General features: G+C 67.7%; 98 protein-coding genes and 1 tRNA gene (2 of these 99 running past the window's edge). 41 read left to right on the top strand and 58 right to left on the bottom strand.

The genetic code is table 11. The features are described from left to right. Together O3305_RS16605 and O3305_RS16600 are read right to left on the bottom strand one after the other, a co-directional pair. A protein-coding gene (locus tag O3305_RS16605) for a 3-methyl-2-oxobutanoate dehydrogenase (2-methylpropanoyl-transferring) subunit alpha (RefSeq protein WP_269573523.1) crosses the window boundary here: on the bottom strand, positions 1-517 show its beginning. It extends 752 nt beyond the left edge of the window; only the first 517 of its 1,269 coding nucleotides appear in the window; its start codon is at positions 515-517; its stop codon lies off the left edge, out of view. Between the two features lie 207 nt (positions 518-724). Further along, positions 725-2,878 carry a M3 family metallopeptidase gene (locus tag O3305_RS16600; RefSeq protein WP_269573522.1) on the bottom strand — a complete coding sequence of 718 codons (2,154 nt, stop codon included), beginning with the start codon at positions 2,876-2,878 and terminating at the stop codon, positions 725-727. Positions 2,879-3,001: 123 nt separating this feature from the next. Here O3305_RS16600 and O3305_RS16595 point away from each other — a divergent pair, with 123 nt between their 5' ends. The 4 genes from O3305_RS16595 to O3305_RS16580 all read left to right on the top strand — a co-directional run bounded on the left by O3305_RS16595 (position 3,002) and on the right by O3305_RS16580 (position 9,342). Further along, positions 3,002-3,751 carry an ImuA family protein gene (locus O3305_RS16595; protein WP_269573521.1) on the top strand — a complete coding sequence of 250 codons (750 nt, stop codon included), beginning with the start codon at positions 3,002-3,004 and terminating at the stop codon, positions 3,749-3,751. Between the two features lie 217 nt (positions 3,752-3,968). Beyond that, positions 3,969-5,468: a DUF6504 family protein gene (locus tag O3305_RS16590; RefSeq protein ID WP_269573520.1), complete on the top strand. Its 1,500-nt coding sequence runs from the start codon at positions 3,969-3,971 to the stop codon at positions 5,466-5,468. After that, positions 5,465-8,809 (top strand): error-prone DNA polymerase, encoded by a 3,345-nt coding sequence (locus O3305_RS16585; protein WP_269573519.1) that lies wholly within the window; start codon positions 5,465-5,467, stop codon positions 8,807-8,809. The genes O3305_RS16590 and O3305_RS16585 overlap by 4 nt, the downstream gene beginning before the upstream one ends. After that, on the top strand, positions 8,809-9,342 hold the full coding sequence (locus O3305_RS16580) for a 2'-5' RNA ligase family protein (protein WP_269573518.1): 534 nt from the start codon (positions 8,809-8,811) through the stop codon (positions 9,340-9,342). The genes O3305_RS16585 and O3305_RS16580 overlap by 1 nt, the downstream gene beginning before the upstream one ends. On the opposite strand, the gene O3305_RS16575 is transcribed toward O3305_RS16580, so the two are convergent. The 3 genes from O3305_RS16575 to O3305_RS16565 are packed head-to-tail and all read right to left on the bottom strand — an operon-like array spanning position 9,339 to position 11,391. Further along, a complete protein-coding gene (locus O3305_RS16575) occupies positions 9,339-9,911 on the bottom strand; it encodes a methylated-DNA--[protein]-cysteine S-methyltransferase (RefSeq protein WP_269573517.1) in 573 nt (190 codons plus the stop codon). The genes O3305_RS16580 and O3305_RS16575 overlap by 4 nt on opposite strands. A 40-nt stretch (positions 9,912-9,951) precedes the next feature. Then, entirely contained in the window at positions 9,952-10,386 is a 435-nt protein-coding gene (locus tag O3305_RS16570) for a hypothetical protein (protein WP_184162622.1), read from the bottom strand. Continuing rightward, positions 10,387-11,391 (bottom strand): fumarylacetoacetate hydrolase family protein, encoded by a 1,005-nt coding sequence (locus O3305_RS16565; protein WP_269573516.1) that lies wholly within the window; start codon positions 11,389-11,391, stop codon positions 10,387-10,389. Between the two features lie 96 nt (positions 11,392-11,487). On the opposite strand from O3305_RS16565, the gene O3305_RS16560 reads away from it, so the two are divergent. Continuing rightward, the gene (locus O3305_RS16560; RefSeq protein WP_269573515.1) at positions 11,488-14,841 is read left to right on the top strand and encodes a PAS domain-containing protein; all 3,354 of its coding nucleotides are present in this window, start codon (positions 11,488-11,490) and stop codon (positions 14,839-14,841) included. 138 nt (positions 14,842-14,979) lie between these two features. Then, positions 14,980-16,269 (top strand): adenylosuccinate synthase, encoded by a 1,290-nt coding sequence (locus tag O3305_RS16555; RefSeq protein ID WP_269573514.1) that lies wholly within the window; start codon positions 14,980-14,982, stop codon positions 16,267-16,269. Between the two features lie 125 nt (positions 16,270-16,394). Here O3305_RS16555 and O3305_RS16550 read toward each other — a convergent pair whose 3' ends face one another. The 11 genes from O3305_RS16550 to O3305_RS16500 all read right to left on the bottom strand — a co-directional run bounded on the left by O3305_RS16550 (position 16,395) and on the right by O3305_RS16500 (position 28,033). Further along, a complete protein-coding gene (locus tag O3305_RS16550; RefSeq protein ID WP_269573513.1) occupies positions 16,395-16,679 on the bottom strand; it encodes a hypothetical protein in 285 nt (94 codons plus the stop codon). Positions 16,680-16,904: 225 nt separating this feature from the next. Next, on the bottom strand, positions 16,905-17,972 hold the full coding sequence (aroC, locus tag O3305_RS16545) for a chorismate synthase (protein WP_184162633.1): 1,068 nt from the start codon (positions 17,970-17,972) through the stop codon (positions 16,905-16,907). Beyond that, positions 17,969-18,265: a hypothetical protein gene (locus O3305_RS16540; RefSeq protein WP_269573512.1), complete on the bottom strand. Its 297-nt coding sequence runs from the start codon at positions 18,263-18,265 to the stop codon at positions 17,969-17,971. Before O3305_RS16540 ends, aroC begins: the two co-directional genes overlap by 4 nt. After that, the gene (locus O3305_RS16535; RefSeq protein WP_269573511.1) at positions 18,258-18,785 is read right to left on the bottom strand and encodes a GNAT family N-acetyltransferase; all 528 of its coding nucleotides are present in this window, start codon (positions 18,783-18,785) and stop codon (positions 18,258-18,260) included. Before O3305_RS16535 ends, O3305_RS16540 begins: the two co-directional genes overlap by 8 nt. After that, positions 18,782-19,585 (bottom strand): enoyl-ACP reductase FabI, encoded by an 804-nt coding sequence (gene fabI, locus O3305_RS16530; protein ID WP_269573510.1) that lies wholly within the window; start codon positions 19,583-19,585, stop codon positions 18,782-18,784. The genes O3305_RS16535 and fabI overlap by 4 nt, the downstream gene beginning before the upstream one ends. A 6-nt stretch (positions 19,586-19,591) precedes the next feature. Beyond that, the gene (locus O3305_RS16525; protein ID WP_446745984.1) at positions 19,592-20,476 is read right to left on the bottom strand and encodes a YihY/virulence factor BrkB family protein; all 885 of its coding nucleotides are present in this window, start codon (positions 20,474-20,476) and stop codon (positions 19,592-19,594) included. Between the two features lie 63 nt (positions 20,477-20,539). Then, positions 20,540-21,505 carry a DnaJ C-terminal domain-containing protein gene (locus O3305_RS16520; protein WP_269573508.1) on the bottom strand — a complete coding sequence of 322 codons (966 nt, stop codon included), beginning with the start codon at positions 21,503-21,505 and terminating at the stop codon, positions 20,540-20,542. A 194-nt stretch (positions 21,506-21,699) separates the two neighbouring features. Next, on the bottom strand, positions 21,700-22,590 hold the full coding sequence (locus tag O3305_RS16515; RefSeq protein WP_269573507.1) for a transglutaminase family protein: 891 nt from the start codon (positions 22,588-22,590) through the stop codon (positions 21,700-21,702). Beyond that, the gene (locus O3305_RS16510; RefSeq protein WP_269573506.1) at positions 22,590-25,073 is read right to left on the bottom strand and encodes a circularly permuted type 2 ATP-grasp protein; all 2,484 of its coding nucleotides are present in this window, start codon (positions 25,071-25,073) and stop codon (positions 22,590-22,592) included. The genes O3305_RS16515 and O3305_RS16510 overlap by 1 nt, the downstream gene beginning before the upstream one ends. A gap of 104 nt (positions 25,074-25,177) precedes the next feature. After that, positions 25,178-25,804, bottom strand: a complete 627-nt coding sequence (locus O3305_RS16505; RefSeq protein WP_269573505.1) for a DUF4198 domain-containing protein — start codon at positions 25,802-25,804, stop codon at positions 25,178-25,180. Positions 25,805-25,861: 57 nt separating this feature from the next. Beyond that, positions 25,862-28,033, bottom strand: coding sequence for a TonB-dependent siderophore receptor (locus O3305_RS16500; RefSeq protein WP_269573504.1), 2,172 nt, complete (start codon positions 28,031-28,033; stop codon positions 25,862-25,864). 219 nt (positions 28,034-28,252) lie between these two features. Here O3305_RS16500 and O3305_RS16495 point away from each other — a divergent pair, with 219 nt between their 5' ends. Beyond that, a complete protein-coding gene (locus O3305_RS16495; protein WP_269573503.1) occupies positions 28,253-29,032 on the top strand; it encodes an alpha/beta fold hydrolase in 780 nt (259 codons plus the stop codon). 70 nt (positions 29,033-29,102) lie between these two features. After that, positions 29,103-30,260, top strand: coding sequence for an acyltransferase family protein (locus O3305_RS16490; RefSeq protein WP_269573502.1), 1,158 nt, complete (start codon positions 29,103-29,105; stop codon positions 30,258-30,260). Positions 30,261-30,291: 31 nt separating this feature from the next. On the opposite strand, the gene O3305_RS16485 is transcribed toward O3305_RS16490, so the two are convergent. The 3 genes from O3305_RS16485 to ku all read right to left on the bottom strand — a co-directional run bounded on the left by O3305_RS16485 (position 30,292) and on the right by ku (position 35,173). Further along, the gene (locus O3305_RS16485; protein ID WP_269573501.1) at positions 30,292-31,569 is read right to left on the bottom strand and encodes a hypothetical protein; all 1,278 of its coding nucleotides are present in this window, start codon (positions 31,567-31,569) and stop codon (positions 30,292-30,294) included. Between the two features lie 108 nt (positions 31,570-31,677). Further along, a complete protein-coding gene (ligD, locus tag O3305_RS16480; RefSeq protein WP_269573500.1) occupies positions 31,678-34,218 on the bottom strand; it encodes a DNA ligase D in 2,541 nt (846 codons plus the stop codon). A 97-nt stretch (positions 34,219-34,315) separates the two neighbouring features. Continuing rightward, complete coding sequence (ku, locus tag O3305_RS16475; protein WP_269576544.1) at positions 34,316-35,173, bottom strand: non-homologous end joining protein Ku; 858 nt, start codon at positions 35,171-35,173, stop codon at positions 34,316-34,318. 90 nt (positions 35,174-35,263) lie between these two features. Here ku and pdxH point away from each other — a divergent pair, with 90 nt between their 5' ends. The 3 genes from pdxH to O3305_RS16460 are packed head-to-tail and all read left to right on the top strand — an operon-like array spanning position 35,264 to position 37,564. Next, complete coding sequence (pdxH, locus tag O3305_RS16470; protein ID WP_269573499.1) at positions 35,264-35,842, top strand: pyridoxamine 5'-phosphate oxidase; 579 nt, start codon at positions 35,264-35,266, stop codon at positions 35,840-35,842. 10 nt (positions 35,843-35,852) lie between these two features. Then, positions 35,853-36,764 (top strand): cation diffusion facilitator family transporter, encoded by a 912-nt coding sequence (locus tag O3305_RS16465; protein WP_269573498.1) that lies wholly within the window; start codon positions 35,853-35,855, stop codon positions 36,762-36,764. After that, on the top strand, positions 36,761-37,564 hold the full coding sequence (locus O3305_RS16460) for a PhzF family phenazine biosynthesis protein (protein ID WP_269573497.1): 804 nt from the start codon (positions 36,761-36,763) through the stop codon (positions 37,562-37,564). The genes O3305_RS16465 and O3305_RS16460 overlap by 4 nt, the downstream gene beginning before the upstream one ends. 3 nt (positions 37,565-37,567) lie before the next feature. Here the strand turns inward: O3305_RS16460 and O3305_RS16455 are convergent, their stop codons facing one another. Further along, complete coding sequence (locus O3305_RS16455; protein WP_269573496.1) at positions 37,568-37,870, bottom strand: alkylphosphonate utilization protein; 303 nt, start codon at positions 37,868-37,870, stop codon at positions 37,568-37,570. Further along, on the bottom strand, positions 37,867-39,360 hold the full coding sequence (gene pgi / locus O3305_RS16450; protein ID WP_502958141.1) for a glucose-6-phosphate isomerase: 1,494 nt from the start codon (positions 39,358-39,360) through the stop codon (positions 37,867-37,869). Before pgi ends, O3305_RS16455 begins: the two co-directional genes overlap by 4 nt. 105 nt (positions 39,361-39,465) lie before the next feature. Here pgi and lepB point away from each other — a divergent pair, with 105 nt between their 5' ends. Genes lepB through O3305_RS16430 form a run of 4 tightly spaced genes read left to right on the top strand, consistent with a single transcriptional unit; the run spans position 39,466 to position 42,904 of the window. Next, positions 39,466-40,323 carry a signal peptidase I gene (gene lepB / locus O3305_RS16445; RefSeq protein ID WP_269573494.1) on the top strand — a complete coding sequence of 286 codons (858 nt, stop codon included), beginning with the start codon at positions 39,466-39,468 and terminating at the stop codon, positions 40,321-40,323. Continuing rightward, on the top strand, positions 40,320-40,991 hold the full coding sequence (rnc, locus tag O3305_RS16440; RefSeq protein ID WP_269573493.1) for a ribonuclease III: 672 nt from the start codon (positions 40,320-40,322) through the stop codon (positions 40,989-40,991). The genes lepB and rnc overlap by 4 nt, the downstream gene beginning before the upstream one ends. Positions 40,992-41,027: 36 nt before the next feature. After that, entirely contained in the window at positions 41,028-41,936 is a 909-nt protein-coding gene (era, locus tag O3305_RS16435) for a GTPase Era (RefSeq protein WP_269573492.1), read from the top strand. Beyond that, complete coding sequence (locus O3305_RS16430; RefSeq protein ID WP_269573491.1) at positions 41,933-42,904, top strand: nitrilase-related carbon-nitrogen hydrolase; 972 nt, start codon at positions 41,933-41,935, stop codon at positions 42,902-42,904. Before era ends, O3305_RS16430 begins: the two co-directional genes overlap by 4 nt. On the opposite strand, the gene O3305_RS16425 is transcribed toward O3305_RS16430, so the two are convergent. Together O3305_RS16425 and O3305_RS16420 are read right to left on the bottom strand one after the other, a co-directional pair. Next, positions 42,905-43,603, bottom strand: coding sequence for an NAD-dependent deacylase (locus O3305_RS16425; protein WP_269573490.1), 699 nt, complete (start codon positions 43,601-43,603; stop codon positions 42,905-42,907). It lies immediately after the preceding gene. A 40-nt stretch (positions 43,604-43,643) separates the two neighbouring features. Beyond that, complete coding sequence (locus tag O3305_RS16420) at positions 43,644-44,039, bottom strand: hypothetical protein (protein WP_269573489.1); 396 nt, start codon at positions 44,037-44,039, stop codon at positions 43,644-43,646. Between the two features lie 194 nt (positions 44,040-44,233). Here O3305_RS16420 and O3305_RS16415 point away from each other — a divergent pair, with 194 nt between their 5' ends. The 4 genes from O3305_RS16415 to O3305_RS16400 all read left to right on the top strand — a co-directional run bounded on the left by O3305_RS16415 (position 44,234) and on the right by O3305_RS16400 (position 46,140). Further along, positions 44,234-44,587 (top strand): hypothetical protein, encoded by a 354-nt coding sequence (locus tag O3305_RS16415; RefSeq protein ID WP_269573488.1) that lies wholly within the window; start codon positions 44,234-44,236, stop codon positions 44,585-44,587. A gap of 40 nt (positions 44,588-44,627) precedes the next feature. After that, positions 44,628-45,356, top strand: coding sequence for a 4-hydroxy-tetrahydrodipicolinate reductase (gene dapB / locus O3305_RS16410; protein WP_269573487.1), 729 nt, complete (start codon positions 44,628-44,630; stop codon positions 45,354-45,356). After that, a complete protein-coding gene (nth, locus tag O3305_RS16405) occupies positions 45,353-46,018 on the top strand; it encodes an endonuclease III (RefSeq protein WP_269573486.1) in 666 nt (221 codons plus the stop codon). The genes dapB and nth overlap by 4 nt, the downstream gene beginning before the upstream one ends. 45 nt (positions 46,019-46,063) lie before the next feature. Continuing rightward, positions 46,064-46,140 (top strand) — tRNA-Arg (locus tag O3305_RS16400). Between the two features lie 29 nt (positions 46,141-46,169). Here the strand turns inward: O3305_RS16400 and O3305_RS16395 are convergent. After that, the gene (locus O3305_RS16395) at positions 46,170-47,252 is read right to left on the bottom strand and encodes a sialidase family protein (protein WP_269573485.1); all 1,083 of its coding nucleotides are present in this window, start codon (positions 47,250-47,252) and stop codon (positions 46,170-46,172) included. 164 nt (positions 47,253-47,416) lie between these two features. Between O3305_RS16395 and O3305_RS16390 the strand changes: the two genes are divergently transcribed. The 4 genes from O3305_RS16390 to pdeM are packed head-to-tail and all read left to right on the top strand — an operon-like array spanning position 47,417 to position 50,471. Next, entirely contained in the window at positions 47,417-47,851 is a 435-nt protein-coding gene (locus O3305_RS16390) for a hypothetical protein (RefSeq protein WP_269573484.1), read from the top strand. A 40-nt stretch (positions 47,852-47,891) separates the two neighbouring features. Continuing rightward, positions 47,892-49,289, top strand: a complete 1,398-nt coding sequence (locus O3305_RS16385; protein WP_269573483.1) for a M20/M25/M40 family metallo-hydrolase — start codon at positions 47,892-47,894, stop codon at positions 49,287-49,289. 41 nt (positions 49,290-49,330) lie between these two features. Then, positions 49,331-49,777, top strand: coding sequence for a hypothetical protein (locus O3305_RS16380; protein ID WP_269573482.1), 447 nt, complete (start codon positions 49,331-49,333; stop codon positions 49,775-49,777). Positions 49,778-49,808: 31 nt separating this feature from the next. After that, positions 49,809-50,471 (top strand): ligase-associated DNA damage response endonuclease PdeM, encoded by a 663-nt coding sequence (gene pdeM / locus O3305_RS16375; protein ID WP_269573481.1) that lies wholly within the window; start codon positions 49,809-49,811, stop codon positions 50,469-50,471. On the opposite strand, the gene O3305_RS16370 is transcribed toward pdeM, so the two are convergent. From O3305_RS16370 to O3305_RS16345, 6 genes are all read right to left on the bottom strand, one after another. After that, the gene (locus O3305_RS16370; protein ID WP_269573480.1) at positions 50,468-51,172 is read right to left on the bottom strand and encodes a GIN domain-containing protein; all 705 of its coding nucleotides are present in this window, start codon (positions 51,170-51,172) and stop codon (positions 50,468-50,470) included. The genes pdeM and O3305_RS16370 overlap by 4 nt on opposite strands. Before the next feature lie 37 nt (positions 51,173-51,209). Further along, a complete protein-coding gene (locus O3305_RS16365; protein ID WP_269573479.1) occupies positions 51,210-51,956 on the bottom strand; it encodes a head GIN domain-containing protein in 747 nt (248 codons plus the stop codon). A 114-nt stretch (positions 51,957-52,070) separates the two neighbouring features. Next, on the bottom strand, positions 52,071-52,604 hold the full coding sequence (locus tag O3305_RS16360; RefSeq protein ID WP_269573478.1) for a CarD family transcriptional regulator: 534 nt from the start codon (positions 52,602-52,604) through the stop codon (positions 52,071-52,073). Between the two features lie 247 nt (positions 52,605-52,851). Further along, positions 52,852-53,190, bottom strand: a complete 339-nt coding sequence (gene fdxA, locus O3305_RS16355; protein ID WP_269573477.1) for a ferredoxin FdxA — start codon at positions 53,188-53,190, stop codon at positions 52,852-52,854. A 59-nt stretch (positions 53,191-53,249) separates the two neighbouring features. Further along, positions 53,250-53,552 (bottom strand): S4 domain-containing protein, encoded by a 303-nt coding sequence (locus tag O3305_RS16350; RefSeq protein WP_184162822.1) that lies wholly within the window; start codon positions 53,550-53,552, stop codon positions 53,250-53,252. Beyond that, a complete protein-coding gene (locus O3305_RS16345; RefSeq protein ID WP_269573476.1) occupies positions 53,545-56,022 on the bottom strand; it encodes a helicase-related protein in 2,478 nt (825 codons plus the stop codon). Before O3305_RS16345 ends, O3305_RS16350 begins: the two co-directional genes overlap by 8 nt. 253 nt (positions 56,023-56,275) lie before the next feature. On the opposite strand from O3305_RS16345, the gene O3305_RS16340 reads away from it, so the two are divergent. The 4 genes from O3305_RS16340 to O3305_RS16325 all read left to right on the top strand — a co-directional run bounded on the left by O3305_RS16340 (position 56,276) and on the right by O3305_RS16325 (position 61,487). Further along, positions 56,276-57,751: a M23 family metallopeptidase gene (locus O3305_RS16340; RefSeq protein WP_269573475.1), complete on the top strand. Its 1,476-nt coding sequence runs from the start codon at positions 56,276-56,278 to the stop codon at positions 57,749-57,751. A gap of 325 nt (positions 57,752-58,076) precedes the next feature. Then, a complete protein-coding gene (locus O3305_RS16335; protein WP_269573474.1) occupies positions 58,077-58,991 on the top strand; it encodes a sulfite exporter TauE/SafE family protein in 915 nt (304 codons plus the stop codon). A 35-nt stretch (positions 58,992-59,026) separates the two neighbouring features. Further along, on the top strand, positions 59,027-59,749 hold the full coding sequence (locus tag O3305_RS16330; RefSeq protein ID WP_446745973.1) for a TIGR02186 family protein: 723 nt from the start codon (positions 59,027-59,029) through the stop codon (positions 59,747-59,749). Between the two features lie 133 nt (positions 59,750-59,882). Further along, on the top strand, positions 59,883-61,487 hold the full coding sequence (locus tag O3305_RS16325; protein WP_269576543.1) for an ATP-binding protein: 1,605 nt from the start codon (positions 59,883-59,885) through the stop codon (positions 61,485-61,487). A gap of 3 nt (positions 61,488-61,490) precedes the next feature. Here the strand turns inward: O3305_RS16325 and O3305_RS16320 are convergent, their stop codons facing one another. Beyond that, positions 61,491-62,453, bottom strand: a complete 963-nt coding sequence (locus O3305_RS16320; RefSeq protein ID WP_269573472.1) for a hypothetical protein — start codon at positions 62,451-62,453, stop codon at positions 61,491-61,493. 32 nt (positions 62,454-62,485) lie between these two features. Further along, on the bottom strand, positions 62,486-63,865 hold the full coding sequence (locus O3305_RS16315; protein WP_269573471.1) for a glycosyl transferase family protein: 1,380 nt from the start codon (positions 63,863-63,865) through the stop codon (positions 62,486-62,488). Between the two features lie 166 nt (positions 63,866-64,031). On the opposite strand from O3305_RS16315, the gene O3305_RS16310 reads away from it, so the two are divergent. Next, positions 64,032-69,794, top strand: a complete 5,763-nt coding sequence (locus tag O3305_RS16310) for an alpha-2-macroglobulin family protein (protein ID WP_269573470.1) — start codon at positions 64,032-64,034, stop codon at positions 69,792-69,794. 164 nt (positions 69,795-69,958) lie between these two features. After that, positions 69,959-72,043, top strand: coding sequence for a penicillin-binding protein 1C (gene pbpC / locus O3305_RS16305; protein WP_269576542.1), 2,085 nt, complete (start codon positions 69,959-69,961; stop codon positions 72,041-72,043). Between the two features lie 145 nt (positions 72,044-72,188). On the opposite strand, the gene O3305_RS16300 is transcribed toward pbpC, so the two are convergent. Further along, positions 72,189-72,710 (bottom strand): RcnB family protein, encoded by a 522-nt coding sequence (locus tag O3305_RS16300; protein WP_269573469.1) that lies wholly within the window; start codon positions 72,708-72,710, stop codon positions 72,189-72,191. A 124-nt stretch (positions 72,711-72,834) separates the two neighbouring features. Then, positions 72,835-73,314: an outer membrane protein assembly factor BamE gene (locus O3305_RS16295; protein WP_269573468.1), complete on the bottom strand. Its 480-nt coding sequence runs from the start codon at positions 73,312-73,314 to the stop codon at positions 72,835-72,837. Positions 73,315-73,454: 140 nt separating this feature from the next. On the opposite strand from O3305_RS16295, the gene O3305_RS16290 reads away from it, so the two are divergent. Together O3305_RS16290 and O3305_RS16285 are read left to right on the top strand one after the other, a co-directional pair. Then, positions 73,455-73,964: a ubiquinol-cytochrome C chaperone family protein gene (locus O3305_RS16290; protein WP_269573467.1), complete on the top strand. Its 510-nt coding sequence runs from the start codon at positions 73,455-73,457 to the stop codon at positions 73,962-73,964. After that, positions 73,961-74,512 carry a YceD family protein gene (locus O3305_RS16285; protein ID WP_269573466.1) on the top strand — a complete coding sequence of 184 codons (552 nt, stop codon included), beginning with the start codon at positions 73,961-73,963 and terminating at the stop codon, positions 74,510-74,512. The genes O3305_RS16290 and O3305_RS16285 overlap by 4 nt, the downstream gene beginning before the upstream one ends. A 130-nt stretch (positions 74,513-74,642) precedes the next feature. Here the strand turns inward: O3305_RS16285 and O3305_RS16280 are convergent, their stop codons facing one another. Next, positions 74,643-75,122 carry a hypothetical protein gene (locus O3305_RS16280; protein ID WP_269573465.1) on the bottom strand — a complete coding sequence of 160 codons (480 nt, stop codon included), beginning with the start codon at positions 75,120-75,122 and terminating at the stop codon, positions 74,643-74,645. Between the two features lie 107 nt (positions 75,123-75,229). Between O3305_RS16280 and O3305_RS16275 the strand changes: the two genes are divergently transcribed. After that, positions 75,230-75,985, top strand: coding sequence for a CPBP family intramembrane glutamic endopeptidase (locus O3305_RS16275; protein WP_269573464.1), 756 nt, complete (start codon positions 75,230-75,232; stop codon positions 75,983-75,985). Between the two features lie 59 nt (positions 75,986-76,044). Here O3305_RS16275 and O3305_RS16270 read toward each other — a convergent pair whose 3' ends face one another. Next, positions 76,045-76,680 carry a TetR/AcrR family transcriptional regulator gene (locus O3305_RS16270; RefSeq protein WP_269573463.1) on the bottom strand — a complete coding sequence of 212 codons (636 nt, stop codon included), beginning with the start codon at positions 76,678-76,680 and terminating at the stop codon, positions 76,045-76,047. Between the two features lie 136 nt (positions 76,681-76,816). Here O3305_RS16270 and O3305_RS16265 point away from each other — a divergent pair, with 136 nt between their 5' ends. Both O3305_RS16265 and O3305_RS16260 read left to right on the top strand, forming a co-directional pair. After that, positions 76,817-79,168 (top strand): TonB-dependent receptor, encoded by a 2,352-nt coding sequence (locus tag O3305_RS16265; RefSeq protein WP_269573462.1) that lies wholly within the window; start codon positions 76,817-76,819, stop codon positions 79,166-79,168. A 75-nt stretch (positions 79,169-79,243) separates the two neighbouring features. Next, positions 79,244-80,515 carry a spinster family MFS transporter gene (locus O3305_RS16260; protein ID WP_269573461.1) on the top strand — a complete coding sequence of 424 codons (1,272 nt, stop codon included), beginning with the start codon at positions 79,244-79,246 and terminating at the stop codon, positions 80,513-80,515. Positions 80,516-80,652: 137 nt separating this feature from the next. Here the strand turns inward: O3305_RS16260 and O3305_RS16255 are convergent, their stop codons facing one another. Together O3305_RS16255 and O3305_RS16250 are read right to left on the bottom strand one after the other, a co-directional pair. After that, the gene (locus O3305_RS16255; protein WP_269573460.1) at positions 80,653-82,224 is read right to left on the bottom strand and encodes a peptide chain release factor 3; all 1,572 of its coding nucleotides are present in this window, start codon (positions 82,222-82,224) and stop codon (positions 80,653-80,655) included. 86 nt (positions 82,225-82,310) lie between these two features. Then, positions 82,311-83,177: an aldose 1-epimerase family protein gene (locus O3305_RS16250; RefSeq protein ID WP_269573459.1), complete on the bottom strand. Its 867-nt coding sequence runs from the start codon at positions 83,175-83,177 to the stop codon at positions 82,311-82,313. A gap of 106 nt (positions 83,178-83,283) precedes the next feature. On the opposite strand from O3305_RS16250, the gene O3305_RS16245 reads away from it, so the two are divergent. Then, positions 83,284-83,637 carry a hypothetical protein gene (locus O3305_RS16245; RefSeq protein WP_269573458.1) on the top strand — a complete coding sequence of 118 codons (354 nt, stop codon included), beginning with the start codon at positions 83,284-83,286 and terminating at the stop codon, positions 83,635-83,637. 2 nt (positions 83,638-83,639) lie between these two features. Further along, entirely contained in the window at positions 83,640-85,397 is a 1,758-nt protein-coding gene (locus O3305_RS16240; protein ID WP_269573457.1) for a hypothetical protein, read from the top strand. Between the two features lie 6 nt (positions 85,398-85,403). On the opposite strand, the gene O3305_RS16235 is transcribed toward O3305_RS16240, so the two are convergent. The 6 genes from O3305_RS16235 to rpmI form a co-directional block, all read right to left on the bottom strand. Next, the gene (locus O3305_RS16235; RefSeq protein WP_184162884.1) at positions 85,404-86,138 is read right to left on the bottom strand and encodes an SDR family NAD(P)-dependent oxidoreductase; all 735 of its coding nucleotides are present in this window, start codon (positions 86,136-86,138) and stop codon (positions 85,404-85,406) included. Between the two features lie 202 nt (positions 86,139-86,340). Then, a complete protein-coding gene (gene pheT, locus O3305_RS16230; protein WP_269573456.1) occupies positions 86,341-88,752 on the bottom strand; it encodes a phenylalanine--tRNA ligase subunit beta in 2,412 nt (803 codons plus the stop codon). Beyond that, positions 88,749-89,849 (bottom strand): phenylalanine--tRNA ligase subunit alpha, encoded by a 1,101-nt coding sequence (pheS, locus tag O3305_RS16225; RefSeq protein WP_269573455.1) that lies wholly within the window; start codon positions 89,847-89,849, stop codon positions 88,749-88,751. Before pheS ends, pheT begins: the two co-directional genes overlap by 4 nt. Positions 89,850-89,887: 38 nt before the next feature. Continuing rightward, positions 89,888-90,205 (bottom strand): GIY-YIG nuclease family protein, encoded by a 318-nt coding sequence (locus O3305_RS16220; RefSeq protein ID WP_502958139.1) that lies wholly within the window; start codon positions 90,203-90,205, stop codon positions 89,888-89,890. A 186-nt stretch (positions 90,206-90,391) separates the two neighbouring features. Then, positions 90,392-90,757: a 50S ribosomal protein L20 gene (gene rplT, locus O3305_RS16215; protein WP_116839693.1), complete on the bottom strand. Its 366-nt coding sequence runs from the start codon at positions 90,755-90,757 to the stop codon at positions 90,392-90,394. 14 nt (positions 90,758-90,771) lie between these two features. Then, positions 90,772-90,975 carry a 50S ribosomal protein L35 gene (gene rpmI / locus O3305_RS16210; RefSeq protein ID WP_184162896.1) on the bottom strand — a complete coding sequence of 68 codons (204 nt, stop codon included), beginning with the start codon at positions 90,973-90,975 and terminating at the stop codon, positions 90,772-90,774. 308 nt (positions 90,976-91,283) lie between these two features. On the opposite strand from rpmI, the gene O3305_RS16205 reads away from it, so the two are divergent. Both O3305_RS16205 and O3305_RS16200 read left to right on the top strand, forming a co-directional pair. After that, the gene (locus O3305_RS16205) at positions 91,284-93,392 is read left to right on the top strand and encodes an AsmA family protein (protein ID WP_269573453.1); all 2,109 of its coding nucleotides are present in this window, start codon (positions 91,284-91,286) and stop codon (positions 93,390-93,392) included. Positions 93,393-93,604: 212 nt separating this feature from the next. Beyond that, entirely contained in the window at positions 93,605-94,054 is a 450-nt protein-coding gene (locus O3305_RS16200) for a hypothetical protein (RefSeq protein ID WP_269573452.1), read from the top strand. 97 nt (positions 94,055-94,151) lie between these two features. On the opposite strand, the gene hisN is transcribed toward O3305_RS16200, so the two are convergent. Next, complete coding sequence (gene hisN, locus O3305_RS16195; RefSeq protein WP_269573451.1) at positions 94,152-94,955, bottom strand: histidinol-phosphatase; 804 nt, start codon at positions 94,953-94,955, stop codon at positions 94,152-94,154. A gap of 65 nt (positions 94,956-95,020) precedes the next feature. Between hisN and O3305_RS16190 the strand changes: the two genes are divergently transcribed. The 3 genes from O3305_RS16190 (at position 95,021) to O3305_RS16180 (ending at position 97,811) form a co-directional block, all read left to right on the top strand. Continuing rightward, positions 95,021-96,082, top strand: coding sequence for a phospholipase A (locus tag O3305_RS16190; RefSeq protein WP_269573450.1), 1,062 nt, complete (start codon positions 95,021-95,023; stop codon positions 96,080-96,082). A gap of 29 nt (positions 96,083-96,111) precedes the next feature. Beyond that, complete coding sequence (locus tag O3305_RS16185) at positions 96,112-96,657, top strand: peroxiredoxin (protein ID WP_269573449.1); 546 nt, start codon at positions 96,112-96,114, stop codon at positions 96,655-96,657. Positions 96,658-96,815: 158 nt separating this feature from the next. Further along, on the top strand, positions 96,816-97,811 hold the full coding sequence (locus tag O3305_RS16180) for a GGDEF domain-containing protein (protein WP_353739200.1): 996 nt from the start codon (positions 96,816-96,818) through the stop codon (positions 97,809-97,811). Between the two features lie 503 nt (positions 97,812-98,314). Here the strand turns inward: O3305_RS16180 and O3305_RS16175 are convergent. The 13 genes from O3305_RS16175 to putA all read right to left on the bottom strand — a co-directional run. Beyond that, positions 98,315-99,475, bottom strand: a complete 1,161-nt coding sequence (locus O3305_RS16175; RefSeq protein WP_269573448.1) for an alpha/beta hydrolase — start codon at positions 99,473-99,475, stop codon at positions 98,315-98,317. A gap of 75 nt (positions 99,476-99,550) precedes the next feature. After that, positions 99,551-100,165: a YbhB/YbcL family Raf kinase inhibitor-like protein gene (locus O3305_RS16170; protein ID WP_269573447.1), complete on the bottom strand. Its 615-nt coding sequence runs from the start codon at positions 100,163-100,165 to the stop codon at positions 99,551-99,553. A 144-nt stretch (positions 100,166-100,309) separates the two neighbouring features. Next, positions 100,310-100,981 carry a glutathione S-transferase family protein gene (locus tag O3305_RS16165; RefSeq protein WP_086127617.1) on the bottom strand — a complete coding sequence of 224 codons (672 nt, stop codon included), beginning with the start codon at positions 100,979-100,981 and terminating at the stop codon, positions 100,310-100,312. Between the two features lie 57 nt (positions 100,982-101,038). After that, on the bottom strand, positions 101,039-101,464 hold the full coding sequence (locus O3305_RS16160; protein ID WP_269573446.1) for a hypothetical protein: 426 nt from the start codon (positions 101,462-101,464) through the stop codon (positions 101,039-101,041). 84 nt (positions 101,465-101,548) lie between these two features. Next, positions 101,549-101,938: a hypothetical protein gene (locus O3305_RS16155; RefSeq protein WP_269573445.1), complete on the bottom strand. Its 390-nt coding sequence runs from the start codon at positions 101,936-101,938 to the stop codon at positions 101,549-101,551. Between the two features lies 1 nt (position 101,939). Beyond that, the gene (gene gltB, locus O3305_RS16150; RefSeq protein WP_269573444.1) at positions 101,940-106,457 is read right to left on the bottom strand and encodes a glutamate synthase large subunit; all 4,518 of its coding nucleotides are present in this window, start codon (positions 106,455-106,457) and stop codon (positions 101,940-101,942) included. Further along, positions 106,454-107,104, bottom strand: a complete 651-nt coding sequence (locus O3305_RS16145; RefSeq protein WP_269573443.1) for a hypothetical protein — start codon at positions 107,102-107,104, stop codon at positions 106,454-106,456. The genes gltB and O3305_RS16145 overlap by 4 nt, the downstream gene beginning before the upstream one ends. Then, positions 107,101-107,793: a DUF2059 domain-containing protein gene (locus tag O3305_RS16140; protein ID WP_269573442.1), complete on the bottom strand. Its 693-nt coding sequence runs from the start codon at positions 107,791-107,793 to the stop codon at positions 107,101-107,103. The genes O3305_RS16145 and O3305_RS16140 overlap by 4 nt, the downstream gene beginning before the upstream one ends. A gap of 13 nt (positions 107,794-107,806) precedes the next feature. Beyond that, positions 107,807-109,243 (bottom strand): NAD(P)-dependent oxidoreductase, encoded by a 1,437-nt coding sequence (locus O3305_RS16135; RefSeq protein ID WP_269573441.1) that lies wholly within the window; start codon positions 109,241-109,243, stop codon positions 107,807-107,809. A gap of 123 nt (positions 109,244-109,366) precedes the next feature. Beyond that, positions 109,367-110,173, bottom strand: a complete 807-nt coding sequence (locus tag O3305_RS16130; RefSeq protein WP_269573440.1) for an undecaprenyl-diphosphate phosphatase — start codon at positions 110,171-110,173, stop codon at positions 109,367-109,369. 44 nt (positions 110,174-110,217) lie between these two features. Continuing rightward, positions 110,218-111,138, bottom strand: coding sequence for a complex I NDUFA9 subunit family protein (locus tag O3305_RS16125; RefSeq protein ID WP_269573439.1), 921 nt, complete (start codon positions 111,136-111,138; stop codon positions 110,218-110,220). A gap of 126 nt (positions 111,139-111,264) precedes the next feature. Continuing rightward, the gene (locus O3305_RS16120) at positions 111,265-112,173 is read right to left on the bottom strand and encodes a formylglycine-generating enzyme family protein (protein ID WP_269576540.1); all 909 of its coding nucleotides are present in this window, start codon (positions 112,171-112,173) and stop codon (positions 111,265-111,267) included. A gap of 112 nt (positions 112,174-112,285) precedes the next feature. Then, positions 112,286-115,343, bottom strand: partial view of a trifunctional transcriptional regulator/proline dehydrogenase/L-glutamate gamma-semialdehyde dehydrogenase gene (gene putA / locus O3305_RS16115; protein WP_269573438.1) — the 3' portion only. It continues 530 nt past the right edge of the window; 3,058 of the gene's 3,588 nt are visible here — the last part of the coding sequence; its start codon lies beyond the right edge, outside the window; the stop codon is at positions 112,286-112,288.

Raw genomic sequence — 115,343 nt, 5'->3', positions numbered from 1 at the left:
TCGGCAACTGGCGGCCCTCGAGCGGATCGGCCTTGTTCGAATAGATCTGGTTCATCATCGACACGATCGGATAGCCGCGCGTGATGAGGATCCCCTGCTGGCGATAGGAGGGGAAGCACATGTCATCGCTGGCGAGCGCGCTCGCCGCGCCGATCGACACCGCCTCCTCGCCGGTGGACTTCATGTAGAAGCTGGTCTTGCCCTGGCGCTGGGCGCGGAACATGCGCTCGTCGAACGCGCGGGTGAGTGCCATCGACCGGAGCATGCGGCGCTTGGCATCCGCATCGAGCCGCGGATCCCAGGGGCCGACGGCATTGCCTTCGTCATCGAGGACGCGGACCAGGCCATAGGCCAGCTCATGGAAGCTGTCGGCACGGTCGGCGGTGTCGGGCCGGCGGGTGGCGCCGGCGGGCGGCACCACGATGTCGCCGAAGTCCGCCTCGTCGCCCGGGCGGAAGCGCGGCTCGGGCACGTGCAACGCAAGCGGGGGCAGGTTGGCGCGGTCGCGCTCGCTCACATGGACTCTCCGGACATAGGTTCCCGTTGCCAAACGCTCGGGAATCACGTTTCGCACCTTTGTTATAAAATTTCAAAGACTGGCGCAAGTAGGTCAGGGGTGCTGACCTGAAATGCCGGGTGGGCCGCTGGGAATTCGAGCCCGACCGATGTTCAATACTGCTCCCCGGCTTTCGCCGGGGAAGCGGAAGGCAAGGGGTTAGGAGGCTTACGCGACCGGGAAGCCGCGCCGCTTGAACAGTGCCGACACGTCCGGATCGCGCCCGCGGAACGCGCGATAGGCGAGCTTGCGGTCGGTCTCGTTGCCGGTGGAAAGCAGGGTGGCGCGGAAGCGGTCGGCCGTGGCCTTGTCCCAGACATTGCCGGTTTCCTGGAACGCCGCCCAGGTGTCCGCGTCCATCGTCTCGGACCAGAGATAGGAATAATAGCCGGCCGAATAGGCGTCCGACGAGAAGAGGTGGCTGAACTGCGGCAACCGGTGGCGCAGCACGATCTCCCTGGGCATGCCGAGCGCGGCAAGCGCTTCCTTCTCGAACGCGGCGATATCGGTCACCGGCACTTCGCGATCATGCAGCTGCATGTCGAGGATCGCGCAGGCGAGATACTCGACCGTGTCGAAGCCCTGATTGAAGGTGGAGGACTTCTCGATCTTGTCGACCAGCGCCTGCGGCATCGGCGCGCCGGTCTTGTAGTGCTTGGCGTATTTGTCGAGCACGTCGCGGGTGAGCAGCCAGTTCTCGTTCACCTGGCTGGGATACTCCACGAAGTCGCGCGGCGTGCCAGCGAGGCCCGGATAGGTGATGTTCTGGAGCAGGCTGTGGATCGCGTGGCCGAACTCGTGGAACAGCGTGGTCGCATCGTCGAGGCTGATCAGAGTCGGCTCGCCGGCGCCGCCCTTGACGAAATTGTTGTTGTTCGAGGCGAGCGTGTTGCGGGCGCCGCCGAACTTCTGCTGGCCGCGATAGCGCGTGGCCCAGGCGCCGGAGCGCTTGCCCGAGCGGGCATAGCCGTCGAAATAGAAGATGCCGATATTCTTGCCGGTACGCGTGTCGGTAACCTCGAAGGTGCGCACTGCCGGGTCGAACACCGGCACGTCCTTCACTTCCTTGAAGCCCAGGTCATAGAGCCGGTTGGCGGCGTAGAAGGCGCCCTGGAGGATGTTGCTCAGCTCGAGATACGGCTTCACCTCGCTCTCATCGAGGTCGTACTTCGCCTTGCGGACCTTCTCGGCATAGAAGCGATAGTCCCAGGGCTCGATGGTGATCTTCGGGCCTTCCCCCCTGGTGCCTTCGGCGTCGGCGAGCGCCTGCATGTCGGCGACTTCTTCGGCGACGCGGGCGCGGGCGGCAGGCCACACCGCCATCATCAGCTTCATCGCATTGGCCGGGGTCTCGGCCATGGTGTCGTCCATGCGATAGTATGCATGGTTCTTGAAACCGAGCAGCTTCGCACGCTGCTGGCGCAGCTTGAGGATCTCGGCGATGCCGGCCTTGTTGTCGCTGGCATTGCCATTGTCGCCGCGCGAGACGAAGGCGCGCCAGACCTTTTCGCGCAGGCCGCGGTTGGTCGAGTAGGTGAGGAAGGGCGAGACCGAGGAGCGGGTGTTGACCACCGCCCATTTGCCGGTGAGCCCGCGCTCGGTCGCGGCACTGGCGAGCGATGCCTTGAAGCTGTCCGGCAGGCCGGCGAGCTGGGCTTCGCTGTCGAGGACGATCCAGGTCTCCTCGTCGGCAAGCAGCTTGCGGCTGAAATCGGAGAAGGCGGAGGCGAGCGCCTGGTTGAGGCGGCTGACTTCGGCGCGCTCGGCATCGGAGAGCGCGGCGCCGCGGCGAACGAAGCCGCGATAGCTCCGCTCGAGCAGGCGAGTCTGCTGGGCATCAAGCTTCTGCCGGGCACGCGTGTCATACGCCCCCTTCACCCGGGCGAAGAGCAGGGGATCGAGGAACAGCTCATCATTCGCCTTGGTGAGCTTGGGACTCCACTCGCGGTCGATCGCCTGCACCTGCTTGTCGGCCAGGTTGCTGGTGTAGACGCCCCAGGCCGACAACACGCGGTCCATCGTGTCGCCGGCCTTCTGCATCGGCTCGATCACGGTGTGGAAAGTGGAGGCGCTGCGCGCGTTGCGGATCGCGTGGATCTCCTGGCGCTGCTCGGCGACCGCGACTTCAAAAGCGGCGGGGAACATCTCGGCCTTGAACTTGTCCCAGGGGGGCACGCCGCCATAGCCGCCCGGCCAGGGCTTGAGCAAAGGCGAGGCATCGACGGGTTCGGCAGCGTGGGCCATCAGGCTCCCCAGGAAAGGCGTGGCAAGTGCGGCACTGGTGCCGAGAAGCGCCTGACGGCGGCTGAAGTTGCGGATCATCTGCGCGGGGTCCCCTGAATTCTGCGATTGCGGCCAGCTTAGGGGGCTGGGGCGGAATGGCAATTGACTCCGGACGAATAGGGAACACAATAAGAACATTCCGTTCTCCCGAGTCGTGAGGCCATGGCCGATCCTGCCGTCCTGAAGCAATTGCGCGAGAGCCTGAAAGGGCTCGAGACCGGCGGATTCCGCCGGCGCCCGGCATTGCCCTTCGGGATCCCGGAGATCGATTCGCGGCTGGCGGACGAGGGGCTGCGGCTCGACGCACTGCACGAAGTTGCGGCGGGCACCAGCGACATGGCGGATGATTGCGCGGCAACGCTGTTCCTCGCCGGCATCGCGGCGCGCGCCTGGGGGCCGGTGCTTTGGGTGGTCCGGCGGCGCGACCTGTTCGCGCCGGGGCTCGCCCAGTCGGGCCTCGATCCCAAGCGCCTGATCTATGCCGAAGCCAAGGACGATGCCGAGCTGCTCGCGGTGATGGAGGAAGGGCTGCGCCATCGTGGGCTCGGCGCGGTGATCGGCGAGGCCAAGCGCGCGGACATGACCGCGACCCGCCGCCTGCAGCTGGCGGCCGAGGGCGGGCGGACGATCGCCCTGCTGATGAAACGCGCGGCCCGCGAAGGCAGCGATCCGATCGCCATGCCATCGGCGGCGGTGACGCGCTGGCGGGTGACCTGCGCGCCCTCGACGCCCCTGCCCGTGGCCGGTGTCGGCCGACCACGCTGGAAGCTGGCGCTGGCACGGCAAAAGGGGGGAGAAGGTTTCGAGACAATCGTGGAGGCATGCGATGCAACGGGTCGCTGCGCTCTTCCTCCCGTTATGGCCAATCGAAAGGCTGTGGCGGGCGGAACGGCGCCCCGCCGCGCAGCCTGACGCGCGCGCCCTCCCCACGCCCCAGGCGCCCTTGCGCAAGCCCGCACAGCATGCGGGGCATTGGCGGCCGGGCGCGAAATGGGCCCGGGAGGATGACTCTCTCCCTCTCCCGCTTGCGAGAGAAGCTCAAGGTGAGGGTGGCTCGGACGCGGCTCGTTCACACCCTCACCCGACCTCGCTGCGCTCGGCCACCCTCTCCGACAAGCGGGAGAGGGAATTGGAATTCGCCCCGCTTATCACCACCCTGCGCAACGGCAGCCGGATCGAGATCGCCGCCGCCTGTCCCGCCGCCCAGGCGCTGGGACTGCGGCCCGGCATGGCGGTGACCCAGGCACGCGCGCAGGTCCCCGGGCTCGACATCCGCCCCGCCGATCCCGAGGGCGATCTCGCTTCGCTCAGAAGCCTCGCCATCCTCGCCGCCCGGCGCTGGTCGCCCTGCGTGGCGCTGTCGGGCGAGGACGGGCTGTTCCTCGATCTCTCCGGCACCGCGCATCTGTTCGGCGGCGAAGCGAAAATGGCGCGACACATCGTCCGCCTGCTCGCGCGCGCCGGCTTCACCGCGCGGATCGCGATCGCCGACACGCCCGGCGCCGCCTGGGCATTGGCACGCTATCATGGCCATTGCCTCTGCCCGCCGGGCGAACAGGCGCGTGCGCTGGCCGGGCTGCCCACGCCGGCGCTGCGCATCGACGAAGCCGCAGCGGAGCTGCTCAAGCGATTGGGAGTCGACCGGATCGGTCAACTCGCCGCCCTGCCCCGCGCACCGCTCACGCGCCGCTTCGGCGCTGCGACGGTCCTGCGGCTCGACCAGGCGCTGGGTCGTATCGCCGAGCCGCTCGATCCGGTGATCCCGCCCGAAAGCATCGCCGTGCGGCAGCGCTTCGCCGAGCCGATCGCCAGCGCCGAGGCCATCGAGCATTGGCTGGGCCAGCTCACTCCGCGCCTTGCCGCCGCGCTCGAGGACGAAGGGCTGGGGGTGCAGGCGCTCGAATGCATCGCCGATCGGATCGACGGGGTGCCGCAGCGCATCCGCATCGGCCTGGCCCGGCCCAATCGCGACCCCGCGCATCTGCTCCGCCTGCTCAAGCGGCGGATCGAGGATGTCGAGCCGGGCTATGGGATCGACGCGATCACCCTGCATGTCCGCCGCGCCGCGCCGCTCGGGCCCGAACCGGTGGTCGAACGGCTCGACGAGGAAGCGGCGCCCGACATCACCACGCTGGTGGACACGCTGGCGACCCGGATCGGCCAGGACGCGATGTGGCGGATGCGTGCCGTGGAAAGCGACATGCCCGAGCGCTCCCTGGCACGGGCGCCGGTGCTCGACCCTCCCATACGCAACGGCGAGCGTCCGAAGGTCGACGATGTCCGCCAGCTCGATCGCAGCGCCGCGCTCCATCCCTGGCATCCGGCCTGGCCCAAGCCCGCCCGGCTGCTGCGCCGGCCCGAACGGCTCGATCACGTCATCGCCGAGCTGCCCGACCAGCCCCCCCGCCGCTTCACCTGGCGCGGGCGCCCGCACCAGGTGATCCGCGCCGATGGGCCCGAGCGGGTGCAGGGCGAATGGTGGAAGCGCGATGCCGAGCGGCTGAGCGTGCGCGACTATTTCCGCGTCGAGGACGAGGCCGGCCGCCGCTACTGGCTGTTCCGCGCCGGCGATGGCGAGCGCGCGGCGACCGGCGACCTCAGCTGGTATCTCCACGGCGTGTTCGGATGACCTATGCCGAACTCCAGGTGACGACGCATTTCTCGTTCCTGCGCGGAGCGTCCTCACCCGAGGATCTGTTCCGGCAGGCCGCCCTGCTCGGCCTGCCGGCGCTCGGCATCGTCGACCGCAATTCGGTGGGCGGCGTGGTGCGCGCGCTGGTGGCCGCCGAGCAATTCAGCGCGCTCGGCGTGCCGATCCGGATGATCGCCGGCTGCCGGCTCGACCTGGTCGATGGCAGCTCGGTGCTGGTCTGGCCCGAGGATCGCACGGCGTGGAGCCGGCTCACCCGGCTGCTCACTCTCGGCAAGTCGCGCGCCGATGCGCAGAAGGGCGAAAAAGGCCAATGCTTCCTCCATTGGGACGATCTGGCCGACGCCGCACAGGGGCTGGTCGGCGCGCTGGTTCCGGGGCTGGCCGATACCGGTGATCCGGTTTCACTCCGCTGGATGGCGGATATCTTCGGGGCGAGCGGCCATCTCTGCCTCACCCAGCATCGCCGCCCGGGCGACGCACTGCGACTGCACGAACTCAATCTTGCCGCCGAGCGCTTCGGGCTCACCCCGCTCGCCACCGGCGATGTCCTCTACGATACGCCGGACCGGCGGATGCTGCAGGACGTGGTCACCGCGATCCGCGAGAAATGCACGATCGACGAACTCGGCTTCCGCCGCGAGCGCAACGCCGACCGGCACTTAAAGTCGCCCGCGGAAATGGCGCGACGCTTTCGCGACTATCCGCAAGCGCTGGCGGCTTCGGAAGCGATCGCCGAACGCTGCACCTTTTCGCTGCGGGAGCTGAAGCATCAATATCCCGAGGAAGAAGTCCTCGATGGCCGCACCGCGCAGGAAGCGCTCGCCGCGCTCGCCTGGAACGGGCTCAAGCAGAAATTCGCGGGCAAGCCCTCGCAGGCGCATCAGGACCTGCTTCGGCATGAGCTCGGGCTGGTCGAGCAGATGGACTATGCGCCCTATTTCCTCACCGTGAATTCGATCGTCCAGTTCGCGCTCAGCCAGCAGATCCTCTGCCAGGGGCGGGGCAGCGCCGCCAATTCGGTGATCTGCTTCGCGCTCGGCATCACGTCGATCGATCCGATCGTCCACCAGCTGCTGTTCGAGCGCTTCATCTCGACCGAACGCAAGGAGCCGCCCGACATCGACGTCGACTTCGAGCATGAGCGACGCGAGGAAGTGATCCAGTGGATCTATGACAGCTATGGCCGTGACCATGCCGCGCTGACTGCCGTCGTCATCCGCTTCCGCTCGCGCAGTGCGCTGCGCGAAGTCGGCAAGGCGATGGGCCTTCCCGAAGACATGACCGCGGCGCTCTCCTCGCAGGTCTGGGGTTGGTCGAACGACGTCGACGACAAGCATGCCGACGCGCTCAACCTCGATCGCAGCGATCCGCGGCTGGCGCTGACGCTGGAACTGGCGCGCCAGCTGGTGAACACACCGCGCCATCTGTCGCAGCATCCGGGCGGCTTCGTGCTGACCCGCGACAAGCTGCACGACCTGATCCCGGTCGAGCCCGCGGCCATGGCCGAACGCCATGTCGTCGAATGGGAGAAGCTCGATATCGAGGAGCTGGGCTTCATGAAGGTCGATATCCTCGGCCTCGGCATGCTCGGCTGCATGCGACGCACGTTCGACCTGCTGGCGGAGCACAAGCGGACCTACCTGACATTGGCCTCGCCGAAGATGCAGGAGGAAGACCCCCTGACCTTCAAGATGATCCAGCAGGCGGACACGCTCGGCGTGTTCCAGATCGAGAGCCGCGCGCAGATGTCGATGCTGCCGCGAATGAAGCCGGTCTGCTTCTACGACATCGCCATCCAGGTCGCGATCGTCCGGCCAGGGCCGATCCAGGGCAACATGGTGCATCCCTATCTGAAACGCCGGCAGAATCCGGAGCTGGTCGATTATCCCTCGCCCAGGCTGAAAGCGGTGCTGAAGAAGACGCTGGGCGTGCCACTGTTCCAGGAGCAGGCGATGCAGGTGGCGATCGTCGGGGCGGACTTCACGCCGAGCGAGGCCGACCGGCTGCGCCGGGCGATGGCGACCTTCAAGTCGAGCGGCGATATCGGCGAATTCGGCCCGAAGCTGATCGAAGGCATGCGCCGCAACGGCATCAACGAGACCTTCGCCGCGCAGCTGGTCGAGCAAATCAAGGGCTTCAGCAATTACGGCTTCCCCGAGAGCCACGCCGCCAGCTTCGCCAAGATCGCCTATGCCTCGAGCTGGATGAAATGCCATCATCCGGACGTGTTCTGCACCGCGTTGCTCAATGCGCAGCCGATGGGCTTCTACGCGCCCGCGCAGCTGATCCGCGATGCCCGCACCCACGGTGTCGAGGCGCGCGCCGTGTGCATCAACGACAGCGACTGGGACACGCGGATGGTACCCGAGGGCCCGAACCTGCGCGAACAGGACGCACGTTTCTGCGGCACCGAGGCGGATTGGAAGAGCCTGCAGCCGATCCGACTCGGCATGCGGATCGTGCAGGGACTGGCGCAGGAAGATGCGCGCAAGGTCCTCGACGCCCGCGCAGAAGCCCCCTTCACGTCGATCGAGGATATCTGGCGCCGCTCCCGGGTGAAGCCGGCCGCGCTGGAACGGCTCGCCCGCGCCGATGCCTTCCAGGCGCTGGGCCTCAACCGGCGCCAGGCGCTCTGGGCGATCAAGGGGCTCAGCCAGGCACCGCTCGACCTGTTCGCCGCCGCCGATGCGCGCGAGGGTGCAACCGTGGCCGAAGTGGTCGAGCCGCAGGTGGCCTTGCTGCCGCTGAGCGCCGGCCGCGAAGTGGTGGAGGATTATCGCGCGACCCAGCTCTCGTTGCGCGCCCATCCCCTCACGTTCCTGCGTGATCGCCTGGCGGCACGACGGATCGCGCAGTGCGCGGACCTGCTGAACATGAAGGATGGCCAGAGGGTGGAAGTCGCCGGACTGATCCTGGTCCGCCAGCGACCGGGCAGCGCCAAGGGCGTGGTGTTCGTGACCCTGGAGGACGAGACCGGCATCGCCAATGCCGTACTCTGGGCCGACCGGTTCGAGGCCAATCGCCGCACCGTGATGTCCGCCACGATGCTGGCGATCAAGGGCAAGGTGCAGCGCGAGGGGATCGTTATCCACCTGGTCGCCGAGCAGATCACCGACCTCACTCCGTGGCTGCGCGAAGTCGGCGAGCTCGAACTTCCCCGCATGACCATGCCCGGTGACGGCGCGACGCATGGCGGCGAGATCGATCCACGCGACCGGCTCAAGCTGCCGCGCCAGCGCGCGCTCGAAAGCTGGCCGCCCCGCCGCAGCCTCAAGACGCCGGACCTGATCCCGGTACGCTCAAGGGACTTTCACTGATGCCTGGAAACCGTTTCTTCTATGCGCTTCGTCCCTCGCCGCTCGCCCGCAACCTGATCGGGGTGCAGCGCGACCAGCTGGGGCTGGCCGAGACCATCGTCGAGAATGACCGGCTGCACATCACGCTCGGCATCACCGAGGATTATGCGCGCCAGCCCTATGCCGAAATGAAGCGGCTGATCGAGATCGGCGAGCAGGTCTCCGCCGCGCCGGTGCCGGTACGGCTCGACCGGGTGTCCGCCGGCAACGAGACGATCGCGCTCAAGCCCAGCCGCAGGATCGATGCATTGGCCGAACTGGGCCGCAAGCTGCAGGACGGGCTGCGCCACGCCGGACTGCTGCGCGGTGCCTGGGATTTCCACCCGCACGTCACTCTGCTCTACCGCAAGGGCCGGCCGTTCACGCGGACGATCGAGCCGATCGGCTGGGACGCGACCGACTTCGTGCTGATCCATTCGATCCTGGGCGCGCACCGACATATCGAACTGGGCCGCTGGCCGCTGGTCGATCGGCAGGGCGGGTTCGGCTTCTAGAAACCTAATCCCAGCTGCGGCACGTCACGGGTGACCACGCCGTCCCGCACCTCCACACCCTCGATCGCGAGCATCTGCGCCTTGGAATGCGAACCGCCGGGCGCCGAGAAGCCGCCGATCCGCCCGTTCGCCGCCGTCACCCGGTGGCACGGAATGATCAGCGGCACCGGATTGGCCGACATCGCCTGGCCTACATCGCGGGCGAATTCGGGGCCTGCATCGAGCAGCTTCGCGATCGCGCCATAGGTCGCCGTCTCGCCCCAGCCGAGGCGGCGGACCGCGGTGTAGACGCGATCGAAGAAGGGCTGCTGCGGCCCGAGATCGACGGGCACGGCTGCAAAGTCGACACGCTCCCCGGCAAAATAGCGCAGGGCTTGGTTGATTACCGCCTGCACCGGCGGAGACGGAACCACCGCCCTCGCGTCCGGAAGGCGCCGGAGCAGCGCGCGTTCGGCCTCGCCCGCGGTGCCCGCCGGCAACCGGAAGCTGTTGATGCCCGTGCCGTTCCAGCCGATGGCGGCGAAGCCCGCCACGGTCTCGAACACGGTATAGAAGCACTCGTCGGCCATGCGATGGAGATCGGCACTCGTTCCGCCGTTCGCAACCGGCTCAGCGCTCGTTGCGACGCCAGGGGCGGCCACGCCCGATCGCGCGCGCATCACCAAAGGGTAGCCGCGTCTCGAAGCGATCGAGCTCCAACCCGGAATCGTTGTCGCCGAGCATCTGGGCCCGCCGCAGCCACAGGCGGTAGCCGTGCAAATCCCCGATGTTGAACCGGCTCATCGCAAGATTCTGCGCGGCAAGGCACGCATAAGGGCCACCCCGCATCCACACACGCCGGTAGAGCCAGGCCGGTGTTCCCGCCCGAGACATCACGCCCAGGTCCGCCGGATCGTTGCCCTGGCTGAACAGCCCGGCCAGTTCCAGCATCGCATGCGCATGACCGCGCCGAGCGAGATGGCGGAGGATCGGCCGGTAATGGCCATTGGCCCGCCGCTGCATGATCGCGCGGGCGCGCTCGAACAGCCGATCCTCCCGCGTCATTCAGCCCCCGACGGTCTGCTCGATCACGCCGAAGATCGGGTGGTGCTTGTCGTCCTCGGCCCAGATGCGAACCGTGTCGCCCTTCTTGAGGAACGGCGTGACCGGGGCGCCGCCGCGGATCGTCTCGATCGTGCGGATCTCGGCGAGGCAGGAATAGCCGACGCCGCCTTCGCTCACCGGCTTGCCCGGGCCGCCATCCTCGCCCCGGTTCGAAACCGTGCCCGAGCCGATGATCGTGCCGGCGCCAAGCTTGCGCGTCTTGGCGGCGTGGGCGACGAGCGTGCCGAAATCGAAGGTCATGTCGACGCCGGCATCGGCCCTGCCGAAAGCCTGCCCGTTCACATCGACCATCAGCTTGCGGTGCAGCTTGCCGTCCTGCCACCAGTCGCCCAGCGAATCGGGCGTGACGAAGACCGGCGAGAAGGCGCTGGCCGGCTTGGACTGGAAGAAGCCGAAGCCCTTGGCGAGCTCGCCCGGGATCAGGTTGCGCAGGGAGACGTCGTTGGTGAGGCCGACCAGGCGGATCGCGGCGAGCGCCTCTTCGCGCGAAGCCCCGAGCGGCACGTCGCCGGTGACGACCACCACTTCGCCCTCAAGGTCGCAGCCCCAGCTCTCATCGGCGAGCGGGATCACGTCGCGCGGACCGAGGAAGCCGTCACTGCCGCCCTGGTACATCAGCGGATCATGCCAGAAGCTGTCGGGCATCTCGGCATTCCGCGCCTGACGCACCAGCGCGACATGGTTCACATAGGCCGAGCCGTCCGCCCATTGGAATGCGCGCGGCAGCGGCGCTGCGGCGAGCCGTTCGTGGAAACGCTCGCGCGGGATCACCTCGTGATCGAGATCGGTCGCGAGGTTGCGCAGATCCGCTTCCACCCGGTCCCAATTGTCGAGCGCCGCCTGCAGGGTCGGGGCGATCATGTCGGCACTGGCATACCAGGCCAGATCGGTGGAAACGACGACCAGCTTGCCGTCACGGCCGCTCTTCAGGCTTGCGAGCTTCATAAGTCTCTCCTTTGCCCCATCCATAGCCGTCCGCGCGGCCAAGTCGAGTTGATCCAGTCAGTTGACTCGGCCGCGCACGCCCCGCATCGAAGGGCCATGGGGGCTGCGTTGCGCTTTCTGGATCACGAAGGCGAGATGGCGGCGCGGATTCGCGCATTCGACTGGTCGAACCATGTGCTCGGCCCGCCCGAAACCTGGCCCGAGGCGCTGAAATTCGCGCTCGATGTGGCACTGGGCTCGACCTTCCCCACCGCGGTCTATTGGGGACCGGAGCTCTTCCTTCTCTACAATGACGCCTGGGCTCCGATCCCGGCCGAGCGGCATCCCTGGGCATTGGGCCGGCCCGGCGGCGAGGTATGGGCGGATATCTGGGATATCGTCGGCCCGCAGATGCGCGAAGTGCTCGACACCGGCCGCGGCTTCGCGATCTACGACCAGCGCCTGATGATGGCGCGGAACGGTCGCCCGCAGGAAACCTGGTGGAACTACAGCTTCACCCCGGTGCGCGATGCCGAAGGCCGCGTCGCCGGCATGCTCAACCAGGGCAATGAGACCACGCGCACGGTGCTCGCCGAGCGCGCACGGCTCGCCGAAGTGGCGCGTCTGCGTGACCTGTTCGAGCAGGCGCCGGGGGCGATCGCGCTGCTCCACGGGCCCGAACATCGCTTCGAATTCGCCAATTCCGAATATCTCGCGCTGGTCGGCGGCCGGCCGGTGCTGGGGATGACCGTCGCCGAGGCGCTGCCCGAGGTGGTCGACCAGGGCTTCGTCTCGCTGCTCGACAGCGTCTATGTGAGCGGCGAGCCGTTTCGCGCCGACGGCATTCCGGTACTGCTCCAGCGCCAGCCCGGCGCACCACCCGAAACGCGTTTCCTCGATTTCGTCTACCAGCCGATCAAGGACGCAAACGGCAACCCGACCGACATCTTCGTTGCCGCCAATGACGTCACCGAGCGGACCACCGCCGAGGAAGCACTGCGCCGAAGCGAGGAGCGCCTGCAACTGGCGCTGAACGCCTCGCTCGGCGTCGGCACCTGGGTCTGGGACGTGCCCGCCAACCTGGTTACCGCCGATGCGCGCTTCCTGCGACTATACGGGGTGGACGAAGCGCTTGCCGGCAAAGGCACCCCGATCGAGCAGTTCTTCGTCAACGTGCACCCCAAGGATCGCCCCAGGCTCGAGGCGGGGATCGCCCGCACGCTGCAGGAGCGCATGCCGTTCAACGAGGAATATCGGCTGCTCCAGCCCGACGGTACCGCGCGCTGGGTGAGCGCGCAGGGCCGGGCGACCTTCGACGAGAATGGCGATCCGCTGCGCTTCCCCGGCGTCGCCTTCGACATCACCGAGCGCAAGCTGGCCGAGGAAGCCGCGCGCGACGCTGCCGAAGAGCTCCGCGAAGCGAACGAGGCCCAGGCATTCCTGGGCGCGTTGGCCGACCAGCAGCGCACGCTCGATACCGCCGACGCGGTGATGCGCTTCACCGCCGCCGCCCTGGGCGAGCAGATGCGGCTCGACCGGGTGAGCTTCTACCGGGTGCACGGCGCCGAAGTGCGCTTCGGCCCCTCCTGGGCCAGCGACCGGCTGGCGCCGCTTGAAGGCACGCTGGCGATCGAGGCGCTCGGCGACAATGCCCGGGCCTATCGCATCGGGCACAGCGTCGTGCTGGACGACATCGCGAGACAGGCGCCCGGCCTCGCCCATTTCGCCGGTGCCGGCGTCGGCGTCCCGCTGCTGCGCGGCGGGCAATGGGTGGCCGTGATGTCGCTCAATACCGCCGAGCCGCGCCGCTGGTCGCCGGAGGAAGTCGCGTTCATCGAAGCGGTGGCCGAGACGACCTGGGATGCAGTGGAGCGGATCGAGGCCGTCGCGGCGCTACGTGAGAGCGAGGCCAAGTTCCGCGCCATCGCCAATTCGATCGACCAGATGGTGTGGTCGACCCAACCCGACGGCTATCACGATTACTATAATGACCGCTGGTACGAATATACCGGCGTGCCGGCGGGCAGCACCGACGGCGAGGCCTGGAACGACATGTTCCATCCCGAGGACCAGGAGCGCGCCTGGGCCGTCTGGCGCCAGAGCCTGGCCACCGGCGCGCGCTACCGGATCGAATATCGGCTCAAGCATCGATCGGGCCGGTATCGCTGGGTGCTCGGCAGCGCCCAGCCGGTGCGCGACGAGCAGGGCGCGATCACCCGCTGGTTCGGCACCTGCACCGACATCCAGGACATCGTCGATGCGCGCGAAGTCCTCGCCCGGTCGCGCGAGGCGCTGGAAGCAGCGGTGCGCGAGCGGACCGAGCAGCTGATGGCGGCCGAGGCACGGTTGCGCCAGGCACAGAAGATGGAGGCGGTGGGCCAGCTCACCGGCGGCATCGCACACGACTTCAACAACATGCTCGCCGTGGTGATCGGCGCGCTCGACCTGCTCGAGCGCCGCGTGAAGCAGGGCAACCGGGACCTCGACAAATATATCAGCGCCGCCCGCGAAGGCGCCAATCGCGCCGCCACGCTCACCCAGCGGCTGCTCGCCTTCTCGCGCCAGCAACCGCTCGCCCCGATGGCGATCGATGCCAATGAGATGGTGCGCGGGATGATCGAGCTGCTCGTCCGCACGCTGGGCGACGATGTCACGGTGGAAACCGTGCTGCCCGCCGGCGTGTCGCCGCTGCTCGCCGATCCCAACCAGCTCGAGAACGTCATCCTCAACCTGTCGGTCAATGCGCGCGACGCGATGCCGCATGGCGGCAAGCTGGTGCTCGCCACCGCCAATGCCCGGTTCGAGGCGGCCGAGGCGGCGGAGCTGGAACTGCAGCCCGGCGACTATGTCGAGATCGCGGTGACCGACAGCGGCACCGGCATGACCCCCGAAGTGGCAGCGCGGGCCTTCGATCCCTTTTTCACCACCAAGGGGGTCGGCAAGGGCACCGGGCTGGGCCTGAGCCAGGTGTTCGGGTTCGTCCGCCAGTCAGGCGGCGCGGTGGGGATCGATACCGAGGAAGGGCGCGGCACTACCGTGCGGCTCTATCTGCCGGCCCATTCGGGCGCCGCGCTGCAGCCGCGCACCGAAACCCCGGCCGCTGCTCCGGCACGAGGGCATGAGGGCGAGCTGGTGCTGGTGGTCGAGGACGAGGAGCGGGTACGCAACTTCTCGCTCGAGGCGCTGCGCGAGCTTGGCTACCAGGTGGTCGGCGCCCGCGACGGGCCCGAGGCATTGCGGCTGATCGACACCGGGCTGCGCGTCTCGCTGCTGTTCAGCGACGTGGTGATGCCCGAGATGACCGGCCGCGAGCTGGCGGAGCATGCGCGCGCCAGGGTGCCGGGGCTCAAGGTACTGCTGACCAGCGGCTATGCCCCGGAAACCGCCCGGGTGGCCGGCGAGACGATCCTCGCCAAGCCCTTCGACCTGGACCGACTTGCCGCCGCGGTGCGCACCGCGCTGGACGCATAAAGCCTTGACCGAATCGCGCATGCAGGCCATGCGCGCCGCGGCTTCGGCGCCCCGCGCCTGTGCCCCCGTAACGCCCAGCCGCCGAGTCCTGTCGAAGGGCGGCTTGTGGCCCGCCCCGGCAGGCGGAGACGTGTATCCATGGCAAATGTAGCGGTTATCGGCGCCCAATGGGGTGACGAAGGCAAGGGCAAGATCGTCGACTGGCTCGCCGAGCGTGCCGACATGGTCGTGCGCTTCCAGGGCGGCCACAATGCCGGCCACACGCTCGTCGTCGGCGAGAATGTCTACAAGCTCTCGCTGCTCCCCTCGGGTATCGTGCGTGGCACGCCTTCGGTGATCGGCAATGGCGTGGTGCTCGATCCCTGGGCGCTCAAGGCCGAGATCGAGAAGCTGCGCGGCCAGGGCGTGGAAGTGACGCCCGACACGCTGAGCATAGCCGATACCTGCCCGCTGATCCTGCCGCTGCACGGCGAGCTCGACGGTCTGCGCGAGGACGCCAGCGGCGCCGGCAAGATCGGCACCACCCGCCGCGGCATCGGCCCGGCCTATGAGGACAAGGTCGGCCGCCGCGCGATCCGCGTCTGCGACCTGGCGCATCTCGGCGAGCTGGAGCCGCAGCTCGATCGCCTGCTCGCGCATCACGACGCGCTGCGCGCCGGCTTCGGCGTCGGCCCGATCGACCGCGCCGCGCTGGTCCGGCAGCTCGAGGAAATCGCCGGTTTCGTGCTGCCATTCGCCAAGCCGGTGTGGCGCGACCTCAACGCCGCGCGCGAGCGCGGCCGCCGCATCCTGTTCGAGGGCGCGCAGGGCGTGCTGCTCGACATCGATCACGGCACCTATCCGTTCGTCACCTCGTCGAACACCGTGGCAGGCACGGCTTCGGCCGGTTCGGGCATCGGCCCGGCGGCGGTCGGCTTCGTGCTGGGCATCGCCAAGGCCTATACCACCCGCGTCGGATCGGGTCCGTTCCCGAGCGAGCAGGACAATGAAGTGGGCGAGCGGCTCGGCACGCGCGGCCATGAGTTCGGCACCGTCACCGGGCGCAAGCGCCGCTGCGGCTGGCTCGACGCGGTGCTGCTGCGCCAGTCGGCCGCGGTCTCGGGCATCACCGGCATCGCGCTGACCAAGCTCGACGTGCTCGACGGGTTCGACGAGATCCAGGTCTGCACCGGCTACAGGCTGCACGGCGAGGAGATCGACTATTACCCGTCGAACGCCGCCGATCAGGCCGCGGTCGAAGCGGTCTACGAGACGATGCCGGGCTGGCAGGAAACCACCGCGGGCGCGCGCAGCTGGGCCGAGCTGCCCGCCGCCGCGATCAAGTATATCCGCCGCGTGGAAGAGCTGATCCGCTGCCCGGTGGCGCTGGTCTCGACCAGCCCCGAGCGCGAGGACACGATCCTGGTCCGCGATCCTTTCGCGGACTGATCTGGTCTGGTCCGCAATCCCTTCGCGGACTGATCTGGCCTGGTCCGCGATTCCTTCGCGGACGGATCGAACCAAGGCTATGCGCTACCCGTCCGGCCAGAGCGGGTAGCGCAACGCCCTGTGGCTTAGTTGGGCTTCTTCTTCTTGCCCTCATATTTGCGGTCCCGCTTGTCCGCTTCGTTCGATGCCGAGGCATCTTCGGCGGGAGCAGCGGGATCCGGGGCCGTCGTGGCCGTGCTGGCGTCCGGCGCAGGTGCCGGCGCAGTAGCGCTCGGATCGGGCGCCGGCGCAGGGGCGGGCGTCTCGGTCGGCGTCGTCGTGGTGGACGGATCGGTAGGAGTGGTGGTCTGGGCGAAGGCCGCCGGAGCGGCAAGCAGCGCCGCGGCGCCGATCAGGGTTTTGAGCAACATAACTGGGCAATCCTCCTTCGGTTTTTGCCGAGGACCGTTGGAGCGGTTGCGCATGTCTGGATTGTTTCCAAGCGTTTCAGCCAGCCCTGCGAGGCACACGGCTGGGCAGCGAACAGAGCCGGAAGAGAGATGGGCCGAAATGTGGCAGACAAGTAAAAGCCGGCCGAATTCGCCGATCCGGCCGGCTTTCGAAGCCTGAACTGGTTTCCGCGGTTACCGAACGAATCAGCCGACCTGGGCGCGGTGCAGCAGCTTCTGGTCGGCCAGGACCAGCGCCATCATCGCCTCGACCACCGGCACGCCGCGAATGCCGACGCACGGATCATGCCGACCCTTGGTGCGGATCTCGGCTGCCTCGCCTGCGCGGTTGATCGTCTCAACCGGCGTCAGGATCGAACTGGTCGGCTTGAACGCCGCGCGCACCCGCACCGGCTGGCCGGTCGAGATGCCGCCGGCGATGCCACCCGCATGGTTGGCAAGGAACTCGGGACCATCGGCACCGGGACGCATCGGATCGGCATTGGCCTCACCGGTCGCCAGCGCGGCGGCGAAGCCGTCGCCGATCTCGATGCCCTTCACCGCGTTGATCGACATGATCGCGGCGGCAAGCTCGCTGTCGAGCTTGGCATAGAGCGGCGCGCCCCAGCCCGCCGGCACGCCGGTCGCCTCGCAGGTGACCGTGGCACCCAGCGACGAGCCGGCCTTGCGTGCCGCGTCGACCAGCGTCTCCCACTGGGCCGCCGCTTCGGCATCGGGCGAGAAGAAGGCGTTGCGGTCGATCTCGGCGGCGTCGAAGCGCGAATAGAGGATCGGCGCATGGCCGATCGCCTCGACCCAGCCGGTGATCGTCACTTCGGGAATGACCAGCCGGGCGATCGCGCCGGCCGCCACTCGCGCCGCCGTCTCGCGCGCCGAGCTGCGCCCGCCGCCGCGATAGTCGCGGAAGCCGTATTTTGCGTCATAGGCATAATCGGCATGGCCGGGGCGATAGGCGACCGCGACTTCGGAATAGTCCTTGGAGCGCTGGTCGACATTCTCGATCATCAGGCTGATCGGCGTTCCCGTCGTCCGCCCTTCGAACACGCCGGAGAGGATGCGGACCTGGTCCGGCTCCTGCCGCTGGGTGGTGAAGCGCGACTGGCCGGGACGGCGCTTGTCGAGATAGGGCTGGATATCGGCTTCGGACAGCGCGATCCCCGGCGGGCACCCGTCGACGACGACGCCCAGCGCCGGGCCATGGCTCTCGCCCCAGGTGGTGAAGCGGAAGACGCGTCCGAAGGTATTGTAGCTCATCGCCTTGCTACTGTCCGATCCCACAAGGTTTTGAAAGCGAGAAGCACGGGGATGGCGACCACCAAAGAGAGCGCGAAAACGCCAAAGCCCGCCAGTGAGAAGAAGGAAAGATCGAGCAAGTTCAAGGCGGCCCAAGGGAAGAGGACCAGAATATACAATCCAGGCAGCCCTCTCGCGGCCTGCAGCAACGCCGGCCCTGTCGGCACCCGTGATTTGCGGCTCACGACCAACCGATCCACCCCCCACGAGAGCGGCAAGACAAACAGAAAGAGATTGGCGTTCAGCTCAAACATCGCGGCCCAGCTCTGCGAACGCCGATGCATGCGTCGCGGCGCCGCGCACCCCGCACGGCATGGCGCCGCCCTGGAGCGGCAACGCCATCAGATACTCACCGGCATAGGGCGAGGCAAATCCCTGCGCCCATTCGGCCACGAAACCAAAACGCTCATAATAGCCCGGCTCGCCCAGCACGAAGCAGAGCATCGCGCCGGCCGCCTGCAGCTGCGCGATCCCGGCCTGGACCAGCGCCTCGCCGACACCCTGCTGGCGCCAGGCCTTTTCCACCGCCAGCGGCGCCAGTGCGACTGCCGCGATCGGCTTGTCCGCGATGGTGACGTCCATCCGGCTGAACGCGACCATGCCGGCAAGCGCGCCGGTTTCCTCGTCGTCGGCCACCAGCGTCAGCACCATGTCGCCGTCGATGCACAGCCGCTGGACCAGCCGCGCCTCGTCCTCCGCCGGGAAGGAACGGCGCAGCAGCGCGTCGATCGCCGCCACGTCCCCGCCGGTAGCGGGGCGCACGACGATGCTCACGAGAGCGCGATGTCCGGCGCGTCCTCGGCCTTCATGCCGATCACGTTGTAGCCCGCATCCACATGGTGGATTTCGCCGGTCACGCCAGCGGAGAGATTCGAAAGCAGGTACAGGCCGGCGCCGCCAACGTCCTCGATCGTCACCGTACGGCGCAAAGGCGAGTTCAGCTCGTTCCACTTGAGGATATAGTTGAAGTCGCCGATGCCGCGCGCCGCCAGCGTCTGGATCGGGCCGGCCGAGATCGCGTTCACCCGGATATTCTCCGGTCCCATGTCGACCGCGAGATACTTCACGCTGGTCTCCAGCGCGGCCTTGGCGACGCCCATCACGTTATAGTGCGGGATCACCTTCTCGGCGCCGTAATAGGTCAGCGTCAGGATCGAGCCGCCCTCCGGCATCATCGCGCGCGCGCGCTTGGCGACGGCGACGAGGCTGTAGGCCGAGATGTTCATCGTCATCAGGAAGTTGTCGAGCGTGGTATCGTAGAACTTGCCGCGCAGCTGCGACTTGTCCGAGAAGCCGATCGCATGGACGACGAAGTCGATCGTCGGCCACTTCGCCTTGAGCGTGTCGAACGCCACATCGAGCGCGTCCATGTCCGACACGTCGCAATCGATCAGCGTGTCCGAGCCCAGCTGCTCGGCCAGCGGCTTCACGCGCTTCAGCAGCGCATCGCCCTGATAGCTGAACGCCAGCTCGGCGCCCTGCTCGCGCAACTGCTTTGCGATGCCCCAGGCGAGGCTCTTGTCATTGGCGAGGCCCATGATCAGCCCACGCTTGCCCTGCATCAATCCGGTCACGACGCACTATTCTCCATTCTTACGCGGCTCCTCTAGACCCGTTTCGGGCGTTTCCGCCAGAGCCGCGTTCAACTCGGCGCCGACTACCAGCCCCAGCCCAACGAGGAAGAAGAAGATCAGTGCGATCATCACGCCTGCAAGGCTTCCATAGGTCAGATCGTAATTTCCCAGCGTACCGAGGATTTTGGGCAACAGGGCGGTAACCAGCAGCCACCAGGCCGCCGTGAACAGCGCGCCCGGCCATTTCGGGCATTTGCTCTTCCGGTATCGGCTGGGGGTGAGCGAGTAGAACAGGATGTAGAGCGCGCCGAACAGCGCGATCGCCGGGGCGATCTTGCTGAGCGAGACGATGCGCTGCGCCTCGGACGCCCAGGGGAAGATATTGTAGAGGAACTGCTCGACGCCGGTGAGGATCACCTGGAAGCTGAACGCCGCCATGGTGATGATGACCGAGGCGATGATCATCCCGATCGCCCCCAGCCGATATTGCCAGAAGGGCGTGCTCGAGCGGACACCATAGGCCTGGCGCAGGATGCCGCGGATCGTCTCGATGAAGCCGGCCACGGTCCACAGCCCGACGATCGCGCCGAACCAGAGCAGATTGCCCGTCCGCGCCATCAGCACGTCGGACACCGGCTTGCGCAGCAGGTCCGCCACGTCGGGCGGCACGGTGTGGAGAAAGGCCTCGAGCGTGTGAATCCCCTCCGAGCTGCGGCCGAACAGCTGGGCGATCGCCGCCGCGACGATGAAGAAGGGGAAGAGCGTTACCAGGCTGAGATAGGCAAGGTTGCCGGCATAGGTGAAGCCGTCGTTGAACGTGCCGATCACCACCCGCTTGGTGACATGCCAGAATTTGGGTCCCAGGCCGATGCGGGCGAGCAGGCCGAGGATGCGGGATCCAAGCCCCGGCTTCGCCTGCGCGGCGCCCGTATCTTCCCCTGTCGTCACAAGGCGTTAGACGCCCATGCGGCCACGCGGGTTCCCCTTGTCGGTCCAGCCCCGGGCGAACTCGATCAGCGCATCGTCATTTACCGGCAGCTCGACCATCAGCGTGACGAGGAGGTCGCCGCGGCCGCCACCGGTTCCTGGCGCCTTCTTGTGGAAGCCGCGGCCCTTGAGGCGGAGCACCTTGCCCGAGGACGAGCCCTTGGGAACCTTGAGCATCACCGCGCCGTCCGGCGTCGGCACCCGCACTTCGGCGCCGAGCACGGCTTCCGACAGCGTGACCGGCAGGTCGAGCCGGATATCGTCGCCCTGGCGCTCGTAGAAACGGTGCGGCTGGATCTCGATCGTGACGATCGCATCGCCGGGCTCGCCGGCGCCTTCCTCGCCCTTGCCGGCGAGGCGCATCTGGGTGCCGGTCTCGACGCCGGCGGGCAGCTTGAGGTCGAGCGTCTTGCCGTCGCGCAGCGTGATCCGCTGCGGCGCCAGCTTCGCCGCATCCTCGAACGACACCGCGAGGCGATAGGCCACGTTCGCGCCCTTGGGCGCCGCGCGCCGGCCGAAATCGCCGAAGCCGCCCGAGAAGCCGCCGCCACCGCGCCGGCCGCCCATGCCGCCGAACAGCCCCTCGAAGATGTCGCCGAAGCCACCGCCATCGCCGCCGCCGAAATCGGCGCGGAAACCGCCCTGGCCGGCGCCGGGATTGCCTCCGCCAAAGCCACCGCCGAAGCCGGCCCCGAACGGGTTCACGGGATTGCCCTCGCCATCGATCTCGCCGCGATCGAAGCGGGCGCGCTTGTCCTTGTCGGTCAGCAGGTCATAGGCCTGAGTGACCTGGCTGAACTTCTCCGCCGCCTTGGGATTGTCCTTGTTGCGGTCCGGATGCAGCTCCTTGGCGAGCTTGCGATAGGCCTTCTTGATATCGGCCTCGCTCGCGCCACGTGCGACATTCAGGACGGAATACGGATCAGCAGCCATCAAAACCCCTTTGGACGCGCCGTATTTCGGCGTGTCTGGTTCCTAACGCAAGAGTTGCGGATAAAACTCCCGCCCGCGAGAAAGCCGACTGTTCCAGTGCTTCCCCGGCGAAAGCCGGGGCCCAGGGCCGCAAGGGACATGGCTCTGTTACCCTGGACCCCGGCGTTCGCCGGGGAGCAGAGAAAGGGAGGGAATTAGGTGCCCGCTTCCTCCAGCGGCTCGACATCGACGGACACATGCATGTCCTGCGCACCCGAGCCGAGCACGATGCCGTCGATCGGGGCGATCTCGGCATAGTCGCGGCCAATCGCCATCACGACATGATCCTCGGCCATCCAGATGCCGTTGGTGGGATCGACGCCGACCCAGCCGAGATCGGGCCCGGCCCAGACCAGCACCCAGGCATGAGTGGCATCGGCGCCGACCAGCCGGGGCTGGCCCGGCGGCGGCAGGGTGCGCAGATAGCCCGAGACATAGGCGGCGGGCAGCCCGGCGGCACGCAGGCCCGAGATCATGATCTGGGCGAAGTCCTGGCAGACCCCCCGGCGCTTGTCGAAGGCGGCGCGCGGCGGCGTATCGACCAGGGTCGCGCTGGGATCGAAATCGAATTCGCGCTGGATGCGGGTGGCGAGCGCATAGGCGGCTTCGAGCACGCCGCGATCCGGCGACAGGTCGGGCGCGCACCATTCGGCGATCGCGCCGTCGAGCGGGATCTGCGGCGAGGGGAAGAGATAGGATGCCGGGCTGGCCGGCGAGGCATCGCGGCTCTCCCGCGCCAGCCGCGCGATCCCGGCCAGCGTCGGATCGGACGGCGACGGCACCGGGATCGGGCGCTCGACCCGGATGCGCGCGCCGCTCTCGATCGTCAGCGTGCTGGTGGCGTTCTCCATCACCAGCCGCACGACATTGGCGAGCCCGGCTTCGGCGCGCGCCGGAAAGGTGCGCCCGCCCGGCTCGACCGACAGCGCATAGTCGAGCACTTCCTGCCCCGACCACAGGATCGGCTTGAGCCGCAGATTGCAGCGCGCGAAGCCGACCGGCTGCGCATAGTCGAACCGGGTGACGTGGCGGATGCGGTAGAGCATCAGGCGAGGACGAGCCCGGCGGCGCGCAGCGGCTCCGACCCTTGCAGGAAATAGCGGCGCGCGATCGCGTCCGACAGACTGGCGAGGCGCTGCTCGAGCACGGCGAGCAGCGCGTCGTCGGTGCGCATCGCGTTCGACGTCACCAGGATGGCGGCCAGTTCGCGCGCCTGCTCCTGCTGCGGCTCGGCCAGGCCATCATCGGACAGCACCGGCAGCTTGTTGAGATGGCCCGAGATCGCCGCGACCTGATAGGCGATGCCGCGCGGATTGCCCGGATCGAGCGTGACGAGATCGAGCACCGGCACCCGGGCGATCCCGGTCAGATAGCGCTGGCGATAGCTGATCTGGCTGTCCGCCAGGTCGAGCAGCGTGCCGAGATCGTCGCTGGTCGCATCCGCCCGGCCAAAGGCGCGCAGGAAACCGAGCGTCGCCATCGCCCGCTCGACGCGCCGGCCCATATCGTGGAATCGCCAGGCATCGGTACGGCCCATATGCTCGGCGGCGAGCCCGGCCAGCGCCGAATAGCGCCGCTGCAGCGAGCCGGCCTTTTCGAGCAGCGTGCCGCGCGTCGGGAAGGGCGCGTCGAGCAGCCGGACCATGTCGGCGGCCAGCCGGTCCCGCGAGACCTGGCCGATCAGCCGCGCCTGGGCGTTGATCGACGCGACGCTGTACCAGCCCTCGCCATCCTCCAGCGCCGTCCGGGCAAGCTGGGTGAGATCGGAGCGCTTGAGGCCGCCCGGCACCGGCGCGGCGTTGCTGCGGACCAGGATGTCGATCAGCTTGCGCACCGTATCGGCGGCGAGCGCGGCGCCGGTATCCGCACTGATCGAATTGCCGAGCAGCACCCGGATCACCCCGAGCTGCGCCTCGCCGCGCTCGAGATAGCGGCCGAGCCAGAACATGTTGTCCGCCACCTGGCTGGGCAGAGTCCCGGGGTTGCGGCGCAGCTGGGTCGAATCGCCCGAGGGCAGCAGCGACACCGGCTCGACCGGATCGGGCCCATGGACGCAGACATCGGCGGACCACATGCCCTCGCCCATCACCGCGGCACGGGCATCGGCATGCTCGCCGATCCGGGCGAAGCCGCCGGGCAGCACCGTCCAGGCGCCATCGGGTCCACGCGCGGCGAACACGCGCAGGGTGAAGGGCCGCGCGGCGAGCCGGTCCTCGGCGACCACCGGCATGGTCGAGAGATGGACGACTTCCTGTCCGACATAATCCTGCGGCCGGCGCGCCATGTCGGCGAGCAAAGCGGCGCGCGCCTCGCCCTGAATGGCGGAGCCCAGCACCGCCTTGGCCCCGGGCAGGCCGAGCGGCGGGACGCCGAAGGCGGACTTGACCAGCAGCCGGTCGAGCTCCGCCTCGACATGCGCCCGGGCATCGTCCTGCCCGCACCACCAGGTCGCGATATTGGGCAGCCTGAGCCCTTCGCCGGTCAGCAGCTCGGCGAGCCGCGGAAGGAAGGCGGCGAAGGCGGGCGCCTCGAGCAGCCCGGCGCCCGGCGCATTGGCGATGACGACATTGCCCGCGACCATCGCATCGACCAGCCCCGGCACGCCGATCGTCGAATGGCTGTCGAGCGCGAGCGGATCGAGCAGGCGCGGATCGAGCCGCCGCCACAGCGCGTCGACGCGCTTCAATCCGGCGATGGTGCGGACATAGAGCTTGTCGTCGAGCACCGCGAGATCGGCGCCCTCGACCAGCAGCCAGCCGAGATAGCGGGCGAGATGCGCCTGCTCGGCATAGCTCGGGTTGAGCCGGCCGGGGGTGAGCAAGGCTATGCGCGGCTCGGCGCGGCGGCAGCGTGCGGCCAGCCCCTCGCGGAAGGCCGCGAAGAAAGGCGCGTGGCGGGCGATGTTGAGCCGGGTCTGGAGCCCGTCGAGCGTCTGCGCCATCGCCAGCCGGTTCTCCAGCGCATAGCCGGCGCCGGCGGGCGCGCGCAGGTGATCGGCGAGCACGCGCCATTCGCCGTTGGGCCCGCGGCACAGGTCGATCGCCAGCGCCTGGAGATGATAGCCGCCCGGCGGCACCGAATTGGTGAGCGGGCGCAGGAAGAAGGGGCTGCCGGTGACGAGCGCGGCGGGGACATGCCCGTCGGCGACCAGCCTGCCCGGGCCGTAGAGATCGGCGAGCACCTGCTCCATCACCTCGGCGCGCTGGGCGATGCCGGTAGCGATGCCGTCCCATTCGGCCTGGGGGATCAGCAGCGGGATCGGCGAGAGCGGCCAGGGGCGCTCCTCGCCCTCGCCGGCGATGCGGAAGCCGGTGCCGATATCCTCGGCATGGCGATGCGCGCGTTCGCGGGCGGTCTCGAGATTGTCGCCGGCGAGCCCGGCCAGTTCCTCGAACACGGCGGGCCAGGCATCTCCGGCGGCGGCGCGCGCGCAGAGCACGTCGTCGCGCGGGGCGGACGCGCAATAGTCCGCGATCCACCGATCGGCGATCGTTCCCGCGTCGAACAGAGGTGCGGCGCTGCTCGCCAAGCTATCGTCCCCAGCTATACGGGGCGACTAGTGGGGCAATCGCTGCTGCGTGGCAACATGGGATGCGTACGTACGGCCATGCCGTGCACGCATCCCGTTGCGGTTCAGCGGACGAAGGTGAGCGTCGAGATGTGCATCACGCTGGCCACGTCCTGGCCGCCGAGCTTCGCCGGGGCGGTCTCGGTGTGCGAGGCGCTGACCAGGTAGCGGCCGGCGCCGAGCTGCGGCACGGTGATGCGGCCCGCGGCATCGGTGACGAAGCTCTTCTGCCAGCGATCGGGAGTGATGATCGACAGCTTGGCGTCGGCAAGCGGCTTGCCGCGGAAGAACAGGGTGAACTGGTCGCTGTTCGCTGCCACCGGCACCAGCTCGAGATCGAGCTTGTGGCTGGTCTCGCTGCGGCCGGCGCGGGCGTAGAAGATCGCGCCCTGCTTCGCCTCGCCCGCCTGCCAGGGCTCGAACACCGCATCGTCGCGCACGCGGACATCGCCGGTGCCCGGGATCGCGGCCTCGATATGGTTGGCGCGGCGGGTGAGCGCCCCCATGCTGCCGACCAGCTGCGGCTTTTGCAGCTTGGGGAATTCGGGGTCGCCCTGGGCGGGCACCGCTTCGTTGGGCTCGCCCAGATAGATGCGCGCCGGGCCCTTGCCGTCATGCTCGACCCAGATCTCGTGCGCGGCGGCCGGGGCGGCGATCAGCATCGCGGCGGCGGCAAGCAGAAGCTTCTTCATCGTCACTCTCCTCGCTTGGGACGAGGGAGGCGCCGGACACGCCTCCCTGCCCCCTTATCAAAAGCGGTAGCTGGCGCCGACCGTGAAGTTGCGCGGCGCGCCGTAGCGATACTGGCTGAACGTGCCCATCTGGCTGTAATAGGTCTTGTCGAGCAGGTTCTCGACATTGGCCTGGACCGACAGATTGTCGCTCACCGCATAGCGCGCCATCAGGTTGACCAGCGCGAACCCGCCCTGCTCGAAGCGGAACGGCGCCGCGGTGACCGGGTTGGCCGCGACGGTATAGGCTTCGCTGCGATAGTTGACGCCGCCGCCGAAGGTCAGGCGATCGAGCGTGTAGGTGGTGAACAGCTTGAGCAGGCGGCGCGGCTGCTCGGTATTGGCGGCGACGCCGTCGCGGTCCTCGGCCTTGAACTGGCTATAGCCGAAATTGATGTTCCAGCCGGGCAGCAGCTTGCCGGTCGCCTCGATCTCGAAGCCCTGGCTGGTCACGCCCTGCGCGGCGACATAGGTCTGCTGCGGCAGGCCGCCGCCCGGCGGGGTGACCATGATGTCGGGCTGGCCGACATTGTCCTGCTCGATGCGGAACAGCGCGACCGAGGTCTGCAGCGCATCGTTGAAGAAGGCGCTCTTGAGGCCGACCTCATAGGCCTTGCCCTCCAGCGGCGCGATCAGCTCGAGCGTGCGGGTGCGCAGGTTCTGGGGCTGGAAGATCCGGGTGTAGCTCGCATAGAGCCGGTGGTTCGAGGTGATGTCGAGCAGCGCGCCGACATAGGGGATGAACTCGTCGCTCTTGCCGTAGTTGCTCGAGCCGCTCCACGCGAAGCCGCGCTGGTGCCAGCTGGCGAGGCGGCCGCCGGCGATGATCTTGAGCGGATCGGCGATGTTGAGGCGGACCGCGCCATAATAGCCGGTCTGCTCGATCCGCTCCTGCTCGTTGCGCACCGCCGTGGTGCCGAATACCGGCTCGGGGAAGAGCGCGCCTTCGCGGCCCAGGACGGGCACGTTGGTGGCCCAGGAGTTCAGCCCGGTGCCCCAGGCCGGGTTATTCTCGGTATAGGGCGCCACGAAATTGTCGGTGTAGCGGTTGAGCACGCTGTGCAGCGCGCCGAGCACGACTTCGTGATCGCGGCCGAACAGCTTGACGCTGCCCTTGATCTGCCCGTCGAAGCTTTCCTGCGTGCTCACGCCCTTCGACTTGTAGGGGTTGCTGCTGGCGATCGTGCCGGTCGCGCGATCGGCAGTGCCGTACATGTAGAGCAGCTGGGTATCGCCGGTGTTGCGCAGCTGGTTGTAGTTGGCGGTGATGCTCCAGCGATCGCCGATCTCCTGGCGGATCGTGGCGAAGATGTTGCGGTTGGTCGAGTTCCAATAGGTCCAGTCGGCCGCGGTGGTCTGCGAGCGGTCCAGGTCGGTGGTGACCGATCCGTCATTGTAGAAGGTCGGCAGCGCACCCCAGGTCGCGCCCTTGGGCTTGGTGTCCTGATAGCTGATGCCCGCGCGGACCAGCGTGGTGTCGGTCACATCGGCATCGACCACGCCGTAGAGCACGTACTTCTTGGTGTGCAGCAGATCGGTGAAGTTCTTGCCATTCTCGTAGCGGCCCACCGCGCGAACGCGGATGCGACCATCCGCGTCGAGCGCGCCGCCGACATCGGCCGAGACGCGATAGGTGTTCCAGCTGCCGGCGCTGGCGTCGACATAGCCGGTCCATTCCTTCGCATCGGCATGCTTGCGGACAAGGTTGACCGAGGCCGAGGGATCGCCGGCGCCCGAGAGCAGGCCGGTCGCGCCGCGCACGATCTCGACGCGCTCATAGATCGACATGTCGATGCTGGTCTCGCCATTACCGCCGGCGAGCGTCCAGGCGGCCGGAACGCCGTCCACCTGGGTATTCCGGATCTCGAAGCCGCGCGCGTAGAAGGTGTTGCGGACGTCATCGACTTCGTTGACCGCGACGCCGACCGCGTTGTTGATGACATCGGCGACGCTGATCAGATTCTGGTCTAGGATGCGCTGGGCGGTGACGATGCTCACCGATTGCGGCGTCTCGCGCACGGTAAGGCCCAGCCCGGTCGCGGTGTCGATCTTGTCGGGGATCGTATAGCGGCCGCTGACGACGATCTCCCCATCCTCCGCCGGCTTCTGCGCGTCCGCCGTCTGGGCGAAGGCGGGCGTAGCGAGCGCGCACAGCGCGGCACCGAGCGAGAGGGTAAGCTTGAACGTCAAGATTGCGGATCCCTTTTCCTGCGGATGGTGCGTCACGCTTCCGGCGACGTCGCGCAGGGCCCTAATACTATTGAGAATCGTTTGCAATACATCTTCACTTCCTCGTGAATGCGCGTTGCGCAAGCGCGGTTGCGCGGCGGCAAACCTTTGGATGATTGGGAAGACCGGTTTCCGGGCGCATATCCGCGAGCATCCCGCCCTCCATTGGAGTTGCGCCCCATGCCCCCGATCCCGCTCGACCGCCGCGGCTTTTCCCGTGCCGCCCTTGCTTCGCTTGCCGTAACGCTGGCCGGCCCTGCGCTCGCTCGCCCCGCGCCCGTGAAGGCGCGCAACGTGGTGCTCGTCCACGGCCTATTCGCCGATGGCTCGTCCTGGTCCGAAGTGATCCCGCTGCTCCAGGATCGCGGGCTCAACGTCACCTCGGTGCAGAACCCGCTGACCAGCCTGCCCGACGCGATGGCCGAGGCGACGCGCGTGCTCGATCGCCAGGACGGGCCGACCGTGCTGGCCGGGCACAGCTTCTCGGGCATGATCGTCACCGAGGCGGGCATGCATCCGAACGTGTCGTCGCTGGTCTATGTCGCCGCACGCGCTCCCGATGCCGGCGAGGATTATGCGGCGCTCGCCGCGAAATACCCGACGCCGCCGGCGAGCGCCGGCATCGTCTATGACGGCGACGAGGGCCGGCTGGGCGAAACGGCGTTCCTGCGCGATTTCGCCGGCGACCTGCCGCCCCGCAAGGCGAAGGCGCTCTTCGCGGTGCAGCAGCCCTTCCACAAGCTGCTGCTGACCGGCCGAACCACCCAGGCGGCGTGGCGCAGCAAGCCGAGCTGGTATGCCGTCTCGACCGAGGACCGCACGATCAACCCCGATCTCGAGCGCTTCATGGCGAAGCGAATGGGCGCGACGACGATCGAGCTCAAGTCGAGCCATGTCTCGCTGATCTCGCATCCCCAGGCGATCGCGCGCCTGATCCTGGAGGCGGCGGGGCAGGCCTGATCCGCGATCGGGCTTGCAGTTTCCGCGCGAGCCCGACACCAGTCCGCGCAAGGCATCGCGGAGGGGATCAGTGAGCGAAATCGTGGAAACGCCGGCAGCGAACGGCGCTGCGGCGGCAACGGAAGTCGAGGCGCCCGACCGGACCGCCACCGGCAAGGCGCATTTCGAAGTCCTGGACGGCCTGCGCGGCACCGCCGCGCTGATCGTGGTGATCTTCCACATCCAGGGCATCACCGTGATGTGGGACGGCGCCAAGGTGGTGCTGCACCACGCCCCGCTCGCGGTGGATTTCTTCTTCGCGCTGTCGGGCTTCGTGATCGGCTATGCCTATGACGATCGCTGGGAGCGGATGACCACCGGCCGCTTCATCGCGCTACGGCTGATCCGGCTGCACCCGCTGGTGATCCTCGGCGCCTTGCTCGGGCTGGCGAGCTATCTGTTCGATCCCTTTGCCGGCAAATTGCAGGCGGTGCCGCTGGCCTCGGTGCTGGGCGCCTTTGCGCTGTGCCTGTTCGCGCTGCCGAGCTGGCCGCTGGCCAATCGCTGGACCGACACCCACCCGCTCAATGGGCCGATCTGGACGCTGTTCCAGGAATATATCGGCAACCTCGCCTATGCACTGGTGCTGCGCCGGCTGCGCGCGCGCTGGCTCGCGCTGCTGGCGGTGGCGAGCGGCGTGGTGCTGGCGATCGGGGCGACGCTGCACGGCACGCTCGACCAGGGCTCCTATTGGGAGACCTTCTGGATGGCGCCGGTGCGGCTGTTCTTCCCGTTCCTCACCGGACTGTGGCTCTACCGGGTGCGCGACCGGCTGCCCGATATAAGGATCGGCTGGCTGCCGCTGTCGATCGCGATGCTCGCCGCCATCGCCGCGCCGACGCTGCCGCCGGTGGGCGGGATCAAGGTCAACGGGCTCTACGAGGCGCTGGTGGTCATCCTGCTGTTCCCCGCGATCCTCGTCGCGGGCCGCCATTCCGAGGCGGGGCGCGGCATGCTCTGGCTATGCAAGGCGAGCGGGCGCATCTCCTACCCGATCTACATCACCCATTTCCCGTTCCTCTATCTCTGGATGAACTTCGTCGCGACCGGGAAGGCCTCGCAGGGCCAGCTGCTCGCGATCGGAACCGCGCTGGTGCCGTTGCTGCTGCTGGTGGCCTGGCTGGCCTATCGCTTCTGGGACGTGCCGATCCGCACCCGGCTGGGGGTCTGGCTGCGCGCGCGGGGCTGAGGATCGGCGATCCCCGGCCCCGCGCACCGGTTCAGCGCGTGGCCGGCGTCGCCACCGCAGCGGCGGGAGCGGGCGCCGGTGCCGCGACCGGCTGGGGCGGCAGCTCGGGCAGGTCCTCGACCCCGGGCAGGTCCCAGCGATCCATGGTCATCGCCGAGCAGCTATAAGTGGCGCGGTCGCGTAGCGGCGCGGGCTTCAGCGATGCGGCAAGCGCGGGCTGGCCGGCGCTCAGCACGCCGCGCGCATCCTCGATATGCGAGGTCCAGGCCATGGCGTTGAGCCATTCGCCATTCGCCAGCCCCACGCCCATATAGGGCACGAAATCGCCCAGATAGACGGTGTCGCCCGCCTCGACATGGAAGGTCGGCGCGCCGAAGCAATAGGTGTTCGAGCTCGGCAGATTGCCCGCCGCGCTCGACGAGATCACATAATCGCCCGGCGTGATCCGCATCGCATGCACCTCGTACAGCGCCTTGCGATCCTTGCTCCTGGCGTTCAGCGTATAGGTCGTCGTGTCGCCGGTCTTCTTCCAGTCCCTGGGCCGGTAGAGCAGGTCGCGGACGTTCACGTCGTAGCGGGTGATCGAGAAATTGCCCGACTTGCCGGCACTGCCCTCGTCGGGGCGGCGGAAGCCGAAGACCAGCACCGCCTCGCCCGGCGCGACCACCACGGGCACCTTGGGATCCGCCTTCTTGCCCAGATAGAGCGTGCCCGGCCCGGTCAGCGGCGCATCGAGCTTGAGCTTGCGATCGGGGCCCACCGTGAAGCTGGTGCGCTCGGTGATCCCGCCCATCACCTGCTGGGCGCCGACGATCGAGTTGAAATAGTCGTTGCGCTCGGCATCGGTCATCGCGCCGACCTTCGCGGCGGTGTCCGAGGGCACGTCGATCAGCCGCCAGCCCTTGATCAGCAGGCAGGCGCGGCGATTGGCGCGGCGCTGCTTGCCCTGCGAGATCGCGCTGCCGATCAGGCCGCCGATCAGCCCGCCCGCGCCCGCCGCGACCGGCGAGATGATCTGCGGATTGTAATAGACCGGGATCATCCCGCCCGGCGTGCGCGATCCCCGCGCGATCAGCCGGCAATCCTGCCAGTCGGCGTCATATTGCGCGCGCGTGGCGCCGGGCTTGTTGTAGAAGCGGGTATCCTTGAGGTCGCGCGCCGCATCCTCGGCGATTTCCTCGGGCGTGTCGTCGGTGGCGGCCGGCTTTTGCGCCACCGGCGCGGGCTTGACCTCGTCGATATGGGCATAGGTCACTGCCTGGCCATGGGCCGATTGCACGGTGAACGCCGCGGCGACGGCCGCGGTCATAAGAAGCCTGGAGCGCATACATCCCCCTATTTGCGCATTTTGGAATAGGGAGGATTAACCAGCTTTGGGACCTCGTCCAGACGGAGTTTCAACCAGTTGCGGGCTATCTCAAACGTCCGGCAGCACCTGCTCGGCAAGCCCCCAGCCCTGCAGCGCGCGGCCGGTGGCGCGCGCCAGCAGCTCGGCACTGTCCCGGATCGAGAAATGCCTCGGGCTGTCGATGTCGCGCAGCTCGCTCCACGTCACCGGCGCCGCCACCGGCGCGCCTTCGCGGGCGCGGGCGACATAGGGCAGCACCGCCGTGCTGCCACGCTGGTTGCGCAGGTAGTCGATGAAGATCTTGCCCTTGCGGCTCGCTTTCTTGAGGTTGGCGGTGAAGCGCTCGGGCTCCGCCTCCGCCAGCGCGCGGGAGAAACGCTCGCAGAAGCTCTTCGCCGCGGGCCATTCGGCTTTAGGGGTCAGCGGCACCACCACATGCACGCCCTTGCCGCCCGAGAGCAGCGGCCAGCTGGTCAGCCCGAGCTCGGCGAGATGCTCCTTGATGTCGGCCGCCGCCTTCTTCACGTCCTCGAAGCCCAGCCCCTCGTCGGGATCGAGGTCGAACACCAGCCGGTCGGGCTTCTCGACATCGGCGACCAGGCTGCCCCAGCCGTGGAACTCGATCGTCCCCATCTGGACGCAGGCCATGATCCCGTCGGCGTCGTCGAGATAGAGATAGGGTTCGACCGAGCCATCCTTCTCGCGGATATCGACATGGTGGACATGCTCGCCGAAGCTGCCGGCGTCGTGCTTCTGGAAGAAGCATTGCCGCGCCCGGCCCTGCGGGCAGCGCACCAGGCTGATCGGCCGGTTGGCGAGCCAGGGCAAAGTGATCGGCGCGGTGGCGAGATAATAGTCGGCAAGGTCGCCCTTGGTGAGATCGTCGCCGGGGAAGATCACCCGCTCGCGGCTGCTGATCTTCACGGCGGAGGCGGGCGCTTCCGGTAGCTTGGCGGGCTTCTCGGCCACCACCTCCTTCGCCGGCTTGTCCTCGCGCAGGCCGATGAAGCTGGCATGGCGCACGACATTCTCGGCAGTGAATTCGGCAAAAGCGATCTCGGCGACCAGCTTTGGCTGCACCCAATGCGCGCCGCGCGCTTCGGCTTTCGGCACCTTGGCGGCCGGCTTGTCGGCGGCGATCCCGTCGAGCCGCTCGCGCAGGGCGTGCAGCGTGTCAGTGCTGAACCCGGTGCCGACCTTGCCGGCATAGACGAGCCCGTCCGGCCCGTTCAGCCCGAGCAGCAGCGAGCGGAAGCCGCGTCCCTTCGCGCTCGACGGCAGCCAGCCGAGGATCACGAACTCCTGGCGGCGGATGCACTTGGTCTTGAGCCAGGCCCTGGTCCGGGTGCCGCGATAGGGCGCGTCGGCGCGCTTGGAGACGACGCCCTCATAGCCTTCGCGGCACATCGTCTCGAACAGCTTCTCGCCGCTGCCCAGCACATGCTCGGAGAAGTGGATGCGGGCATCCGCCCCCTCCAGCAGCGCGCGCAGCCTTTCCTTGCGGGCGAGCTGGGGGAGCTTGCCCAGGTCCTCGCCGCCCGCTTCCAGCAGGTCGAAGGCGAACATCACCAGCCCCTCGCCGCCTTTGGACAAAGCTTCCTGGAGCGAGGAGAAATCGGGCTTTCCGTCCTTCAGCGCGACGATCTCGCCGTCGATCAGCGCCGGGCCGGGCAGGCTGGCCGCGGCTTCGGCGATGCCGGGGAAGCGATCGGTCCAGTCGAGCCCGGTGCGGGTGTAGATCTTCGGGCCGCCCGCGCCGATGCTGAGCAGCGCGCGATAGCCGTCATATTTCACCTCGTGCAGCCACTGGTTGCCGGCGGGCACGGTGTCGACCAGCGTCGCGAGCTGGGGCTTCTGGAATGCGGGCGACTTCATTCCTCCCCGAGCTTTGCTCGGGGAGGGGGACCGACGCGAAGCGGCGGTGGAGGGGCCGGCGCGCTTCGCGCCGGTTACACCGTCGCGCCCCTCCACCCCCGGCCTTCGGCCGGCGGTCCCCCTCCCCGAAGCAAGCTCGGGGAGGATTTTAGAGGGCTTCCCCTCCGCGATCTCCTGCATCGTCCGCCCGGTCTTCACGCTGGTCAGCGCGGTCTCGACCAGCGCGTCGGTGGCGCCGGCATATTGGTCGTCGATCTTGCGCAGCAGCCAGTTCTCGGACTTCTCCTTGCCGCGCGGCTTGAGCCGGATCAGCAGCCACTCGCCCCGCATCCGGTCGCCGTCGAGGGTGAAGTGGAGATGGCCCTTCTCCAGGTCCTTTTCGCTCTTGCCCTTGATCGGTGCCCAGGTCCCGTCGTCCCACAGCATCACCGTGCCGCCGCCATATTCGCCCTTGGGGATCACGCCTTCGAAATCGGCATAGGAAAGCGGATGGTCCTCGGTGCGCACCGCCAGCCGCTTCTCATCCGGATCGAGGCTCGGCCCGCGCGTCACCGCCCAGCTCTTGAGCACGCCGTCGATCTCCAGCCGGAAATCCCAATGCAGGCGGGTCGCGTCGTGCTTCTGCACCATGAAACGGTGCCCGCCGCCCTTGGCCAGCTTGCCCGCCGGCTCCGCCGTCTTCGCGAAATCGCGCTTGGCGTTGTATTTGGCGAGGAGATCGGGGGACTTGGCCATCAATCCGTCATCCCGGCGAAAGCCGGGATCTCCCTGTTATGGAGCGAACGCCTGCCGCACGAGATCCCGGCTTTCGCCGGGATGACGAGGAACATCCTCACGCCCGCTTCTTCGCCGGGGCCTTGGCCGCCGGCTTGGCCTTCGCCGCCCGGCTCGCCTTCGCCTCGGGCTTCTCCAGCGATTTCTTGAGCGCCGCCATCAGATCGACCACGTTCGAGCCGCGGCTCTCCTTGCCGTCGCCCGCATCCTCGATGATTTTCCTGCCCTTCGCCTTTTGCTTGCGCGCGATCAGGTCCTTGAGCGCATCGACATAGCGATCGTGGAATTTCTTCGGATCGAAGGCCGCGACCTTCTTCTCGATCAGGCTTTCGGCCAGCCCGAGCAGCTCGGGATCGGGCGCGTCGTCGGGAATGTCGCGGAAATAGCCCTGCGCCTTGTTGACCTCATCGGCATAGCGCAGCGTCTCCAGCACCATGCCGCGCCCGCAGGGCTTGAGGCTGACGACATATTCCCGCCCGCGCATCGCCAGCTGGCCCAGCCCTACCTTGCGGGTGCGCCGCAACGCCTCGCGCAGCACGATGAACGCTTCCTCGGCCAGGTCGTCGGCGGGCACGACGAAATAGGGGCGTTCGTAATAGAGCACGTCGATCTCGTCGGCATCGACGAACTGGGTGAGCTCGAGCGTCTTCTTCGATTCGAGCTTCACCGCATCGATCTCGTCCTGCTCGAGCAGGACATATTCGCCCTTCTCGACCTCGAACCCCTTCACGATCTCCTCGGGCTCGACCGCGCCGACGCCAGGGGCGACCTTCTCATATTTGATGCGCTTGCCGCTCGGCTCGTGGATCTGGTGGAAGCTGATCTGCGCGCCCGATTTGGTCGCGGTGTAGATCTCCACCGGGATCGACACGAGCGCCAGCCGTATCTGTCCCTGCCAATAGGCGCGCGCCGCCATCTCGCTCTCCTCGTTGCGAAGCCGATTCAATGTGCCAGCAAAGGAGTCGTTCCTCGACACCCGTTCGGGGGAGGCGTAGAGCCCCGGGCCATGAGCACCGATCCGTTCGAACTGTTCGACAGCTGGTACCGGGAAGCGCGGGAAAGCGAGCCCAACGACTCCAACGCGATGACGCTGGCGACCGTGAGCGCGGACGGCCAGCCTTCCGCCCGCATCGTCCTGTTGAAGGGCCACGGACCGGACGGCTTCGTCTTCTACACCAACCGCGAAAGCCGCAAGGCGCAGGAACTGCACGAAGGCACGAAGGTCGCCCTGCTCTTCCACTGGAAGTCGCTGCGCCGCCAGATCCGCATCGAGGGCGGCGTCAGCTTCGCCACCGATGCCGAGAGCGACGCCTATTTCGCCAGCCGCGCGCGCGATTCCCAGCTCGGCGCCTGGGCATCGGACCAGTCCCACCCGCTCGACAGCCGCGAGACGTTCGAAGCCCGTTTCGAGGACGTGAAGGCGCGGTTCGCGGGCCAGGACGTGCCCCGCCCGCCGCATTGGGGCGGCTACCGCGTCACTCCGACGCGAATCGAGTTCTGGCAGGACCGTGCCCACCGGCTGCACGAGCGCCGGCTGTTCACCCGCGCCGGCGCCGGCTGGTCCGAGGGCCTGCTATATCCATGAGCTCCTGGCGATGAACAACCTCGCCCGCCGCGCCGCGCTCGCCAGCGTCTGCTCCGCGATCCTGCTGGGCGCGCTCAAGGCATGGGCCGCCTGGACGACCGGGTCGGTCGCCGTGCTCGCCAGCCTGGCGGATTCGGTGCTCGACCTGTTTGCCTCGCTGGTCACGCTGGGCGGCGTCCACTGGGCCTCGCAGCCGGCCGACGAGAATCACCGCTTCGGGCATGGCAAGGCCGAGGCACTGGCCGCGCTCTTCCAGGTCGTGGTCGTCGCCATCTCGGCGCTCGCCATCCTGATCCGCGCGATCGAGCGGCTGCAGACCGGCGATGTCTCGGCTTCGCCCGAATCGGGCATCATCGTCAGCATGATCGCGATCGTCGTCACGCTCGCGCTCACCCGCTATCAGCAGCATGTGATCGACCAGACCGGCTCGGTCGCGATCGGCGCGGACCGGATCCACTATACCTCGGACCTGATGCTCAACGCCGCGGTGATCGCCGCGCTAGCGCTCGATGCCTGGGGCCTGCGCGGCGCGGACCCGGTGTTCGGCATCGCCATCGCCTTCTGGCTGCTGTTCGGCGCCTGGCGCGCCAGCGAAGCCGCGATCGACCAGCTGATGGACAAGGAATGGCCCGAGGAGCGCCGCCGCGCCTTTGTCGAGGTCGCGGCGCGCAATCCGGCGCTCCGGAGCCTGCATGACCTGCGCACCCGCTCCAGCGGCAATCGCGACTTCGTCCAGTTCCACATCTCGATGAACCCGGCGATGACGATCCTCCAGGCGCATGACGTGGTCGAGGCGCTGGAGACCGAGTTGGGCGCGGCCTTTCCAGGCACCGAGATCCTGATCCATGTCGATCCGGACGGCCATGTCGACGAGCCCGAAAACCCGATGACCGAAGCCAATTTGTTGAAGGACGCCGAGTGACCCTGCCTTTCGCCCAGATCGATGCCTTTGCCGACCGTCCCTTCACCGGCAACCAGGCCGCGGTGATGCCGCTGGAGGCCTGGCTGCCCGACGAGACGCTCCTGGCGATCGCGGCGGAGAACAACCTCGCCGAGACGGCGTTCATCATTCCCGATGCGAGCGGCGAGGCCGATTTCGAGCTGCGCTGGTTCACCCCCGCCGTCGAAGTCGCGCTGTGCGGCCATGCCACGCTGGCGAGCGGCCATTTCGTGCTGTCGGCCGATCCGGCGCGCGAGCGCGTGACCTTCCGCACCCGCAAGGCCGGCATCCTCGAAGTGCGCCGTGACGGCGATTCCTATGCGATGGCGCTGCCCGCCTATCCGCCCGAGCCCGCCGAGGTGCCCGGCCTGCTCGAAGCGCTGGGCGTCGGCATCGGCGAGACGCTGCGCCATCCCAATGGCTATGACCTGACCGTGCTGGAAAGCGCCGAGGCGGTGCTCGCGCTCAAGCCCGATTTCCGCAAGCTCGCCGCGATCGGCGACACGCTCAACATCGTGACCGCGCCGGGCACCGATACCGACGTGGTCAGCCGCGTCTTCGCGCCGGCGGCGGGGATCGACGAGGATCCGGTCACCGGCTCGGCGCATTCGGTGCTGACGCCCTATTGGGCCGGGCGCCTCGGCCGCGACACGTTCAGCGCCTATCAGGCCTCGGCGCGCGGCGGCCATATCGCCTGCGGGCTCGCCGGCGACCGGGTGATCCTGGGCGGCAAGTGCGTGACCGTGATCGTCGGCGAATTCGCGCTCGAGGGCGCCGGCTAGGGCCTAGCGCTTGCGCACGAACTCGGCGCGCAGGACCAGGCCCTTGATGCCTTCATACTTGCAGTCGATCTCCTGCGCGTCGCCGGTCAGGCGGATCGACTTGATCAGCGTGCCGCGCTTGAGCGTCTGCCCGGCGCCCTTGACGGTCAGGTCCTTGATCAGCGTGACCTGATCGCCATCTTGAAGCAGGTTGCCGACCGAATCGCGGACCTCGACCGTCTCGGCCGCATTGGCCTTGGCAGCGGCCTCGGCGGCGGGGATCCACTCCCCGCTCGCCTCGTCGTAGATATACGCGTCGTCGCTCACTTGAAGGCCCGCGCGATCAGGTCCTCGGTCGAGGGATCGAATCCCTCCCCACCCGCACCCGCCGCCTTGGCCATTTCCTTGCCAAGCTCGACACCGAACTGATCAAACGCGTTGATGCCGAGCAGCACCGCGTTCACGAAGGTGCGCTGTTCGTAGAATGCGAGGATCGCGCCGAGCGTACGCGGATCGACGGTGTCGAGCAGCAGCGTGGCCGACGGGCGGTCGCCCGGATAGTCGCGCGCCAGATCGTCATTCTTGCGGCCGGCCATCAGCGCCGCGCCCTGCGCGAACATGTTGAGCAGCAGCTGGCGGTGATGCTCCTCGGCCAGGCCATCGCCCGGCTCGATCGAGCCGATGAACTCGAGCGGCACCAGGCGGGTGCCCTGGTGGAGCAGCTGGAACACCGCATGCTGGGCATCGGTGCCAACGCCGCCCCAGGTGATCGGCGCGGTCGGATAGGTCACCGGCTCGCCCTTGGCGGTCACGCGCTTGCCGTTCGATTCCATCTCGAGCTGCTGGAGATAGCTCGGCAGCAGCGCAAGGCGCTCGTCATAGGCGAAGGTGGCACGCGTCTCGCAGCCGCGGACCTGGGTGTAGTAGAGGTCGGCGAAGGCGGCGAGGACGGGGACATTCTCCTCGAACGCGGCAAGGCGGAAATGGCGGTCCATCTCGGCCGCGCCTTCGAGCAGTTCCTCGAACGCGTCCCAGCCCAGCGCCAGCGCTGCCGGGAAGCCGATCGACGACCAGAGCGAATAGCGCCCGCCAACGGATTCGTTGAAGGGCAGCACACGCGTCTCGTCGATGCCGAAGGCAATCGCCTTTTCCGGCGCCGCGGTGAGCGCGACGAGCTTGCCGTACGGATCGGCGACCCCGCCCTGCATCAGCCAGGAGATCGCGCTCTCGGCGTTGAGCATCGTCTCGGTGGTGGTGAAGGTCTTCGAGGCGATCGCGATCAGAGTGGTGGCAGGATCGAAGCGATCGAGCGCGGTCTCCAGCGCGACGCCGTCGACGTTCGAGACCACCGCGACTTCATAGCGATCGGCGTCGCGGCCGAGCGCGTCGACCAGCAGGTCCGGGCCCAAAGCCGAGCCGCCGATGCCGATATGGATGATGCTGCGCACCGGGCCGAACGCCTCGGCCTCGATCGCGTCGATCAACGCACGCATGCGGGCGTGATAGGCCTGGGCACGGGCGACGCTGTCGGGCGAGCCTTCGCCGCGCTCGGCGGTGTGCTCGACCGCGCGGCCTTCGGTGACGTTGATCTTCTCGCCGGCGAACAGCGCGTCGCGCTTGGCGACCAGGCCCATGTCGGCGGCAATCTTCGAGAAGGCGGCGATCAGCTCGGGCGTCAGGTGCGTCTTCGACCAGTCGAAGTGGATGCCGGCGACGTCGGCGGAAAGCTTGGCGACACGATCGGCGTCGCGCGCGAACAGCTCGGTCAGCGTCGAGGCTTCGAGCGATTTAACGGCGGACCAGTCGGGCAAGCTCATGTTCATCTCCAATTGCGACAAGTTGCCCCTATCGTCCCATTCTCTCCACCGCCACTCCATTCATCGGCTTGACCTCACCGCCCGGCCCAAGCAGAGCAGCACCCCATGGAAAACACGCCTGCCGATTCCCTCGACGACAAGCCCGCCACCCCCGCCAAGGCGGCCGTGGAGGACAAGCCCAAGAACGAGTGGAAGGAGCTTGGCGTCTTCCTCGTCAAGCTGGCGCTGATAGTGTTCGTGGTGCGCAGCTTCATCTTCTCGCCCTTCTCGATCCCGTCGGAATCGATGATGCCGCGGCTGCTGATCGGCGACTATCTGTTCATCACCAAGTGGAACTACGGCTATTCCAAGCACTCGCTGCCGTGGAGCCTGCCGCTGATCCCTGGCCGCATCTTCCCGGGCACGCCGGCACGCGGCGACGTGGTGGTGTTCAAGGCGCCGGGCCATAATGGCGAGGACTGGATCAAGCGCGTCGTCGGCCTGCCGGGCGACAGCGTCCAGGTGGTCAACGGCCAGGTGATCCTGAACGGCAAGGCGGTGCCCAAGCAGAAGGTCGCCGATCTCGAGCTGCCGATCACGCCGAACTTCACCAACTGCCCCACCCTGTTCCAGAGCGTGAGCGCCAAGGGCGACGCGGTCTGCAAGCTGCCGCGCTTCCGCGAGACGCTGCCGGGCGGCAAGAGCTATAATGTGCTCGACCAGGGGCTCACCCCGCAGGACAATACCGAGGTCTATCATGTGCCCGCCGGCCATGTGTTCCTGATGGGCGACAATCGCGACAATTCGACCGACAGCCGCTTCTCGCAGCCGCCCGAGGGCCAGGGCATCTCCTATGTCCCGCTCGAGAATATCGAGGGCAAGGCGGTACTGAGCTTCTGGTCGACCGACGGCAGCGCCAACTGGTTCCTGCCCTGGACCTGGTTCACCGCCGCGCGCTGGAGCCGCATCGGGGAAGGCTTTTGAGCGCTCCCGACCTCGGGGAGTGGATCGCGAAGACTTTCGGCCAGCGCCCTTCTGACCTGGCCCCTTATCAGCGTGCGCTGACGCATGGCAGCCAGGCGGCGGAGAATTACGAGCGGCTCGAGTTCCTGGGCGACCGGGTGCTCGGCCTCGCCATCGCCGAATGGCTGTACGAGCGCTTCGCCAGCGAACCCGAGGGCGCGTTGTCGCGGCGGCTGAACGCGCTGGTGACGGGTGCGATGTGCGCCGACGTCGCGCGCGAGGTCGGCGTGCCGCCGCTGCTCCGTCTCGGCAAGCAGGCGCGCGGCGACGGTGCCGCGGACAGCGACAATGTGCTGGGCGACGCGATGGAGGCGCTGATCGGCGCGCTCTATCTCGAATTCGGCTTCGCGCCGGCGCGCGACTTCGTCCGCAAGGCCTGGGCCAGGCATATCGACGCGCATGCCAGCGCGCCGCGGCATCCCAAGTCTGCGCTGCAGGAATGGGCGGCCGCGAACAATCGCCGCCCGCCCGAATATGTGGTGACCGACCGCTCGGGCCCCAACCACGCGCCGCGCTTCACCGTGAAAGTGTCGATCGGCAGCTTCGCCGACGCGGAGGCGCAGGGCACGAGCAAGCAGGACGCGGAAACCGCGGCCGCGGCGGCACTGCTGGCGAAGCTCAAGGCTTGATCTCCCCTGCACAAGGCAGGCGCATTGGAAAACGATATGACTGATACTCCGGAAACCCAGCACTGCGGCCTGATCGCAATCGTCGGCGCGCCCAACGCCGGCAAGTCGACGCTGGTCAATGCGCTGGTCGGCCAGAAGGTCGCGATCGTCAGCCCCAAGGCGCAGACCACGCGCACCCGGGTGATGGGCATCGCGATCGAGGAGGCGACGCAGCTGATCCTGGTCGACACGCCGGGCATCTTCACCCCCGAGCGCCGGCTCGACCGGGCGATGGTCGCCGCCGCCTGGGAAGGCGCCGAGGGTGCGGACCTGATCGCGCTGATCGTCGATGGCAAGGGCGGCATCGGCCCCAAGGTCCAGACCGTGATCGAGAGCCTGAAGGGCCGGCGCGAGCGCAAGATCCTGATCCTCAACAAGGTCGATGTCGCCGACAAGCCGCGCCTGCTCGGCCATGCGGCGAAGCTCAACGAGCTGCTGCCGTTCGACGAGACCTATTTCGTCTCGGCCCAGACCGGCGACGGCGTGCCCGAGCTGAAGGCCGCGCTCGCCGCCGCGATGCCCGAATGCCCCTGGCACTTCCCCGAGGACCAGGTGAGCGACGCCACCGACCGCATGCTCGCCGCCGAAGTGACCCGCGAGCAGCTCTATCTCCAGCTCCACCAGGAGCTGCCCTATTCCTCCGCGATCGAAACCGAGCAGTACAAGGAGCGCGAGGACGGGTCGGTCGAGATCCACCAGCAGATCCTGGTCGAGCGCGAGACCCAGCGCGCGATCGTGCTCGGCAAGGGCGGCACCCGCATCAAGGAAATTGGCGCCCGGGCCCGCGCGGAGCTCTCCCGTCTCATGGGCGTAAAGGTTCATCTCTATCTTCACGTGAAAGTAAGGCCGGAATGGCAGGAAGACCGTTCGCTTTACCGTGAGATCGGGTTGGACTGGGTCGAGTGACGAAGAAGCTCAAGGTCGCCATCGTACAGGATTCGCCGGTTCCCCTCGCCATCGGCGCGGGGTTGGACAAGGCTATCGCGAAAGCACGCGAGGCGATCGAGAAGGGCGCGCGCGTCGTCGCCTTTGGCGAGGGTTTTCTGGGCGGCTACCCGGCCTGGCTCGACCAGGTCGCCCCGGCGCGGCTCTGGGACCATCCCGGCACGCGCGAGTTGCACGGCCTGCTGCTCGACCAGGCGGTCCGCGGCGAGGACCCGCGCTTCCAGCCGCTGCAATGGACCGTGGACATCGCCGATGTGGCCGTCTCGATCGGCGGCTATGAGCGCGTCCGCCAGAGCCTCTACGCCACCCAGTTCCTCTTCCGCCCCAAGGCGCCGGTGCTGCGCCATCGCAAGCTGATCCTCTCGCCGGCCGAGAAGCTGATGCTCGGCCAGGGCGACGGCTCGACCATGGGTCTGCACGAGGCGAAATGGGGCAGGATCGGCCAGCTCGCCTCCACCGAGCACTGGATGCCGCTCGCCCGCGCGGCAATGCATCACGAAGGCGAGACGGTGCACGTCGCCGCCTGGCCCGAAGTGGGCGACATCGCGATGCTCGCCTCGGCCCATTATGCCTTTGAAGGCCGCGCCTTCGTGCTGGCGGCGGGCACCATCCAGTACAAGCAGGAGCTGATCGCCGGCTATGAGAAGGCAGGTGGGGACGGATCGGCGCGCAAGCTGCTCGACCGGCTGCCCGATGGCCAGATCCAGCACGGCCACAGCGCGATCATCGCACCCGACGGCGTGGTGATCGCCCAGGCAGGCACCGCACCCGAGATCCTGATGGCCGAGATCGACCTGGACGAAGTCGGCCGCGGCCTGGCGACGATGGACGTCGATGGCGCCCAGGCGCGGCATGACGTGTTCGAGCTGTCGGTCGATCGACGCACCCGTGCCGGCATCATCGAGAAGGGCGACAGCGAGGCGGCCTGATCAGGCCAGCATCGCATCCACCCATTCCGGCACCAGCGTACCCGCCGGCCCCAGCCGCGTTTCGCCGAACCAGTGGCTGCCGGCGCTCGGGTCGAGGTTGAGTTCCAGTGTCTGCGCTCCGTGATAGCGCGCCGTCTGCACGAACCCGGCCGCCGGATAGACCGCGCCCGACGTGCCGATCGAGACGAACAGGTCCGCATCCGCCAGCGCCGCCTCGATCACGTCCATGTGATAGGGCATCTCTCCGAAGAAGACGATGTCGGGCCGAAGCGCCGGCGTGCCGCAATTGGGGCATTCGGTGCCGGGCGGCAGGCTGTCTTCCCACTCCACATTGTCCCCGCACGCCGCGCACAGCGCCGACTTCAGCTCGCCATGCATGTGGAGCATCCGGTTGGCGCCGGCGCGCTCGTGCAGATCGTCGACATTCTGGGTGACGATCAGCAGCTGCCCGGGCCACTCCGCATCGAGCCGGGCCAGCGCGACATGCGCCGGATTGGGCGCGACCTCGGCAAGCTTGGCCCGCCGCGCATCGTAGAAGCGATGGACCAGCTCGGGATCGTGCGCGAGCGCCTCCGGCGTGCAGACATCCTCCACCCGATGCCCTTCCCATAGCCCGCCAGGGCCTCGGAAAGTGGCGATCCCGCTCTCCGCCGAAAGCCCGGCGCCGGTGAGAATGACGATGTTCTGGATGTCACGCATGACGGCAGGATAGGAGCGAAGTGCCCTGGCCGCTACCGGCTCAGCGCTGGTGCGATGCCTTGAACGTCTCGTCGAGCGCGCGGTGCAACGCAATGGCAGCGGAGCTCCAGCAGCCATAGTCCTGCGGCACCGCCCATGTGCCGGCGCCACTGGTCAGCACCATGATCGGCGTGCCGCCATTGCTGACGATGATATCGCCACGCTTGCCGGCGCGGCAGGCATCAAGGCCCTCTTCCTGCGCGCGGCCATAGGCTTCGCGGATGGCCGAAAGGCGCGCCGCATCGCCCTGGCCATGCTCGATCGGACGCACCAGCTTCGGATCGCGGCACACCGTTCGCGCCGCCCGCGGGGTGAGCCTGTAGTCACCAATGCGCAGATCGACCTGGACATTGCCTGCGGGGCACCATTCGGAATGGCCGATAGTAGCGAAGATCATAGGGATGCCGGCGGCATAGTCTGCGGGAGCGGGAGCCGGCGACGGCGCCAGGAGGAGCAAAGCTGCGGGGATTCCCATCATGTGGAAATCCTCCCATCCCCAACCCGATTCGGCAACGCTGCCGCGCGGCCCGATTGTTCCGATCCCGTGCATTTGCCCCAAGCTCGCCGCAAATCGGGGTTTACCTTCCGCCCATGCTCGCAGCTCTCCTTCTCGTCGCCTTCGCTGCGCAGGATCGCGCGCCGATCTTCCCCAGCCCCGATGATGCGGGCGATGCCGCGATGGTACCGAAACGCCCCTGCCGACCGGGCGGCGATACGATCATCGTGTGCGGCAACGCCAACGGCAGCCGCCTCCCCACGCTCGATGAGGCGCGCTGGGCGGAGAAGCCGCTACGCCCGGACTTCCGCCTGCCGGGCGGCGGCAAGGGTACGGTCGAAGCAGTATCCCGCTCGGTCGGGCCGGGCGTCATCGTGCCATCGGTGATGGTCACCGCCACCATCCCGCTCGGCAGGAAGCCGAAAAAGCCGGACGAAGGCGCGCAATAATCCATCGCGCTCAGGGCCAGCCTGTGCCAGAGGGACGGGCATGACCAGCATCGGCATTTACGGCAGCCTCGGCCGGATGGGGCAGGCGATCGCGGCGGTGGCGCCGGAACTGAACGCGAAGGTCGCCGGCGGTGCCGATGCGCAGGACGATCCCGCGGCGATCGCGGCGCGAGCGGACGTGCTGATCGACTTCTCCGCCCCCCAGGCGCTCGAAGCACATCTCGCCGCCGCGCGCGCGGCGGGCAAGCCGATCGTGGTGGGGACTACCGGCCTCTCGCCCCAGCATCACGCGCTGATCGATGAAGCCGCCAGGGACATCGCGGTGCTCCAGACCGGCAACACCTCGCTCGGCATCGGCCTGCTCCAGCGGCTGGTGCGCGAGGCGGCGGCGCAACTCGGGCCCGACTGGGACATCGAGATCGTCGAGATGCATCATCGCCACAAGGTCGATGCGCCCTCGGGCACCGCGCTGATGCTCGGCAAGGCTGCGGCGGCGGGCATGGGTACGACGCTGGCCGAAGCCGAAGTCACCGATCGCGCCGGCACGGTGGGCGCCCGCGCCTCGGGCACGATCGGGCTGGCGAGCCTGCGTGGTGGTTCGGTGGTGGGCGATCACAGCGTGGTGTTCGCCACCCAGGGCGAGCGGATCGAGCTCACGCACCGTGCGGACGACCGCGCGATCTTCGCCCGTGGCGCGGTGAAGGCCGCGCTGTGGCTCGCCGGCAAGCCTGCCGGCCGCTATTCGATGGATCAGGTGCTGGGCGGGTGAAGCGCGAAGACGTCTTCGAGTTCTTCTCACGTCTCGCCGCGGACAATCCGCATCCCGAGACCGAGCTCGAATATGTCAACGACTTCACGTTGCTGGTCGCGGTGGTGCTCTCGGCCCAGGCGACCGATGCCGGGGTGAACAAGGCGACGCGCGCGCTGTTCCGCGAAGTCGATACGCCGGACAAGATGGTCGCGCTCGGCGAGGATGGCCTCAAGCAGCACATCAAGACGATCGGGCTGTTCAACACCAAGGCGAAGAACGTCATCGCCCTGTCCGAAGCGCTGATCCGCGATCACGGCGGCACGGTGCCGGCGGACCGCGATGCGCTGGAGGCGCTTCCGGGCGTCGGCCGCAAGACCGCGAATGTGGTGATGAACACGGCGTTCGGCGCGGAGACCTTCGCCGTCGACACGCATATCTTCCGCGTCGGCAACCGGACCAGGCTTGCGCCGGGCAAAACGGTGCTCGCGGTGGAGAAGAAGCTGGAGAAGGTGGTTCCCCAGCCTTTTCGCCTGCACGCGCATCACTGGCTTATCCTGCACGGCCGCTACACCTGCAAGGCACGCACCCCCGAATGCTGGCGCTGCGTCGTCGAGGACCTTTGTCCCTACAAGCCCAAGACCACCGCGCCAAGGAAGCCGAAGACGGCACCCGCGCATTGAGGGGCTGGCGCCGCCGCAAAGGCTTTGCTAGGCGCCCTGTTCCAGGCACCCGTAGCTCAGCTGGATAGAGCGCTGCCCTCCGAAGGCAGAGGCCACAGGTTCGAATCCTGTCGGGTGCGCCATTTTCTCCGAGAACTGACTCCTTCCGTCGTTAGCCCGTCAGGCGCGCCGGATCGACCACGACGTGGCGAATCCGCCGCCGGTTCCAGGTATAGGTGATGTGCACCAGCCCGTCGGCCGACTGGATCACCGCCGGATAGGCATAGCCATCGGGCAGCGGCTCGGTTTCCAGCGTCAATGCCGGGCTCCAGTGCACGCCGTCGCGCGACAGCGCGATGTTGAGCGGATAGCGCTTGCCCTTGCCGGGCGTCTCGGGCCGATGGGCGGAGTGATTGTAGACGATCAGCTGGCGCCCGTCCTGCAGCGTCACCGCATCGGTACCCGAATTGGGGTTGGGGAGATCGACCGCGAACAGCTTGCCCCAGCTCTTGCCGTCATCGGCCGACTGGGTTGCCGCCAGCACGCCCTGGCGGGTGCGGGCGATCGCCTCCAGCTTGCCATCGGGCAGGAACAGGATGCTGGGCTGGATGGCATCGAAACCCGCCTCGGAATCGACGGGAACCGGTGCAGTTGCCGTCCAGCTCCTGCCGGCGTCCTCGCTGCGCTCGAAGTGCAGCTTCCACGCCCAGCTGGTGCCATCCTCGGTGCTCGACGGCGAAAGCCAGGCACCGCTCTTCAGCACCACCGGCTTGTTCTTGATCGGGCCGAGGATGCCATCCGCCAGCCGCCGCGGCTTGCCCCAGCTCCGCCCGCCATCGGTGGAGGTGACGACCATGCCCCACCATGTCTGCGGGCTCGGGCCCAGCTTGTAGTAGAGATGCAGCGGCCCCGCCGGATCCTGGAACAGGACCGGGTTCCAGGTCGGCAGGCGCGTGCCGTCCGGCTGGATGCCATTGGCGACCGATTTCGGCGTCTCCCACCCCTTCGCGCCACGTCGGGCAAACCAGATTTCCACATCCGGATTGCGCTCATGCGTGCCGCCGAACCAGGCGGCGGCGATCGCGCCATCCCGGGTCTGGACGATCGTCGAGGCATGGCTCTGGGGATAGGGCGCGCGCTCATAGATGAACTCGCGCAGCAGCACGGCACCCTGCTGATCAGCCGCTTCCCGGGAAGCGGCGGGAAGCGTCGCTGGAATCGACAGTGCCAGGGCAAGCATCAGGACGCGGATCATCGGGGAACTACCTTTGTGCGAGCTACAGGAGGCCTGTTCAGCATGGCACGGCAGCGCGGGGCAAGCCTTTTGGGCTCAATTAATCACATCAATCGGATGGTGAAGTGCCGCGCACGCACGGAACAGGCGCCTACCGCTACGGGTTCTGCCGTGCGGAGGCACTTATGGCGACGACGTTGCAGAAAGGGATGATCGTATTTGCCGGGATCGCCGTGATCGGCGGCGGACTGGCGGGTATGGGCCTGGCCAGCTTTGCCCAGAGCGGCGCATTCGAATTCTACAAGCAGACGCTGCCGCCGGCGCAAGGCGATATCGCCGCCGCTCCGGTGCGCGACGGCTATTATTCGGCCGCCAGTCCGGCGCCGGCCTATCCAGAGAATCCCTATCCGCCGCGCCCGCTGACGATTGCCCGACCGGCCGAACCGATCGACTATCAGCGTGCCGGGCGGATCGATCCCGAGCCTGTTGTCGCCGAAGAGCAGGCCGCCTTGCCCGAACCGGGCCCGGTGATCACGCCACGCCGTGGCTCCTGGACGGCACCGATGGAGGACGAGCCCCTTCCCGAGACCGACACCGCTGCGGACGAAGGCGCGTCCTGAGCGGCTTGCCCCGTTTCGTCCACAGGCGTAGCGCTGCCCCATGACCGACTCCACCAAGCCGCTCGACTATGTCGAGGCACATATCGATGACGCCCTGGACCGCCTTTTCGCGCTGATGCGCGTCCCCTCGGTCTCGACCGATCCGGCCTATGCCGAGCAATGCCAGCATGCCGCGCGGCTGCTGTCCGACGAGCTGAACGACCTGGGTTTCACCGCCCGTGTCGCGCCGACGCCCGGGCATCCCATGGTCGTCGCACATCATGACGGCGATGGGCCGCACATCCTGTTCTATGGCCATTACGATGTGCAGCCGGTCGATCCGATCGAGCTGTGGCGGCGCGATCCGTTCGATCCGGTGATCGAGACGCGAGCCGATGGCGCGAAGCAGATCGTCGGCCGCGGCGCGTCGGACGACAAGGGCCAGCTGCGCACCTTTGTCGAGGCATGCCGCGCCTGGAAGGAAACCGAAGGCCGCCTGCCCTGCAAGGTGACGATCCTGTTCGAGGGCGAGGAAGAATCGGGTTCGAAGAGCCTCGAACCCTTCCTCCACGCCAATGCCGAAGAGCTGAAGGCGGACTTCGCGCTGATCTGCGACACGCTGATGTGGGATACCGAGACGCCGGGCCTCACCATCGGCCTGCGCGGCATGGCCGCCGGCCAGGTGACGATCCGTGCGGCATCGCGCGATCTCCATTCGGGCCTCTATGGCGGCGCGGCGCGCAATCCGATCCAGCTGCTCTGCACGATCCTGGGCGAGATGAAGGATGCCGATGGCCGGGTGACGCTGGACGGCTTCTATGACGGCGTGCCCGAGCTCGATCCCGCCGTGCGCCGGAGCTGGGACGCGCTGGGCTTCGATCCGGCCGAGTTCCTCGGTGAGATCGGCCTGAGCGTGCCGGCCGGCGAGAAGGGCCATGACGTGCTCGAGCAGATCTGGTCGCGCCCGACCGCCGAGGTCAACGGCATCTGGGGCGGCTATACCGGCGAGGGCTTCAAGACGGTGATCCCGGCCGAAGCGCACGCAAAGGTGAGCTTCCGCCTGACCGGCAACCAGGACCCGACCAAGGTCTGGGCATCGTTCGAGGAACATGTCCGCTCGCGCCTGCCCGCCGATTGCGCGGTCGAGTTCACCGGCCGCGGCCCGGGCAGCCCGGCCGTCAGCGTTTCCAGCGACAGCCCGCCGCTGGAAGCCACCCGCGCGGCGCTCGATGCCGAATGGGGCAAGGCCGCGCTGATCGGCTGCGGCGGCGGCATCCCGGTGGTCACGTCGATCTCGAAGATCCTCGGCATGGACACAGTGCTGGTCGGCTTCGCGCTGACCGACGACAATATCCATTCGCCCAACGAGAAATACGACCTCAAGAGCTTCCACAAGGGCATCCGCTCCTGGGTGCGCATCCTCGCGAAGATCGGCGAAATGGCAAAGGTGCCGGCCTGATCCCGCTGGCCCGAATCGGCCGGCTGGGCTAGATTCGGGCGATGCGGACAGGGGTTCATATCATCGCGATGATGCTTGGCGGCGCGGCGCTGACGGCGTGCCAGCCCGATGCGGCCAAACCGGTGCAGAAAGCCGAGGCGCATGATGCCCCGGCATCGACACCGGCCGCACTCAAGGTCGCCACCGCGGATGCGCCGCTGCACGACTGGCTGGTCGGCAGCTGGTCGTTCGAGAGCAGCTGCGCCAGCGACTTCATCGCCCACTATGCGGCGGACGGCAGCCTCGACAATAGCGGCGAGATGGGCGGCTGGGCGCTGGCCGGCAACACCGTGACGGAGACGATCCGCGAGCGCTACGACAGCGCGGCAAGCGACGGCGCCGAGAAGGTGAACCCGCCCGAGACCCGCAGCTACACGATCGAGCGCGCCGACAAGGATCACGGCACGATCACCTATCAGGGCCGCAAGGTGCCGATGCTGCGCTGTTGACGGCGCGGCCGCGAGGATCGATAGCGGAGCCATGGTTCCCCTTTCGTTCGCCGGCCATGACCTGATGGCGCTGCCCGAGGGCGCGCTCTACTGGCCGGCGCGCGAGGCGCTGCTGGTGGCCGACCTGCATTTCGAGAAGGGGAGCTGGTTCGCGACGCGCGGGCAGATGCTGCCGCCCTATGATTCGATCGCGACGCTCCACGCGGTGGCGGCGCTGGCCGAGCGCACCCGGGCGCGCGAGCTCTGGTGCCTGGGCGACAGTTTCCATGATTCGGAAGGCTGCGAGCGGCTGCCCGCCGATGCCCGCGCGCTGCTGACCGACCTGACCACCCGGCTCGACTGGCGCTGGATCACCGGCAATCACGATAGCCTGCTGATCGACCCTTTTGGCGGCACGATCCTCGAGGAAGCCGTGGTGGACGGGCTGGTGCTGCGCCACGAAGCCGAGCCGGGCGATCCCCGGCCCGAGCTTTCCGGCCATTTCCATCCCAAGCTGCGCCTTCGGGTACGCGGCCGGCAGGTGGGGCGGCGCTGCTTCGTGGCTTCCGCGACCAAGTTGATCCTGCCGGCATTCGGCGCGCTGACCGGCGGCCTCGACGCGCATCATCCCGAGATCGTCCGCGCGGTGGGCAGCAAGGCCCAGGCGCTGATCGCACTGGAGGACCGGCTGCTGCGCTTCCCGCTCGCCGCCTAGTCGACCCGGGTCGGCTCCAGGTCGGCGCATTCCACCGGCCCCTGGCCGATCACCGTGCATTTGGCGTTGCCTAGCACGCGCACCACACCGCTCGACGTCGCGTTGATCCGGGCATTGTAGCGCACGTTCATCGCCAGCATCCCACTGCTGCCCGAGATGAGCTGGGCATCCGCCGTGGTGAAGCCGGTCGCATCGAGATTGCTCGCGCCATAGAGCCGCACCCGGGTGTGCAGCGCGGTCCCGGCCAGCGTGATCGTCCCCGAACCGGCGAGCGTCACGCCGATATCCTGCGCATCGACGGCGGCGAGCTCGATCCGCCCGTCGCCATTCTGCGACACGTCGAGCCGGTCGCCGCGCATCTCGGCGATCCGCAATTGCGTGCCGCCATTGGTCTGCACCACGCGCAGCCCCGGCACGGTCACGCGGATCCGCGCGCCGCCGGCCAGCTTGCCGGCTGTCGATTCCCAGCTGTTCAGGCCGGAGTTTAGGATCAGCGTGCCCGCCTGGACGCGGACGCCGACCGCGTCGATCGCCGCGCGGTCGCCGCTGATCGTCACGCCGGCCGACCCCGGCACCACCTCCACCGCGAACGGGCCGTCCACGCGGAGCCGATCGAAGCCGGTGACCATGACGACCCGCTCGTCGCCCGGCGCGGTGGCGCCGAGCAGGAGCAGCATTGGAGCGAGGGCGAGCCGGTGCATGGCCCCACCCTCGCGCGGGTTCAACGCCGAGGCAAGCTCAGGAGCAATGCGCCTCGCCCGGACCGGTCGCGCTGATCGCGCATTTGGCGCCGCCGGTCAGATCCACATCGCCAGGGCCCGCGATCGAAATCGATGCGCCGCCACTGACATTGCCCTTCAGGCTGCCCGGCCCGAGGATCGAGATGCTGGCGCTCTTTGCTGCGAATTTCGCTGCGTCGATGTCGCCGGTGCCGCGGATCGAGGCATTCAGCCGGTCGCCGCTTCCCGCAACGGTGATGTTGCCGGTACCGGTGATCGAGAGGTCCGTATCGGTGGCAGCGAGCGCGGCGATGTCGATATCACCGGTGCCGGTGATCGCGCCGTGGAAATCGCCTTCCGCCTTGTCGATCTTGATGTCGCCGGTGCCGGTGAGGTTCACGGCCGTGAGGCTGGGCAGGGTGACGCGCACCTTCACGCCATGATCCTCGTGATTGCCCCACGAGAACCCGTGCCGGTCCTTGCGCGAGACGAGCAGCGTGCCGTTCTCGACCCGGACCACAAGCTGGTCGAGCGCCGCGGTGTCGCCTTCGGCCGAGACGGCGAACTGCGCGCCATTGGTCACGTCGATATCGTCGGGGCCGCGCAGCTCGATCTTGGTGAAGCCGCTCGCATCGTAGCTGCGCTTGGCGATCACCCCGCTCGGCTTGGTATCATGCCCTTCCTTGCCGTCCTTCTCCCAGCTGGCGTGGCAGGCGGCGGTGCCGGTGAGCGGCAACAGGGCCAGGGCGATCAGGGCTGCACGCATCGAAACTTCCTCCCGAAACCATGTGTATTGCACAACCAATACACTATCGATCAGACAAGGAAAAGGGGCGGTTTTCAAGGCCGCCCCTCTCCATGGTTCAATGCCTGAAAGCGATCAGGCCGGAACCTTGTCCTTGTTGTGGATAGCCGCGGCCTTGCGCAGGATATCCAGGATCTTCTCGAGCGCGGCCGGCTCGTCGATCTCTTCCATCGCCGCGAGCTCGCGGGCGAGGCGGCTTGCGGCCGCTTCGAAGATCTGACGTTCCGAATAGCTCTGCTCGGGCTGGTCGTCGGCGCGGAACAGGTCGCGGACCACTTCGGCGATCGACACCAGGTCGCCCGAATTGATCTTCGCTTCATATTCCTGGGCGCGGCGCGACCACATGGTGCGCTTCACCTTGGGCTTGCCCTTGAGCGTGTCGAGCGCTTCCTTGAGCGTCTTGTCGCTCGAAAGCTTGCGCATGCCCACGCTCTCCGCCTTGTTGGTCGGGACGCGCAGGGTCATCTTCTCTTTTTCGAAACGCAGGACATAGAGCTCGAGCTGCATGCCCGCGATTTCAGACTTCTGGAGCTCGATTACACGGCCAACGCCGTGCTTGGGGTAAACGACATAATCGCCGACATCGAAGGACAGCGCCTTAGCAGCCATGTGCGAGGAACCTTTCGTGATAACCGGCCCCGACGGGCTCGGCGTCCACCCCGGCGAATGCAGGGCAGGCAGATCGGGGCGACTTCTCTTTGCTTCTCCGGGCGGAGGTGAGTCTTCCTCCGTCGCGCCCCATTTAACACGCTTGCAATAAAATTACCAGCCAAACGTCACCGTTTGTCTGCGCAAAAATGCGATTTCTCGCAGATTTCTGAGGATTTGGCGGCCGGGGCCGCCAAATCGGGTAAGCCTAGCTGCCCGAACCGGGCTCCGCCGAGAAGAACTGCTCGAACTTGTCCGGCACGTCCTTCATCGCATCCGCATCGGCGGGCACATCGCCCTTCTGCGTGATGTTCGGCCAGGATTCGGAATAGGTCCGGTTCAGCTCAAGCCACTTCTCGAGGCCGTTCTCGGTATCGGGCAGGATCGCCTCGGCCGGGCACTCGGGCTCGCAGACGCCGCAATCGATGCACTCGTTCGGATTGATGACGAGCATGTTCTCGCCCTCGTAGAAGCAATCGACCGGACACACCTCGACACAATCCATGTACTTGCACCGGATGCAATTGTCGGTGACGACATAGGTCATGGAAACGGCCCCTTGGAACGGAAAACTGCCGGTCCTGCTATGCCTGTGGTTTCGCTGCGTCAATCATATGGCGCTTCCTGCGAGACGTTCGCAGCGACACTGAGGTCCTGGTAGCAGGCGCGCCCTTCCGCTGGCGGGCCGCGCCGGGAGGGCAGTTGCTCCACCCGGACGACACGCACCTTGCCGTAGAGCGGAAAGGCGATGACGCAGCCGACACGCACACAGGCGGAGCTGCGCTCGATCCGACGCCCGTCGATGCGCAGCGTGCCCTTCTCGGCGATCGCCTGTGCCGCCGAGCGGGTGCCGGCGAGGCGCGCCCACCATAGGAAGCGATCGACCCGCATGGTGCCCGCATCAGCCATGCTTGAGCTCCGCGAGCACGGCAAAGGCATTGTCGCGCGGCGGCGCCTTGGGCTTGGGCGGTGCGACCAGCCCCTGCCAGATCCAGCGCTGCGGCTCGCCTTCCGGACCACGCGCCGTCCGGAAGCCGAGCTGCGCCATCAGCCTGCCGAGCGTTTCCGCAGTGAGGCCCATCGACGTGGCAAGCGCCGGATCGGGCGCGAAGGGCTTGCGCCCCTTGCGGCTGTCATGCGCGGCACGGGCGATGCGCTCGACCAGATCGACGCGGACGGCCTGGGCGCCGAGCGGGCGATAGCCATGGACGAGATCGGCGCCGGGCGCGGTGCGCGGCAGCACCGCCGCGCCGTCGCGTGGGGCATCGGCCAGGCCCATCAGCTCGCGGCGCCGGGCGGCCGAGCCGGGCTTGAGCAGGGCCGGCGCGAAGATGTCGAGCGTGCCGATCGTGACGCCGATCTTGCGCAGCCGCTGGCGCGCCGGCGGATCGAGCGCCTCCACCAGCTGAGCCGCGGCACGGCGCGGGAGCAGGCCGCCAGCCTCCAGCAGCGCATTGGCGAGGGCGCGGAGCGGCGAGCCGGCCTGCGGATCGCGCGTGACTTCGTCGAGCTTGCCGAGCACGGTCAGGCGCTTGCCGATCTGCTCCGCGAACCAGCGATCGAGGCGTGCCTGAACGGCGGCCCTTGCTTGCTGGTCGAGCACATCAAGCGAACGGTCGAGCCGGATGCGCGGTCGGGCGATATTGGCACCGGGCTCCAGCGTCGCCACCCCGACGCCGCTCCAGGCAAGCACCGAACCGGCGAGCGTGATTGCGCCATCCTCCGCCTCGGCCAGCGCCGCGCCACGCTTCCTGAACTCGCCGCCCAGCCGTTTCTCCGCCGCCGCGAGCAGCATGCGCTTGTCGGCCGCCCGCGCCTCGGGCGCGACAGTGAAGCGGAAGCCGGTGAGCGTGCCCAGCGCATGCTCCTCGACGCTCACTTCGCCCTCGGGCCCGATCGTCACCGGCAGGTTCGAGGCATCGGCGCCGATCTGGCGGAGCAGCACCGTGGTGCGCTTGTCGACAAAGCGCTGGGTGAGGCTGGCATGGAGCGCATCCGAGAGCTTCTCCTCCACCGCGCGGGTGCGCTCGGCCCAGTGGATCGGATCCTCCAGCCAGTCGGCGCGGTGGGCGATATAGGCCCAACTCCGCGCCGCCGCGATGCGCCCCGCCAGCGTTTCGACATCGCCGCCCATATTGTCGAGCCGCTGGATCTCGTCGGCGAACCACTGGTGCGGGACATGGCCGCGCCCCTCGGACAGATGCCCGAACAACCGGCCGACGAAGCGGCTGTGCGGCTCGGCACCGAGCTTGCGGAAGTCGGGCAGGCCGCAGGCCGCCCAGAGCCGCCTGACCATCGCCGGCGCGCGCACCCGCTGGCGCACCCAATCCTCTTCCGACAGCCGCTTGAGCACGGCCAGGTCCACCGCTTCGGGCGCGGCGCGCAGCACTTCGCTGGTCGGTTTCGCCTCGAGGCTGGCGATCAGCGCCTCGACGCTGGCGAAGTCGGGCTCGCCCTGGCGCCAGAACAGCTTCTCGAGCGGCGGCACCCGGTGCGCCTCGATTGCGAGCACTTCCTCGGGGGTGAAGGCATTGGGGCCGTCCTCGTGGAGTGCGCCGAAGGTGCCGTCGCGCTGGTGGCGCCCCGCGCGCCCGGCGATCTGCGCCATCTCCGCCACGGTCAGCCGGCGCTGGCGGCGGCCGTCGAACTTGGTGAGCGAGGCGAAGGCGACATGGTGGACGTCCATGTTGAGCCCCATGCCGATCGCATCGGTGGCGACGAGATAGTCGACTTCGCCCGCCTGGAACATCGCGACCTGGGCGTTGCGGGTGCGGGGGGACAAGGCTCCCATCACCACCGCCGCACCGCCGCGCAGGCGGCGCAGCGCCTCGGCCACCGCATAGACTTCCTCGGCACTGAACGCGACGATCGCGCTGCGCCGGGGGAGGCGCGACAGCTTCTTGGCGCCGGCATAGCTGAGCGTCGAGAAGCGCGGCCGGCCGATAATCTCCGCATCGGGCACCAGCGCCTTGAGCATCGGTTTCAGGCTGTCCGAGCCGAGGATCATGGTTTCCGCAAAGCCGCGGGCCCGCAGCAGCCGATCGGTGAAGACATGGCCGCGCTCGGGGTCGGCGCCGAGCTGCGCCTCGTCCAGCCCGACGAACGCCACCTCGCGCTCCAGCGGCATCGATTCCGCCGTGCACAGGAACCAGCGCGCCTTGGGCGGGCAGATCTTCTCCTCGCCGGTGATCAGCGCCACCTCGGCATCGCTGCCCTTCATTTTCACAACGCGATCATAGACTTCGCGGGCGAGCAGGCGCAGCGGGAAGCCGATCATGCCGCTGGCATGACCCGCCATCCTCTCGACTGCGAGATGCGTCTTGCCGGTGTTGGTGGGGCCCAGCACGGCAGTGATCGGAGAACGCGCGAAACGACTCATTGCGGCTCCCAAGATCGTTCCGAGTCGCCCCTTAAGCAACTCCCCCGAGTTTGCGAATCGCCTTAACCATGTTGGAAACACTGGCGATTATAGTGAATGCCTCGCTTCATCCGCGCGGCGCCACAGCTCGCCGCACGATGCGGCCCCCAACAGGGTACTTAATTTGACTTTAAGTCCTGCCTTGCACACTGATTTCGTCGGTAGCCGGGGGTTTACGGCACGACATCGACGACCTTTTGGGGGGCGTTACGCCTTGTACCTGCGTAGTGACCATGGAGAGGGCCTGACCGGCGGCGGCGCATCCGCGCTTGCCAAGGCACCCGCACATGGCTTCGCAGCACGGTTGAGCGAGAAGCTCGCCGACTTCGAATTCGCCCCCGATCTCGGCTCGCGCATCGGCTCGCTGACCTGGTATCGCGGCGCCGCGACCTGCGTCGCCCTGATCACCGCGACGCTGCTGCTCGCCCCCGGCTTCGAGAACCCGATCTACGGTTCGGTCCCCGCCCCGGTCTCCGGCGCGGAGTTCGAGGCGACCCAGGCCCAGGCGATCAAGCCGCTCGGCATGGGCTCGACCACCGGCACGCGCATGGCCGCGACCGGGCTGGTCGCCCCGCTGACCGATACGCCCGAACGCCCGATCATCGAGCTCGACACCAAATATACGGGCTCGCTGCTCGGCTCGCTGCTGCGCTCCGGCGTGGGCAAGACCGACGCCAACATGGTCGAGCAGCTCGTCACCAAGGCGGTGGCCAGCGGCGACCTGCAACCCGGCACGATGCTCGACCTGACGCTGGGCCGCCGCACCGACAAGTCGCAGCCGCGCCCGCTCGAGAAGCTGGCGATGCGCGCGCGCTTCGACCTGGCGATCGAAGTCGCCCGCAACGGTGGCGCGCTCAGCCTCAAGCAGATCCCGATCGCGATCGACCGCACGCCGCTGCGCATCCAGGGCACGATCGGCTCGTCGCTCTATCGCTCGGCCCGCGCCGCCGGCGCCCCGGCCAAGGCGGTGGAGAGCTATATCAAGACGCTGGCGACGCGCACCGCGGTGTCGCGGCTCGGTTCGGACTGCAAGTTCGACATCATCGTCGGCCAGGCCCGCGCCGCGACCGGCGAGGTCCAGCTCGGCAGCCTGATGTATGCCGGCGTGAACGGCTGCGCCAGCAAGGTGCAGCTCGCGCCGTTCGAGCAGGGCGGCAAGACCAGCTGGTTCGACGGCGCCGGCAAGGGCAACTCGACCGGCGCGATGGCGATGCCGGCCAATGGCCGCTTCTCCTCGGGCTTCGGCATGCGCCGCCACCCGATCCTGGGCTATACCCGCATGCACAAGGGCGTGGACATCGCCGCCCCCTGGGGCTCGCCGGTGTTCGCCGCGAGCGACGGCGTCGTCCAGGTTGCCGGGCGCAGCAGCGGCTATGGCAACTTCATCAAGATCGGCCACGGCAATGGCTATGGCACCGGCTATGGCCATCTGAGCCGCATCTATGTCCGCAATGGCGAGCGTGTCCGCCGCGGCCAGCGGATCGGCGCGGTGGGCAATACCGGCCTGTCGACCGGCCCGCACCTCCATTACGAGCTCTATCGCAACGGCGTGGCGGTGAACCCGCGCTCGGTGTCGTTCACCTCGACCCAGCAACTCACCGGCGGCGACCTTGGCGAGTTCAAGGCACAGCTCGGCCGCCTGCTCGCGGTGCCCGTGGGGCATGGCGCGGTGAAGGACGCCGAAGACTGAGGAGGCGCCGGCGTCCGGCCAATGCCGGCGTCCCGCGCGTTCCAACAGCGGATCCGGGAAAACTCGCGAAAGTACACGAAGTACAGGCCAAGAGCGGGTTTTAGCCGCCGGAATTTTGACCTTCCCGACGGAAACGCGCCGCATCCCGTAACATTGTTGCGCGCGCGTGATCCTATTTTCCCTACAGGTTGAAGGAGCGGCCGGGTGGCGGCCCGGCAGCGCGAGCCAAGCAGGCGAAATCCTACATTGCAACCGCGCCGATCCTCCGGACGCGGATCGAGATGGCTTTTGCACTGCACCGCAAACGCGGTATCGCTGGCGCACAATGGATCTCTACCTCCCGATCGCCAACCTGTCGGTCAATGCGCTGGTCATCGTCGCGCTCGGCTTCGGTGTCGGGCTGCTTTCGGGCATGTTCGGCGTGGGCGGCGGATTCCTGACCACGCCGCTGCTGATCTTCTACGGTATTCCGCCCACCGTCGCTGCCGCCTCTGCCGCGAGCCAGGTGACCGGTGCCAGCGTCTCGGGCGTGCTCGCCCATTTCCGGCGCGGCGGGGTGGACGTGCATATGGGCGCGGTGCTGGTGGTGGGCGGCGTGATCGGCAGCATCGCCGGCGCGGGGCTGTTCACCCTGCTCCAGAAAAGCGGCCAGATCGATGTGGTGATCGGCATACTCTATGTGCTGATGCTCGGCTCGATCGGCGGGTTGATGCTGCACGAATCGGTGCAGGCGATCCGGGTGACGCGCGGCGCCCGGCCGCCGCGCGCGCGCAAGCGCCGCCACCATCCGCTCGTCGCGATGCTCCCCCTGCGCTGGCGCTTCTATTCCTCCGGCCTCTACATCTCGCCGCTCGCGCCGCTGCTGCTCGGCTTCTTCACCGGCATCCTTACCGTGCTGCTCGGGGTCGGCGGCGGATTCATCCTGGTGCCGGCGATGCTCTACCTGCTCGGCATGGGCACCCAGGTCGTGGTCGGTACCTCGCTGTTCCAGATCCTGTTCGTCACCGCCGCGGCGACCATGGTCCACGCGACCACCACCAAGGCGGTGGACATCGTCCTCGCCGCCCTGCTCCTCCTCGGCTCGGTGATCGGCGCGCAGATGGGTGCGCGCTTCGCGCTGGCGGTGAAGCCCGAATATCTGCGCTTCATCCTTGCGGTGATCGTGCTGCTGGTGGCGATCCGCATGCTGCTCGGCCTCGCCTGGCAGCCGGACGAGATCTACTCGGTCGAGCTGCTGTGAGGCGATTGCTCCTCCTGGCACTCGCGCCGCTGCTGATGGGCCAGGCCAAGCCCAGGCTGGTGCCCGATGTTTCGCAGCGCGATATCGAGATCGCCTATTCGTTCACCGGTGCCGAGCTGCTGCTGTTCGGTGCGATCCTCTATCCCGGCGGCCGCGCGCCGGGGCAGGACGAGAAGCCGGCCGACATCGTCGTGGTGGTGAAGGGCCCCACCCAATCGGTGCAGGTGCGCGAGAAGGAAAAGGTGGCCGGCATCTGGGTGAATGCCGAACGCATGCGCTATCGTTCGGCCCCGAGCTTCTACGCCATCGCCTCGTCGCGGCCGATCGACAGGATCGTCGATGAGCGCACGCGCGCGATCTACGAACTCGGCGTCGAGAGCCTGCAGCTCTCCCCGGCATCCAGCGCCGCCCCCGAAGTCCAGACGCGCTTCGACAAGGGACTGGAAGACCTGCGCACGCGGGCCGGCCTCTATTACCAGGCGCCCGGTGCGGTGGAGATCACCGACGGCGTGCTCTACCGCGCCCGGCTCAAGATCCCGGCGCGCGTGCCGATCGGCAAGTTCACCGCCGAGACCTTCCTGATTCGCGACGGCCGCGTGCTCGCCGCCGCGGTGCGCCCCATCGAAATCCGCAAATCCGGCTTCGAGCGCTTCGTCGCCCATTCGGCAGATCACTATTCGGTGCTCTACGGCATCGTCGCCGTCGCCCTCTCCATCCTGTTCGGCTGGGGCGCCGGGGCGGTGTGGAAACGCTTCTGAAAGCTTCGGGACTCACCCAATATTTACCTCCCCGCGCGCATAGTTGGGAGCGGTAACGGGGAGCAGCCGAATGGACGGCCAGTTTGGCGCGCGCGGGTTCGATGGCGCGGCGTCGGTTTCATCTTCCGAGGGCATGCCCTCGCGGGCGCCGGTCGAGCCGATCGGCGCGGTGCTCGAGATCGCCGGCTCGTCGAGCCAGGTGCTGATCGATCCCGAAGCGCTGCATGCGCTCGAGGGCAATCCCGATCCCACCGTCGCCAATGCCGGTCAGGTCGGCAGCCAGGTGAAGGTGCGTGTCGGCGCGACCTGGCTGATCGCCAATGTCCGCTCGCTCAAGCTGCAGGGCGATCACATCGCCGCCTATATCGACTTCCTCGGCGAGGGTGACGAGGAGCGGCTGACCGGCAAGCTCTACAAGTTCCGCCGCGGCGTGACGCGCTATCCGACGCCGGGCGCGCCGGTCTTCCCGGTCTCGACCGCCGACCTCAAGCAGATCTACGCCGCCGAGGACCGCGCCCATATCGAGATCGGCAATGTCTATCCGACCAAGGATATCCGCGCCGCGCTCTATGTCGATTCGATGCTCGGCAAGCATTTCGCGCTGCTCGGCTCGACCGGCACCGGCAAGTCGACCGCGGCCGCGCTGATCCTCCACCGGATCTGCGAGCTGGCGCCGCAGGGCCATGTCGTGATGGTCGATCCGCACGGCGAATATGCCAGCGCGTTCAAGACCACCGGCGCGCTGTACGACGTCAGCAACCTGCAGATGCCGTACTGGCTGATGAACTTCGAGGAACATTGCGAAGTGTTCCTGACCAGCTCCGGCTCGGACCGGCAGATGGACGCGGACATCCTCGCCAAGTGCGTGCTCGCCGCCAAGCAGAAGAACCGGCTGGCCGCCGAGATCGGCAAGCTCACCGTCGACGCGCCGATCCCCTATCTGCTGAGCGACCTGACCCAGATCCTGCAGCTCGAAATGGGCAAGATGGACAAGGCGACCGACACGGCGCCGTTCCTGCGCATCCGTTCGAAGATCGACGAGATCAAGGGCGACCCGCGCTACGCCTTCATGTTCTCGGGCATGCTGGTGGCGGACACGATGGCGAGCTTCCTGTCGCGCGTCTTCCGCCTGCCGGGCGACGGCAAGCCGATCTCGATCATCGACGTGTCGGGCGTGCCGAGCGAAATCACTTCGGTGGTGGTCGCGGTGCTCAGCCGCATGGTGTTCGACTTCGCGATCTGGTCGCGCGGCGAGAGCAAGCGGCCGATCCTGCTCGTCTGCGAGGAAGCGCACCGCTACGTCCCCAACGAGCGCAACGCCGATGGCTCCTCGGTCGGCCGCATCCTCAGCCGTATCGCCAAGGAAGGCCGTAAATATGGCGTGTCGCTGGGCCTGATCACCCAGCGCCCGTCGGACCTGGCCGAAGGCGTGCTTTCCCAGTGCGGCACGATCCTGTCGATGCGCCTGAACAACGAGCGCGACCAGGCCTTTGTGAAAGCGGCGATGCCCGAAGGCGCGCGCGGTTTCCTCGATTCGATCCCGGCGCTCCGGAATCGGGAATGCATCGCGGTGGGCGAAGGCGTCGCGACGCCGATCCGCCTGCTGTTCGACAGCCTCGAGGACAACAAGCGCCCGGCTTCGGACGATCCGCTGTTCTCCGAACTGTGGCGCGATACCGGCGGCGAGGAGCAGATCCTCGAGCGCACGATCCGGCGCTGGCGCGCCCAGGGGAAGTAAGCCTCAGAAGTCGGCACCCAAGGTGAGCGCGAGACCGGATCCCGGCCTTGCCTCGCCCGCCACGCGCTGGCGCCAGTCGAGCGCCAGCCGCAGGTTGCGCACCGCCAGCGTCGCCGAGGGGCCGATATCGAGCCGCCGCGCATCGCGCTGCGCCGCGCCCCAGGCACCGGCGCCCAGCCCCAGCCGCACGGGCCCGCTCGTCTCGACCGTTCGCGTGCCGCGCGCGGCACCATCGGCATAGGGATCGGCGCGCCGCCGCAGCACCGCGCCGGCCTGGCCATAGGCTTCCAGCCGGAAGCCGCGCCATTCGGTATCCAAGCCGGTAATCAGGCCGAGCCCGGTGCCGCCCGGATTGCCGTCGAGCCCGAAACGACGTTCGGCGATCAGCCGCACCGGCGCGCGTGACGGCTGCCATTCGAGACCCAGCGCCGCTTCGCGCCCGCTGCCGGACAGAGGCGTGGTGATCCGGCCATAGGCAGCGAGGCGATGCCGCGGCGATACCAGCCACGCGACCCGCGCACCCGCCTGCCCGCCGCCGATCTGCCCGCCGGGGGCCGCGCCGCTGCCGCCCGCGCCGCGCGCTACCATCCACGCACTCAGCGACCAGCGATCGGGCAGAGGATCGAGGCGCTCGGGGGCGGCCGCGACGCTTGCCACGGAGCGGCCCGGCAGGGTGAGGAGCGGCGGCGGGACCGCATAGGCCTCGCCATATTGGGCAAGCGCCATCAGCGCGAGCTGCACCCTGGGGTTATCGTCCCCCAGAGGCGTGCGATATGCCGGCAGGGGTGCTGTTATTGCCGGACGCAGCGACACCTCGAAATGCCGGGCGGTCGGCTTGGGTACCATGGGAGCGCCGGCGGGGGCGGCACGCGCGATCGGGATTGCCGCGTCGATCGCCGCCGGCAAGGACCCGGTCTGCGGCCACAGGATCGCAACGCGCGCGCCCACCCAGGCGACCGCTACCATCGCCAGGAAGCGTAGCGGCCGGCCCCGGCCGTTCATCCGCCGCTGGCCGGGGCGAGATCGGGAAACTGGTGCGCGGTCTTGTCCCAGCGCGGCGGTGCCCCGCGCAGCATCCGCACATAGGCGAACAGCGCCCGCCGTGCCGCGAGCAGCGCGACCGCGTTGCTCGTCAGCACCCGTGGCATCGACCACAGCGCCTCGCGCCAGCCATAGGCACGCCGGACAAAGGCGGCGCGTACCGCAAGCCGCCAGACCAGCAGCGCGAGGTTCACCCACAGAACCGCCTGCATCAGCACGGAAGGCGTAACCGGCGTGGTGCCCGCCAGCAGATGCCCGCCAAGCGAGGTTGCCCAGCCTAGGATCGAGAGATAGGCGAGCGCCAGCACCGGTATCTCCAGCGTTGCCCGCCGGTCGCGCATCCGCATCCAGTTGTCGCCGATCTGGCGCCAGCCGCCCCAGCCGGTGCGGTCCCAGCCGGCCAGGGCGATCCCGATCATCCAGCGCGACTTCTGGCGCACGGCCGCATCGAGCGTGGCCGGGAAATAGGCCCGCACCGCAACCAGCGGACCGCCCGGTGCCTCGGCGATCCGGAGCAGATGCGCCGGCGCGCCCATCGCCGCGAGGGTGAGGCCGAGCTCGTAATCCTCGACCAGGCTCTCGGCATCGAACGGCCCGCCACCGCGCAGATCCGCCAGCCGCGCCAACATGTCGCGCCGGATCGCGCAGCCCACCCCGGCAAAGGGCAGGCCCGCACCCACGGTCTGCCGCACGACCAGCGCCCGGCCATGGGCTTCCGCGAATTCGTCCAGGTAATGCCCGGCGAAGAAGCGCGAATGGGCGTGCGCCAGCGGCAGCACGGGCAGCTGCACGGCGGCATGCGCGATCAGCCCATGCGCATAGGCGCGCAACTCGAGTGGATGGACGACATCCTCGGCATCGTGGAGCACGATCGCGCTGGCGGTGAAACCCTCGGCTTCCTCGTCCCGCAGCAGGGCCCGCCACAGGGTGTTGAGGCAATCCGCCTTGGTCGTCCCCCCCGGCCGTGGGCCGATCACCAGCCGGATGCGCGCATCCTCGACCACGGCGCCGGCGACTGCCGCGATCGTTGCCGGATCATTGGGATAGGCGCCGACATAGATCCGGTAATCGGGATGATCGAAGCGCGCGAGCGCCGCCCGCAGCATCGCCCCGATCACCGCCGCTTCATCCCATGCCGGCACGAACACCACGATCCGCCCCGGTGGCACCGGCCCGCCCAGCGCGGGGAGCCTCGCCGGGGGTCCCCGCAGGCGCTGCGCGAGATAGATCAGGTCGACGAGCAGGTCATCGAGGCCGCCCACCACGAACCATAGCGCAGCGAACAATGTCGTCTCACGCGCGACCGCATCGATCGCAATGAGCAGCCCTTCCCCCACCGGCGCAGTATCCCCCTCCGATTCGGACGGGGAATTTAGCCGTGCCGCCCTCGGAACGATCAAGGGCAATGGTGCATTTCCCTCCGAAACGGAGGCGGTTAATTCGTCGCTGGACTTGGCAAGGGTCACGGCTATCGTGCGCCCGCTGCCTGAGGGGGAAGTCATCATGAAGCTTGTTGCCCGGCTTGGCGTATTGGCTCTGGTGCTGGCACCGATCGGCGCAGTCACCGCATTCGGCGACAATGGCCCCCAGGTGGAAATGGCGACGCCCGGCGTCGGCGACGGCGCGATCGAGCGCTTCACCGCCCGGTTCAACGTTCCCATGGTACCGCTGGGCGACCCCCGCGCCGAATCCCCCTTCAAGGTCGAATGCCCGGTCGGCGGCCAGGGCCGCTGGGTCGACCAGCAGACCTTCGTCCATGAATTCGCCTCGCCGCTCCCCGGTGGCGTCACCTGCAAGTTCGTGCTGCGCGACGGGATCAAGAGCCTGTCGGGCTACGACCTGCAGGGCCAGAAGGAATTCACCGTCGATTCGGGCGGCCCGATCGCCCGCGCGGTGCTGCCAAACCGCTATGGCAGCGAGATCGAGGAGGACCAGGTGTTCGTCGTGGCGGCGAACCTGGCGCCCGATCGCGCCTCGGTCGGCGCCAATGCCTATTGCTCGGTGGACGGGCTGGGCGAGAAGATCCCGGTCGATGTCCTCCCCGCCGATGTCGCGCCCAAGCTGCTTGCAGATCTCGGCACCGATCGCTGGGAAGTGCAGAGCTTCCTGAGCGAGGCCGGCCTGCCCCAGTCGCTCCCCGCCAAGGCGGAGGACCGGGCCAAGTCGCTCGCCAGCGTCGTCGCGGTGAAATGCCGCCGCCCGCTGCCCGCCGGGCGCGACATGGCGCTGGTCTGGGGCAAGGACATCAAGAGCGCCTCGGGCCGCACCGCCGGCACCGACCAGCGCTTCGACTTCTCGGTGCGCAAGGAATTCAGCGCCCGCTTCGAATGCTCGCGCGTAAATCCCACTGCCGGCTGCAGCCCCGTGCAGGACGCCTGGGTGCGCTTCTCCGCGCCGATCCCCAAGGCGCAGGCGGAAGCGATCCGCATCAAGACCGCCGACGGCAAGGAACTCGCGCCGATCTTCGGCGATGACGACAAGAACAAGGCGGCGGTCGCCGACCTCAAGTTCAAGGCGCCGCTGCCGGCCGAGACCACCGCCAAGGTCGTCTTCCCCGCCAACATCACCGACGAGAGCGGCCGCAAGCTCGCCAATGCCGAGCGCTTCCCGCTCGACGTCAAGTTCGACGCGCCGCCGCCGCTGGTGAAGTTCGCCGGCAATTTCGGCATCCTCGAAGCGAAGGAAGGCGGCGTCCTTCCGGTCAGCGTCCGCAATGTCGAGCCCGATCTCCAGGGCAGCCAGATGGCGGTCAACGGCCAGAGCCTCAAGGTTGAGGGCGGCGACGGCGAGATCGCCAAGTGGTTCCGCGTGCTCGCCGATGCGGCCGAGGACAAGTCGGACGAGATCAAGCGCGGCGACGAGACCATCCGGATCAACCAGACCGGCGCCAAGCCACTGCTCACCCCCGCGGTCGGCCAGCCGCTCAAGATCGGTTTGCCTGGCAAGGGGAAGGAATTCGAGGTTGTCGGCATCCCGCTAGGCAAACCGGGCTTCTACATCGTCGAACTGGCCAGTCCGCGGCTCGGCGAGGCACTGCTCGGCCGCAAGGCGCCGCGTTACGTCGCCGCCGGCGCCCTCGTCACCAACATGAGCGTCCATTTCAAATGGGGCCGCGACCAGTCGCTGGTCTGGGTCACCGCGCTCGACAGCGGCAAGGGCGTCGGCGATGCCGAGGTGCGCGTCACCGACAGCTGCACCGGCCAGCTGCTCGCCAAGGGCAAGACCGATGCCTCGGGCCGCCTCGGCGTCCCCGCCGGCCTGCCCGAGCCCGAGACCTATTCGAGCTGCGAAAACGGCAATTCGAGCCCGCTGATGATCTCGGCGCGCAAGGCCGACGACTTCAGCTTCACGCTCACCCAGTGGGGCGACGGCATCCGGCCGTACGACTTCGACCTCAACTATGGCTGGTCGGCGCCGGAGGAGAAGTTCCACACCGTGTTCGACCGCTCGCTCGTCCGCCAGGGCGAGACGGTGCACATGAAGCACATCGTGCGCACCCCGGTGGCGGCGGGCTTCACCGCTTCGCCGGCGTTCAGCGGCACGCTGCGCCTCAGCCATCGCGGCTCGGACACCCAGTATGACCTGCCGCTCAGCATCGACCAGAACGGCGTCGGCGAGACCGAATGGACCGCGCCGCAGGGCGCCAAGATGGGCGATTACGACCTGACCGTCCTGACCAAGGACGGCGAGGGCAAGGAGCGGACGATCTGGACCGGCCAGTCGTTCAAGGTCGACGAATACAAGCTGCCGACGATGAAGGCATCGGTCGCCGGGCCCAAGGACGCCGCGGTACGCCCCTCGGCGCTGCCGCTCGACCTGTTCGTCGGCTATCTCTCCGGCGGCGGCGCGGCCAGCCTGCCGGTCGAGACGCGGATCGGCTATTTCGCCGACTTCAAGACCCCCGACGGCTATGACGGCTACACCTTCGGTGGCCGGGCGATGACCGAGGGCACCAAGCCGATGAACGGCGAGGGCGAGGACGAGCAGGTCCAGCTGCCGCCGACCCAGACCCTGCCCGCCACGCTCGGCGCCGACGGCACCAGCCGAATCAATGCCGAAGTGCCCCAGTCGCTCGAGCAGAACACCACGATGCTGGTCGAGATGGACTATCAGGATGCCAACGGCCAGGTGCTGACCTCGTCGCGGCGCATCCCGATCTTCACGTCGGCGGTGCAGCTCGGCGTCAAGAGCGACGGCTGGCTGATGAAGCAGGACGACCTGCGCCTGCGCTTCGTCGCGCTCGACACCGCGGGCAAGCCGCTCGCCAACCAGGCGATCTCGGTCGAGCTCTACAGCCGCGAGATCCTGACCGCGCGGCGCCGGTTGATCGGCGGCTTCTACGCCTATGACAACCAGATGAAGACGACCAAGCTGGGCGCCACCTGCTCGGCGACCACCGATGCGCAGGGCCTGGCGAGCTGCCAGCTGAACCCGGGTGTGTCGGGCGAAGTCTATGCCGTCGCCACCACCAAGGATGCCAATGGCAATGTCGCCCGCGCGACCAAGTCGGTGTGGCTGGTCGGCGATGACGACTGGTGGTTCGGCGGCGACAATGGCGACCGCATGGACGTCATCCCCGAGAAGCAGGAATACAAGGCGGGCGAGACCGCCAAGTTCCAGGTGCGCATGCCGTTCCGCGACGCGACCGCGCTGGTCACGGTCGAGCGCGAGGGCGTGCTCTCCAGCTTCGTCGTCGGGCTGACCGGCAAGGATCCGGTGATCGAAGTGCCGATGCCGGGCGACTATGCGCCGGACGTGTTCGTATCGGTGATGGCGGTGCGCGGACGCGTGTCCGGCTGGCAGAACTGGCGATCGAACATGGCGCGCGAATGGGGCGCGCCCTGGTCGAAGGACGGCGGCGAGCCGACCGCGACCGTGGACCTCGCCAAGCCCGCCTATCGCCTGGGCATCGCCAAGGTGAAGGTCGGCTGGGAAGGCCATAAGCTCGACGTGGCGGTGAAGGCCGACAAGCCGAGCTATGCCGCGCGCGACGTGGCCCAGGTCGATGTCACGGTGAAGAGCCCCGACGGCAAGCCCGCCGCCGCGGCCGATGTCGCCTTCGTCGCGGTGGACGAGGCGCTGCTCCAGCTCTCGCCGAATGACAGCTGGGACGTGCTGACCGCGATGATGGGCGACAGGCCCATCTCGGTGCTGACCTCGACCGCGCAGACCCAGGTGGTCGGCAAGCGCCACTATGGCAAGAAGGCGGTGGAAGCCGGCGGCGGTGGCGGCGGCGGGGACCTTTCGGGCCTCAACCGCGAGAATTTCCAGCCGGTCCTGCTCTGGAAGGGCAAGGTCGCGCTCGACGCCAATGGCCATGCCCGGGTGCCGGTGACGCTCAACGACGCGCTGACCTCGTTCAAGCTGGTTGCGGTCGCCACCTCGGGCCCGCAGCTGTTCGGCACCGGCAGCGCGAGCATCCGCTCGTCGCAGGACCTGACCATCTATGCGGGCGTGCCGCAGCTGGTGCGCACCGGCGACCAGTTCGGCGCGATGTTCACGCTGCGCAACGGCTCGAGCAAGCCGATGAAGGTGACCGCGACGGTGGCGCTGAGCCCGGCCTATGCGACCGGCAAGCCGCTGACCGTCGAGATCCCGGCGGGCGGCGCCGCGCCGGTGGTATGGAACCTCACCGCGCCGCCCAAGGACGGCAAGCTGAGCTGGACGGTCACGGCGAAGACCACCGACGGCAAGTCGAGCGACCGGATCACCGTCGCCCAGCAGGTGGCACCGGCGGTGCCGGTCGAGACCTGGGCGGCGACGCTCGGCCGGGTCGGCACCGGCACCCAGTTCGTCATCGCTCCGCCGGCGGGCGCGCTGCCCGGCTTCGGCGCGGTCGAAGTGAGCCTAACCGACAGCCTCGCCCCGCCGCTCTCCGGCGTGCGCGAATATATGTCCGACTACCCGTATAACTGCCTCGAGCAGCGCACCTCGCGGGCAATCGCGCTGGGCGACACGGGCATGTGGAACCTGATCGCCAGCGACATGCCGGCCTATCAGGACGGCGACGGGCTGCTGCGCTACTGGCCGGGCGACTGGCCCGGCTCGGAAGCGCTGACCGCCTATATCCTTTCGGCCAGCGGCGAGGCGGGCCTGCCGCTGCCCGAAGGCCCCAAGGCCAAGATGCTCGAGGCGATGAAGGCCGTGCTCGACGGGCGGCTTCGTCATGAGGATTATGGCGATGTCCGCCTGCAGCGCGTCGCGGCCTTCACAGCGCTGGCGCGGCAGGGCGCGGCGACCTCGGCGATGCTCGGCCAGATCGGCATGGCGCCGGCCGAAATGCCGACCGCGACGCTCTCCGACTATGCGATGGCGCTCGGCAAGGTGCAGGGCCTGGCCAATGGCCAGCAGCTCCGCGTCAATGCCGAGCAGGAGCTGCGCAAGCGCCTGGTCTATGAGGGCACCCGCGTCGATATCTCCGACAAGGGCCATATGGCCTGGTGGCTGATGTCGTCGGACGACGAAGCGGCGATCAAGGCACTGCTCGCCACGCTCGGCCGCCCCGGCTGGGAGAATGACTCGGCCAAGCTGATGGTCGGCATCGCATCCCGCCAGCAGCGCGGGCATTGGGACACCACCACCGCCAATGCCTGGGGCACGATCCTGGCGCGGCGCTTCATGGGGCTCTATCCGGCCGAAGCGATCGCGGGCGTCACCACGGCGAGCTTCTCGAGCTTCAGCCCGGTGAGCCTCAGCTGGCCGCTGGCCGAGCAGCAGCGCCAGTTCAGCTTCCCGCTGCCTGCCGCAACCACGCCGCTGGTGCTGAACCAGTCGGGTGGTTCGGGCCCCTGGGCGTTCGTCCGGGTGAAGGCGGCGGTGCCGCTCACCCAGCCGCTGATGGCCGGCTACAAGGCGACCAAGAAGGTCGAGGCGGTCAAGCAGGCGGTGCCCGGCAGCTGGTCGCGCGGCGACGTGGTCAAGGTGACGATCAGCGTCGAGGCCTCGGCCGAGCGCAACTGGGTGGTGGTCAACGATCCGATCCCGGCGGGCGCGACGATCGTCGGCAATCTCGGCGGCCAGTCCGAGATGCTCGCCAAGGACGCCGGCACCAGCGAAGGCGTCTCGCCCAGCTATATCGAGCGCGGCAATGACAGCTGGCGCGCCTTTTACGGCTGGGTGCCGCGCGGCAGCTTCACCGTGTCCTACGTGATGCGGCTGGATGCGGCGGGCAGGTTCAACCTGCCCTCCACCCGGATCGAGGCGATGTATTCGCCCGAGATCCGCGCGCAGCTGCCCAATGCCGTGATGACCGTGGCGCAGCGGTGACGGCGAAGGAGGCTTTCGACCACCTCCTCGCCTTCGCCCGCCGCTGGACGAAGCGCATCGATGATGCGCCCGAGGCGCTGCATGCCTGGGCGGGCCGCGAGCGGGCGGCGTGGAAGGAAAGCGGGTGGCGCGGAATCGTCACGCCGCCTCGCGTCACCGGCACGCTGCTCACGCTGCTGCTGGCCGGCTCGGCCGGCTTCTGGTGGGTGACGCGCCCGCCCGCGCTGCCCGATTACGGTGCCGTCCGCGCCGGCTGGCATCCGTCCGAGGCCTGGCTCTACGATCGGCACGGCGTGCTGATCGATTCGAGCCGCGTCGATTTTCAGGCCCGGCGTCTCGCCTGGACCCGGCTCAACGACATATCCCCGGTGGCCCGCGACATCCTTGTCGCCGCCGAGGACCGGCGCTTCCGCGAGCATGGCGGCGTCGACTGGATGGCGCTGAGCGGCGCGGCGCGCGACCGGATCGAAGGCAAGCGCGGACGCGGCGCCTCGACCTTGTCGATGCAGGTCGCCGCCTATCTCGCGCCGGATCTCGCCGCGCCCGGCAGCCGCGGGATGCGCGAGAAATTGCGCCAGATGCGCGCGGCATGGTCCCTCGAATCGCGCTGGACCAAGGACCAGATCCTCGAGGCCTATCTCAACCTGGCCGGGTTCCGCGGCGAGGCGCAGGGGATCGGCGCCGCCGCGCTCGGCCTGTTCGGCAAGACCCCGGCGACGCTCACCCGCGACGACGCGCTGCTGCTCGCGGCGCTGCTGCCCAATCCGCAGGCCAGCCCAAGCGAAGTCGCCCGGCGTGCCTGTGCGCTCAGCCGCGACCAGGATTGCACGCGCTTCGCCGGTGCCGCCGCCTCGATGCTCGGCCCGGCGCGCAGCCTCGCGCTCGATCCCGGGCTCGCCCCGCATCTCTCCGCCGCCTTGCTGACCAAGCCGGGCGCCAGGATCACCACCACGCTCGATGCCCGCATCCAGCGCGTCGCGATCACGGCGCTCAAGCGCCAGCTCCAGGGGCTGGGCGGCAGCCGTGCCCGCGACGGCGCGGTGGTGGTGGTGGACAATCAGAGCGGCGACGTGCTGGCCTATGTCGGCGGGATCGGCGGCGAGAGCACCGCGCCCGCGGTGGACGGCGCCTCTTCCTATCGACAGGCCGGATCGACGCTGAAGCCGTTCCTCTACGCGATGGGCATCGAGAAGGGCTATCTCACCGCCGCCTCGATCCTCGACGATTCGCCGGTCCAGCTCGACACCGCCTCGGGCCTCTATGTCCCGCAGAATTACGACAAGGCGTTCAAGGGCCCTGTCTCCGCGCGCATCGCGCTGGCTGGGTCGCTCAACGTTCCGGCGGTGCGCACGCTGCTGCTCACCGGCGTCGATGCGTTTCGCGACCGGCTATGGGACACCGGCTATCGCGGGCTGGTCGAGGACGGTCAGTACTATGGCTATTCGCTGGCGCTCGGCTCGGCCGAAGTGACGCTGATGGAGCAGGTCGCCGCCTATCGCAGCCTCGCGCTCGAAGGCCGGTGGAGTCCGCTGCGGCTGACGCTGGACGCGAAGACCGACGCGCTTCGCCGCACCACCAGCCCCCAGGCCGCCTGGATCGTCGCGGACATGCTGGCCGACCCCAATGCGCGGGCCGGCACCTTCGGCGTCGATTCGGCGCTGCGCCTGCCCTTCTGGGCAGCGGTGAAGACCGGCACATCAAAGGCGATGCGCGACAATTGGTGCGTCGGCTTCACCGATCGCTTCACCGTGGGCGTGTGGGTCGGCAATCTCGAGGGCGATCCGATGCGCGCGGTATCGGGCACCAGCGGCGCGGCGCCGGTGTGGCGCGACGTGATGCTGGCGCTCAACGAAGCCGATCCCGGCAAGGCGCCGCCGCGTCCTGAGGGCGTGGAGGAACGCCAGATCCGCTTCGCCGCCGGCATGGAGCAGCCGCGCCGCGAGTATTTCCTGAAAGGGACGGGCATGGACCGCATCGCCTATGCCCCCGCCGAATCGCGACGGCCGCGCATCACCAATCCGGTGGCGGGCAGCGTCTATGCGCTCGATCCCGATATCCCGGTGGACAATCAGCGGCTGGCGATTTCGGTATCCGGCCAGGCGCTTGGCCACCGGCTGATCCTCGACAAGCGCGACCTGGGCACTGCCGATTCGAGGCCCCTGATCCTGGCGCCGCCGGGCAAGCATCGCCTCGCGCTGGTCGACCTCGACGGCAAGGTGATCGACCAGGTGCTGTTCACCATAAGATAGCGCGAAAACGGGTGAACGGTTCGGGAGCGAAACGCTGGTTTGTGCGTTTCACCCGGCGGTCCCAACCCCTTTCGGGGCCGTGTCTACGGGCACCGGCCGCGCGGCCTGAAAGGGCAGCGCGGCCGAAGCCTTTGATCTGGCGCGATTACCAGTAGAAGCTCGGGATCGTGCGGATCACAATGCCGCGACGGGTGTCGATCAACAGCACGTCGTTATAGTGGCGCACCCAGCTCTGGTAGCGGCCGGCGCGCGGCAGGTGATAGCGCCACGGATCGGCGATCACATAGCGCGGGCCGTAATAGCTCGGCCCGATCCGGCCGCCGACGCGGAACGAAGTGTAGCGGAACGGCGCGTTCCAGTTACCGCGGCCATAGAGCGCGCGGTTGCGGTCGCGGTTGAAGCGCCAGTCGTCGCGGCCCCAGGCGCGGTCACGGTCGCGCAGGTCCTCGCGATATTCGCGGTGCGCATCACGCACGTCGCGGCGCTCGTCCCGGATGTCGCGGCGATCACCGCGGCGCTGGGCGTCGCGCAGCTCGCGCTCCTCGTGGCGGATGTCCTGTCGGTCGCGGCGCAGTTCCTGGCGCGACTGGGCGCTGGCCGCGCTCGGGATCGCCACTGCGGGCAGCGCGACGGCGGCGAGCAGCAGGGCGGTTGTGAACTTCTTCATGTCTTCCTCCAAACCACTGTCCGGACTTGTTTTCCGGTAGAGCGCCTGTTTGGAGCAGCCACGCTGAACGGCCCGGGAACGGGGTCGTCAGCGAAATGAAAGGCTGGAAAAGCTGGCCCGGAGACTAGGGGCCGTTGCCGCCGCCGCCGCCCGGACCGCCGGTGCCCGGCGCGCCGACCGTGCCGATATTGCCGAACAGATCCTCGAAGAAGCCGCGCTTGTGGCCCAGCGTCGGGGTGGTCTTGCCGTACGGATCGACCGAGGCGATCAGCTCCTTGCCCATGCGATCGACCGCCGCGACATTGCCCTTCGCATCGAAGGTGATGCGCAGCGTCGTCTGGTCCTTGGCCTTGAGCGACTGGTAGCCGAGGTTCGCGCTCTGGCGGGAGATGTAATACCACTCGCCTTCGTTGAACTGGCTGGTGAAGGTCGGACGGCCGAGCGTCTGGAGCACCGATTCGCGCGTGTCGATGCCGGGCTGCACCGAATCGACCAGTTCCTTGTCGATGATATAGCCCTGGTGCGTGCGCACGGGCACGCAGGCGGTGGTGCCAAGCGCGGCTGCCAGCAGGGCGGCGCCAAGCGCACGGGCGGGAATCGGCATTCTGGTCTCCAGGCAAACGCGTACCGGCGCCCGATGCACTTGGTTGCATCGCGGGCCGTTCGCCTCAATATGCGGCAAAATGCGGCCAAACAAGGTCGCGACCCCATATTGCCAGAACCATAGCAGGACCGAACCGGCACATGCGCTTGCTCAAGCAGCTTTTCCAGGCGCCCGACCGCGGCACCGCCCCCCTTCTCTACGCCGCGATCGTCGCGCGCGGCCGCCAGCCCCATTGGTATGAGGCGGGCGCGGTGCCCGACACGATCGACGGCCGGTTCGACATGATCGCCGCGGTGATGAGCCTCGTCCTCCTGCGCCTCGAGCAGGACGAGGCGGCGGTGCCGTTCAGCACCCATCTCACCGAAGTGTTCATCGACGACATGGACGGGCAACTCCGCCAGATCGGCATCGGCGACATCGTCGTCGGCAAGCATGTCGGCAAGATGATGGGTATGCTCGGCGGGCGCCTGGGCGCCTATCGGACCGCGCTGGCGGACGACACGCTGGGCGACGCGCTGGTGCGCAACCTCTATCGCGGCGAGGCGCCCGGGCCGCAGGCGCTCGCCCATGTCGAGAACGAGCTCCGCGCGCTGCATGCGAAGCTGGGCGACACCCCGATCGCGACCTTGCTCGCCGGAGACCTCGCATGATCCAGAGCGAATTCAACCGCCCCCAGCGGCTCGACACGATCGGCGCCGGCGAGAGCCAGGTCCAGGTGCAGGCCGAGCCGAACGAGCGGATCGCGCTGGCCGAGCGGTTCGGCCTCAAGTCGATCGACAGCCTGGCCGCCGACTATCGCATCCGCCGCGACGCGCAGGGCATCATCGCCACCGGCCACCTTTCGGCCAGGGTCGTCCAGGCCTGCGTGATCACCGACGAGCCGGTACCCGCGAAGATCGAGGAGGATTTCGCGATCCGCTTCCTCCCCGAGAGCGACGGCGATGCCGGCGAGGAAGAAATGGAGCTGAGCGAGGACGAGTGCGACATCGTCTTCTATTCGGGCGGCGCGATCGACCTGGGCGAGGCTGCGGCGGAAACGCTGGCGCTGGCACTCGATCCCTATCCGCGCAGCGCCAGCGCCGAGGCGGCGCTGCGCGACGCCGGGGTTATCAGCGAGGAAGAGGCAAAGCGCCTGGCCGAGGAAAGCGGCCCATTCGGCGGGCTTGCCGGGCTACGGGACAAGCTGGGCAAGGGCTGATGCGCGGCGCTATTTGATACGCTGCAGTTCCCCGGCGAAGGCCGGGGCCCAGCGTTTCCGTGCCGTCTCGCTCGTGACTATGGACCCCGGCTTTCGCCGGGGAACAGCCAGGAACTCGCAGGCGATATAGTCAGGCGTGCCCCACCACATGCAGATGCGGCGCGCGGCTGTTTACCCACACCTCTTCGCGCGCCACCGGCGACCAGGGCAGCCAGCGGAACCAGGTGTAGATCGTCCGCCACACCGCATCCTCGCCATTCCCTTCGGCGCGCTGGAGCAATGTCTTGTAGGGGCGCGCCGCGCGCGGCCAGTAGAACAGGTGCAGGCGGATCTCCCCCTCGACCAGCCCGTCGAACGTCTCGATGAACTTGGTCTCCGCGTCGGCATCGGCGTCGAGATGGAATTCGGCGGTGAACAGATCGCTGCGGATCATCAGCAGGTCGCGCGACCAGACCAGCTTGAGCGCGATGCGCAGCCCATATTGGACGGGCAGCTCGAGCGCGAGATAGTCCGGGCCGGCATCGGCGCCGCGCATGCGCAGCGCATGCCGTTCGGCCAGCACCGTGAACAGCGCCCGTGCCCGCGCAACATGCCAGTCGCTGAAATCCATGCCCCCTAGATGCGGTACCGATGGCCGCACCGCAATGGTACGCGCCTTGCGTTATCGTATTAGCCGAGCAATACACCGTGCCTAAACCGCGATCCGGGGAAAACATCTTGGGAAAATCCGCCCGCCTGCCCTTCAGCGTCCTGCTGGTGGTTGCGATACTGGTCCTGTCGCAGCAGGTGCGCGATCTCGCCAGGGCGATCGGCCACCCGATCCCGGCGCTCAAGATCCCCTATGGCGGCGCGATCCTCGACAATGGGCTCGCCGTGCTGATCGTGCTGGTCGCGGGCCTGCTGATGCTGCGCGGAGCCGGACTGTTCGACCGGATGGGCCTGCGGTCGAACGGCTGGCGCGGACCGGTCCTGGTCGCGGTGGCGACGATCCCCGCCTGGGTGGGGCTCTTCATGCTCGGCGGGCTGTCGCATGACTGGCGCTGGCTCGATCTGGCGATGCTCGCCCTCGCCTTCCCGCTGGCCGAGGAGATCGTGTTCCGCGGCTTCGGCTTCCTCTTCACCCACCGCGCGCTCGGCTGGCCGCTATGGCTCGCGGTCGGCGCGCAGGCGCTGCTGTTCGGCCTGGTCCATTGGTGGGGCATGGGCGGACCGGCGGGTGGCGACATGGCACTGCAGGTGCTGATGATCACCGGCATCGGCGGCGTGGTGATGGCATTGCTCGACCGGCTCGACGGCAACACGATCTGGAGCGGGCTGCTGCTCCATGTCTCGCTCAACGCGGCGTGGAACGTCTTCAAGGTGCCCGACGAAGCGATGTTCGGCTGGACCGGCAATGCGCTGCGCATCGGCGCCGCGGTGCTCGCGCTGCTGCTGGTCTGGGGTTTTGGCTCGACGACACGCGGGCGGCGCTAGATTTCTTGCCGTCATCCCCGCGCAGGCGGGGATGACAGGAATAGCCGGCCGGATCCGCCCTACGCCCCAGTCCCGATCCCGCGCGCCAGCATCTGCGCGACGATATCGGCGATCGCCTCGGGATCCACGTCCTCCTGCCACACGCTGTAGCGCAGGCCGAGGAACACGTTCATCCCCATGATCGCCCAGGCATGGACCTCGTTGACGTCCTCGCGCACCTCGCCGCGCGCCGCCGCCGCCTGGAGCCGCTTGGCGATGCGCTCGGCCGTGCTCGCATAATGGAGCCGGAAGCTCTCGGGATCGACGAACTCGGCTTCGTCGATGATCCGATAGATCTCCTTGTGCGCCCGGGCGAAGCGGATGAAGGCGAGCAGCGCCGCCTGCTCCGCCGCGATCTGGCCGCCGGTCGCGCCCTTGATCGCCGGGGCGACATGCTCGCGCACCTGGTCGCTCATGTCGCGCACCAGCGCGCGGAACACGTCGTCCTTCGAATCGAAATAGGTGTAGAAGCTGCCCAGCGCGACGCCGGCCCGCCTTGTGATCCCGCTGATCGAGCCTTCGTGGAATCCCTTGGCGCCGAACTCCTCCGCCGCCGCATCCAGGATCAGGCGCAAGGTGCGCCGCCCGCGCGCGGTGCGCGGTTCCTTGCCGGCGCTCGCTTCGCTGCCGCCGATTCCCGGTGCTGTGGCGCTCATGCCACGCCCCTCCGCCATTCTGGTTCCTCTTCCCATTTATCCAAGTTGAAACCCGGTTCAGGTTTCAGTATAGCCTCGGACGACCACGTGCAACCCGCGTTGAATGACGGGTTAGACTGATGGGGAGGAAGTCTGGATGTCACGCCTGAATTGTGCCCGTTCGATTCTGTTCGCGGGCGCTGCGCTCGCCGCACTCACCACCAATTCCGCCTTCGCGCAGGAAGCTGCCGCGCCGGCCGCGCCCGAGGCGCAGGATAGCGCACTCGACAATACCGGCGAAATCGTCGTCACGGCCCGCCGCCGCGAGGAGAAGCTGCTCGACGTGCCGACCGCGGTCACCGCGCTCACCTCGGCCCAGCTCGACCAGGCCGGTGCGGTGGATCTCACCGATCTCCAGATCGCGTCGCCGAACACCACGCTGAAGGATGCGCGCGGCACCAACTCGACGCTTGCCGCCTTCATCCGCGGCGTCGGCCAGCAGGATCCGGTCCCGGGCTTCGAGGCCGGCATCGGCATCTATCTCGACGACGTCTATCTCAACCGCCCCCAGGCATCGGTGCTCGACATCTATGACGTGGAGCGGATCGAAGTGCTGCGCGGCCCGCAGGGCACGCTCTATGGTCGCAACACGATCGGCGGCGCGGTGAAATATGTCACCAAGAAGCTCGACGATCGCCCGACGGTGTCGGTGCGCGGCAATTACGGCTCGTACAACCAGGCCGATGTGATCGTCAGCGCATCGACCCCGATCGGCTCGATGTTCAAGATCGGTTTCTCCGGCGCCCGCCTCACCCGCGATGGCTTCGGAGAGAACCGCAATCTCCATATCGAGAACTACAACAAGAATGTCTGGGCCGCGCGCGGCACGCTCGAGTTCGAGACGCCGGACAGCCGCATGTCGATCCGCATCACCGGCGACTATACCCATGACAAGTCGAACGCGCGCAACGGCCACCGCCTGTTCGCCGGCCTGCTCACCGGCTCGCCGGTGCTGTCCAATGTCTATGACACCAATGCGGGCCTCGCGAACCCGAAGAACGATGTCGAGGCCGGCGGCATCTCGATGACGATCAACGCCGATGTGAGCGACCACATCACGCTGCGCAGCATCAGCGCGTACCGCGAGGACACCTCCTGGACGCCGATCGACTTCGATTCGACCCCGTCGGTCGATGTCGACGTGCCCGCCTATTACAAGAACAACCAGACCAGCCAGGAATTCCAGGCGCTGATCCATGGCGATAAGCTCAACGGCATTGTCGGCTTCTACTATCTGGGCGCCAAGGCGACGACGGGCTTCGGCGTGCTGCTGTCGACCACGCTGCCGGGCTTCAACGCCTATACCGCCGGTGATGTGCGCACCGAGACCAGCTCGATCTATGGCGACTTCACCTTCGACTTCACCCCGCAGCTGAGCCTGACGCTCGGCGGCCGCTACACCTGGGATCAGCGCAAGAGCTATGTCTTCAAGGCGAGCTATCTCGGCCTGACCCCGGATTTCGGCGGCACCCCGGTGCCGGTGGGTGCGCCTTCCACCGATTTCCGCGGCACCGCCAATTTCAAGCGCTTCACCCCGCGCGCGACGCTCAGCTTCAAGCCGAGCGCGGACCACATGGTCTATGCCTCCTATTCGGAAGGCTTCAAGGGCGGCGGCTTCGATCCGCGCGGCTCGGGCACCTCGGCACCGATCAGCAATCCCTCGGCCGGGCGCACCTATCTCGACATCTACAACTATCTCTCCTTCGATCCGGAAACGGTGAAGAGCTATGAAGTGGGCTGGAAGGGCGCGGCGTTCGATCGTCGCCTGAACTGGTCGCTCGCCGGCTTCTATTCGGACTATTCCAACGTCCAGATCCCGGGCTCGGTCGGCTGCCTGATCAACAACGTCCAGAGCTTCTGCGGCATCACCACCAACGCGGCGAAGGCCGACATCAAGGGCATCGAGCTCGAGACCAACGCCGTGCTGGCGCGCGGCTTTGCCGGCCCGGGCTCGAGCTTCTTCTTCAACGGCGCGCTCGGCTATATCGACGCCAAGTACAAGCGCTTCATCGGCCCGACCGGCGTCGATGTCTCGGCGGTCCGCGTCTTCCAGAACACGCCGGACTGGACGCTGGCCGGCACGCTCGGCGCCACGCTGCCGGTGGCGAGCGGCGATCTCTCGGCGACCACCACCGTGTCCTATCGCGGCCTGACCCACCAGTTCGAGACGGCCAGCCCGTTCCTCGACCAGCCGGGCTACACGCTGCTCGACGCGCACCTCGTCTACACCTTCGGCGACGGGCGCTATTCGATCGGCATCCACGGCAAGAACCTGACCAATGTCCACTACAAGACCGCCGGCTATCAGTATATCAGCAGCCGGATCGACGGCACGCCGATCCTGACCCCGGCGGGCGGCTACACGCCGACCCTGGGCAAGGAAGGCGTCGCCACGGCCTTCTACGGCAATCCGCGCCAGATCTTCGGGTCGTTCAGCCTCAAATTCTGAGTATGGTGCACTGCACCTAAATTACCGAGCCGGGCGTCCCTTGACGTCCGGCTCTTTTGATGTCGAGGTACGGCCATGAACGCTTCCGCTTCAAACCCCGCGACCCGCCCCGGCTATCGCGGCGTGGTGCTGGCGATGCTCCTGCTCGTCTACACCTTCAACTTCCTCGATCGGCAGATCCTCGGCATCCTCGCCAAGCCGATCATGGAGGACCTGCACCTCACCCGCACCGAATTCGGCGCGATCGGCGGGCTCGCCTTCGCGGTGCTCTATTCGGTGCTCGGCGTGCCGCTCGCCTATCTCGCCGACCGCACCAGCCGTTCGGGGGTGATCGCCGGGGCGCTGGCAGTGTGGAGCCTGTTCACCGGGCTGTGCGGGGTCGCCACCGGCTATTGGCAGCTCTTCCTGTTCCGCCTCGGTGTCGGCGTCGGCGAGGCAGGCGGCGTCGCGCCTTCCTATGCGGTGATCGCCGATTACTTCCCGCCCGAGAAGCGCGCGCGCGCGCTCGCCATCTATTCGCTCGGCATCCCGATCGGCCTGGCGCTCGGCACCCTGCTCGGCGCCTATATCGCCGCCCTGGTCGACTGGCGCGCGGCGTTCATCACCATGGGCGTGATCGGCATCCTGATCGCGCCGATATTCCGCTGGGTGGTCCGCGACGTGCCCCGGCCCGCCGTCGCCAGGGGCGACGCCGCCCCGGTGAGCGCGGTGTTCGGCATCCTCGCCGGCAAGCCCGCCTTCTGGCTGCTCGCCTTCGGCGCCTCGTGCAGCTCGCTGTGCGGCTATGGCCTGGCGCTGTGGACGCCGCTGGTGCTGATGGGCAATTTCGGCTTCGACCTGGTGACCACCGGCCAGTTCATGGCCTCGCTGCTGCTGATCGGCGGCACCGCGGGCGTGTTCGCCGGCGGCTGGTTCGCCGACCGGCTCGGCAAGGGCGACCGCGCCTGGTACGCTTGGCTGCCCGCGATCGCCTGGCTGATCACCGCGCCGCTGTTCGCGATCGGCTTCCTCACCTCCAACCCCTGGATCGCCTGGCCGCTGCTGGTGATTCCCAACGGGCTCAACATCCTGTGGCTCGGCCCGGTAACCACCGCCGTGCAGCACATGGTGCCGCAGCACATGCGCGCCACCGCGTCGGGCAGCTTCCTGATGATCAACAACCTGATCGGCATGGGCCTCGGCCCGCTGCTGATGGGCTTCCTCGGCGAAGAGCTGAAGGCCAGCTACGGCGCCGAGGCGCTGCGCTACGGCGCGGTGTTCTGCCTCGGCTTCTACGTGCTCGCCGGCATCCTCGCGCTGTTCGCGGCCAAGCATGTCCGCAGCGGCTGGGTGGAGCAGACGGCCTAGGTAGTTTCCCGACTCGGCGCTTTCCTGAATCGCGAACGAGTCGCAAATCGGCGAAAAGCAACGCGCGTTCCGAGGGGAAGCCTTACCGGGACGGCCGGGCGGGGATGGGACCGCCCGGCCACCCCTCGGGTCTGCGCTCAGCGCTCGCGTGTCGCCGCGAACTTCACCCTGGGATAGCGATCGGCAACATAGCCGACCTCCCAGCTCGACTTGGCCATGAACACCGGATTGTCGTCGCGGTCCTTGGCCATGGCGCCCCGGTTCAGGCTCATGAACTCCGCCAGGTCCTTGGGATCCTCGGCCGAGATCCACCGCGCCGTCTCGAACGGAGCCATCTCCAGCCCCGCCGCCACCTTGTACTCGGCATCGAGCCGCGAGATCAGCACGTCGAGCTGCAGCTGGCCGACCACGCCGATGATCCAGTTCGAGCCGATCTCCGGATAGAAGACCTGGGTCACGCCTTCCTCGGCCATGTCGTCCAGCGCCTTGCGCAGCTGCTTGGTCTTGGTCGGGTCCTTCAGGGCGACGCGGCGCAGGATTTCCGGCGCGAAGTTCGGCAGCCCGGTGAAGCGCACATCCGCCTTCTCGCTCAGCGTGTCGCCCACGCGCAGCACGCCATGGTTGGGGATGCCGATGATGTCGCCCGGGAACGCCTCGTCGGCCAGTTCACGCTGCTGCGCGAAGAACAGGATCGGCGAGTGGATCGCGATCGGCTTGCCATGCCCGGTCGGCGTCAGCTTCATGCCGCGCTTGAAGGTGCCCGAGACCAGCCGCATGAACGCGATGCGGTCGCGGTGGTTGGGGTCCATGTTCGCCTGGACCTTGAACACGAAACCGGTGACCTGGCCCGCATCGGGCGCGACCGGCGCCGGCTCGGCCGGCAGCGCGTGCGGCGGCGGGGCGTGCGTCGCGATCGCCTCGATCAGCGAATCGACGCCGAACTCCTTGAGCGCCGAGCCGAAATAGACCGGGGTCAGGTCGCCGTGGCGATAGGCCTCGCCGTCGAACGCCGGATAGCCCGCCTGGGCCAGCTCGACATCCTCGCGCAGCTTGGCGAGGTTCTCGGGCGAGATGATCTGGTCGAGCTGCGGATCGTCGAGCCCCGAGGTCTGCACCACCTTGCCATGGAACTCGCGGCTGTCGCCCTCGGGCAGCAGCAGGCGGTTGGTGGCGAGGTCGAAGATCCCCTCGAAGGTACCGCCCATGCCGACCGGCCAGGTCATCGGGCACACGTCGAGCGCGAGCAGGTCGGCGATCTCGTCGAGCGTCTCGAACACGTGGCGGCCTTCGCGGTCGACCTTGTTGACGAAGGTGATGATCGGCACGTTACGCAGCCGGCAGACCTCGAACAATTTCCGGGTCTGGCTCTCGATGCCCTTGGCGACGTCGATCACCATCACCGCCGAATCGACCGCGGTGAGCGTGCGATAGGTATCTTCCGAGAAGTCCTCGTGGCCTGGCGTGTCGAGCAGGTTGAAGGTCACCCCGTTCCGCTCGAACGTCATCACGCTCGACGTCACCGAGATGCCGCGCTGCTGCTCGATCTTCATCCAGTCCGAGCGCGCACGCCGCGCCTGGCCGCGCGCCTTCACTTCGCCGGCGAGATGGATCGCGCCACCGAACAGCAGCAGCTTTTCGGTGAGCGTGGTCTTGCCCGCGTCAGGGTGCGAGATGATCGCGAAGGTACGGCGGTCGGAGGGAGAAGGCATCGCGGCCCTCTAGTCGTCGCGCAGCCTCTCGGCAACGCCTGCGATTTCTCGCACCTGTACTAAACTGCTCCCCCAGGCGATCCGCCCTAGACCCGGAGCGAAACCCGCATCGTGAAGGTCCGCGCCTCGCCCGGCGCGAAGCGCAGCATCAGCGGCTTGTCCCAGATCTCGCCGGTGAAGCCGTACGGATCGGCGATGCCGTGCCAGGGCTCGATGCACAGATAGCGCGCGCCCGGCTTCATCCACAGCCCCAGCGCCGGCGTATCGGGGAAATCGCAGACCAGCTGCGGCCCGCCCAGCGCGCCATAGCTGAGCGACTGGCTGCGCACCGGATTCCACACCAGCGCATCGCGCTCGAACAGCTCGTCATACAGCTCGAGCATCCGGTCCTCGACCGGGCTCTCCCAGCTGTCGGCGTCCATCCAGCCGCCCTTGACGATCGCCGCCAGTTCGCCGGGCTCCTCGTCGGCGAAGACGATCTGGTGCTCCTCCTTGCTCGAGCCATAGGGCAGCGGCCAGGCAAAGGCAGGGTGGAAGCCGAAGCTCGCCGGCATATCGACATCACCGGTGTTGGTCACCGTGATCTCCATCAGCAGCGAAGCGTCGATCAGCGTGAACGCCGCATCGAGCGCGAAGGCGAACGGGTAGACCGCGCGCGTCTCCGCATTGTCGACCAGCCGGAACACCGCCCGGTCCGGCGCCTGCTCGACCAGCGCGAAATCCTGCTTACGGGCGAAGCCGTGCTGGGGCAGCGTGTATTCCTTGCCGTCCAACCGATATTTGTCGTCCATCAGCCGCCCGACGATCGGGAAGAGCAACGGCGCCCGTCCGCTCCAGAAGGCGGGATCCGCATCGGTCATCAGCTCGCGGCCATCCGCATCCCGCAGCGAGGAGAGCTCGGCGCCGAACGGATTGATCGCGGCGGACAGGGACTCGGACTGAATAGAGATCATTCTGGACCTAATAGATCATGGGGAAGACGGCGGCGGATACTATAATCCGGCGACACAGGGGCAAGAGGGGGCAGCCTGAAGGCCAGGCCGCCCGGGAGGAGACACCATGAACAGTCAGACAATCGATGTCATCGGCGATCCCGCGCTGATCGCGGCGATCGCGGCGCTTGCACGGCAGGAGGGCCATGCCGCCTCCGAGCCGATGCTGACCGAATCGATCAGCGACGCGCTGGACGCGCCGTTCGGCGTCGACGAGATCCGCCAGGTCTGCGAAGTCGTCACGATCATGATGGGAGCCGGCACCTCGGTCGTCGGCTTCCTCGCCGCGGTAAAGGCGCTGCTCAAGCGCAGCGAGCCAAAGGGCGGCGGCGAGACCGCGGTGATCGTCAACGATACCCAAAGCCAGGCCCGGATCACCAGGCTGACGCCCGATACTGACATCAGCCAGATCGGCGGCTAGCCATGCTCCCCATCATCCAGTTCGATCCGGCCACGATGTCGTTGTTGTACGACGCCCAGCTGATCGGCGGACTGGATGGCGGCGGGCCGATCCAGCAGGCGGTCGCCGCGGTCACCCAGGGCAGGTCCGACGAGGCGATCGCCATTCTGGCATCCATCGACGACGACAGGACCTTCAACCGCGGCCTGCAGATGGTGTCGGCGATCTGGCACGAGAAGCGCCATTTCCTCGATTTCGTGTTCAGCAATTACGGCGCGTTCCGCTTCCGCCAGTTCGTCGAAATGTACGCGAACATGCCCCTCATCCTTCGCGAGGGGCAGGAGGCGGGGAAGATCCATGTCCCCCTCGAAATCTATGCCGATCCCGTTCGCAGCGCGGTCGCGAAGGTCGAGAACCCATCCGCCCACTTAGCCACCCTGGCATCGGTACTGACCCGTCGGCGAAAGATGATCGAGAGGGACCGGGCGCAGGAACAGACGCGCTTCGGGAGGCTCGAGCTGGGCGGCGAGGCACAGCTCGAATGCATGGCCTTCCTGGCACAGCTCGATTTTGTCGGCACCTATTTCGGCGAGGAGGGCATGCGGCGATTCTACGGCTCGCTGTTCGATGCCGGGCAATTCGCCGCCAAATATCTCTCGCTGATCGAAACCGCCGGGCGGCTGGGGGTGGTGCAGGGAGATGTCACGGCCGAGGATGCGATCACGATCGACCCGTCGCTGCTCGAATGCATCCTGTTCGCATCGCTGCAGACCGACTATTTCGGCGCCTCTGCCCCCGGCTATGCGGCCACCTCCTACCCGGCGGAACGCTTTGCCGCGATCTCGGTGGAACTCACCCAATCCGGCAAGCTGCCGCAACCCGGCGCGCCGCCGCTCACGCCCGAGGATTGCTGGGAACTCGTCGATCAGGCGTGCCGCACCATATTTGGCGAAAGCATCGAGGGGGCCATCGCCAGGGATCTTGCCCTGTTCCGTGCGCAGACCGTCGACAAGATGCGGGGAAACATCCCGCCGGCGCTCGAGACGATGTTGGAGGACTATCTCGGCCTGCGCGAACGCATGCTCGAGGAATTTCGCGAAGACCCCGGCAAGTTCATCTTCTCGGCAAGATTCACCTCGGATCTCGCCGATCGCCTGCAACCGAATTACGTGATGGCGGCAAGCGGCGGAGATCTCGGCGATCCGCCGCCCGGCTACCATCTCATCATGGGCTATGATCATGAGAAGGGAACGGCGGGCGGCCAGGACCTTCCCTATCGCAAATGGTGGTGGGCCTGCGCGCCGACGCATCAGGCGGCAGGCGCAGCGCCGGACCGGCTGGGATTTGCCAACCCCTCGGTCTGGTACTCGGTGATGGACTTCTACGCCCCCACCGCCAAGCTTCTCATGAACGGACGCCGGCTCAGGACGCTCATCGGGCCCGAACTGCTCTTCGCCCAGCAGCGGCTGACGAATGATTTCCAGATAGAAATCGAGATATATCCGAGCTTCGCCTTTCCGGACGAGACGCTGCCGGTGGAGGTTTTCTACTATTACTACGGCACCGACCGGCTGAAATGCGACATGTCCTCCGTCCCGCTCACGCGCCCGGAAGGCGTGGCGATAAACCCCTGGACGCTACGGCGATGGCCGGGGCTCGCCCGGCACATGATCACCACGCTCGGGGATCATGACTTCGCCTATTTCACCTTTGTTCGCGACTGGTCGCCCTGGGTGATATCCAGCGCCGCCTATGACGAGATCCGGCCCTTGATGGCGTGAGCGCGCTCAGCCCTCGCGGTGGATCGCGAAGGCCTGCCAGCTCTGGTTGACCGGCATCAGCTCGAGGCTGTTGATGTTCAGGTGCGGCGGCAGCGTCGCCACCCACAGGATCGTCTCGGCGATGTCCTCGGCGGTCATCGGGTTCACGCCGCCATAGAGCTTGTCCGAGGTTTCCTGGCTGCCGGTGCGCACCAGGGTGAACTCGGTCTCGACCATGCCGGGCTCGATCGAGGTGACGCGCACCCCGGTGCCGTGCAGGTCGGCGCGCAGGTCGAGGCTCAGCTGGCGGACGAACGCCTTGGTCGCCGCGTACACATTGCCGCCCGGATAGGGATAGGTCGCCGCCACCGACGACAGGTTGATGATCGCGCCCTTGCGCGCCACCAGCATCGGCAGCAGCTTGTGGGTGATCGAGACGAGCGCGGTCACGTTCGTGTCGATCATCGTCTTCCACTTGGTGAGCGACGCCGCCTGCGCGGGCTCGAGGCCCAGCGCCAGCCCGGCATTGTTCACCAGCAGGTCGAATTCGCGGAAGCCCTCGGGCAGCGAGTCCAGCGCCGCGTCGCGGGCTTCCTCGTCGCGGATGTCGAAGGCGAGGGTGCGGACATTGTCGCGCTCCAGCGGCGCCAGCCGCTCCGCCCGCCGCCCGGTCGCGACGACATTCCACCCCGCATCGGCAAAGGCCAGCACGCAGGCCTCGCCAATCCCCGAAGTGGCGCCGGTGATGAGTGCGGTTGGCATGGGCTGGCTCCTTGTGCTGCGGTGCCGCGGCTATGCGGCGCGCGAAGCGGCAAGGCAACCGGCTCTCGCCCCAATCCGTCACCCTGAGCTTGTTTCAGGGTCCAACTCTCCACGAGCGATATCGCTCGCGGCGCATTGGATGCTGAAACGAGTTCAGCATGACGAGATTGGTACTCCATCCTCCCGTCAAGGGAAGTGCCGGTCAGCCCCGCAGCACCGCGCCCTGCTTGGCCGCGGCGGCGACCACCTTGTCGGCGACCGCCTTCAGCTCCTCGTCGGTGAAGCTCTTCTCGCCCGGCTGGAGCGTAACTTCGATGGCCAGGCTCTTCTGACCTTCCGGCACGCCGGTTCCGGTGAAGACGTCGAACAGCCGCGCATCGACGATGGTCGCCTTGTCCGCGCCCTTGACGCTGCGGACCAGGTCCCCTGCCGCCAGCGTCGCCGGCACCAGGAAGGCGAAGTCGCGCGTCACGGCCTGCAGCGCGGGCGGCGTATAGGCCGTGCGCATGAAGCCGGTGCCGCCGCGCTTGCCGGGCAGCGCATCGAGATAGAGCTCGACCGCGGCGACATCGCCGTCGAGGTCGAACGCCTTGAGCACGCTCGGGTGGACCATGCCGAATGCCGCGAGCACCGTCTTGGGCCCCAGGCGCAGCGTCGCCGACTGGCCCGGGTGCCAGACCTCGCCGGCCTCGCCCATCACCTGCAGGTTCGCCACCGGCGCGCCGGCGGCCTCCAGCAGCGCCAGCGCCTCGGCCTTGGCATCGAACGCGGTGAAGGGCTGCGCCTTGCCACCCTGCCAGCCGCGCGGCGTCTTCGCGCCCGCCAGCAGCACGCCGAGCGTCACCCGCTCACCGTCCGCCAGATAGCGCCGGCCCAGCTCGAACAGGCGGACCGAGGTCGCGCCGCGCTTGAGGTTGCGCTCGGCAGCACCCAGCAGGCCCGGCAGCAGCGACGGGCGCATGACCTTCATGTCCTCGCTGATCGGATTGGCCAGCGTCCAGGCACCGCCGCCGAAGGGCGCCGCCTCGCTCTCCGAGACGAAGCTCCAGGTCACCGCCTCGTTGAGCCCGCGCGCCGCCGCCGTGCGGCGCAGCTTGCGCTCGAGCTTCTGCTCGGGCGTCGCGGTCGGCTTCGCCACGCCCGGCACCCGCGAGAGCGGCGTGGACGGCACATTGTCGATACCCTCGATCCGGATCACTTCCTCGACCAGATCGGCCGGGCCGTCGACATCGCGGCGCCAGCTTGGCGCAGTGACGCGCAGCGCGTCGAAGCCCGCATCCAGCTCGACCGGATCGCCATTGCCGTCGAGCGGCTGGACCGTGAAGCCCAGGCTCTCGAGGATCTCGACCTGCCGCGCCGCCGGCACCGCCAGCCCGCCCAGCGTCTCGGCGAGCTTCGGATCATAGCCGGTGGTCACGCCGACCTTGGGCAGCGTGCCGGCGCGCGTCACTTCGCTCGCCGTGCCGCCGCACAGCTGGATCACCAGCCGCGTCGCGATCGCGATGCCGTCCTCGAGGAACTGCGGATCGACGCCCCGCTCGAAGCGCGAGCGCGCATCGCTGGTCAGGTTGAGCTTCTGCCCCGCCCGCGCGATATGCTCCGGCTCGAAATAGGCGCATTCGATCACCACGTCGGTGGTGGTTTCGGACACGCCGGTGTCCTCGCCGCCCATGATCCCGCCGATATCGTGCACGCCGTTGGCGTCGGCGATCACGGTGATCGTCTCGTCTAGCGTATAGGTCTTCTCGTTGAGCGCCAGCACCTGCTCGCCGGCCGTCGCCTTGCGCACGGTCAGCGCGCCCGACAGCTTGGCCTTGTCGTACACATGCAAAGGCCGGCCGAGATCGATCATCACATAGTTGGTGATGTCGACCAACGCCGAGATCGGCCGCTGGCCGATCGCCTTCAGGCGCCGCTGCATCCATTCGGGCGACGCGCCGTTGGTCACGCCCGAGACGGTCTGGCCATAATAGGCCGGGCACCCCTCGGGCGCCTCGATCCTCACCTCGGGCCCCGCGCCCGCAACCGCAACCGGCTCGGCATCGAGCGGCTTGAGCGTACCCAGCCCCGCCGCCGCCAGGTCGCGCGCGATGCCGCGCACGCCCATGCAGTCCTGGCGGTTCGGGGTGATCGAGATGTCGAACACCGGGTCGTTGAGATCGGCATAGTCGGCGAACGCCGTGCCCACCGGCGCATCGGCCGGCAGCTCGATGATCCCGTCATGATCCTCGCCCAGCTCGAGCTCGCGCGTCGAGCACATCATGCCGTTCGATTCGACCCCGCGCACCGCGGCGACCTTCAGCTGCATGCCATTGGCCGGCACCACCGCGCCCGGCGTCCCGAGCACGCCGACCAGCCCCGCGCGCGCATTGGGCGCGCCGCAGACGACCTGCAGCACCTGCTCGCCGGTATCCACCGTCAGCACCTGCAGCTTGTCCGCCTGGGGATGCCGCTCGGCGGTCAGCACCTTGGCGACGCGGAAGCCGTTCAGCTTCTCGCCCGGATTCTCCACGCCTTCCACTTCGAGGCCGACGCGGGTCAGCGCCTCCTCGATGTCGGTCAGCGAGGCGTCGGTGTCGAGATGCTCCTTGAGCCAGCTCAGGGTGAACTTCATGCGCCCACTCCCCCGCTCAGCGTGGGCACGTCGAGTGCCGAGAAGCCGTAATGCTTGAGCCAGCGCAGATCGCCGTCGAAGAAGGCGCGCAAGTCGTCCATCCCATATTTGAGCATCGCCAGCCGGTCGACACCGGTGCCGAAGGCGAAGCCCTGCCATTCGTTCGGATCGAGGCCGCAGCTCTCGATCACCTTGCGGTGGACCATCCCGGAGCCGAGCACTTCCATCCAGCCGCCATTGTCGCTCTTGCGCGGATCGCCGCCGATCACGCGCTTGCCGTTCTGCCAAGTGAAGCCGACGTCCACCTCGGCCGAAGGCTCGGTGAACGGGAAGTAGCTCGGGCGCAGCCGCAGCACGATGTCGTCGCGCTCGAAGAACGCCTTGAGGAAGGTCTCCAGCGTCCATTTCAGGTGGCCGAGCGTGATCCCCTTGTCGATCACCAGCCCCTCGATCTGGTGGAACATCGGCGTGTGCGTCGCATCGCTGTCCGAGCGATAGACGCGGCCCGGCGCGATGATCCGGATCGGCGGCTTGTCCTTGACCATCGTGCGAATCTGCACCGGCGAGGTGTGGGTGCGCAGCAGATACTTCTGGCTGCCGTCTTCCTCGCGCGGGAAATAGAAAGTGTCGTGCATCGCCCGCGCCGGATGCGTCTCGGGGATGTTGAGCGCGGTGAAATTATGCCAGTCGTCCTCGATCTCGGGACCGGTGGCGACCGCGAAGCCGAGATCGGCGAAGATCTCCGCCAGCTCGTCCATCACCTGGCTCACCGGATGCACCGAGCCGGCGGCCACGCCGTCGACCGGCAGCGTCATGTCGAGCGTCTCGCTGGCCAGGCGCGCGTCGAGCGCCGCCTTCTCCAGCGTGCCCTTCCGCGTCGCCAATGCCTCGGTCACTGCCTCGCGCAGCGAATGGATGCGCGGGCCGGTTTCCTGGCGCTCTTCGGGGCTCATCCCGCCCAGGGTCTTGAGCAGGCCGGTGATCGCCCCCTGCTTGCCAAGCGCATGCACGCGCACGGCCTCGACGGCGTCGAGCCCCGCCGCTGCATCGATCGCGCCGAGCAGGTCGGTGCGGAGCTGGTCCAGATCGGTCGTCAACTTGTCACCTCGTCATTCCCGCGGAGGCGGGAATCCATTCACACTTTCGGTAGCGGCTCGAAGCCCAGCCCGATCGCAAGGTCAACCCATTCCGGGTTCGATTGCTCGATCAGGTTCAACTTCCAGTCGCGATTCCATTTCTTGATCCGCTTTTCACGCAGGATCGCGGCTTCCATGTCGCCATGCATCTCGTACCAGACCAGGCGCAAGGCATGATGCGCATGCGCGAAGCCTTTCGTGATCCCCTGGCGATGCTTGTAGAGCCTGCCCACCAGGTCGGAGGTCACGCCGGTATAGAGCGTTCCCGCCCGTCCGCTCGCCAGGATGTAGACGCACGGATATTTCTCCACCGCCACCCTCCCTCACACCGTCATCCCCGCGAAGGCGGGGATCCATTGCCGCTGAACAGGAGGAAAGAACCCCGCCGTCAGCCTAAATGGATTCCCGCCTTCGCGGGAATGACGAAAGAAGAAGCGGCACAAAGAAAAAGGGCGCCGGTGTTGCCACCGGCGCCCCATTTTCTGGTGCTCGCGCAGGTCGCCTTAGGCGGCCTGGGGCAGAGCCGCCTTCGCCTGCGCGATGATGGCGGTAAAGGCTTCGCCTTCGTTCATGGCGATATCGGCCAGGACCTTGCGGTCCAGCTCGATGCCGGCGAGCTTCAGCCCGTGCATGAACTGCGAATAGGTCAGGCCTTCGGCGCGGACACCGGCGTTGATGCGCTGGATCCACAGACCACGGAAGGTCCGCTTCTTAACCTTGCGGTCGCGATACGCGTACTGGCCGGCCTTTTCGACGGCCTGACGGGCGATGCGGATCGTGTTCTTGCGACGACCGCGATAGCCCTTTGCCTGCTCAAGAATGTTCTTGTGCTTGGCCTTGGTGGTTACACCACGCTTAACTCGTGCCATTTGTCAGGCCCTCCTTACTTCAGACCGTAGGGCGCCCACGCCTTGATGTGTGCAACATCGGCGTCGGCGAGCACGGAGGTGCCGCGGTTCTGGCGGATATACTTCGCGTTGTGCGAAATCAGGCGGTGGCGCTTGCCGGCGACTCCATGCTTCACCTTGCCAGTGGCGGTGAACTTGAAGCGCTTCTTTACGCCGCTCTTCGTCTTGAGCTTGGGCATTTTCGTCTCCTTATAGTTCGACGATTGCGGACACGCGCGGCAGCCCATTCAGCCGGCGCATCCCTACGATCGCGGAAAGCGGGGCCCCTAGCCGAAGAGTCGGGAGAGCGCAAGGTGAGTCTCTGGACTCCCCTCCACCCTACCTCGTCATCCCCGCGAAGGCGGGGATCCATTGGCACTGAAGCCGGATGGAGCCGCACCGCCAGCCAGAATGGATTCCCGCCTTCGCGGGAATGACGAGGGATAGTCTGGGATGCCGGCAAATCCCCGAATCGGAACCCCTTGGCATCGCCGGGCTTTCTCCCAGCATGGCCGATCGCGAAGCCCCGATAACCGCAGCCGACCCGGCACCAGCGCCCGCCGACGCGCCCGCGCGCCCGATTCGTGCCCTCGGCACGCCCCTCGCCAGCGTCATCGCGGTCGCCGCCACGCTCCTCGGCCTGGTCGTCCTCGCCTGGACGATCCTGTTCGTCACCAAGGGCCGCTTCCTCAAGCACAGCTTCGAGCGGATCGTCGCCCAGCAGACCCACCGCGAGGTGAAGGTCGCCGGCGACTTCCAGCTCTATTTCAACCCGCTCAACGTGAAGTTCGTCGCCGAGGGGATGACGATCTCCAACCCCGCCTGGGCCGGCAAGGGCAATTTCTTCGAGGCGAAGCGCATCGATTCGCGCATCTCCACCTGGGGCCTGATCACCGGCCGCCGGCGGATCAACTGGCTGGGCCTCGAGGACGGCCGGATCGACCTGCGCTGGGACAAGGACGGCAAGCGCAACAGCTGGACGTTCAGCGAGGAAAAGGGCGAGCCGCTCGACCTGCCGGTCATCCGCCGCGCGCTCGTCCAGGGCACGATGATCCGCTACATCGATCCGCGCATGCATGTCGAAGCCGGGATCCGCATCCACACGGTGGAAGCGAAGGACACCCAGTTCGCTTCGTCGATCGGCTTTGACGGCGCCGGCACGGTGCGCGGCACCCGCTTCGTCATGAACGGCGCGCTGCTCACCCCCAACGCCACCGTGTCGGGCGGCAGGAACCAGCTCAAGCTCCATGCCGAGGCGGTGCGCACCCAGGTCGATGTCTCGGGCACGCTCCCCGGCGCCACCGAGATCGAGGGCGCCGACCTCCACATGAATGTCCGCGGGGCGAACCTGGCGGACGTCTTCATGCTCGCGGGCATCGCCGTGCCCGACACACGCACCTATCGCCTCACCTCGGCGCTCACCAAGCGCGGCGACGAATGGCGCTTCACCGGGCTCAAGGGCCGCTTCGGCGACTCCGACCTCGCTGGCAAGATGACCGTGAAGATGACGCGCCCGCGCATGCTGCTCACCGCGCAGCTCGCCACCGACACGCTCGACATCGTCGATGCCGGCCCATTCATCGGCTACAATCCGAACACGCTGGCGGCGAAGGGCGCCGCCGGCGCGATCACCCAGGTCTCCGGCACGCCGCGCCTGCTGCCCGATGCGAAGCTCCGCATAGACGCACTTCGCAACTTCGACGCGAAGGTCCACTGGACGGTGCGCGACGTCCGCGCGCCGAGCATGCCGGTGTCGAACATCGAGCTGGGGCTCGATCTCGACAACATGCTGCTCAAGCTCAGCCCGCTCAATTTCAGCATGGCGCGCGGCACGGTCAGCTCGGACATCAGCATCAACGCGCGCAAGCAGCCGGTCTTCACCGATTACGACATCCGCCTGTCGCCCACCCCGATGGGCACGTTGCTCGCCGGCTGGGGCGTCCAGCAGAGCGGCACCAGCGGCACGGTCAAGGCGCGGGTGCAGATGACCGGCCTCGGCGACAGCGTGCGCGAATCGCTTGCCAATTCGAACGGCCGCATCGCGATCATCCTGCCGCGCGGCTCGCTATGGACGCGCAACGTCCAGCTGTCCGAGATCGATATCGGCACCTTCGTCCAGAAGATGTTCGAGAAGAAATTGAAGGAGCCGGTGCAGATCAATTGCGGGCTGATCGGCTTCACCGTGCGGAACGGCGTGGCCGCGGCGGATCCGATCCTGATCGACACGCAGAAGAACGTCATCCTCGGCCGCGGCGGCTTCAGCTTCCGCAACGAGAGCATCGACCTGGCGGTGCGCGCCGACAGCAAGAAGTTCAGCCTGTTCTCCGGCCAGTCCCCGGTCGGCCTGAACGGCTATTTCGCCCGGCCGGGCCTGAACGTGATCTCGCCCGAGCTGGTCGCCCGCGCCGGCGTCGGCTTGGGGCTGGGCGTCGTCGCCAGCCCGTTCGCGGCGATCATAGCGTTCGTCGATGTCGGCGATGCCAAGGCGGCCGCCTGCGGCCCCGTCCTGGAAGGCGCCCGCGCCGCCGCCCAGCGCACCACCAAGGGCAAGCCCCGCGACGATGTCGGCAGGGGGACGACGAGCAAGTCGGAGAATGGCGGGCGCAGCCGGGATTAGGGAACGCCCTGAAATACCACCGGCATCCCCGCGAAGGCGGGGGCCAGTCCCGGCGCACTATCGAAGGCACCGGAACCTCGCGAGCGACATCGCGGCTGGACCCCGGCCTTCGCCGGGGAGCGGCATCCACCCAAATCGGTTCGCAAACCGGATTGACGCCACCTCCGCGATGCCGGACCCTCTCCCCACAAACCGCCATCGGAAGGGGAACGATGCGCATCCACCTGCTGCTCGCCGCGACTGCCGGCCTGGCCCTGGCCACCATACCACCCGCCACGCCCGAGGCACGCGCGTCCACCGTGCCCTTCTGCGGCACCGGCCTGGTAGCCGGATTGGCGATCTGCCTCAGCTGGAACATCAAGCGCTCGGAATATCGAACCCTGGTAGCGCGGGCCAATGCCGGCGACCGGGATGCCGCGCTCACCCTCGCGCAGTTCGAAGACGAACGCGACGATATCCAGTCCGATGGCCGCAAATGGTGGGCTCGCGCCGCACAGCTCGGCGAATGCCAGGCCATCCGCAAACTTCGCGATGATGCCGCAAGTGCCGGCAATGCCCGCCTCGCCGCGCATTGGCGGAAACAGGTGGACCGGTATCGTTGCACGGTTCGCGTTTACGGCGAGCGTTGGATGGGTTCGCGCTGGCTGCTCGGAAAGCAATAGCCACGCCCCGACCTGCCCGGCTTGCAAAATAGGATTTCGCCTGCTGGGCTTCCGCAGCGGGCTTCGGCCCGCCGCTATTTCAACCGTCGGAAATCGCTCAATGGTCGTGGTGGTGATGGCCCTGCCCGCGGCAGGCCAGCGCCTCGAGGATCTCCTCGATCCGCGCCGGGTCGCCGGCGGCGATCACTTCGCCGTTGCTGCCGGCGTGGAGGGGATCGCCCTGCCAGTCGCACATCCGCCCGCCGGCGCCCTCGACGATCGGCACCAGCGCGGCGAAGTCGTGGAGCTTGAGGCCGGCCTCGACGACGATGTCGAGCCAGCCGCTGGCGACGCAGCCGTAATTATAGCAGTCGCCGCCCAGCACCACGCTCGCCACGGCGCTGTCGAGATGCTCGAAGGCGTGGAGCTGGTCGTCGTCGAACAGGGCCGGGCTGGTCGTGGCGAGGATCGCGTCCTTGAGGTCGCGGCAGCGGCGCGCCTCGGCGGGCTTGCCGTTGAACAGCGTCGGGCGGCCGGCGACGCCGAGCCAGCGCTCTTTTGTCACCGGCTGGTCGATGATGCCGAGCAGCGGCCAGCCGTCCTCGATCAGCGCGATCAGCGTGCCGAAGATCGGGCGGCCGGCGATGAACGCGCGGGTGCCGTCGATAGGGTCGAGAACCCAGGTCTTTCCGCTGCTCCCCTCCCGCGTTCCGAATTCCTCCCCCTGCACGCCGTCCATGGGTCTTTCGGCGATGATCAGCTTGCGCATAGCCTCTTCCGCAGCCCGATCGGCCAGGGTTACCGGGGACTGATCCTCCTTGGCCTCCATGCCATGGGCACCCCGGAAATAGGGCAGGATGGCGGCGCCGGCCACATCGGCAAGGCGTTCGGCAAGGGCGATATCGGCAGCGGTCACGGGCATGGGGAAGCCCTAGCGTTCCGATTTTGACTCGCCAAGGTCACAAACCTTTGTCACTCCACCCGCCGATGCGCCGCCTGCTGATCCCGATCGCGTTCCTCGCCGCCACCCCCGCCGCCGCGCAGACCTTGCGCGCCGTGCCCGCCCAGCCCGCTTCCGAAGCCGATGCGCTGCGCGGGGTCGAGGTGTTCCTGGTCAATGAAGGCGAAGCGCCGGTCACCGATTCCGGCCCACGCCAGATCGAGATCACTGCGGTCGATGGCACCCGCCTGGTCCTGGAGCGCGCGCCGGGTCCGCTGCCGACGGTCGCTCCGCACGGCTTCGCCAAGGCGCGCTATGTGCCGGTCGGCATCGCCGGCCGCGCGGTTCCGCCGAGCGAGCAGCACGCCGCCGCCGACATGCCCGAAGGCGAGACCGTGGTGCAGAGCTCGACGGGCAGCTCGGGCGCCTTTGTCGAGCGATTCGAACCGCACGAGCCGGTCTATGGCGCATTCGGGCTAAAAGACGCCGGCGGCAAGCTTCAGGTCAGCCTTGCCTTCCGCCCGTTCAGCGAGAATGCCCCGCTCAAGCTCGGCAACCTGCGCTTCGCCTATACCCAGACGATGTTCTGGGCGCTGAACCAGCCCTCGGGCCCGTTCCGCTCGACCAACTACAGCCCCGAGATCTACGCCGACATTCCCCTGGACGAGACCACAAGGGTCGCGCTCGGCTACCGGCACGATTCGAACGGGCGCGGCGCGCTCGATTCGGTCGACCTCAACCGCGTCTACCTCCGCGCCGAGAAGACCTTCGACCTGGGCGGAGACTGGCATGTCGATGTCGCCCCCCAGGCCTGGTTCTATGTCGGCCAGATCCGCACCGCGCCCGACGTGAAGGACTATTTCGGCTATACCAGCCTTACCGCCGCGATCGGCCAGCGGGACGGAATCAAGCTCTCGCTCACCGGCCGCGGCAATTTCGAGACCGGCAAGGGCGCCGCCGAATTGTTCGTCTCCTACCCGCTCGCGCGGATTGCGAAGGGCGTGGGCTTCTATATCTTCGGCCAGGCCTTCACCGGCTATGGCGAGGCACTGGACGACTATCGCAAGAACGACACCCATGCCCGGATCGGCATCGCACTGACGCGGTAGGCCGGGGAGAGGATCTAAGGAGGATCGCCATGCGCAAATTGCTGATCACTGCCGCCGCCCTGTCGCTCGCCATGCCGGCCACCGCCGCGCTCCAGACCGGCCAGGCCGCGCCCGACTTCACCGCGCCCGGCGCGATGGCGGGCAAGCCCTTCACGGTGAACCTCAAGGCCGCGCTCAAGAAGGGCCCGGTCGTCCTCTATTTCTTCCCCGCCGCCTTCACCGCAGGCTGCAACGCTGAGGCCCATGCATTCGCCGAGGCACTGCCCAACTTCCAGAAGGCCGGCGCCACGGTGATCGGCATGACCGCCGGCAATGTCGAGAAGCTCGAGGCCTTCTCGGCCGAGAAGTGCGCCGGCAAGTTCGCCGTCGCCGCAGCCAGCCCGGAGATCATCAAGGGCTATGACGTGCTGCTCACCGGCAAGGACGGCAAGCCGACGACGATCACCAGCCGCACCTCCTATGTGATCGCGCCGAACGGCAAGGTGCTGTTCGTCCATTCGGACATGAGCCCCGCCGATCACATCCGCCTGTCGCTCGCCGCGGTCCAGAAGTACAAGGCCTCGCACAAGCACTGATCCGCGGCCTCGACATTTTCACGATTCCGCATGCTTTGCTCACCGGATGTTAGCAGTTGCACCGTAATTCCGTGTCCAGACGGCATTGAGGGTTGATGCCGTCGGACCAATTTTCTGGTGAGGCATTGAAGCAGATGGGCGCGGCGAAGGCCGTTCGGGTGGCAAGCGGGTCCCAGGCCGCGCGTAACCTGTACGACCGAATCGGTGAGTTCCTGGTGGATCAGCGGCTCGACCCTGATCCCGCGAACTATGCCTTTGCCTATCAGTTGCTCGCCAATCCCGACGGGCCGCTCGCGCGGGCGGTGCATGCGCTCACCGATGGCGGCGTCCGCCTCACCCGGCGCGACATCGAGACGCTGGGCTGCGACACGCAGCCCGTCGCCGGCAATCCGACCGCGACGATCGAAAAGGCCCAGGGCCTGGTCGCCCAGACCCAGATGCAGGTCGAGGGCTTTCAGGACATGGTCACCGCGATCCATGCCGAGACCGTCGATTTCGGCCGCGACCTGGCCGCCAGCGCGCGCGCGATGCGCAGCTCCGGCGCCGACAATGTCGAGGTCGAGCGCCTTACCGCGACGATGCTCGAGCGCGTGCGCTCCGCCGAGGAGCGACTGGAAAGCGCCAACCGCGAAGCGAACGAGCTGCGCACCAAGCTGGAAGAAGCACGCGACAACGCCCGCAAGGATCCGCTGACCGGCCTGCCCAATCGCCGTGCGTTCGAGGAAGCCTATGCCGCCCAGGCCGCGGCGGGCACCCGGATCTGCATGGCGGTGTGCGACGTCGATCACTTCAAGTCGGTCAATGACCGGTTCGGCCATGTCGTGGGCGATCGGGTGCTCAAGGCGCTCGGCGAAGCGCTGTCGGACACCTGCAAGGGCCATCTCGTCGCCCGCTATGGCGGCGAGGAATTCGTCGTGCTGTTCAGCGGCGTGGACATCCGGACTGCCCGCGAGATACTCGATCGCGCCCGCATCGCCGTGTCGGCCAAGCGCTACCGCCTGCGCGAGACCGATGCCCCGCTTGGCGAGATCACCTTCTCCGCCGGCCTGAGCGCCGCGGCGGAAGGCGAAATGTTCGGCACCGTGTTCCACCGCGCCGACCAGCTCTGCTACGCCGCCAAGAATGGCGGCCGAAACTGCATCCGCCTCGATTGACCGGAATCGGACAGTGACTGTCCGCCTTTGATTGGGAAAATGCACCATTGCTTGGCGTGAAATTTCCCAACTGCGCGTAACTTTCTATCGCAGCCCTAATGAAATCAATCACTTAGAAAATTGGCACGCTCCCTGCAATTCATCTGGCATCGGCAAGGCCGGATGGTCCGGCAACCGAAACACAGGGAGTAAGTTAAAATGGCCGTACGTATCAGCTCGTTCCAGCACAGCGTTGCAGTCATCGGCGCCGTCGTTCTCAGCTATGGCATCCTGCTCTTCTCGTCGTCCGCGCTTCCGATCGCATGATCGGCGCCGGACACGACGGAAGGGAGAGGATAAGCATGACGCGTAGCCTGATGATCGGTGCGGCATCATTCGCCATCACCGCAATGACGATCGCCACGGTCGGCCTGCAGGGTTTCAGCCACTTCGGCTGAACCCTGCGAGCCGCCCGGCGGCGGCCACCACCAGGCGGAAGCTCGGTCCGCCCAAACACCCGAGAATCAGCGGCCCGGACAGGGCCTCCAGCCCGGCGGCGGCACCATCCGGAAGGGATGGAACACCCCCGCCTTCAAGATACCCTCGTCGTACAGCATCGCCAGGAATGCCTCATGGCGGACATAGCGGCGAAAGGCGTGAAACGGCTCCGGCTCGCGGAAGCCATAGCCGAGCATCCCGCAATAGCGGCCCTCATCCCGAACGGCTTCGCCCACCTCCGGCTTCAGCCCGAAATCGGTGGGATTGAGCTTGCCGCTCAACCCGATGAACTTGTCGAGCACCGGATCGCCGCGATTGACCGTGTAGCGCAGGCTCTCCAGCTGCGGCCCGAGATCCCGCAGCTTGCCGCAGGGCTGCCTGTCCACAATCGCCGCCTGCTGGTCCTGATCGCAGAAATCGATCCGGCCGATCGCCGGCGCCAGCATCAGCGCATGGATGCGATTGCCCCGGTCCGGCAAGGGCTGCGGCGTGAGCAACGCCGAATAATCGCCATGCCAGTGCGCCGAGACTTCGCGCGCCCTGGCAATGAAATCGCGATGATAGACCGGATTGCCCAGCGCGCTCAGGATCACCGATGCGCCGCGGCTATGGCTGATCAGATAGACCTGCTTGCCCTCGATCCGCGCCAGCACCCGGCGCAGTCCGCGCGAACCGGCGAGCTGGCTGGTCGCGGTGGCACGGAACCAGATCTTGCCCGCACCGAGCAGCTTGCCGGTAAGCCCATCCCAGTTGAAGCGGATCACGCCGTCGTCCGGCCCGAGATCGAGCTGCGCCTCGATCGTGTCGAAGGGCGGCTCGCTGTCGTCGATCTCGCTGTTGAAGCCATGGATCAGCACGAAGATCCGTTTCTTGCCCCGTGCGAAGGCCTCGATATCGGCAAGCTGCCGGGATTCCTCGCGCGCGATCAGGGCGTCCAGCCCGGGCTTGCCCAGCGCTTCGTCGAGCAGGCTGCCAGCCTTCAGCTTGCCGCGATCGGCATAGCTGCGCCAGCCGTCGGGATAGAAGGTGCCGTTCATATCGACGAACAGCTCGGCACGCCTGGCCGCAGCCGGATCGAGATCGGCCGGTGCTAGGAAGCGCTCGCGCTGCGGATAGGCATGCGACCAGCAGCCGCCCAGCAGGACGGCAAGCGCCAATAGAAATGCGCGCGCAAACCCTTGTCGCATGATGCTCCCCGCGAGGCGAGCATCAGGTGGCAGGCGGGCGCGATCGCGGCAAGCGGCTTTCGAGCAGGGCCGCTATCAGGCGGTGGCGCTTGCCCCGACCGGGCCGATCGGCGCTTCCTCGCCGCGGGAATAGGTGCCGGTGAGCAGCCCCGCGGCGATCACCCTGCCTTCCATCGCCCGCAGCACGGCGCCACGGCCCGGATTCTCGCCCGGGTCAGGTCCTTCGGTCAGCGCGAAGATCTGAAAGGCGTAGTTATGCTCGCCATGCCCATTGGGCGGATCGGGCGGCAGCCAGCCCTCGACGAACACGCTGTTGCGCCCAACATCCTCGCCCTCGGCACCGCCGGCGCCATCGGGCGCGATCTCGCCCTCCTTGAGGTTGCCGTCGATGAGCAGGCCCCAGACGATCCCGTGCACCACCGGCTGCGGCGTCGGCGCATCGGGATCCTCGACGATCAGCACCAGCCGCGCCGTTCCCTCGGGCACCCCGGTCCAGAACAAAGGCGGCGACACGCCCTCGCCATCGGCGGTGAAGCGATCGGGCAGGCGCCCGTCATTGGCGAAGGCCGGGCTGGCAAGGTGGATCACGCCTTCGCCGGCCAGCTCGGGCCGGACGATCGCCAGCTTGTCGGCACCGGCACGAAACGGGCTCAGCGCCTTGCCGAGCCAATGGGGAAGATGTTCGAGCATCGCTTTCTCCTCGGCAGCTGAACCGATGAGAAAGCGGGAGGCTCCCATCTGTCACGTCATCCCGGCCCCGAGCCGGGATCCCGCTTCTCCTTCGCCAGCCTGAGGCAGCGGGACCCCGGCTCAAGGCCGGGGTGACGATGAGAGCTACAGGTCGAGCTTCTCGTAATCGGCGGGGGGCGGGATGCCTTCCATCCGCTCGCTGAGCAGCGGGCGGAAGCTCGGGCGGCTCTTCATGCGGATGTACCAGCCCTTGGCCTGCTCATGGCTCTTCCAGTCGATGCCGCCGAGATAATCGGCGATCGAGATCTGCGCGGCTGCCGCCAGATCGGCCAGGCTCATCGTCGGGCCGGCCAGCCAGGTGCGGTGATCGAGCAGATAATCGATGTAATCGAGATGGTTGACCGCCGCCTTCATCGCATTGCGCAGCGCCTGGCCATCGGGCGACTGCTTGTAGACGATGCGCTTGAGCATCCGCTCGTGGAGCAGGGGCGCGGTGATCTCGGCATAGAAATTGGTGTCGAACCAGATCGCCAGGCGGCGGATCTCGGCGCGATCGGTGGCGGTGCCGTTGAGCATCGGCGCCTTGTTCACCGTCTCCTCGAAGAACTCGCAGATCACCTGCGAATCGATCAGCGTCACGCCGCGCTCGTCATCGACCATCACCGGCACCTGCCCGGTCGGGTTCAGGTCGAGAAACTCGTCGCGCCGCAGCCAGGGCGATTCCCGCACCGGCTCATAGCCTACGCCCTTCTCGCCCAGCAGCAGCCGGACCTTGCGCGAGAAGGGACAGAGCGGGAATTGGTAAAGCTGCCACATCCAGTCGCTTTAGGACTCGGTACGCGCCCGCGTAAAGCGATTGCCGGGCAAAAGCGCTTATTTGGTCGTAAGCGCCCCACGCAGCGGCGCCAGCGCGGCGCGCAGGCGGGCGGCGGTCTGGTCGAGCGAGTCCTGCATCTGCAGCGCGCCCTCGGTCAGCTTGCCGGCAATCACGACGGCGCTGCGGGCGTCGTTATGGAAGTTCTTCTCGAAATTGGGATCGCGGCGGCGCTGGATATCGCGCAGCGTATCCTGCTCGCCGATCGTCGGGTCGATATAGCGCGCGGCGGGGCCGACGCGGGTATCGAGCACGATGCCGGCCAGGTTGGTGAGCATCGCTGCGGCGCCTTCCTGCACCATCGGATTGTTGAGCGCGCGGGCGAGCGCCTCGGTCTTGTCGCGGGTGCTGGGCTCGGGCTGGGACTGGGCAAGCGCCGGCGTGGCGGCGGCGCAAAGCAGGGCGGCGGTCAGGGCAAGACGCATGTTACGCTCCGGAGGGCGGACTCGGATATGCGCGCTTTATATCACAAAGACTTGGCAGATAAGCAGGGGCTTGCGACGAGCCGTTCAGCGCGGATTGCCGCCGCAGGAATCGGCCTTCAACGCCCAGGCGAACTTGCCGCGATCATTCTGGTATCGCGTGAGGGCAACCGTATCGCCGCGACGGCACCGATCGAGCAGGCCCGGATCGCCGGTGAAGCGCTGCACGCCGCCGCCCGGCATCGTGACTTCGATCACGGCGATCGGTCCGTGCGCCAGCGTGTACTTGCCTCCCGACGGCACGCCTTGCCGAAGGTCACGGATGGTACCCGTTCCCACGATCTGCGTGCCCTCGCGGCGCGGCAGCCCTTCCCAGCTCGGCCAGGCGAAGAATGCCCCGACCGCGAGCAGCACCAATGCCGCGACACCTTCGCGCCAGTAATCCCGGATGGGATGCCGGGCGGGCCGGGCCGTCACCTCATTCCGCCGCCACGGCCTCGGCGGTGTCGTCGTTGAGCGGCACCGGCAGGCGGGTCAGCATTTCCTTCGGCACGACCTGCCAGAAACTGCCGAGCACACGGTCCCAGTCCTCGAGCAGTCCGGCCGCCCATTTGCTGTCGGTCGCCGCGACATGCGCCTCGACCAGCGCGCGCAGCCTGGCTTCCCAGTGCGCCGACGAAAGCCGCTGCCAGATGATGCTTTCCGGATTGGCACGCGAGGCGAAGCTGTCGTCCGGATCATAGACGAAGGCCATGCCGCCGGTCATGCCCGCACCGAAGTTCATGCCAACATCGCCGAGCAGCACCGCGGTTCCACCGGTCATGTACTCGCAGCCGTTCGCGCCGCAGCCCTCGACCACCACTTCGGCGCCCGAGTTGCGCACCGCGAAGCGCTCGCCCGCCTGGCCGGCGGCGAACAGCGTGCCGGAGGTCGCGCCGTAGAGCACGGTGTTGCCGATGATCGTGTTCTTCCAGCTCTCCACCGGCGAGCTGACCAGCGGACGCACCACGATGGTGCCGCCCGACAGGCCCTTGCCGACATAGTCGTTGCTGTCGCCGAACACTTCGAGCGTCACGCCCTTGCACAGGAAGGCGCCGAGCGACTGGCCGGCCGAGCCGCGCAGGCGGACATGAACATGGCCGTCCGCCAGCGTCGACATGCCGTACAGGCGCGTGATCTCGGACGACAGGCGCGTGCCGACCGCGCGGTGGGTGTTCCGCACATTATAGGTCAGCTGCATCTTCTCGCGGCGCGCGAAGACCGGGGCGGCGTCCTTGATCATCTGCGCATCGAGGCTGTCGGGCACTTCGTTGCGGAAGGTCGACAGGCTGAAGCGGCGCTCGGCGTCGTCGGCATCGACCTTGGCGAGGATCGGGTTGAGATCGAGATCGTCGAGATGCTCGGCGCCGCGGCTGACCTGGCGGAGCAGCTCGGTGCGGCCGATCACTTCGTCGAGGCTCTTGAAGCCCAGCCGCGCGAGGATCTCGCGGACTTCCTCGGCGATGAAGGTCATCAGGTTGATGACCTTCTCCGGCGTGCCGACGAACTTGGCGCGCAGCTTCTCGTCCTGGGTGCAGACGCCCACCGGGCAGGTGTTCGAATGGCACTGGCGGACCATGATGCAGCCCATCGCAACCAGGCTGAGCGTGCCGATGCCGAACTCCTCGGCGCCCAGGATCGCGGCGACGACGATGTCGCGCCCGGTCTTGAGGCCGCCATCGGTGCGCAGCTTCACCCGGCCGCGCAGGCCGTTGAGCGTCAGCGTCTGGTTGACTTCGGTCAGGCCCATTTCCCAGGGCGTGCCGGCATATTTGACGCTGGTCTGGGGCGAAGCGCCGGTGCCGCCGACATGGCCGGCGACCAGGATGACGTCAGCATGCGCCTTGGCGACGCCTGCCGCCACGGTGCCGATGCCGGCCGAGCTGACCAGCTTGACGCAGACACGCGCGCGCGGGTTGATCATCTTCAGGTCATAGATGAGCTGGGCCAGATCCTCGATCGAATAGATGTCGTGGTGCGGCGGCGGCGAGATCAGCGTGACCCCCGGCGTCGCGTGGCGCAGCTTGGCGATGAACTCGGTAACCTTGAAGCCGGGCAGCTGCCCGCCCTCGCCGGGCTTGGCGCCCTGCGCGACCTTGATCTCGATCTCGTCACAGGCGTTGAGATATTCGGCGGTGACGCCGAACCGGCCCGAGGCGATCTGCTTGATCGTCGAGTTGGCGTTGTCGCCATTCTCGTAAGGCGTGTAGCGCGCCTTGTCCTCGCCGCCCTCGCCTGACACCGCCTTGGCGCCAATGCGATTCATCGCGATCGCCAGCGTCTCATGCGCCTCGGGGCTCAATGCACCCAGCGACATGCCCGGCGTGACGAAACGCTTGCGGATCTCGGTGATCGCCTCGACCTGGTCGATCGGCACACCCTGATCCGGGAAATTGAACTCGAGCAGGTCGCGCAGATAGACCGGCGGCAGGTCGCGCACGCCGCGCGAGAAGGCCATGTAGGACGAGTAGCTGTCGGTCGATACCGCCGTCTGCAGCAGGTGCATCAGTTGCGCCGAATAGGCATGCGTCTCGCCGCCATGGCGCTGGCGATAGAAGCCGCCGATCGGCAGCGTCGCGACGCCGCGGTCATAGGCCAGCTCGTGGCGCATCATCGCCGAGAGGTGGAGCGAGGCATAGCCCTCGCCCGAGATCTTGGCGGGCATGCCCGGGAACAGGTCGTTGACCAGCGCGCGGCTGAGACCGACCGCCTCGAAGTTGTAGCCGCCGCGATAGGAGGAGATCACTGCGATCCCCATCTTCGACATGATCTTGAGCAGGCCCTCGTCGATCGCCTTGCGATGGCGCTTGAGGCACTCCTCGATGCTGATGTCGCCGAACAGGCCGCGGCCGTGGCGATCCGCGATCGAGGCTTCGGTCAGATAGGCGTTCACCGTGGTCGCGCCGACGCCGATCAGCACCGCGTAATAATGGGTGTCGAGGCATTCGGCCGAACGGACATTGACGCTGGCATAGGAGCGCAGGCCGCGGCGGACGAGATGCGTGTGCACCGCCGCCGCCGCCAGCACGCCGGCGATCGCCGCGCGATCGGCCGAGACATGCTCATCGGTGAGGAACAGCTCGGTGCAGCCGGCGCGGACCGCCTGCTCGGCTTCATAGCGGATGCGCTTGATCGCCTCGCGCAGGTCCTCCGGGCTGCCGCCCGCCGGGAAGGTGCAGTCGATCTCGGCCGACTGGCTGCCGAAATGGGCGCGCAGCCGCTCCCAGTCGCCATTGGTCAGCACCGGGCTTTCGAGCACCAGCACCTTCGAGCCCCCGCCATCGGCATCGAGAATGTTGGCCAGGTTCCCGAAGCGCGTCTTGAGCGTCATCACCTGGCGCTCGCGAAGGCTGTCGATCGGCGGGTTGGTGACCTGCGAGAAATTCTGGCGGAAGAACTGGCTGATCAGCCGTGGCTTGTCCGAGATGACCGCCAGCGGCGTATCGTCGCCCATCGAGCCGATCGCTTCCTTGGCGGTCTCGACCATCGGAGCAAGGATCAACTCCATGTCCTCGAGCGTCTGCCCTGCCGCAACCTGGCGGCGCGTCAGCTCGGCACGGTCGAAGCGCAGCGGCGCTGCCTCCGGCTCGGGCAGGTCCGCCACGGTCATGAACTCGCCGATCATGCCGGCATAGTCATGCTCGCCGGCGACCTGGTCCTTGATCGCCTTGTCAAAGAGCAGCACGCCCTGATCGAGATCGACGGCGATCATCTGGCCCGGACCCATCCGGCCCTTGGCGACCACGGTCGATTCGGGAATCTGGACCATGCCGGTCTCGGAGCCGACGATCAGCAGTCCATCGCTGGTCTGGGTGTAGCGCAGCGGACGCAGCGCATTGCGGTCGACGCCGGCAACCGCCCAGCGACCATCGGTCATCGCCAGCGCGGCCGGACCGTCCCACGGCTCCATCACCGAGGCGAGATACTTGTACATCGCCCGGTGCCCCTCGGGCGTCGTATCGTCCCATGCCTCGGGCACCAGCATCAGCTTGGCGGTCGGCGCGTCGCGGCCCGAGCGGCAGATCGCCTCGAACACCGCGTCGAGCGCGGCGGTGTCCGATGCGCCCGCCGGGATCACCGGCTTGATGTCTTCGCTGCGCTCGCCGAACGCGATGCTCGCCATCTTGATCTCGTGGCTGCGCATCCAGTTCTTGTTGCCGCGGATCGTGTTGATCTCGCCGTTATGGGCAAGGCAACGGAACGGCTGCGCCAGCCACCATTGCGGGAAGGTGTTGGTCGAATAGCGCTGGTGGAAGATCGCGACGCGGCTGGTGAAGCGCTCGTCCTTGAGGTCCGGATAGAAGTCCGACAGGCTCTCGGCGAGGAACAGCCCCTTGTAGATGATCGAGCGGGTCGACAGCGAGCAGATGTAGAAGCCGCTGATCTGCGCGGCGATCACCGCCTTCTCGATCCGGCGGCGCACCAGATAGAGCTCCTTCTCGAACTCGGCGGCGTCCATCGCGTCCGGCTGCGGACCGGCGATCATGATCTGCTCGATCTCGGGGCGCGTCGCCTGCGCCTTCATGCCGATGACCGAGACATCGACCGGCACCTGGCGCCAGCCATAGATGGTGTAGCCCGCCTCAATGATCTCGGACTCGACGATCGTACGGCATGCTTCCTGCGCGCCCAGATCGGTGCGCGGCAGGAACACCATACCCACGGCCAGCCGGTTCGGCAGCACGCGGTGCCCGCCCGCGGCGATCGCATCGTCGAAGAAGCGCACCGGCAGGTCGACATGCAAGCCTGCACCGTCGCCCGTCTTGCCATCGGCATCGACCGCGCCGCGGTGCCACACCGCCTTCAGCGCATCGATCGCCGACTGGACGACGCGGCGCGAGGGCTGCCCGTCGGTCGCGGCAACCATGCCGACGCCGCAGGCATCGCCCTCGAACTCGGGACGGTACATGCCCTCGCGAGCCAACCGCTCACGTTCGGTGGAAAGGGTGCTGATCATTGCTGCCTCGAACTGCTCGTTGCCGTGCGTACTGCCTGCCGCACCTTGGGAAGAATTGCCTGGGCCACGCGCTGCCCGGTTGTGACGCTGTTGTTGACCACCGCGGTCGCCAGCGCCCCGGTGAGCGCATGTTCCTTCGTGCCGACGGGCGATGCCCGATAGGCCACCACCACGGGATCCGCCTTGGCCGCGGCCACTTCGGCGGCGCCGCCCGGCGAGGAGAAGCTGCGGATCACGCGCGCCGATTGCGGACTGGCATAATAGCGCTCGATCTCGACCAGCTCGGCGAGCGAGAAATGCTCCCGATAGAATGCCGCGACGGTATCGGTCAGCGCCGGTGCGAAGGCCGCGTCATATTGCTCGCCGGCGCCCTGCTGGGCCGCGCGCAGCGCCGCATCGCGTGCCGCCGGGTGCTGCTTGAAAAGTGCCCGGCTCCCCGCGTCACTCTCAAGCCCCTCGGCGAACTTCTTCACAAAGGAATCGACAAATGCCTGCCGTGCGTCAGCACTGGGCGCGAAGGTGAGGTTCGCGATACGCTTCGCGAGCGCGGCAGCGGGCGATGCCTCGGCCACGCCCTGCGCGAGCAGCGGCGCCGGCGCCAGGAGCGGCGCGAGCAGCAGCGTCGCGGCAAGGCGCCACGCCTTCACTGGCCGCCCTTCTTCTTCGCCAGATACTCCGCCGCAGCGCGGGTCGCGAAACCTTCCATCTGCGGGCGATTGGCGGCGACCAGCTTGAGCGCCCAAGCCTGGCTGGCCGCGGCGATCTTCGGGTTGAGGCTGCCCATCTTCTGCGCCGCGGTGCTGCCGGCGAACGCCATCAGCGCCGGATAATCCTCGGGCGTCATCTTCGCCATCACCGCCGCCATTGCCGCCTGCTGCATTTCCTGCGGCGACTGGCCCGGCGCGTTGCCCATCGCCTCATAGACTTCGGCGCGCACCTTCTGGCCCGTCGGGCTGGCGAAGAAGGTCAGCGTGTCGGCGATCTCGCCCGGGGTGAGCTCGGCCTTGAGGATGGTCTCGATCTCGCCGCGCAGCGACGGCAAAGCCGCGACCAGGATGCGCGTGAACTGGCCGCGCAGCTGCCCGCCGACCTGCTCGCGCAGCCCGGGATTGGCGTCATAGGCCGCCTTCATCTTCGGGTCGGCGGCCAGCTGCTGGTCCATGCCGAGGTCGAAGGCGCGGCCGGCGATGCGCCCGATCGAATCCTCGGGCGCCATCAGCGCGACGAGCTTCTGGAGATCACCTTCGGCCGCAGGCGCGCTCACCGGCGCGGCGGCAAAGGCCGAGGCCGGGAGGGCGGCGACACCAAGGGCAAGGGCGGCAAGCAAGGGCTTCATCGGGACGACTTCCTCAGGCAGCCCGCGCGGTATCGGCACGGGCGCGCATCCAGGCATGCATGTGCGCCGCGACATCGCGGCCGTCGCGAATCGCCCAGACGACGAGACTCGCGCCGCGGACAATATCGCCCGCTGCGAAAACGCCGTCGAGGCTGGTCATCATCGTGCGCCCGTCGGTGCGCAGCGTGCCCCAGCGGGTGACGCCCAGTTCCTCGGCACCGAACATCCGCGGCAGGTCCTCGGGCTCGAAGCCGAGCGCCTTGATGACGAGATCGGCCTTGAGCTGGAACGCGCCGCCCGGATCGACTTCCGGCGCACGGCGGCCCGAGGCGTCGGGCGCACCGAGGCGCATGCGGCTGGCGCGCACGCCGGTGACCGTGTCGACGCCGTCAAAGGCTTCGGGGGCGGAAAGCCAGACGAACTCGACGCCTTCCTCCTCGGCATTGGCGGTCTCGCGCTGCGAACCCGGCATGTTGGCACGGTCGCGACGATAGAGGCACTTCACCGAGGTGGCCCCCTGGCGCACGGCGGTGCGCACGCAGTCCATCGCGGTGTCGCCGCCGCCGATCACCACGACATGCTTGCCGTTGGCATCGAGGCTGCCATCATCGAACGCGGGCACGGCATCGCCAAAGCCCTTGCGGTTCGACGCGGTGAGATAGTCGAGCGCCTCGACGATTCCCTTGGCGCCGACGCCGGGCGCCTGGATGCCGCGCGCCTTGTAGACGCCGGTGGCGATCAGCAGCGTGGTGTGGCGCTTGCGCAGTTCCTCGAGATTGGCCTCGCGGCCGACTTCGAAGCCGAGATGGAAGACCACGCCGCCCTGCTCGAGCCGCTCGATGCGGCGCATGACGACATGCTTCTCCAGCTTGAAGCCGGGAATGCCATAGGTGAGCAGCCCGCCGGCGCGATCATGCCGGTCATAGACATGCACGTCATAGCCATATTCGCGGAGGTATTCGGCGGCGGCGAGCCCGGCCGGGCCCGCACCGATGATGCCGACCGACTGGCCGCGCGCCGGGCCGACCGCGACCGGTTCCACCCAGCCTTCTTCCCAGGCGGTGTCGGTGATGAACTTCTCGACCGAGCCGATGGTGACCGCACCATGCCCCGAGAACTCGATCACGCAATTGCCTTCGCACAGCCGGTCCTGCGGGCAGATGCGGCCGCAGATCTCGGGCATGGTCGAGGTGCTGTTCGACAGCTGATAGGCTTCGCGCAGCCGCCCCTCGGCGGTCAGGCGCAGCCAGTCCGGGATATGGTTGTGGAGCGGGCAGTGCACCGAGCAATAGGGCACGCCGCATTGCGAGCAGCGGCTGGCCTGTTCCTCGGCATTGGGCACCGCATAGCGATCCGCGATCTCGCGGAAATCCTCCGCACGCAGTTCCGCCTCGCGCTTGCCGGGATAAGCCTGCGCCGTTCCAACGAATTTGAGCATCGTTTCCGCCATGCAGCGCGCCTAACGCCGCAAGCGAGTCGATAAAAGTCAGTAAAGCTGACCTATATTGTGTTTTTCGGCGGTTTCGGCACAAATTTGAAAGATTATTGCGCCATTTTATGGCCGATTCGGACCTTATCGCATCGAGAGCCAGGCGATCGCACCGATGCCGGCGATGATTCGGTACCAGGCAAAGGGTGCGAAGCCGTGCTTGGAGACGATGCCGACGAACAGCTTGATGACCACGATCGCGACGAGGAAGGCCGTGACGAAGCCGATCCCGATCTCGTCCCAGCCGACCCGGGCCGATGCGATCGCGTCGCGATTCTTGGCGAGCTCGAGCACGGTCGCACCGAGCATGGTCGGGATGGCGAGGAAGAAGCTGAACTCGGCTGCGGTGCGCCGCTCGACGCCCAGGCTGAGCGCGCCCATGATCGTTGCGCCCGAGCGGCTGACGCCCGGGATCATCGCGATGCACTGGATGAAGCCGATGCCGATCGTGCGGACCAGCGGGATCTCGGCAATGCCGTGGATCGTGGCGGTCTTCGCCAGCCGCTCGATCACCAGGATGGCGATACCGCCGATTACAAGCGCCCAGGCCACCACCATCGGCTGGCCAAGCAGCGCCTCGATATGCTTGTGGAGCGCGAGGCCGATCACCGCCGCCGGGATGAAGGCGATCAGCAGGTTGCGCACGAAGCGGATCGAGACCGGGTTCAGCTTGATGAGCCCTTCAGCCACTGCCCAGAAGGTCCGCCAGTAGAGCACGACCACCGCCAGGATCGCGCCGAGCTGGATGACGACGTTGAACATCCCCCAGGTCGCGGAATCATAGCCCATCAGCTCGGAAGCGAGGATCAGATGCCCGGTCGACGAGACCGGCAGGAATTCGGTGATCCCCTCGACAATGCCGAGGAGGATCGCGACGAGGGTTTCGCTCATGCGAGATCAGGCTCCGATGCGCCGACGGGCGCGGATAGAAAGGGTCAGGCGGCGAGCTTGCCGAAGCGGCCATGGCGCCGGTAGCGCACCAGCCAGGCCGGTGCGGCGGTGGCGAGCGGCGTCGGCACCACGCCCAGCGCGGCGAGCCCGGGCAGGTCGCCCGCGACATTGTCCGCCTGGAGCATGCGCCACTGGTCGCGCGTGATCGGCGTGCCCGGCAGTGCCGCGATCAGCGCGCCGATCGCATCGGGCAGCTCGACAAAGGTCGGGTTGTGGCCCGTCGCCCCTGCCAGCCAGCGGAACAGGCCCGCCATGGTCAGCGTGTCGGCACCGGCCAGCGCATAGGTCTTGCCCGCATGCGCTTCCGGATCGGCGAGCGCGGCGGCGACTGCCCTGGCGACGTCGACGACATAGACCGACTGGAAGCGCACGTCCGCGCGCAGCACCGGCACCACCGGCCCCATGCCGACCATCGCGGCGAAGCGATTGGTGAACTGGTCCTCGCGGCCGAAGATGAAGGACGGGCGCAGGAGGATCGCGTCCGGGAACGCCTGGCGCACCGCCGCCTCGCCCGCCGCCTTGGTCCGGCCATAGGCGGAGGCGGAATCCGCCTCGGCGCCCAGCGCGGAGAAATGGATCAGCGTCCCGACACCGGCCGCCTTGGCGGCTTCGGCGACATTGCGCGCGCCCCCGGCGTTGACGGCATCGAAATCGCCCTTGAGCACGCCGGCCAGGTTGATGACGGCGTCGGCGCCGGCCACCGCGGCGGCGACCGAATCGGGCCGGGTCACGTCGGCGGCGACGAACTGGGTCTGGCCGAGATCGCCGAGCGGCTTGAGGAACCAGGCGTCGCGCGGACGGCGCTGCGCGATGCGCACCCGGGCGCCCGCGGCAAGCAGTTCCTGGGCAACATAGCGGCCGACGAAACCGCCGCCGCCGATCAGCACTACGAGTTTGTCCTTCATGCCCTTTTCCCGGCTTCCCGCCTTGTAGAATATGCCTCGCGGCAGACCCCTATCCCATGCCCCGCACCGGGCGGGGAGGCAAGCACCACATGGTTTGGGTGCGCCATGCCTGCGACCGGCGGTGGCCTAGACTTTCCGCGAGACGCAGCGAAAGCCGATATGGCTGGTCGCGCTATCGATCTGCTGGGGATGGCGCGCCGCCGGCCGGTAGCGCTGGCAATAATTGACCGCGCACAGATGCGAGCCGCCCTTGAGCACCCGCCGCCCGATCTTCGCTCCCGGCGCATGCGACTCGAAACTGTCGCCGATCGTGGCGCCGCGCGGGTTCACCGCCTCGCAGCAGCTGCCCTTGCCCGGCTGCGGCGCGCCATACCAGTCGCGCGTCCACTCCCAGACATTGCCGATCATGTCGGAAAGGCCATAGCCATTGGGCGGGAAGCTGCCGGCCGCCGTCGTGCGATACTGGTCGTCGGGCTTGAGCGTCGCGAAGGGGAACATGCCCTGCCAGTAATTGGCGAGGATCGCGCCGCCCGGCGCCAGCTCGTCGCCCCAGGCATATTCCTTGTCGACCAGCCCGCCGCGCGCCGCGAACTCCCATTCGGCCTCGGTCGGCAGCGCCTTGCCCGCCCATTTGGCATAGGCATCGGCATCCTCGAACGCGACATGGACGACCGGATGGTCCTCGATCCCCGCGATGCTGCTGTCCGGACCGGTCGGATGCCGCCAGTCGGCACCGGGCACGAACGCCCACCACTGGCCATGATCGTCGAGCGATACCGGCTGGGGCGTGCGCTGGAAGACCAGCGAACCCGGCACCGCCAGCGCCGGGTCCATCCCCGGATAGTCCTTCGGATCGGGAGCCTTCTCGACAAAGGTCCGGTATCCGGTCGCGTCGATGAACGCGGCAAACTGCGCGTTGGTGACCGGCGTCGCATCGATCCAGAAGCTGTCCACCCGCACCCGGCGGAGCGGGCGCTCCTCCTCGTAGAATTGCTCCGATCCCATCATGAAGCTGCCGCCAGGGATCAGCTTCATGCCCTGGTGCGAGACCGGGCGGGCGGCGGAGCGGGGCGCGACCTTCTTCATCGCCCTTCCTATGCGGGTCCGCCGCCCCGCCGATCAAGCCCGCGCGTCAGCCGCCCGTCGATCAACCGATCGTCATCAGGCTGGCATTGCCGCCGGCCGCGGTGGTGTTGATCGAGATCGACACTTCCTCGAGCAGCAGGTCGAGCGGATAGCCCGAGGCACCGGCCGCGAAGAGCGAGACGATCGGTCCCTCGCGCCCGGCCAGCTCGGCGGCCAGCGGCCCGGCCTCACCCTCGACCAGCGCAGCGGCAAGCGGCTCGGCGGCATCTGGCGCAAAGGCAGCGGCGACATCCGCCGGCAGGCCTTGCGGCAGCGGCACGCCCTCAATCGTGCCGCGATTGCCGGTCGCCAGCACCGCCGCCATCTGCTCGTACAACCCCGCCGGCGTCTCCGCCCGCAGCAGCACCCGGCCACGCGGATGGAGTGCATAGAGGTTGCGCTCGCCCACCGGCCCTGGCAGCTCGCGCTCCAGCCCCAGCGCCGATTCCGCGCCGTAGCGCCGCGCGGTCGCCGCCGCCCTGTCCTCGCCCTGCGCATCGAGCCAGCCGATGAACCCGGCGAGCAGCGTCGGCGCCGCACTGGTCGATTCGACCGCGACCGGCGCATCCGCGACCATCCGCCCCAGATAGAGCGGCCCGCCTGCCTTGGGCCCGGTGCCCGAAAGCCCGCGCCCGCCGAACGGCTGCACGCCGACGATCGCGCCGATCACATTGCGGTTCACATAGAGATTGCCCGCCTTCACCCGTGCGGTGACTTCGGCAACGGTCTCGTCGAGCCGGGTGTGCAGGCCGAAGGTCAGGCCATAGCCGGTCGCGTTGATCGCATCGATCAGTTCGCCCAGATCATCACGGGCGTAGCGCAGCACGTGCAACACCGGACCGAACACTTCGCGCTCGACATCGGCGATGGCATCGATCTCGATGATCGTCGGCGGCACGAAGGTGCCATGCCCCGCGGCAGCCGGCAGGTCCTGCTGTTCGATCCGATGGCCGCGCGACCGCATCTGCGCAATGTGGTTCTCGATATTGCCGCGCGCCTCGGCAGTGATCACCGGGCCGGTATCGACATTGAGCGCATCGGTCCGCCCGATGCGCAGTTCCTTGAGCGCGCCCTTGAGCATCGCCAGCGTGCGATCGGCGACTTCCTCCTGCAGGCACAGGATGCGCAGCGCAGAACAACGCTGGCCGGCGCTGTCAAACGCCGAGGCGATGACGTCCGCCACCACCTGCTCGGCCAGCGCGGAGCTGTCGACGATCATCGCATTCTGCCCGCCCGTCTCGGCGACCAGCGGGATCGGCTTGCCGGCGGGCGACAGGCGGGTAGCGAGCTGGCGCTGGATCAGCCGGGCGACTTCGGTCGAGCCGGTGAACATCACCCCCGCCGCCTCCGCCGCGCCGACCAAAGCCGCGCCGATCGGACCGTCGCCCGGCACGAGCTGCAGCGCATCCGCCGGCACGCCCGCGTCATGGAGCAGCGCCACCGCCTGGGCGGCGATCAGCGGCGTCTCCTCGGCCGGCTTGGCGAGCACCGGATTGCCCGCGACCAGCGCCGCGGCAACCTGGCCGGTGAAGATCGCCAGCGGGAAGTTCCACGGGCTGATGCAGACCACCGGACCCAGCGGCACTTGCCCGGCCCCGAAGGTTGCCCGAGCCTGCGCCGCATAATAGCGCAGGAAATCGATCGCCTCGCGCACTTCGGCGATCGCATTGGGCAGCGACTTGCCCGCCTCGCGCACGATCAGCCCGAGCAGCACCGGCATCCGCGCCTGCATCGCATCGGCGGCACGCTCGAGCATCGCGGCACGCTCGGCGACCGGGGTGGACGCCCAGTCCGACGCAGCCGCGCGTGCGACCGCGGCCGTCGCAGCCTCGGGCGAGGCCTCGACCACCACGCCGACTTCGTCGCGATGATCGGCCGGGTTCAGCACCGTGCGTTTCGTGCCCAGGCCATCTGCCGGCGCCGAACGCCAGTCGATCGCGGCGCTCTCGCGCAGCGCCTCGCTCAGCGCCGCCAGCGCATCTTCATCGCTCAGGTCGAGCCCGTCCGAGTTACGGCGATCGGGATAGAGCGCATGCGGCAGCGCGATCTGGTCGTGCGGCGCACCCGGCTTCGCCATCGCCAGCACCTGCTCGACCGGATCGGCGACAAGCTCGGAAACCGGGATCTCCGGATCCGCGATCCGGTTCACGAAGGAGGAGTTGGCGCCATTCTCCAGCAGGCGGCGCACCAGATAGGCAAGCAAGGTCTCATGCGTGCCGACCGGCGCATAGATGCGGCACGGCCGGTTGAGCTTCGCGCTACCCACCACCTGCTCGTAAAGCGGTTCACCCATGCCGTGCAGGCACTGGAACTCGTACTTGCCGACCGCGAAGTCCGGGCCGGCGAGCTGGTAGATCGTCGCCAGAGTCTGGGCATTATGGGTGGCGAATTGCGGGAACACCCGGTCGGTCGCCGCCAGCAGCTTGCGGGCGCACGCGACATAGGCGACGTCGGTGTGGAGCTTGCGGGTATAGATCGGGAAGCCGTGAAGCCCGTCGACCTGGGCGCGCTTGATCTCCGCATCCCAATAGGCGCCCTTGACCAGGCGCACCATGATCCGGCGGTGCGCGCGGCCGGCCAGTTCGATGATCCAGTCGAGCACGAAGGGGCAGCGCTTGCCATAGGCCTGGACGACGAAGCCGAGCCCATCCCAATTGGCCAGGTCCGGATCGAGCGCCAGGCTCTCGAGCAAGTCGAGCGACAGCTCCAGCCGGTCGGCTTCCTCGGCATCGATGTTGAGGCCGATATCGTAGTGGCGCGCCAGCGCTGCCAGCGTCTTCACCCGGGGCAGCAGCTCGCTCATCACCCGGTCGGCCTGGGCGCGGCTGTAGCGCGGATGCAGTGCCGACAGCTTGATCGAGATGCCCGGTCCTTCATAGATGCCGCGCCCGGCGGACGCCTTGCCGATCGCATGGATGGCATTCTCGTAATCGCGGTAATAGCGCTCTGCGTCCGCGCCGGTCGTCGCTGCCTCGCCAAGCATGTCATAGCTGTAGCGGAAGCCCTTGGCCTCTTCGTGCCGCGCGCGCTTCAATGCCTCGGCGATCGTCTCGCCGGTAACGAACTGCTCGCCCATCATC

Source organism: Sphingomonas sp. NIBR02145 (assembly GCF_027359115.1).
Taxonomy (GTDB): domain Bacteria; phylum Pseudomonadota; class Alphaproteobacteria; order Sphingomonadales; family Sphingomonadaceae; genus Sphingomonas; species Sphingomonas kyeonggiensis_A.
Note: the sequence above shows the minus strand (reverse complement) of the source record. Positions and strands in the feature narration are given on the sequence as shown.

Coding starts and splice junctions, on each gene's coding strand:
- pgi (WP_502958141.1), bottom strand. CDS start 39,360: ATGAGCTTGCCCGACTGGTCCGCCGTTAAATCGCTCGAAGCCTCGACG.
- O3305_RS16390 (WP_269573484.1), top strand. CDS start 47,417: ATGGCGACGACGTTGCAGAAAGGGATGATCGTATTTGCCGGGATCGCC.
- lepB (WP_269573494.1), top strand. CDS start 39,466: ATGGAAAACACGCCTGCCGATTCCCTCGACGACAAGCCCGCCACCCCC.
- fdxA (WP_269573477.1), bottom strand. CDS start 53,190: ATGACCTATGTCGTCACCGACAATTGCATCCGGTGCAAGTACATGGAT.
- O3305_RS16415 (WP_269573488.1), top strand. CDS start 44,234: ATGCTCGCAGCTCTCCTTCTCGTCGCCTTCGCTGCGCAGGATCGCGCG.
- O3305_RS16360 (WP_269573478.1), bottom strand. CDS start 52,604: ATGGCTGCTAAGGCGCTGTCCTTCGATGTCGGCGATTATGTCGTTTAC.
- ku (WP_269576544.1), bottom strand. CDS start 35,173: ATGGCGGCGCGCGCCTATTGGCAGGGACAGATACGGCTGGCGCTCGTG.
- O3305_RS16345 (WP_269573476.1), bottom strand. CDS start 56,022: ATGAGTCGTTTCGCGCGTTCTCCGATCACTGCCGTGCTGGGCCCCACC.
- O3305_RS16200 (WP_269573452.1), top strand. CDS start 93,605: ATGCGCATCCACCTGCTGCTCGCCGCGACTGCCGGCCTGGCCCTGGCC.
- O3305_RS16135 (WP_269573441.1), bottom strand. CDS start 109,243: ATGGCGGAAACGATGCTCAAATTCGTTGGAACGGCGCAGGCTTATCCC.
- O3305_RS16465 (WP_269573498.1), top strand. CDS start 35,853: ATGAACAACCTCGCCCGCCGCGCCGCGCTCGCCAGCGTCTGCTCCGCG.
- O3305_RS16185 (WP_269573449.1), top strand. CDS start 96,112: ATGCGCAAATTGCTGATCACTGCCGCCGCCCTGTCGCTCGCCATGCCG.
- O3305_RS16595 (WP_269573521.1), top strand. CDS start 3,002: ATGGCCGATCCTGCCGTCCTGAAGCAATTGCGCGAGAGCCTGAAAGGG.
- O3305_RS16240 (WP_269573457.1), top strand. CDS start 83,640: ATGCTCCCCATCATCCAGTTCGATCCGGCCACGATGTCGTTGTTGTAC.
- rplT (WP_116839693.1), bottom strand. CDS start 90,757: ATGGCACGAGTTAAGCGTGGTGTAACCACCAAGGCCAAGCACAAGAAC.
- O3305_RS16555 (WP_269573514.1), top strand. CDS start 14,980: ATGGCAAATGTAGCGGTTATCGGCGCCCAATGGGGTGACGAAGGCAAG.
- O3305_RS16320 (WP_269573472.1), bottom strand. CDS start 62,453: ATGGTAGCGGTCGCCTGGGTGGGCGCGCGCGTTGCGATCCTGTGGCCG.
- O3305_RS16285 (WP_269573466.1), top strand. CDS start 73,961: ATGATCCAGAGCGAATTCAACCGCCCCCAGCGGCTCGACACGATCGGC.
- rpmI (WP_184162896.1), bottom strand. CDS start 90,975: ATGCCCAAGCTCAAGACGAAGAGCGGCGTAAAGAAGCGCTTCAAGTTC.
- O3305_RS16260 (WP_269573461.1), top strand. CDS start 79,244: ATGAACGCTTCCGCTTCAAACCCCGCGACCCGCCCCGGCTATCGCGGC.
- O3305_RS16290 (WP_269573467.1), top strand. CDS start 73,455: ATGCGCTTGCTCAAGCAGCTTTTCCAGGCGCCCGACCGCGGCACCGCC.
- O3305_RS16550 (WP_269573513.1), bottom strand. CDS start 16,679: ATGTTGCTCAAAACCCTGATCGGCGCCGCGGCGCTGCTTGCCGCTCCG.
- O3305_RS16310 (WP_269573470.1), top strand. CDS start 64,032: ATGAAGCTTGTTGCCCGGCTTGGCGTATTGGCTCTGGTGCTGGCACCG.
- O3305_RS16335 (WP_269573474.1), top strand. CDS start 58,077: ATGGATCTCTACCTCCCGATCGCCAACCTGTCGGTCAATGCGCTGGTC.
- O3305_RS16235 (WP_184162884.1), bottom strand. CDS start 86,138: ATGCCAACCGCACTCATCACCGGCGCCACTTCGGGGATTGGCGAGGCC.
- O3305_RS16245 (WP_269573458.1), top strand. CDS start 83,284: ATGAACAGTCAGACAATCGATGTCATCGGCGATCCCGCGCTGATCGCG.
- O3305_RS16370 (WP_269573480.1), bottom strand. CDS start 51,172: ATGCACCGGCTCGCCCTCGCTCCAATGCTGCTCCTGCTCGGCGCCACC.
- O3305_RS16520 (WP_269573508.1), bottom strand. CDS start 21,505: ATGGCTGCTGATCCGTATTCCGTCCTGAATGTCGCACGTGGCGCGAGC.
- gltB (WP_269573444.1), bottom strand. CDS start 106,457: ATGATCAGCACCCTTTCCACCGAACGTGAGCGGTTGGCTCGCGAGGGC.
- O3305_RS16170 (WP_269573447.1), bottom strand. CDS start 100,165: ATGCTCGAACATCTTCCCCATTGGCTCGGCAAGGCGCTGAGCCCGTTT.
- O3305_RS16395 (WP_269573485.1), bottom strand. CDS start 47,252: ATGATCCGCGTCCTGATGCTTGCCCTGGCACTGTCGATTCCAGCGACG.
- O3305_RS16570 (WP_184162622.1), bottom strand. CDS start 10,386: ATGACGCGGGAGGATCGGCTGTTCGAGCGCGCCCGCGCGATCATGCAG.
- O3305_RS16300 (WP_269573469.1), bottom strand. CDS start 72,710: ATGAAGAAGTTCACAACCGCCCTGCTGCTCGCCGCCGTCGCGCTGCCC.
- O3305_RS16125 (WP_269573439.1), bottom strand. CDS start 111,138: ATGAAGGACAAACTCGTAGTGCTGATCGGCGGCGGCGGTTTCGTCGGC.
- O3305_RS16580 (WP_269573518.1), top strand. CDS start 8,809: ATGCCTGGAAACCGTTTCTTCTATGCGCTTCGTCCCTCGCCGCTCGCC.
- O3305_RS16585 (WP_269573519.1), top strand. CDS start 5,465: ATGACCTATGCCGAACTCCAGGTGACGACGCATTTCTCGTTCCTGCGC.
- O3305_RS16325 (WP_269576543.1), top strand. CDS start 59,883: ATGCCCTCGCGGGCGCCGGTCGAGCCGATCGGCGCGGTGCTCGAGATC.
- O3305_RS16265 (WP_269573462.1), top strand. CDS start 76,817: ATGTCACGCCTGAATTGTGCCCGTTCGATTCTGTTCGCGGGCGCTGCG.
- era (WP_269573492.1), top strand. CDS start 41,028: ATGACTGATACTCCGGAAACCCAGCACTGCGGCCTGATCGCAATCGTC.
- aroC (WP_184162633.1), bottom strand. CDS start 17,972: ATGAGCTACAATACCTTCGGACGCGTCTTCCGCTTCACCACCTGGGGC.
- O3305_RS16485 (WP_269573501.1), bottom strand. CDS start 31,569: ATGACCGCGGCCGTCGCCGCGGCGTTCACCGTGCAATCGGCCCATGGC.
- O3305_RS16130 (WP_269573440.1), bottom strand. CDS start 110,173: ATGAGCGAAACCCTCGTCGCGATCCTCCTCGGCATTGTCGAGGGGATC.
- pheT (WP_269573456.1), bottom strand. CDS start 88,752: ATGAAGTTCACCCTGAGCTGGCTCAAGGAGCATCTCGACACCGACGCC.
- O3305_RS16160 (WP_269573446.1), bottom strand. CDS start 101,464: ATGCGTCTTGCCCTGACCGCCGCCCTGCTTTGCGCCGCCGCCACGCCG.
- O3305_RS16385 (WP_269573483.1), top strand. CDS start 47,892: ATGACCGACTCCACCAAGCCGCTCGACTATGTCGAGGCACATATCGAT.
- O3305_RS16600 (WP_269573522.1), bottom strand. CDS start 2,878: ATGATCCGCAACTTCAGCCGCCGTCAGGCGCTTCTCGGCACCAGTGCC.
- O3305_RS16365 (WP_269573479.1), bottom strand. CDS start 51,956: ATGCGTGCAGCCCTGATCGCCCTGGCCCTGTTGCCGCTCACCGGCACC.
- O3305_RS16330 (WP_446745973.1), top strand. CDS start 59,027: ATGGGCCAGGCCAAGCCCAGGCTGGTGCCCGATGTTTCGCAGCGCGAT.
- O3305_RS16250 (WP_269573459.1), bottom strand. CDS start 83,177: ATGATCTCTATTCAGTCCGAGTCCCTGTCCGCCGCGATCAATCCGTTC.
- O3305_RS16350 (WP_184162822.1), bottom strand. CDS start 53,552: ATGGCTGATGCGGGCACCATGCGGGTCGATCGCTTCCTATGGTGGGCG.
- O3305_RS16505 (WP_269573505.1), bottom strand. CDS start 25,804: ATGAAGAAGCTTCTGCTTGCCGCCGCCGCGATGCTGATCGCCGCCCCG.
- O3305_RS16120 (WP_269576540.1), bottom strand. CDS start 112,173: ATGAAGCTGATCCCTGGCGGCAGCTTCATGATGGGATCGGAGCAATTC.
- O3305_RS16205 (WP_269573453.1), top strand. CDS start 91,284: ATGGCCGATCGCGAAGCCCCGATAACCGCAGCCGACCCGGCACCAGCG.
- dapB (WP_269573487.1), top strand. CDS start 44,628: ATGACCAGCATCGGCATTTACGGCAGCCTCGGCCGGATGGGGCAGGCG.
- O3305_RS16175 (WP_269573448.1), bottom strand. CDS start 99,475: ATGCGACAAGGGTTTGCGCGCGCATTTCTATTGGCGCTTGCCGTCCTG.
- O3305_RS16280 (WP_269573465.1), bottom strand. CDS start 75,122: ATGGATTTCAGCGACTGGCATGTTGCGCGGGCACGGGCGCTGTTCACG.
- O3305_RS16190 (WP_269573450.1), top strand. CDS start 95,021: ATGCGCCGCCTGCTGATCCCGATCGCGTTCCTCGCCGCCACCCCCGCC.
- O3305_RS16565 (WP_269573516.1), bottom strand. CDS start 11,391: ATGAAGCTCGCAAGCCTGAAGAGCGGCCGTGACGGCAAGCTGGTCGTC.
- pdxH (WP_269573499.1), top strand. CDS start 35,264: ATGAGCACCGATCCGTTCGAACTGTTCGACAGCTGGTACCGGGAAGCG.
- O3305_RS16165 (WP_086127617.1), bottom strand. CDS start 100,981: ATGTGGCAGCTTTACCAATTCCCGCTCTGTCCCTTCTCGCGCAAGGTC.
- O3305_RS16495 (WP_269573503.1), top strand. CDS start 28,253: ATGCCCCCGATCCCGCTCGACCGCCGCGGCTTTTCCCGTGCCGCCCTT.
- O3305_RS16420 (WP_269573489.1), bottom strand. CDS start 44,039: ATGATCTTCGCTACTATCGGCCATTCCGAATGGTGCCCCGCAGGCAAT.
- O3305_RS16540 (WP_269573512.1), bottom strand. CDS start 18,265: ATGTTTGAGCTGAACGCCAATCTCTTTCTGTTTGTCTTGCCGCTCTCG.
- O3305_RS16295 (WP_269573468.1), bottom strand. CDS start 73,314: ATGCCGATTCCCGCCCGTGCGCTTGGCGCCGCCCTGCTGGCAGCCGCG.
- O3305_RS16560 (WP_269573515.1), top strand. CDS start 11,488: ATGGGGGCTGCGTTGCGCTTTCTGGATCACGAAGGCGAGATGGCGGCG.
- O3305_RS16515 (WP_269573507.1), bottom strand. CDS start 22,590: ATGCTCTACCGCATCCGCCACGTCACCCGGTTCGACTATGCGCAGCCG.
- O3305_RS16255 (WP_269573460.1), bottom strand. CDS start 82,224: ATGCCTTCTCCCTCCGACCGCCGTACCTTCGCGATCATCTCGCACCCT.
- hisN (WP_269573451.1), bottom strand. CDS start 94,955: ATGCCCGTGACCGCTGCCGATATCGCCCTTGCCGAACGCCTTGCCGAT.
- ligD (WP_269573500.1), bottom strand. CDS start 34,218: ATGGCCAAGTCCCCCGATCTCCTCGCCAAATACAACGCCAAGCGCGAT.
- O3305_RS16140 (WP_269573442.1), bottom strand. CDS start 107,793: ATGAAGCCCTTGCTTGCCGCCCTTGCCCTTGGTGTCGCCGCCCTCCCG.
- O3305_RS16270 (WP_269573463.1), bottom strand. CDS start 76,680: ATGAGCGCCACAGCACCGGGAATCGGCGGCAGCGAAGCGAGCGCCGGC.
- O3305_RS16575 (WP_269573517.1), bottom strand. CDS start 9,911: ATGGCCGACGAGTGCTTCTATACCGTGTTCGAGACCGTGGCGGGCTTC.
- O3305_RS16380 (WP_269573482.1), top strand. CDS start 49,331: ATGCGGACAGGGGTTCATATCATCGCGATGATGCTTGGCGGCGCGGCG.
- O3305_RS16425 (WP_269573490.1), bottom strand. CDS start 43,603: ATGCGTGACATCCAGAACATCGTCATTCTCACCGGCGCCGGGCTTTCG.
- pdeM (WP_269573481.1), top strand. CDS start 49,809: ATGGTTCCCCTTTCGTTCGCCGGCCATGACCTGATGGCGCTGCCCGAG.